The following is a 115343-nucleotide window of genomic DNA, read 5'->3' on the forward strand; positions in this document are numbered from 1 at the left end:
CATCGAGGAGGAGGTCGAGAAGATGACCTGGGCGACCCGCTGGGGCGCCGACACGGTCATGGATCTGTCTACCGGCCGCAACATCCACACCACGCGCGAGTGGGTGCTGCGCAACTCCCCCGTGCCGATCGGCACGGTGCCGCTCTATCAGGCCCTCGAGAAGGTCGACGGGAAGGCCGAGGAACTGACCTGGGAGATCTACAAGGACACGGTCATCGAGCAGGCCGAGCAGGGCGTGGACTACATGACGGTGCACGCGGGGGTGCGTCTGCCGTACGTACCGCTGACCGCGAACCGCAAGACCGGCATCGTCTCGCGTGGCGGCTCGATCATGGCGGCGTGGTGCCTCGCCCACCACAAGGAGTCGTTCCTGTACGAACACTTCGAAGAACTGTGCGAAATCCTCGCGGCCTACGACGTCACGTACTCGCTGGGCGACGGCCTCAGGCCCGGCTCCATCGCGGACGCCAACGACGAGGCACAGTTCGCGGAACTGCGCACGCTCGGGGAACTCGGCCGGATCGCCAGGCGTTTCAACGTACAGACCATGATCGAGGGCCCGGGACACGTCCCGATGCACAAGATCAAGGAGAACATCGACCTTCAGCAGGAGATCTGCGATGAAGCTCCGTTCTACACGCTCGGGCCGCTGACGACGGACATCGCGCCGGCGTACGACCACATCACCTCGGGCATCGGCGCCGCGATGATCGCCTGGTGGGGCACGGCCATGCTCTGCTACGTCACCCCCAAGGAGCACTTGGGCCTGCCCAACCGCGACGATGTCAAGACCGGTGTGATCACCTACAAGATCGCTGCCCATGCGGCCGACCTCGCCAAGGGCCATCCGGGTGCGCAGGCGTGGGACGACGCTCTGTCCGACGCGCGCTTCGAGTTCCGCTGGGAGGACCAGTTCAATCTGGCCCTCGACCCGGACACGGCCCGTGCCTTCCACGACGAGACCCTTCCGGCGGAGCCGGCCAAGACCGCGCACTTCTGCTCGATGTGCGGTCCGAAGTTCTGCTCGATGAAGATCTCCCAGGACATCCGCCGTGAGCACGGCGGCAACCGCGAGGAGATCGAGGAGGGCATGGCACAGAAGTCGAGGGAGTTCGCCGAGGCGGGAAACCGGGTGTACCTGCCGATCGCCGACTGATCTGGCAGTGCCCGCCGACGTCCCGTCATGCGGTGCCCACCGGCCTGCGTCGTCGCTGCGCGGGCCGGAGGGGCCGACTGACGCGGAGTGACCACGACATGGGCCCGCGCCTTTCGTGAGCGGGCCGGACGTCGGTGGGTCGGCCGGGGGCGGGGCCACTCCGGGGATGGTCCGGAGGTGGGCGCCCCCGCCTTGCGCACCTCGGTGGCGACCGGTCGCCGGCCGGGCCGGTCACTCCGGCGTGTGCTCCGGCCCGCCGAAGTCCGGGCTGGTGAAGTCGGGGCTGGTGAAGCTGGGGCGCGTACCGGCGGCCGGACCGCTGTCGGGGCTGCTGAACCCCGGACGGTCGTAGCCGAGGTGCGGGATGCGGCCGGCGGTCGCCTCCGGTGCCTTCCGGGTCATCGCGGCCGTGCCCGGGTCGCTGAGCGCCTCACGGAGGAACGGCAGGATGCCGCGCTCCAGCAGTGCCTCGTGCCAGGCATCCCTGGCCCGGGACACCTCCGTCGTCAACGTGCCCGACGCGTCCGCCCCTTGTGCCGAGGAGCTGTTGCGCAGGGCGGTGAGCAGCAGGCCGATCGCGGCGACCAGGATCGACGCCGCGGTCACCGCGCCGAAGACCCACCCGGTCGTCAGGAGCGTCCGGGCGAACGCCTGATCGGGATTGACCATCTTGAGGATGTACCCCACGAGCAGGAAGATCGCCGCTGCCGCACCCGCGAGGAAGGGGGCGAGGACCGCGATGACGGCACCGGTCCCGGCGCTCGCGGCGGCCTCTCCCACGGTGGCCGCGAGCCCCAGGGCGTCCAGGTCCGCCTCCGGGGAACCGGGGGTGCCGTCCTGGACGATCGGGGTGGACGGCGCCGGCCGGCGCAGTTCCTCGCGGACCATCACGTAGTGCTGGTACTCGGTGGCCGCCGCCGCGGTGATGAGGGCGGTGGCGTTCAGCGCCATGGTGCGCAACTGTTCGGGGTTCAGCCGCTGACCCACAGCGGACAGATCCGGGCGGTGTGGTGCGGAGCGCAGCGCCTCATCGAGGATCCGCTCGTAGTCCTGGCGGTCCTCGCTCAGCAGGTGCTGCGGAACGCTGTTCATGTGCATCCCCCGATGCTCCGTAGGGCTTGTGGCTCGGCATGCTGACGAGCCGTCGGGCAGAAACGGAGGGGAGCCTGCTACGGATAAGCCGATGGTAGAGCGGCGACGGCGCGCGGTGACAGGGGGTTTCCGGAAAATGGCCCCGGCCTGCGCTCCTGTGCGCGGTCCTCCGTCGGGGGATGTTTGTCCGGGGAACGCTCAGATATCCAAGGGAAGTTGCTGGACCAGCAGCTTTCCGGCCATGGTCACCCCGCCGTCCATCGCGATCGCCAGTCCGTCCGCGTAGACGTGCGGCCCCTCGACCACGGGGCCCGTGCCGTCCTCGCCGTCCTCCGAGCCGACTTCTCCGAGCAGGTAGGGAATGGGGCTGTGGCCGTGGACGATGCGCCTGCCGCCGTAGGTGTCCAGCAGGGACCGTACGGCGTCGGCGCCGCCCTCGTCACGGAAGGAGAAGCGCTTGGTGAACTTGCGGAAGAGGTCCCACACCTCGTCCGCGTCGTTACGGGTGAGCGTCTCGCGGATGGTGTCGTTGACCGCCTCGATGGAGTCACCGTAGTCGAGGTAGGCGGTGGTGTCCGAGTGGACCAGCAGGTGCCCGTCGACCTCCTCCACCGCGTCGAGGCGGGCCATCCACTGCAGGTGGTGGTCCTGCAGGCGGTCCATGTCGGTCTTCTGGCCGCCGTTGAGCAACCAGGCCGCCTGGAAGGTGGCGGTGCCCGCGCCGGAGTTCACCGGCGTGTCGCCGAACCGCTTGGCGCCGAGCAGCAGCAGCTCGTGGTTGCCCATGAGCGCCTTGCAGTAGCCGCCGGCCGCGGCCGCCTCAGCGGACAGCCGCATCACCAGATCGATGACGCCGATGCCGTCGGGCCCGCGGTCGGTGAAGTCGCCGAGGAACCACAGCCGCGCCGTGCCCGCGCACCAGCTCCCCTCGGCGTCGACGAGGCCCTTCTCCTGGAGCGCCGCCATGAGCTGGTCGAGATAGCCGTGCACGTCCCCGACGACGAACAGCGGACCGGGACCCTCCGCGGACTGCGGGGAGGGCACGGCCGTGGGAGCGACGTCCGCCTGGAGAGTGTCACCGCGGTTGACGACCGGGAGGTCCCGTTCGGTGGGCGTGTAGGCGTCGGAGTAGCCGTGGGGGTAGGTCTCCGCGGCGGCGACGGGTCCGGTGACCTGGTCCTGGGGCGTGCTCTGCGCGTACGGACCGGCCTCGTGGACGTACGCGGGCACCCGGAAGTCGCGCAACGTCGCCGTCCGCTCCACCTCGGGTCCCTGACCGGCCCCCTGAGTCATCGACCCCTCCACCATCGCGCCGCATCTGCACCGCATCGGACTGCCTGGTCGCAGCGGCCCGCGGTGTCGTGGGCCCATCATAGGAATGCGGATCGCGCCATGTGATGACCCAGGGGTGGTGAATCGGGGAAGCCCTCCAGTTCACCGCGGCATTCGCCCTAAATGGGCGGGGGTTTCCCGCCGGTGTCCCGGTCGCCGGGCGCCCGCGGGCGACTGGTGCGTCACCCGCGGGCCGCGTGCCGGGCTATCTGTGTCCGGGCGACCGGGGCGGGCTGACCGTGGTGCGGGGCGGGCGTCGCTCGGACGACGTACGCACGATCAGTTCGGTCGGTATCACCTGCTCGACCGGCTGCTCCGGCTGGACACCCTCGATGGCGTCGATGAGGAGCTGGACCACCGCGGTGCCGATCCGGCGCGGTTTGAGGGAGAGCGTGGTGACGGGAGGCTCGGTGTTGGCGTACACGGCGGACTCGCTGCAGCACACGAGCAGCAGGTCGTCGGGGACGCGCAGGCCGTAGCGGCGGGCTGCGGCGAGCAGGTCGGTGCCGTTCGGGTCGAAGAGCCCGTAGACCGCGTCGGGGCGGTCCGGACGGGCCAGCAGCCGGTCGGCGGCGACGGCGCCCGCGCACGGGTCGTGTGCCGGGTAGGCCTCGTAGACCGGATCCTGTCCGACGCGCTCGCACCAGTTGAGGTACGCGGTCGTGGACAGGTGCGTGTAGGTGTCCGTCGTGGTGCCGGTCAGCAGCCCGATGCGGCGGGCGCCCGCATCCGCCAGGTGGTCGAGGATGCCGAGGACGGCGGCCTCGTGGTCGTTGTCGACCCAGGCGGTGACCGGGAGGGAGCCGGCCGGGCGGCCGTCGGAGACGACCGGTAACCCCTGCCGGACCAGTTCGGTGACCACCGGGTCCTGGTCGGAGGGGTCGATGACGACCGTGCCGTCCAGGGCGACGTTCGACCACACGTCGTGGCGCGAGGTGGCGGGCAGGATGACCAGGGCGTATCCCCGGGCGAGCGCGGCGGAGGTGGCGGCCCTGGCCATCTCCGCGAAGTACGCGAATTCGGTGAAGGTGAAAGGTTCATCCCCGTACGTCGTCACGGTCAGGCCGATGAGGCCCGACTTGCCGGTACGGAGGGTGCGGGCCGCGGCCGAGGGGCGGTAGCCCAGCCGGTCGGCGACCTCGCGGACGTGGCGTCGGGTGGCGTCCGGTAGCCGGCCCTTGCCGTTGAGGGCGTCGGAGACTGTCGTGATGGAGACCCCGGCGGCGGCGGCCACGTCTCTGATGCCCGCCCGGCCTGGCCGGCTGCCTCGGCGGGAGGTCTCCGCCCGGCTCACCTGGTGCTTCCCTGCTGCTGTCATGGCGAGCCGATAGTAGGGCTCATGTGGTGGGGTAGTGCGGACGCATATGCACCCGTTGACAGGCACGTTTCTGCATGATCAAAGATAGTCAAGTGCCTGGGAATGCAAGGGACTTGAGCGATCCAAGGTCAATAGATGGCGCGACGGCACGCATGGGCCTGTCTAGGTGGTCATATTGCGAAGAGGTCTCAACTCACCTTCACGAGGGATGCGCGCCACGGCGTGAGCCACCGGCGCGTGCGACAGGGGGAGACGCGCCCCCGGATTCACGCGCCTTGCTGTAACGATGTGCGCGGGTTCCTGCGGCGATCCGTCCGGGTCGGTATGGCCGTCCGTCCGCCTCCATACCGCTACCCGCCCGACCGCCGCCTGTCCATGGCGTGATCCACAAGGGGCGGAGCTGTTGTCCACAGCCCATTCGCAGCGGCCCCGAATCCTCATAAGGTGAGAAGCATTGGACGCCGGTGGCGGTCACGAGCCGGTGGTGTGCGCGAGGAGGACTGCGGTGAGCGAGACGAGCCCGAGGCTGCGTGCCGAGCTGGAGGATATCCCCACCTACAAGCCCGGCAAGCCTGCCGCGGCCGGCGGCCCGGTGGCCTACAAGCTGTCCTCGAACGAGAATCCGTACCCTCCCCTGCCGGGCGTGCTGGAGAGGGTGACCGCGGCGGCCTCGTCCTTCAACCGCTACCCGGACATGGCGTGCACGGGCCTGATGAGCGAGCTGTCGGAGCGCTTCGGGGTGCCCCAGTCGCACCTCGCGACCGGGACGGGCTCGGTCGGTGTGGCACAGCAGTTGCTGCAGGCCACGAGCGGCCCGGGCGACGAGGTGATCTACGCATGGCGGTCCTTCGAGGCGTACCCGATCATCACCCGGATCAGTGGGGCGACATCGGTGCAGGTGCCGCTGACCGAGGGCGACGTGCACGACCTGGATGCGATGGCCGACGCGATCACCAACCGGACCCGGCTGATCTTCGTCTGCAACCCGAACAACCCGACGGGCACCGTCGTGCGCCAGTCGGAGCTGGAGCGCTTCCTGGACCGCGTGCCGGGCGATGTCCTGGTGGTGCTCGACGAGGCGTACCGCGAGTTCGTCCGCGACGTCCAGGTTCCGGACGGCATCCAGCTGTACCGCAAGCGGCCGAACGTGTGCGTGCTGCGCACCTTCTCCAAGGCGTACGGCCTCGCCGGGCTGCGCGTCGGCTTCGCGGTCGCGCACGAGCCGGTGGCCGCGGCGCTGCGCAAGACGGCGGTGCCGTTCGGCGTCAGCCAGCTGGCGCAGGAGGCGGCGATCGCCTCGCTGTGCGCGGAGGACGAGCTGCTCGGCCGGGTCGGCTCGCTGGTGTGCGAGCGCACCCGCGTGGTGGACGCGCTGCGCGCCCAGGGCTGGACGGTCCCCGAGACCCAGGCGAACTTCGTGTGGCTGCGGCTGGGGGAGCGCACGATGGAATTCGCGGCCGCCTGCGAGCAGGCCGGTGTGGTCGTGCGTCCCTTCCCGGGCGAGGGGGTGCGCGTGACGATCGGCGAGGCCGAGGCGAACGACATCTTCATGAAGGTCGCGGAGGGCTTCCACAAGGAGCTGTAGGCCCGGTCTTCAATTCAGCCCGGCCGAGTCCTCCCGGGTCGCGCGCGAGTGGCGCGGGACCCGGGTCGGCGCGGGATTGTGCCAGATGTCGAGAGCCCCCACTTAGGGACCCCCCACCTCTCCGGCTTGCGACCGCCATGCGCCATAATTGCTTGTGAATGTGAACGCGTTCACAAGCGGGCCCGATTGTTCCCATGATGAGTGGGGCAAGCGGGGCAAACTGCCGCGTGACCACGGCGACGTAAGGAGAAGGACGACGTGGACATAGCTTTGGCGCCGGAGACCTTGGCGCGATGGCAGTTCGGCATCACCACCGTCTACCACTTCCTGTTCGTCCCGCTCACGATCTCGCTCGCCGCGCTGACGGCCGGCCTGCAGACCGCGTGGGTACGGACGGAGAAGGAGAGGTACCTCAGGGCGACGAAGTTCTGGGGCAAGCTCTTCCTGATCAACATCGCGATGGGTGTCGTGACCGGCATCGTCCAGGAGTTCCAGTTCGGCATGAACTGGTCCGCCTACTCCCGCTTCGTGGGCGACGTCTTCGGTGCCCCGCTCGCGTTCGAGGCCCTCATCGCCTTCTTCTTCGAGTCCACCTTCATCGGGCTGTGGATCTTCGGTTGGGACAAGCTGCCGAAGAAGCTCCACCTGGCCTGCATATGGATGGTCTCGATCGGAACGGTCCTGTCGGCGTACTTCATCCTCGCGGCCAACTCCTGGATGCAGCACCCCGTCGGCTACCGGATCAACAAGGCGAAGGGCCGCGCCGAACTCACCGACTTCTGGCACGTCCTGACCCAGAACACCGCGCTCGCCCAGGTCTTCCACACCCTGTCCGCGTCCTTCCTCACCGGCGGTGCCTTCATGGTCGGTATCGCGGCCTACCACCTGCTCCGCAAGAAGCACATCCCCGTGATGAAGAGCTCGCTGCGGCTCGGACTGGTCACCGTCGTCATCGCCGGCCTGCTCACCGCGGTCAGCGGTGACGTCCTCGGCAAGGTCATGTTCAAGCAGCAGCCCATGAAGATGGCCGCCGCCGAGGCCCTGTGGGACGGTCAGAACTCGGCGCCCTTCTCGATCTTCGCGTACGGCGACGTCAGCAAGGGCCACAACTCCGTCGAACTGTCCGTTCCCGGCCTGCTGTCCTTCCTGGCCGACGACGACTTCACCTCGTACGTCCCCGGCATCAACGACACCAACAAGGCCGAACAGCAGAAATACGGCCCAGGGGACTACCGTCCCATCATCCCCGTCACCTTCTGGGGCTTCCGCTGGATGATCGGCTTCGGCATGGCGTCCTTCGCCATCGGCCTGGCCGGGCTGTGGCTGACCCGCAAGAAGTTCCTGCTGCCGCAGCACCTGCGGGTCGGTGAGGACGAGGTGCCGCATCTGGTCCTGTTCAGGAACAAGGCACTCGGCCCGACGCTCACCACCTGGTACTGGCGCATCGCGATCTGGACCCTCGCCTTCCCGCTCATCGCCAACTCCTGGGGCTGGATCTTCACCGAGATGGGCCGTCAGCCATGGGTCGTCTACGGCGTGCTGCGCACTCGTGACGCCGTCTCCCCCGGTGTCTCCCAGGGTGAGGTCATCACGTCGATGACCGTGTTCACCGTGCTCTACGCGATCCTCGCCGTCGTCGAGGTGAAGCTGCTGACGAAGTACGTCAAGGCCGGACCGCCCGAACTCACCGAGTCCGATCTCAACCCGCCCACCAGGCTCGGCGGCGACTCCACGGACGCCGACAAGCCGATGGCCTTCTCGTACTAGGCCGAGGGAGCGCTCACACCATGCAACTTCAAGACGTCTGGTTCGTCCTCATCGCGGTCCTCTGGATCGGCTACTTCTTCCTGGAGGGCTTCGACTTCGGGGTCGGCATCCTCACCAAGCTGCTGGCCCGCAACCGCCCCGAGCGGCGAGTGCTGATCAACACGATCGGTCCGGTCTGGGACGGCAACGAGGTGTGGCTGCTCAGCGCGGGCGGCGCCACGTTCGCCGCCTTCCCCGAGTGGTACGCCACACTCTTCTCCGGCTTCTACCTGCCGCTGCTGGTCATCCTGGTCTGTCTGATCGTGCGCGGTGTCGCCTTCGAGTACCGGGCGAAGCGGCCCGAGGAGAACTGGCAGCGGAACTGGGAGAACGCGATCTTCTGGACCTCGCTGATCCCGGCGTTCCTGTGGGGCGTGGCCTTCGCCAACATCGTGCGGGGTGTGAAGATCGACCAGCACCTGGAGTACGTGGGCAGCGTCTGGGATCTGCTCAATCCGTTCGCCCTCCTCGGCGGCCTGGTCACGCTGACCCTGTTCACCTTCCACGGGGCGGTGTTCACCGCACTGAAGACCGTCGGGGACATCCGGCAGCGGGCACGGAAGCTGGCCCTGGGCGTCGGGTTGGTGACCGCCGGGCTGGCGCTTCTCTTCCTCGCCTGGGCCCAGATCGACCAAGGGGACGGCAAGAGTCTGGTCGCCCTGGTCGTGGCGGTGGCCGCGCTCGTCGCGGCGCTCGTGGCCAACCAGGCAGGGCGCGAGGGATGGGCGTTCGCGTTCTCCGGCGTCACCATCGTGGCCGTGGTCACCATGCTGTTCCTGACGCTCTTCCCGAATGTCATGCCGTCCACGCTCAACGGGGACTGGAGCCTGACGGTGAGCAACGCCTCGTCGAGCCCCTACACCCTGAAGATCATGACCTGGTGTGCCGGGATCGCCACGCCGATCGTCCTTCTCTATCAGGGCTGGACCTACTGGGTGTTCCGCAAGCGCATCGGCACCCAGCACATCGCCGCCGACACTTCCGTCGGTGCCGTGCACTGAATCTGGTAGGGCGGGGCGTTTCACGTGAAACATCCCGCCCGGGCCGAAGGGCATGTTTCACGTGAAACCGATCGATCCACGACTGCTCCGCCACGCGCGGGCCACACGCTTCTTCCTCGGGGCGGTCATCGGCCTGGGGGTCATCGGCGCGGCCCTGGTCATCGCCGAGGCGATGCTGATCGCCGAGGTGGTGGTCGGCGCCTTCCAGCACCACCACACGATCACCGAACTCCGCACCCCTCTGTTGCTTCTGGTGGCCGTGGCGGTCGGACGCGCCCTGGTGTCCTGGCTCACCGAACTCTCCGCCCACCGCGCGAGCGCGGCGGTGAAGTCGGAACTGCGGACGAGGCTGCTGGAGCGAGCCGGGGCCCTCGGTCCCGGGTGGCTCAGCGGACAGCGGACCGGTTCGCTGGTCGCTCTGGCCACGCGGGGTGTCGATGCCCTCGACGACTACTTCTCGCGCTATCTGCCGCAGTTGGGGCTCGCGGTGGTGGTGCCGGTGGCAGTGCTGGCGCGGATCGTCACCGAGGACTGGGTGTCGGCGGCGATCATCGCCGGCACGCTGCCTCTGATCCCCCTCTTCATGATGTTGATCGGCTGGGCGACACAGTCGCAGATGGACCGTCAGTGGCGGTTGTTGTCGCGGCTGTCCGGGCACTTCCTCGACGTGGTCGCCGGGCTGCCGACGCTCAAGGTATTCGGCCGGGCCAAGGCTCAGGCCGAGTCGATCAAGCGGATCACCGGCGAGTACCGGCAGGCGACCATGCGGACGCTGCGCATCGCCTTCCTGTCGTCCTTCGCGTTGGAGCTCCTGGCCACGATCTCGGTCGCGCTCGTCGCCGTCGAGATCGGTATGCGGCTCGTCCACGGGGACATGGATCTGTACATCGGGTTGGTCATCCTGGTGCTGGCGCCGGAGGCATATCTGCCGTTGCGGCAGGTGGGGACGCAGTACCACGCGGCGGCGGAGGGGCTTTCGGCAGCCGAGGAGATCTTCGCAGTGCTGGAGACTTCGGTGCCGCCCTCCGGTGAGCGGCGCCTAGCGGACGGGCCGATCGTCTTCGAGGACGTGACCGTCCGCTATCCCGGGCGGCCGTCCGCGGCGGTGTCCGATGTGTCGCTCACGGTCGCGCCCGGTGAAACGGTGGCCCTCGTCGGACCGAGCGGAGCGGGCAAGTCGACCCTTCTGAGCGTCCTGCTCGGATTCGTGCCGCCCACCGAGGGGCGCGTACGGGTCGGGGGAGTCGATCTCGCCTCGGCCGATCTGGAGGAGTGGCGCTCACGGATCGCCTGGGTGCCGCAGCGTCCCCATCTGTACGCGGGCACGATCGCTGACAACGTCCGGCTGGCGCGGCCCGACGCGGACGACACGGCGATACGGAGGGCGCTGGCCGACGCAGGGGCGCTTTCGTTCGTGGACGCGCTGCCCGAGGGGATCCGCACGATTCTCGGCGAGGACGGAGCGGGCCTCTCCGCCGGGCAGCGGCAACGGATCGCCCTGGCGCGGGCGTTCCTCGCCGACCGGCCGGTGCTGCTACTGGACGAGCCGACGGCGTCCCTGGACGGGGCGACCGAGGCGGAGATCGTGGAAGCGGTGCGCCGTCTCACCGTCGGCCGGACGGTCCTTCTGGTGGTGCACCGCCCGGCACTGCTCCGGCTGGCGGACCGGGTGGTGCGGCTGGAGACGGAGCAGTCCGTCATGGCGGGCCTCCTCGCGCAGGCCGGCCCCGAGCCGCACCTCGCGCAGGCCGGCCCCGAGCCGCCGCGCGCGGAGACGGTGAGCACGCCACCTGCCCAAGGCGAGCCGGCCCACGTACCGCCCCCGGTGAGGCGTGGTGGCGCGCTCGCCCGTGTCCGTGCCATGGCCGGACCCCGTCGTGGGCGGCTCGCCCTCGCCCTGGTGCTCGCGAGCCTCGCGCTCGGCAGTGCGGTGGGGCTGATGGCCACCTCCGGTTGGTTGATCTCGAGGGCCTCCCAGCAGCCGCCCGTGCTGTATCTGATGGTCGCCGTGACGGCCACGCGGACGTTCGGGATCGGACGGGCCGTGTTCCGGTACGCGGAACGGCTGGTGTCACACGATGCCGTCCTGCGCATGCTGGCCGACACCCGCGTCGCCGTCTACCGGCGCCTTGAGCGGCTGGCCCCGGCGGGGCTGCGCACGACCCGGCGGGGCGACCTGCTGTCCCGGTTGGTCGCCGATGTGGACGCGCTGCAGGACTACTGGCTGCGCTGGCTGCTGCCCGCGGGGGCCGCGTTCGTCGTATCGGCGGGTTCCGTCTGCTTCACCGCCTGGCTGCTGCCCGAGGCCGGTGCCGTCCTCACCGTCGGGCTGCTCGCGGCCGGAGTGGGTGTGCCCCTGGTGACGGGGGCCGTGGCACGCCGGGCGGAACGGAGGCTGGCGCCCGCCCGGGGTGTACTGGCGACCCGGGTGGCCGATCTGCTGACCGGAACGGCCGAGTTGACGGTCGCCGGTGCGCTGCCGGCGCGGACCGCTCAGACGCGGCAGGCCGACGCGGTGCTGACCCGCATAGCCTCCCGCGCCGCCACCGCGACGGCACTCGGCGACGGGCTGACCGCGTTGGTCACCGGGCTGACCGTCGCGGCCTCCGCCCTCGTGGGAGCACAGGCCGTCGCCGAGGGGCGGCTCGGCGGAGTGCTCATGGCGGTCCTGGTGCTCACGCCCTTGGCCGCGTTCGAGGCGGTCCTGGGGCTGCCGCTCGCCGTGCAGCACCGCCAGCGGGTGCGCCGGAGCGCCGATCGCGTCCACGAGGTGCTGGACGCCCCGGAGCCCGTACGCGAACCCGAGCGGCCGCAGTCGGCTCCCCCGTCGCCCTTCCCGCTCGTCCTGGAGGGGCTCACCGCCCGCTACGACGGGCAGCGGCGGGACGCCCTGAGCGGCTTCGACCTCACCCTCGAACAAGGCCGTAGGGTCGCCGTGGTCGGCGCCTCCGGCGCGGGCAAGACGACCCTCGCGCAGGTCCTGCTGCGGTTCCTGGACGCGGGTGCCGGGTCGTACACGCTGGGCGGCACGGACGCCCACGCGCTCGACGGCGACGACGTACGGCGCCTGGTCGGACTCTGTGCGCAGGACGCCCACTTCTTCGACAGCTCGGTGCGGGAGAACCTGCTGCTCGCGCGGAAGGACGCGAGCGAGGCGGAACTGCGGGACGCCCTCGCACGGGCCCGGCTCCTCGACTGGGTGGAGGGGCTGCCCGCCGGCCTGGACACCCTGATCGGCGAGCACGGCGCCCGGCTGTCCGGCGGTCAGCGGCAGCGGCTGGCCCTGGCCCGCGCCCTGCTGGCCGACTTCCCCGTCCTGATCCTGGACGAGCCCGCGGAACACCTCGACCTGCCGACGGCGGACGCGCTCACCGCGGACCTGCTCGCCGCCACCGAGGGCCGTACCACCCTGCTGATCACCCACCGGCTGGCCGGACTTGAAGGGGTCGACGAGGTGATCGTCCTCGCGGAGGGCCAGGTGGTCCAGCGGGGTGGCCATGCGGAGCTGGCGGCGGTGGAGGGGCCGTTGCGGGAGATGCTCGAACGGGAGGCCGCGGGGGACCTGCTGGGAGCCGGATGAGGGATGCCACTGGGCCGTCCGTGGCCGGCCGTTCCCCCAGCCGCAGGACCTCAACAGGACCGGGGCCGCGACACGGGCCACGATCGTTGACATGCATTCACCCTGTCGGCGAGCCTTGCTCGTTTCGGTTGTGCTGTCCGCGTTCACAACGCTTCCGGCCTGGCCCACCGTGGCCGGGGGCGCGACGGTGGGCGACGGTGCCGATTCCTCCGCCGCCCTACGGGTGGCGCGCCTGTACGACGAAGCCGCCGTGGTGGCACGGCAGTACGAGGCCGGGCTCCGGGAAGCCGAGAAGCAGCGTGCCCGAGCGCGGCGTGACGAGAGACTCCTCATACGGGAACGCCGGCTGGGCGCGGCACTCCGCAAGGATCCGGTCCTGATCGCGCGCGCCGAGTACCACCAGAGCTTCGCTCCCCCCTATGTGCCGCAGACGCTCATCCCCGACGCCGCACTGGAGTTGATGCGAAGTCAGCGCTCGCTCACTCGAGGGGATCGGGCCGCCGCGAACGCGGTCGTCGGTATCCACCGGGTGGAGGACCGCCTCACCGCAGATCTGGCCGAGGCGTCGGCGCAGGCGCGGCGGCTCCAGACACGGAAAGCCGAACTGGCGAACAGAAGGCGGACGCTTCAGGCGAAACTGGAGGAGGCACGGCGGGTCCTGCAGAGGCAGGCCGACGCGATCGCCGCCACGGGATCGTGCCGGGGTGCCGTCCATCTGGGCCGGCCGCGGCAGAGAACCCATCGCGCCTGGGGGACGCCGGTGGAGTCGTACAGACTGTCCGCTCCGTTCGGCAGCGGAGGCGACCACTGGGCGCACCGGCACACCGGCCAGGACTTCGCGGTCCCCATCGGGACACCGGTGCGGGCCGTCGGCGCCGGAAAGGTGGTGCGGGTGGCGTGCGGCGGCGCCTTCGGGATGGAGGTCGTCATCCAGCACCCGGACGGCTACTTCACCCAGTACGCCCATCTCGCCGCGGTCACCGTGGACCAGGGAGAACCGGTGGCCACGGGCCAGTGGATCGCCCAGTCCGGCACGACGGGCAACTCGACCGGTCCGCACCTGCACTTCGAGGTACGGGTCACTCCGGAATGGGGGTCGGGCATCGATCCGGTGCCGTGGCTGACGGCACGGGGCGTACGACTCTGAGAGCCGTGCGCGAGGAGACCGCCGCCCGAGGCACGGCCCTGGCGATCTGCGACCGCCGGTGACCTACGACCGCTCCGCGAGGATCTGCTCGATCACCACGGCCACGCCGTCGTCGTTGTTGGCGACCGTCCGCCCCGACGCGGCGGCGATCACGTCCGGGTGGGCGTTGGCCATCGCGTAGGACTGTCCCGCCCAGGTGAGCATCTCCACGTCGTTCGGCATGTCGCCGAAGGCGACGACCTCCTCGTGGGAGATGCCGCGCTCGGCGCAGCACAGCGCGAGGGTGCTCGCCTTGGAGACGCCAGGGCCGCTGATCTCCAGCAGGGCGCTGGGGCTGGACCGGGTGATGGTGGCGCGGTCACCGACGGCCAGGCGGGCCAGGGTGAGGAAGGCGTCCGGGTCCAGCTGCGGGTGGTAGGCGAGGATCTTGAGCACCGGCTCGCGGGCGCCGGGGGCGTCCGGGCCCAGCAGCCCCTCGGCGGGTGCGAGCAGGTCCGGGATCTCCATGTGCAGCTTCGGGTACGCCGGCTCCTGGTAGAAGCCGTACGTCTGCTCGACGGCGTACACCGTGCCGGGTGCGGCGTCCCGCAGCAGCCGTACGGCGTCGAGCGCGTTCTCCCGGGCCAGCTCGCGGACCTTGACGAAGCGGTGGGCGCCGGGGCCGCCGTGCAGGTCGACCACGGCCGCCCCGTTGCCGCAGATCGCCAGTCCGTGACCGTGGACGTGGTCGCTGACGACGTCCATCCAGCGGGCGGGCCGCCCCGTGACGAAGAACACCTCGATGCCGGCCTCCTCGGCGGCGGCCAGCGCGGCGACGGTCCGCTCGGAGACCGACTTGTCGTCGCGCAGCAGAGTGCCGTCGAGGTCGGTCGCTATCAGCCGGGGCGGGAGGGCGGAGGCCGGGGTCTCGGACTGTCGGGTCGCTGAGGTCACCGGGCCATTCTGGCGCATATGCCCGCACGGCCGTGCGGGACCCCGCACACCTGAGTGGTGACACTGCTCACCAGTGCCGTCACGTCGCGTCCTGCTCAGCCCAGCTGCGCCGGGGCCTCCAGGGCGATCTGCTCGAAGACCTTCTCGTCCGCCGCGAAGTCGGAGTCGGGGATGGGCCAGTGGATCACGATGTCGGTGAAGCCCAGTTCCGCGTGCCGGCCGGCGAAGTCGACGAACGCGTCCAGGGACTGGAGCGGACGGCCACGGTCCGGAGTGAAGCCGGTGAGCAGGACCTTGTCGAGTTCCGTCACGTCACGGCCGGCCGTGACGCAGGCGTCGGCCAGCTTCTCGCTCTGCGCGCGCAGAGCCCGCAGCGACTCCTCCGGGGTGCCGGTCTCGTACAGCTTCGGGTCGCCGGTCGTCACCCACGCCTGACCGTAGCGGGCGGCGAGCTTCAGGCCGCGCGGGCCGGTCGCGGCGACCGCGAAGGGCAGCCGGGGTCGCTGCACGCAGCCCGGGATGTTGCGCGCCTCGTGCGCGGAGTAGTGCGTCCCCCGGTGGGTGACGGAGTCCTCGGTGAGCAGCCGGTCGAGCAGCGGTACGAACTCGCCGAACCGGTCGGCGCGCTCACGCGGGCTCCACGGCTCCTGGCCGAGCGCGGTGGCGTCGAAGCCGGTGCCGCCCGCCCCGATGCCCAGCGTGATCCGGCCGCCGGAGATGTCGTCCAGGGAGATCAGCTCCTTGGCGAGGGTGACCGGGTGCCGGAAGTTCGGCGAGGTGACCAGGGTGCCGAGGCGCAGCCGGTCGGTGACGGCGGCCGCGGCCGTCAGTGTCGGCACGGCTCCGAACCAGGGGCCGTCGCGAAAGGACCGCCACGACAGGTGGTCGTAGGTGAACGCGGTGTGGAAACCGAGCTGCTCCGCACGCTCCCAGGCGGAACGCCCGCCCTCGTGCCAGCGGACGTAGGGCAGGATCACGGTGCTCAGACGCAGACTCATGCGTCGAGCGTAAGGGAGCCGGGGAGTGGCCGTGGCTGAGATTGATCAGAAAAGCCCGGGAATCGCAGTCACGAGTCAGTTTTTCTCTGGGAAACGCAGGTATTGAGGCGGTACGGCCTTGGTGAGCCACACTCCGTTCTCGCTGACATGGAAGACATGACCGGCGCGGTGCATGGCGCCGGCGTCCACGGCCAGCACCACCGGGCGGCCGATGCGGGCGCCGACGCGGGTGGCGGTCTCGCGGTCCGGGGAGAGGTGCACATCGTGCCGGCCCATGGGCCTCAGGCCCTCGGCACGGATCGCGTCCAGGTTGCGGGCCACGGTCCCGTGGAAGAGGTACGCGGGCGGGGTCGCCGGGGGCAGCCCCAGGTCGACGTCGACGCTGTGGCCCTGGCTGGCGCGGATGCGGGTGCCCTCGATCGCGAAGCGCTTCTTGTCGTTGGTGGCGACCACCCGGTCCAGTTCCTCGCGGGTGATCGGGAAGCCGTGGGCGGTCGCCGCGGCGAGCAGCGTGTCGATCTCCACCCAGCCGCCGTCCTCCAGCCTGATCCCAATGTGTCCCGGATGGTGCCGTAGGTGCCTCGAGAGATACTTCGACACCTTCACGGTACGTCTGTCGTCATTCCTTTCCGTCATCTTTCCAGCCTGCGGGAGAGACGGGGATCACGCACTTGATTTCGTCCCTGATGTTTGATCCACAAGCAACCCGGGTTATCCACAGGGAAATTGGCGGCTCTGTGGACAACTGGCGGGCATCTCACCAGTGTTCGCCAAGTGCATCGGGCAGGCAGTCGACTTGCACAACCGACCCATGAGGAACGTTGGTTCGCCAACTCCCTTGTCAGCCGGTCACAGTGGCGGATCGATCCGTGCGATCGCGCGCAACACCCCCGGCGCGATGCGGGACAACAGTCGCGCGCTCCGTGCTTCCGGGGTGACCGGTACGACCGCCTGGTTGCGGACCACCGCCCGCAGCACCGCGTCGGCGACCCTCTCCGGTCGGTAACCACGCAGGCCGTACAGCATGTTTGTCCTCTTCCGCCGTCGCCTCTCCTCCTCCGCGTCCACGCCCACGAACCGCGCCGTCGACGTGATGTCCGTGTGGACGAAGCCGGGACAGATCGCCGACACCCCGACGCCCTGCCCGGCCAACTCCGCACGCAGGCACTCGCTGAGCATCAGGACGGCCGCCTTGGACGTGCTGTAGGCCGGCAGTACCTTCGACGGCTGGTACGCGGCCGCCGACGCGACGTTGACGATGTGGCCGCCCTGACCACGCTCGGCCATCTGTTTGGCGAACAACCGGCAACCGTGAACAACCCCCCACAAGTTGACGTCGAGGACCGTGCGCCAGTCCTCGGCGGTGGTGTCGAAGAACGAGCCGGACAGACCGATCCCGGCGTTGTTCACCAGGACGTCCACCACCCCGTACACGGCGGAGACCCTCTTGGCGAGCTTCTCCATCGCCTGCTCGTCGGAGACGTCGACCGTCTCCGCCCAGGCCTCCGGAGCACCGCCGCGCCGGGCCAACTCGGCTGTCCGGGCGGCGCCTTCGCCGTTCCGGTCGACCGTCACCACCCGCGCTCCGGCCTTGGCGAACGCGACCGCCGTGGCCCGCCCGATACCGCTGCCCGCTCCCGTCACCAGCACGAGCTGTCCGCCGAACCGCTCCGCCTACCGCCCGTTTCCCACGGGCGCCGACCGGCCGTTGTCCACGGCCGTCACGAACTCCGCGATCCAGGCGGACACTTGGCCGGGCCGGGTGCGCGGGATCCAGTGCTTGTCCGGAAGTGTGCGGCGGATCAACCGCGGTGCCCACCGGTCCAGTTCGTCGTAGAGGTGCTCCGACAGGAACGCGTCCCCCAGTGGCGTGATGAGCTGTACGGGCGCGTGCGCGTATGCGTCGGGGCGCGGGTGGCGCAGCCTGGGCCGTACGTTGTCCCGGTACAGCCAGGCGCCGTTGGCCGCGTCCATGGGGAGCGACGGGGTCGGGTAGTCGCCGCCGGGCAGCCGCTCGGCGCGCCGCAGGATTCCGGGCCAGCGTCTGCCGAGTGGTCCGCGCCAGGCCAGCTCCGGCAGGGCGGGGGTGTGCAGCAGGTAGACGTACCAGGACCTGGCGCCCTGGCCCAGCAGCCGGCCGACGCGGCGCGGGGTCGGCCGGCGGACGCACCGCTTGATCCACTGTCCGAGGTGGTCGAGGGACGGCCCCGACATCGATGTGAACGACGCGACCCGGCCCTCGGTGCGGCCGGCGGTGACGAACTCCCAGCCCTGCACCGAGCCCCAGTCGTGCCCCACCAGGTGCACCGGCCGGCCGGGACTGACCGCGTCGGCGACCGCCAGGAAGTCGTCCGTCAGCTTCTCCAGCGTGAATCCGCCGCGCAGCGGCTTGGGCGCCGTCGACCGGCCGTGGCCACGGACGTCGTAGAGCACGACGTGGAAGCGGTCGGCGAGGCGGGGCGCCACCTCGGACCAGACCTCCTTGCTGTCCGGGTAGCCGTGCACGAGCACCACCGTGGGCCGCGCCGGATCGCCCAGCTCGGCCACGCACAGTTCGATCCCTCCCGTCCGCACCCGGCGCTCGCGCGCCCCCGTGAGAGCCACTCGTCCCTCTCTTCCGTCACTCGCACCTGGTGTGTCACGTCACACCGGCGAATGTGGCACTTGTTAGAGGTGGCGTCAACAGCGGCCCCGCGGCCTGTGGAAAACCACCGTGATGCGAACAATGCGCCGTCCATCTCGCGCCCCTCGCCGTTCGACCTGAGGGTGACCCCTACGGGCCTGTAATACTCGAGTCGGACGCCAGACAGCTCTGTGGTCTGACGACGGCAGTGGTCGACGTCACTACCGTCGCTGTCGTGACTGTGATCGCGACCGAAAGCCTGAGCAAGCGGTTCCCGAGGGTGACCGCGCTTGACCGGCTCTCCGTGGACGTGGGACCCGGCGTGACCGGACTCGTCGGAGCGAACGGAGCCGGCAAGTCCACTCTGATCAAGATCCTGCTGGGTCTGTCCCCCGCCACCGAGGGCCGCGCCGAGGTGCTCGGCCTCGACGTCGCCACCAGGGGTGGCGCCATCCGCGAGCGTGTCGGATACATGCCCGAGCACGACTGCCTGCCGCCCGACGTGTCGGCCACCGAGTTCGTCGTGCACATGGCCCGCATGTCCGGCCTGCCCCCGGCCGCCGCCCGCGAGCGCACCGCGGACACCCTGCGCCACGTCGGCCTGTACGAGGAGCGCTACCGCCCCATCGGCGGCTACTCCACCGGCATGAAGCAGCGCGTGAAACTCGCCCAGGCCCTGGTCCACGACCCGCAGCTGGTGTTCCTGGACGAGCCGACCAACGGCCTCGACCCGGTCGGCCGCGACGAGATGCTCGGCCTGATCCGCCGCGTGCACACCGACTTCGGCATCTCGGTGCTGGTCACCTCCCACCTGCTGGGCGAGCTCGAGCGCACCTGCGACCACGTCGTCATCATCGACGGCGGCAAGTTGCTGCGGTCCAGCTCCACCCGGGACTTCACCCAGACCACCACGACCCTCGCGATCGAGGTGACCGACTCCGACGAGCACCCCGACGGCACCCGCGCGGTGCGCGACGCGCTCCAGGCGCGCGGGGTGACCACGCAGGACGGCAGCGGCCTGCCGGGTTCCGGCCACATCCTGCTGCTGACCGCGGAGGGCGAGCAGACGTACGACCTCGTCCGGGACGTCGTCGCCGACCTCGGTCTCGGTCTCGTCCGTATGGAGCAGCGCAGGCACCACATCGCGGAGGTCTTCAAGGACAGCGACGCCGAGCGGAAGGAGGCGGTCGGTCATGGCGGCTGAGCAGCCCCTGGCCCACGGGGCCGAACAGACCCGGATCCACAACATCGGCTACCGCTCGTACGACGGCCCACGACTGGGCCGCGCCTACGCCCGCCGCTCGTTGTACTCGCAGTCCCTGCGCGGCGCCTACGGCCTCGGCCGCTCGGTGAAGTCGAAGGTGCTGCCGATGCTGCTGTTCGTGGTCATGTGCGCGCCCGCGCTGATCATGGTCGCGGTCGCGGTGGCCACCAACGCCAAGGACCTCCCCGTCCAGTACACGCGCTACGCGATCATCATGCAGGCCGTCATCGGCCTCTACGTCGCCTCGCAGGCACCCCAGGCGGTCTCGCGCGACCTGCGCTTCAAGACGGTTCCGCTGTACTTCTCCCGCCCCATCGAGACCGCCGACTACGTCCGCGCCAAATACGCGGCACTGGCCTCGGCGATGTTCATCCTGACGGCCGCGCCCCTGCTCGTCCTCTACGTGGGTGCGCTGCTCGCCAAGCTGGACTTCGCCCACCAGACCAAGGGATTCGCCGAAGGACTGGTCTCCGTGGCCCTGCTCTCCCTGCTGTTCTCCGGGATCAGCCTCGTCATCGCGGCGGCCACGCCCCGGCGCGGCTTCGGCATCGCCGCCGTCATCGCCGTCCTGACCATCTCCTACGGAGCTGTCTCCACCATCCAGGCGATAGCGGAGGTGCACTCCGGCAGCTCCACGGCCCTGGTGTGGATGGGCCTGTTCTCGCCCATCACCCTCATCGACGGGGTGCAGACCGCCTTCCTCGGCGCGACCTCCTCCTTCCCAGGCGGGCACGGACCATCGACCGCGCAGGGAGTCGTCTTCCTCCTCGTCGTCCTCGGACTCATCGCCGGCAGCTACGGCCTGCTGACGCGCCGCTACCAAAAGGTGGGACTGTGACTACCCTCACCATCGACCACGTCTCCCGCTGGTTCGGCAACGTGGTCGCCGTCAACGACGTCACGATGACCATCGGACCCGGGGTCACCGGCCTGCTGGGCCCGAACGGCGCCGGGAAGTCCACCCTCATCAACATGATGGGCGGCTTCCTCGCCCCCTCCACCGGGTCCGTCACCCTCGACGGCCGGCCGGTGTGGCGCAACGAGGAGATCTACCGGCACATCGGCATCGTCCCCGAGCGGGAGGCGATGTACGACTTCCTCACGGGCCGCGAATTCGTCGTCGCGAACGCCGAGTTGCACGGACTCGGAGCCAAGGCCGCCCAGCGGGCCCTTGCCACGGTCGAGATGGAGTACGCACAGGACCGGAAGATCTCCACGTACTCCAAGGGCATGCGGCAGCGCGTGAAGATGGCGTCCGCGCTCGTGCACGACCCGTCGCTGCTGCTGCTCGACGAGCCGTTCAACGGCATGGACCCGCGCCAGCGCATGCAACTCATGGAGCTGCTGCGGCGTATGGGCGCCGAGGGCCGCACCGTGCTGTTCTCCTCCCACATCCTCGAAGAGGTCGAGCAGTTGGCCTCGCACATCGAGGTGATCGTCGCCGGACGGCACGCGGCGAGCGGCGACTTCCGCAGGATCCGCCGCCTGATGACCGACCGCCCGCACCGCTACCTGGTGCGTTCCAGCGACGACCGGGCGCTCGCCGCCGCGCTGATCGCCGACCCGTCGACGTCCGGTATCGAGATCGACCTCACCGAGGGCGCCCTGCGCATCCAGGCGATCGACTTCGGCCGGTTCACGACGCTGCTGCCGAAGGTCGCACGCGAGCACGGCATCCGGCTGCGCACGGTCTCGCCGTCCGACGAATCCCTCGAGTCCGTCTTCTCGTATCTGGTCGCGGCGTAGGAGGCCGAAGATGTACGACCCCACAGTCGCCCGCCTCACCTACCGGGGCCTGCTCGGCCGCCGCCGGGCCCTGATCCTCGGCGCGCTTCCCGTCCTGCTGATCGTGATCTCCGCGGTCGTCCGGGCGCTGACCGGTGCTGACGACCAGGTCGCCCACGACGTCCTCGGCGGGTTCGCCCTGGCCACCATGGTCCCGATCATCGGCGTCATCGCGGGCACCGGCGCCATCGGGCCCGAGATCGACGACGGCTCGGTGGTGTACCTGCTGGCCAAGCCGGTGAAGCGGCCCACGATCATCTTCACCAAGCTGATCGTCGCGATCGCCGTGACCATGGCGTTCTCCGCGCTGCCGACGTTCGTCGCGGGCCTGATCCTCAACGGCAACGGCCAGCAGATAGCGGTCGCCTACACCGTGGCGGCGCTGGTCTCCTCCATCGCCTACGCCGCGCTGTTCCTGCTGCTCGGCACGGTGAGCCGGCACGCGGTGGTGTTCGGCCTGGTCTACGCGCTCGTCTGGGAGGCGCTCTTCGGGTCGCTGGTCTCCGGGGCGCGCACGCTCAGCGTCCAGCAGTGGTCGCTGGCCGTGGCCCACAAGGTCTCCGACAGCTCCCTGGTCACCTCGGACGTGGGACTGCCCACCGCCACGGTCCTGCTGATCGTGGTGACCGTGGCCGCCACCTGGTACGCGGGGCAGAAGCTGCGGACGCTGACGCTGGCGGGCGAGGAGTGACAGCCCCTGCGGGGCTGGAGCCGGGGCCTTGGCGGGGCCCCGGTCTTCTTCCTCTTTTCGAAGCCTTTTTTGACAGGGGTTTCACACCTGCCTCGGCACACTGGGCAAAGGGGACGCACAGCAGCTGAAAGGACCGGGGATGACTGCGGACGAGGCCGGGGAGACCTGGGACGGCGTCGAGTTCGACGAGGACTTCATACGGTCCGCGTCGACCAGGGAACCGTCCGCGCGCGCCCGGATGCTGGCAGCGCGCTGGCGCAACGAGGCGCCCGCCCCCCAGCCGTGGCGCTCGGACGAGCCGCCCGCCGGCTGGTTCTTCAGCAAGGCGCGGCGCCGCAGGTGGCGGCGCCGGTAGCGGTCAGGTTCTGCGGAGGATGCGCGGATCGAACGCGCGCGGGGGTTGACCCCGACCACGACTTGCTTTTGATCGAACACTGCGCAAGCCGGTGCCTTTCCACTCGGCCAATCCTCCGGGTGGGCGGCCCACGCGAGAGTGCTCGCGCGCTCGAAGCGGCCGCCCCGGGCAGCTCCCCGTGCGGGGCAGGCTCGACGGAGGGGTAACTACTCCGGAGCCCGCCGCGGGCTGCCCTGCCGGGAGCTCGGCGTACTGTCGTGCATGGACATCGCCCAGCTCCTCTCCCAGAACGTGGCGCCGGCCTGATCCGGCGTCGCGGACATGACTACTGTGCCCGGTTCGCCGAACCGGGCGCCACTGAATAAAAGTCGCGCAGTCCGGCCTACTGGACGCAGGTCCTAGCCCAGCAACCGCTCCAGCACCACAGCGATGCCGTCCTCGTCGTTGGTCAGCGTCACCTCGTCCGCGACCTCCTTCAGGTCCGTGTGGGCGTTGGCCATGGCCACACCGTGGGCCGCCCACGCGAACATCGGTATGTCGTTGGGCATGTCGCCGAAGGCGATCGTCTCCGCAGGCTTCACACCGAGGCGGCGTGCTGCCAGGGACAGCCCCGTCGCCTTGCTCAGGCCGAGGGGGAGGATCTCCACTATTCCCTCGCCCGCCATGGTCACCCCGACGAGACCGCCGGCGGCCTGCTGCGCCGCCTCGGCGAGTTCGTCGTCGCTCAGGGTCGGGTGCTGGAGGTAGACCTTGTTCAGCGGCGCCGACCACAGGTCCGCCGCGTCCTTGATCGGCTGGTACGGCAGCGGCCCGTCGTGGACCCGGTAGCCGGGGCCGACCAGGACCTCCCCCTCCAGGCCGTCCCGGCTCGCCGCCAGCAGCAGCGGGCCCACCTCCGCCTCGATCTTGGCCAGGGCCAGAGCTGCTGTCTGCCGGTCCAGCGTCACAGACGTCAGAAGGCGGTGCTCGCCCGCGTCGTAGACCTGCGCTCCCTGGCCGCACACGGCGAGGCCCCGGTAGCCGAGGTCGTCGAGGACGGGGCGCGTCCACGGGACCGCGCGCCCGGTGACGACGATGTGCGCGGCGCCCGCCGCGGTGGCCGCGGCGAGCGCCTCTCGCGTGCGCTCCGAGACCGTCTCGTCGGAGCGCAGGAGCGTGCCGTCGAGGTCGGTGGCGATCAGCTGGTAGGGAAAGGTGGACGGAAAACCGGCATGTTCGCCCGTGCTCACTTGGCCACGGGCTCCAGCAGCTCCCGGCCGCCCAGGTACGGGCGCAGGATCTCGGGCACCCGCACCGAGCCGTCGGCCAGCTGGTGGTTCTCCAAGATCGCCACGATGGTGCGCGGTACGCCGCACAGCGTGCCGTTCAGCGTCGCCAGCGGCTGCACCTTCTTGCCGTCCCGCATGCGGACCGCCAGCCGGCGCGCCTGGAAGGTGTCGCAGTTGGAGGCCGAGGTCAGTTCGCGGTACTTGCCCTGGGTCGGGATCCAGGCCTCGCAGTCGTACTTCCGCGACGCCGACGCGCCGAGGTCACCGGTCGCCACGTCGATGACCTGGAACGGCAGCTCGAGTGAGGTCAGCCACTGCTTCTCCCACTCCAGGAGCCGCTTGTGCTCGTTCTCGGCGTCCTCGGGGTCGACGAACGAGAACATCTCGACCTTGTCGAACTGGTGCACGCGGAAGATGCCGCGCGTGTCCTTGCCGTAGGTGCCGGCCTCGCGGCGGAAGCACGGCGAGAAGCCCGCGTAACGCAGCGGCAGCTTGTCGGCGTCGACGATCTCGTCCATGTGGTACGCCGCGAGCGGGACCTCGGAGGTGCCGACCAGGTAGAAGTCGTCCTTCTCGAGGTGGTACACGTTCTCGGCGGCCTGGCCGAGGAAGCCCGTGCCCTCCATGGCGCGCGGGCGGACCAGGGCCGGCGTCAGCATCGGGGTGAAGCCGGCCTCAGCGGCCTGCGCGATGGCCGCGTTGACGAGCGCCAGCTCCAGCAGGGCGCCGACACCCGTCAGGTAGTAGAAGCGTGAGCCGGAGACCTTCGCGCCGCGCTCCACGTCGATCGCGCCGAGCGCCTCGCCGAGCTCCAGGTGGTCCTTGGGCTCGAAGCCCTCGGCGGCGAAGTCGCGGATGGTGCCGTGCGTCTCCAGGACGACGAAGTCCTCCTCGCCGCCGACCGGGACATCCGGGTGGACCAGGTTGCCCAGCTGGAGCAGGAGGCGCTTGGTCTCCTCGTCGGCCTCGTGCTGCTCGGCGTCGGCCGCCTTGACGTCGGCGGCCAGCTGGCTCGCCTTCTTCAGCAGCTCGGCCTTCTCGTCGCCGGTGGCCTTGGGGATCAGCTTGCCGAGCGTCTTCTGCTCGGAGCGGAGTTCGTCGAAGCGGACGCCGGACGACCTGCGCCGCTCGTCGGCGGAGAGGAGGGCGTCGACGAGCGCGACGTCCTCACCACGGGCGCGCTGGGAGGCGCGAACACGGTCGGGGTCCTCACGGAGCAGGCGAAGGTCAATCACCCCTCAAGGCTACCGTTGTGGAGTTCCGGGACACGACCGTGTATTCCGATCCGCAGGGCACGGTTCCGGTATGAGGCAATTGCCCCAGGTGTCAATAAAAGAGCGCTGGCCACCGGAAAGAGGCAGCTCGTGAAGGGGCCATTGACCCTACTTCCTTGAGTTGACCTGGATTTCGAGTTCGCTCGTCCACAGGTATCCACAGACCCGGAACGGTTATCCACAGGCTGTGCGGAAGATCTGTGGACACCGGAAGTGATCATTCCGAAAGTGCTGCGGAGAGCGGAAAATTCCTGGTTCAAACCCCCGCCATCCACACTTTCGGGTGGAAAGGGGTCGCCCCAACGGGTTGATCGAAAGAAACAGGTGGACAACTGTGGCATACGCGATGGTGGACGGACGGGGGCTCGTAGAGCGATTTGTCGACTCACTGATGCCACGCTGTCGACTTGTCCCCAGATCGAGAAGGCTGCCTGTGGATAACTTCTGTGGACAACGAAAATCTGCAGGTAGGACGAGACGCTAGAACCGGCCGTCCTGGCAACGCGCCACCCAGTCCGCGGCCGACACGAACTCGTCGTCCGACGTCCCCGGCAGCGGGACCCGCACGGCGTCCGGCTCGATGTCCGCCCGCGGATAGGAGCCGAGGAACCGAACCTGCAGACAGATCCGCTTCAGCCCCATCAGCGCCTCGGCGACCCGGCGGTCCGAGATATGGCCCTCGGCGTCGATGCAGAAGCAGTAGTTCCCGATGCCGGCTCCCGTCGGGCGGGACTGCAGCAGCATCAGGTTGATGCCCCGCACGGCGAACTCGCCCAGCAGATCGCGCAGCCCGCCGGGGTGGTCGTCACGCTGCCACAGCACGACGGAGGTCTTGTCCGCACCCGTCGGCGCCGCCGGCCGGGCGGGCCGACCGACCAGCACGAACCGTGTCTGCGCGTTCTCCGCGTCGTGGATGCCGGTCTCCAGCGCCTCGAGGCCGTAGCGGGCGGCGGCGAACTCACCCGCGAACGCCGCGTCGTAGCGGCCCTCCTGGACCAGACGGGCGCCGTCCGCGTTCGACGCCGCCGACTCCCAGACGGCGTCCGGGAGGTTGGCCTTCAGCCAGTTGCGCACCTGGGGCTGCGCGGCGGGGTGCGCGGTGACCGTCTTGATCTCCGAGAGCTTCGTGCCGGGGCGGACGAGCAGCGCGAAGGTGATCGACAGGAGCACCTCGCGGTAGATCATCAGCGGCTCACCGGCGACCAGTTCGTCGAGCGTGGTGGTGATGCCGCCCTCCACCGAGTTCTCGATCGGCACGAATGCCGCCTCCGCCTCGCCGCTGCGGACGGCGTCGAGCGCCGCGGGCACGGACACCATCGGGACGAGCTGACGGGTCGCGGCCTCGGGCAGCGTACGGAGGGCGACCTCGGTGAAGGTGCCCTCGGGGCCGAGATACGCATAGCTGGCTGGCATGCCCTCACCCTAATGCGCCGTGCCGACGCGCGGCTCGCAGCTGGGGAATGGGCACCCCATCGAGGGCCCGCACCAGCCGACCCGATCCGAAAAGGACGGGCCCTACCCCTCCAGCAGCCGCTGCCCCACGTACTCCCCTCGGGCCGCGCCGCCCGGCACCGCGAACAGGCCACTTGCTTCGTGGCGGATGTACTGCGACAGCGCGTCCCCCCGGTCCAGCTTGCGCTGCACGGTCACGAAGCCGCGCAGCGGATCCGCCTGCCAGCAGACGAAGAGCAGGCCCGCGTCCGGCGTCCCGTCCGCGTCGAAACCGTCGTTGTAGGAGAAGGGGCGGCGGAGCATCGCCGCGCCCCCGTTCTGGTCGGGCCGGGTGATCCGCGCGTGGGCGTTGATCGGCACGACCAGCTTGCCGTCGGCGCCGGTCTTCTCCAGGTCCATCTCGGTGGTCTCGGTGCCGCCGCTGAGCGGTGCGCCGTCGGACTTGCGGCGGCCTATGACCTCCTCCTGCGCCTTGAGCGAGAGCTTCTCCCAGTCGTCGAGGAGCATGCGGATGCGGCGTACGACGGCGTAGGAGCCGTTCGCCATCCACCCCGGGTCGCCGGACGCGGGCACGAAGACACGCTGGTCGAAGTCGGCGTCACCGGGCTTGGGGTTGCGGGTGCCGTCGATCTGGCCCATGAGGTTGCGGGCGGTCATGGGGTGCGCGGTCGCGCCCGGCGAGCGGTTGAAGCCGTTCATCTGCCAGCGCAGCCTGGCCGCGCCGCCCGCGTCCTTCTGGATCGCGCGCAGGGCGTGGAAGGCGACGAGCGCGTCGTTGGCACCGATCTGCACCCACAGGTCGCCCTCGCTGCGCGACTTGTCGAGGTGGTCGGAGGAGAAGTCGGGGAGCGGGTCCAGGGCGTCCGGGCGCTGGTTCTCCAGTCCGGTTCGCGAGAAGAAGCTGTGTCCGAAGCCGAAGGTGATCGTCAGGGAGGAGGGGCCGGCGTCGCGGGCGACGTCGGTGTCGTCGTGCGCGGCCGGTTCGCCCGTCATCAGCCGCTCGGCGGTGGTGGACCAGCGGCGCAGCAGCGCGGCGGCCTCCCTGCGGCCGGCGCCCGCCGCCAGGTCGAAGGCGACGAGGTGGCCGCGGGCCTGGAGGGCGTCGGTGATGCCTGGCTGATGTTTCCCGTGAAACATCACCCGGTCCGCGCCCAGCGAGGTGAGCGGAGCGCTCTTCTCGGCGGGGGCGGCGGCGTATCCGGCGGCCCCGCCCGCGGCCCCGAGCGCGAGGCCGGTGGCGCCCGCGGTGCCGAGGAGCCGTCGCCGTGTGATGGCCGCTCTGGGGGTGGTGGTGTCGGTGGACTGGTCAGCCATCGTGGGGTTCAGCCGATCTGCGCGTTCTTGTTCACGGTCACTTGGTCGATGTCGGAGGTCCGCACGGTCACCTCGATCTTCCAGTCGCCCGCCATGGGGATCTGGACACCGCTCGCCGACCAGTGGCCGGTGGCGACGTGGTCGGGCGCGATGGGCAGCGGTCCGATGCTCTTGGCCTGAAGCGTGAAGGCGACCTTGACCTCGGGGACGTCGAAGGCCTTGCCGTTCGGGCGCGTCACGTAGACGTGCAGCACGTTGCCGCCGACGCGGGCCGGGTCGAGGGTGAGTCGCACGGTGCCCTTGCCGTCCTGGCCGCCCGTGTCGAAGGGGATCTTCAGCGAGAGGGACCCGGAGCGCTGCGATGCGGAGGAGGCGGAGACCGCCTTGGCCGCCTCTTCCGTGCGCCCGGGTTCCGTGGTGGTCAGCGCGGTGGTGACGGCGAGCAGGACGACGGCGACGGCCGCCTCGGTAAGGACGGAGCGCCGCAGCCCGGTGCGGACGGGGTCGGAGTCCCGGACCCGCTTGGCGCGTGCTGCGGCCACGGCGGCCCGCTGCCGGGCGAGCTGGGCGGCGCGCTCGGAGTCGCCGGACCCCGCGGACGCCCTGCCGGACGCTCCGTCCGGCCCGGAGGCGCCTTCCGCGCGGGAGGCTTCCGACCCGCCCGCCTTGGCCGACGTCCGCTCGGCCGAAGTCCGCTCGGCCGACGCCGACGCCGACGCCGACGTCTGCGCCGCGACCGTCGCCCGCTTCTCCTGGGCCGTGTCCTCCGCGACGTCGGCCGGTGCGTCCACCAGCCGCGCCGTCCACCGCCGCGAGATCCACGCGATCCCGATGAGGACGGCGACCAGGCCGACCTTCACGAGCAGCAGCTGCCCGTACGTCGTCCCGGTCAGCGCCGACCAGGAGCCGACCTGGCGCCAGGACTGGTAGACCCCGGTCGCGGCCAGCGTCAGGACGCTGCCGAACGCGAGGCGCGAGAAGCGCCGTACGGCCGCCGTCCCGATCGACGGTGTCCGGTACAGCGCGGTGAGCAGCGTGGCGAGTCCGCCCAGCCAGACGGCGACCGCCAGCAGGTGCAGGACGTCGACGGGCATCGCGATGCCGGTCTGGATGCCGGTCGAGGCGTGTTCGGCCATCGCCCAGGTCGCGGCGAGCCCTGCCGAGATCACGGCTCCGCCGATGGCGAGCCCGAAGGTGAGGTCCCGCTTCTCGGCGGACGGGTCGACGCCGCCCTCCCCGGCATCCTCCTCGGCGGCCGCCTCCTCCGCGTCCCGCCTCACATAGGCCCCGAACAGCACCGCGATGAACAGCGCCCCGGCCGCGAGCAGCAGCAGCCGGGACACCAGCGCCGCCCCCGCCTTGGTCTGCAGCACCTGCCCGATCAGGGACAGGTCGAAGATGTCGGCGACCTTGCCCGAGCCGGTGTACGAGCCGCGCAGGAGCAGCAGCGCGAGGGTGGCCGAGGTGAGTGCCACCCACCCCGAGACGACGAGCCGCTGCACGGCGCGCACCCCGGCGCCCCGCTGCCAGCAGGCAAGCACGAAGGCCGCTCCACCGACCAGCAGGATGTACCCGGCGTAGGAGACGTACCGCACGATCCCGTAGAGGGTGCCGACGACCCCGCCGCCCACGGTCGGACCGGAGGCGGAGACCGTTGTCGCGGAGGGGGCGCCGACGGAGAAGGTGAAGGCTCCGGAGACGGGATGGCTGTCGGCGGACACCACCTGGTAGGTGACGGTGTAGGTGCCGTTCGGAAGCCCCGGCCGCACCTGCACGCCGTAGGTCGTGCCACTGAGGTTGGTCGGCTTTCCGGTGTCGACGCGCTGCCCCCGGGGGTCGAGGACGCGCACCGAGCTGTCGGAGAACGCGACCTGCTCGGAGAAGGTGAGCGTGACCTGGGTGGGCGCCTTGTCGACCACCACTCCCTGCGCGGGGTCGCTGCCGAGCAGTGCGGCGTGCGCGGAGGCGGGTGCGGCCCCGGCGAACAGCCCGCCCGCAGCGGCGAGCAGCAGCGTCAGCAGCAGGCGGGCCGCGTGGACGCGGAACGTGCGCCGGGACGCCGCATGGACGGTGCTCGGTACGGCGCGCCCGCCGGGAGCGATGGCCTGCGTCACGGTGATGCCTCCCTCAGTGGCCGGTCTCGGGGTTGTACGTCGCCGGCTTCACGGGCATCTCGACGGTGACCGTGCCCGACTTCGCGAAGTGGAGCTGTACGGACACCTTGTCGCCCTGTTTCGGCTTGTGGGTGAGCTTTTCGAACATGAGGTGGTTGCCACCGCTGGTGAAGTCCAGCTCGCCGTGCGGCGGTACGGCGAACGACTTCTCCTCCTCCATGGCGCCGCCCTCGGTCGAGTGCAGCGTGACGTCGCCGGCGAGGCCGCTGGTGACGGAGGTGAGGGTGTCGGCGGCACCGGAGTTGGTGACGGTGAAGAAGCCGGCCGCCATGTCTGCGGTGACGGGCTGGGGCATGTAGGCGCCGGTGACCTTCAGCTCCGGCTCGGCGGAGGAGCCGCCCGAGCCGCCGCAGCCGGCGAGCACCAGCCCGCCGCAGCCGGCGAGGACCATCCCCGCCGCCAGCATCGCGGCGGGGCCGCCGAGACGGCGACTCACGGGTTCTCCCCCTTGATGATCTTGGGTATGTCGCGGATGTAGTCGTCGACGGTGGCGTCCTGGCCGTAGACCACGTAACCCCCGTCGGTCTTCGGAGAGAACGCGATGACCTGGGTGCCGTGGGTGGAGACGACCTTGCCGTCCTTGTCCTTCTTCGGCGGCTCGATGCTGATGCCGAGGGTGCGGGCGCCGGCCTGGATGGTGGAGAAGTCGCCGGTCAGGCCCACGATGGACGGGTCGATGCCCTTGAGCCACGTGCCGAGTGCCGAGGGGGTGTCGCGCTCCGGGTCGGTGGTGACGAAGACGATGCGCAGCGAGTCCTTCTGCGCCTGGGTCAGTTGCTTGCTCCGGTCCACCTCCTTCTTGGCGACGGCCAGGTTGTTCATCGTCAGCGGGCAGACGTCGGGGCAGTGGGTGTAGCCGAAGTAGATCAGCGTCGGCTTGTCCTTGGTCTGCGCGCGGAGGTCGTACTTCTTGCCGTGGGTGTCGGTGAGGACGAGGTCCGGCTTCTCGAACGGCTGGTCCAGCACCGTTCCGGCCTTGTCGGAGCCGGGCTCCGCGGAGACGACGGCGATCGGCTTGTCGCCGCTGTCGCCGGACCCGCAGGCGGTGAGGGTGAGCGCGGCGGTGGCGAGGAGCGCGGCCGCCGCGAACGTCTTCTTGGTGCGCATAGAGAAATGTCCCAGATGTCAGTGCTTAAGGGTGCGCCGGGGCCGTACGTGTCGCGTCACCGCGTCGTCGTACGACCCCTGCGCGCGCCCGGAGGCGAGGTGGAGCTCAGGCGTCGGTGGTGCGCCGGCGGCCGGCCAGGACGCCGTACGCCACGCCCGCCGCACCGACGACGATGCCGACGACGCCGAGGACGCGGGCGGTGGTGTCGGTGCCGCCGGAGGACGTGCCGGCGGCGGTGTCCTTGGCGGTCGACGTGGTGTCGGAGGCGTCCTCGGCCGTGGAGCCGTGGTGGCCGGAGGATGAGGCGGAGGCCAGTTCGAGCACCGGGGCGGGCTTCTCGGGCTCGTCCTGCCCCTGCTTCTGCGGCTCGATCCAGCGCACCACCTCGTTGTTGGAGTACGTCTGGAGCGCCTTGAAGACGAGTTGGTCGGTGTCCTCGGGCAGCTGGCCGACCGAGAGGGGGAACTTCTGGAAGTAGCCCGGCTCGATGCCCTTGCCGGTGGCGGTCCAGGTGACCTTGGACACGGCCTCGTTGATCTGCCGGCCGTGCATGGTGAGCGGCTTGGCGAGCTTGGACTTGGTGACCTGCACCTTCCAGCCGTCGAGCGGCTGCGGCATCACCGAGGCCAGCGGGTGATCGGTCGGGAAGTTGACCTCGACCTTGGTGGTCGAGGCGTCGTCCCGCTCGTTGGGGACCTTGAAGTCGACGACCGCGTAACCGCCCTTGGCGGCCTGACCCTCCGGCTGCACGGTCACGTGCGCGAAGGCGGGCGCGGACAGGACGAGGACGGCCGATGCGGCGGCGGCACCGGCGACGGCGATGCGGGAGCCCTTCAGGGAACCCTTGATGGCCTTCATGGCTTGAGACCACTCCACTTCGAGTGAGAATCCGTTGACGAGGAGAGATGCGCGTGCGCGGGGTGATCGCGGCCGTGGCCGGTTCCTTTGTGCGGGCACGCGCACGTGCCGCGCGACGGCAGCCTCTCCCGTACGGACGGGTGGAGTGGTGCGGTCGCGTCAGGCAGCGAGGACGAACGGAGTGGAGGAGGGCGGTCCGCGCCGGACCACCGTGTGCTGAAGCGTGGTCGTCCGCGGCTTCGGCGGCAGCAGGAAGACGGTGCGCGGGGCACGCGGCCCCGCGTCCGGCGCGCCGGGAAGCCCGGCCAGGAGGGCGCGCGCGAGGGCGAACGACGAGCGCAGGGATCGTACGAGCGCCCCCTCCGCGGTCCCGTGCGCCGACAGCCGCATGAGCCGCAGCAACGCCATGTCCCCACGGCGCAGCACCCACCCGGCCGCGACGGCCGCCAGGACGTGCCCGAGCAGCATGGGCAGGGACGGCAGGACCGTCCACCACGAGCCGGCGGCCGACAGGGCGTCGGCCGGGTGGTGCGCGGTGGCCGTGTCCGCCGCCGTGGCGAGCCGGGCGTCGGAGAGGATCTTCTGGGCGTGTGCGGGGGAGATCGTCGCCGCGGTGGCGCCGCACATCAGGTGCGCGGCCCGGGCCACGAGTGCGGCGTCGGCCGTGGACATGGCCTTGGACGCCATGGCGCCGGAGTGCTGCCCGAGCCCGAACAGCGTGTGCAGCACGACCTGGCCCACCGCGAGGACCGCCGCGATGCCCGGCAGCGAGCGCTCCCGGCCGGCGAGCAGGGCGGCGACGGCGAACATGCCGAGCAGGCCGGCGCCCAGCGTCCACAGCGGGACCGTGGCGCAGGAGGCGAGCCCGTGCCCGGCCGCGGCCAGCACGACGCAGACCGCGGCGAACACCGCGGCCCGCAGAAACCGGAGATCGCATCCGGTGCGCGCCGTGCGCGGGTGGGGGGCACTCATGGCGGCCTCATCATCCCACCGGCCTCGGCGGGGCAGTACGGCAGGTCCGCAAGATGATGTAAATGTGGTAATCAGAACAATGATCCGGAAGATCACGTTCTGGTGATCCCCTCCTCGAGCCGTCCCCGCATACACCCGACCCCTGCCCCGGCGCATCCGCCGAACGAGCGGGAAGTCGACAATCGGGCGATTGCCCCCCGGCAGGCGTGGCAATACGTAACGGTATGTCGAGCCGCGGCCAGGAGGCTGGAGCATGAGCATCTGGTGGTCACTCCATCTGCGGCGCGAAGCTGCGAGCGTGCCGCTCGCCCGACGGCTCCTGCTGGGCACGATGGAGACCGCGGGTGTCGATCCGGACATCTCCTACGACCTCTCCGTCGCCCTGAGCGAGGCCTGCGCCAACGCGGTCGAGCACGGGGGCGAAAAAACCGCCAACGGCGGTGTGTCGGGGGCGTACCGGGTCACGGCCTACCTCGACGGCGAGAAGTGCCGCATCGAAGTCGCCGACTCGGGCCCGGGTTTCCCCGCCGGCAGACCTCGTGCGGTGACCCGCCCGGTGCGCGCGGACGCCGAGCACGGTCGTGGCCTGGGTCTCATCGAGGAACTCGCCGACCATGTGCACATCGGCAACAAGCCGGGCCGCGGCGGCGCGGTGGTGAGCTTCGACAAGATCCTCAAGTGGCGCGAGGACTCTCCGCTGCTGGCGGTGTAGTGCCCTGCCGGACCGTGCCGCGTGGAGTTCTCGCGCCCGGGACCTACCGCCACACGAGCGCACGTTCGACGAACTCAAGGCCAGGAAGCCGGAGTTCCCCACCTCTGTGGCCGTGCCCTGTCTCATCCGTCGCGTCCGCGGAAGCGAGCCGAGGGACCCCGGACCTCATACGAAGAGCCGGGCACCCCAGCGGTACTCGGCCCTTCGCTCGCGACGCTCGTGTGTGAGTGCGCGTGTCAGCCGTTCAGGGACGCCATCCACTGCTCGACCTCGTCGGAGCGGCGCGGCAGGCCCGCCGAGAGGTTCCGGTTGCCGTCCTCGGTGACCAGGATGTCGTCCTCGATGCGGACGCCGATGCCGCGGTACTCCTCCGGGACGGTCAGATCGTCCGACTGGAAGTACAGGCCCGGCTCCACCGTGAGCACCATGCCGGGCTCCAGCACGCCGTCCACGTAGGTCTCGGTCCGCGCGGCCGCGCAGTCGTGGACGTCCATGCCGAGCATGTGGCCCGTGCCGTGCAGGGTCCAGCGGCGCTGCAGGCCCAGCTCCAGGACCCGCTCCACCGGGCCCTCGACAAGGCCCCACTCCACGAGCCGCTCGGCGAGAACGCGCTGCGCGGCGTCGTGGAAGTCGCGGTACTTGGCGCCCGGCCTCACCGCCGCGATACCGGCCTCCTGGGCCTCGTACACGGCGTCGTAGATCTTCTTCTGGATCTCGCTGAAGCGGCCGTTGATCGGCAGCGTGCGGGTGACGTCGGCGGTGTAGTACGTGTGCGTCTCCACGCCCGCGTCCAGCAGGAGCAGCTCGCCCGAGCGGACCGGGCCGTCGTTGCGCACCCAGTGCAGCGTGCAGGCGTGCGGCCCGGCCGCGGCGATGGTGCCGTAACCGACGTCGTTGCCCTCCACACGCGCGCGAAGGAAGAAGGTGCCCTCGATGTAGCGCTCGGAGGTGGCCTCCGCCTTGTCGAGGACCTTCACCACGTCCTCGAAGCCGCGGACGGTGGAGTCGACCGCCTTCTGGAGCTCGCCGATCTCGAACGCGTCCTTGACCAGCCGCATCTCGGAGAGGAAGACCCGCAGCTCCTCGTCCCGCTCGGCGGTGACCTTGTCGTGCAGCGCCGTCTCGATGCCCGCGTCGTACCCGCGCACAACGCGGACCGGGCCGGTGGCCTCCTTCAGCTTCTGGGGCAGCTCGCGCACGTCCGAGGCCGGGATTCCGTAGAGCTTCTCCGCCTCGGTGAGCGAGTGGCGGCGGCCCACCCACAGCTCGCCCTGGCCGGAGAGCCAGAACTCGCCGTTCTCCCGGTCGGAGCGGGGCAGCAGATAGAGGGTCGCGCGGTGGCCGTCGGAGGTGGGCTCCAGGACCAGGACGCCGTCCTCGGTCTGGTTGCCGGTGAGGTACGCGTACTCGACCGAGGCGCGGAAGGGGTACTCCGTGTCGTTCGAGCGGGTCTTCAGGTTGCCCGCGGGGACCACCAGGCGCTCGCCCGGGAAGCGCGCGGACAGCGCAGCGCGGCGGGCGGCGGTCTCGGCGGCCTGGGCGATCGGCTCCAGGTCGCGCAGCTCGGTGTCGGCCCAGCCCGACTTCATGTTCTCGGCCAGCTCGTCGGACAAGCCCGGATACAGGCCGTTCTTGCGCTGCTTGATGGGCTCTTCGGTCTCCTCCACGGCCTCCGGGGTCGCCGGGGTCTCGGGGGTGAGCTCGTCCGCCACGGTCATCCTCCTTGGATACGGCACTGGGCCACCCCCATCGTACGGTCGTACGGAAGGGGGCCCGGGCAGGAAGAGATCGTCACCCGGCGTGGGCGGCGGCTCACTCGAAGCGTGCCGCCAGCAGCACCACGTCCTCCGTGCTGTCGGCCTCGCCGAGCCCGTCCGGGAGCACCGTCCGAAGGATGTGGTCGGCGACCGCTCCCGGGTCGATGCGCAGCGGCCTCGGCACGCTCGTGGCCGCCGCGTGCAGCCGGGCGAAGGCGCGGTCCATGGGGTCGCCGGTGCGCTGGAGCAGACCGTCGGTGTAGAGCAGCACGGTCTCGCCGGGCTCCGCGGTCAGTTCGATGCTCGGCGCCTCCCAGCAGGCCAGCATGCCGAGGGGCGCCGACAGCGAGGTCTCCACGAACTCGGTGCGTCTGGGGCCGATCACCAGCGGCGGGCTGTGCCCGGCCCCGGCGAGCGTCAGCTTGCGCAGCGCGGGCTCGCAGTACGCGAACAGGGCGGTGGCCGAGCGGGCGGGCTCGGTGAGCCTCAGCAGCAGCTCCAGATCGGACAGGACCGCCACCGGGTCCTCGCCCTCCATCACGGCGTACGCGCGCAGGGAGGCCCGCAACCGGCCCGTCGCGGCGACCGCGCCGGGCCCCGAACCGGTGACGGACCCGACGGCGAGGCCGAGCGCGGCGTCGGGCAGCGACAGCGCGTCGTACCAGTCGCCGCCTCCGCGCGGGCTCGTGCGGCGTCGGGCGGCGAGCTGGACGCCGGGGACGCGGGGCAGCCGGGTGGGCAGGAGTTCGTCGGTGATCGTCGCCATGCACGCGCGTGTGCGCTCGATCTCCACCATGCGCGCCAGGTGCTCGGTGGCGTAGCGGGCGTACAGACCGAGGAGGTGGCGCTGGCGTTCGACCGGCTCGGCGGGTTCGTCGTAGAGCCAGACGGCGGCGCCGAGGCGGCCGGCCGCCTCGGTGGACAGGGGGAGTGCGTAGCTCGCGGCGAAGCCGAGGCGGACGGCGACCTCCCGGTGGCGGGGGTCGAGCCCGTCCTCGGAGAACAGGTCGGGCTCGGCGATCCCGCGCTCCGCGCCCGGCAGTCCGTCGAGGATCCTGCCGTACGCCAGGGAGCTGCGCGGCACGGTCTCCATGTGGCCGAGGTCGGCGCGCCCAAGGCCCAGGCCGATCGTGGTGTCCGGGCCGAGCCCGTCGCGCGGTTCCAGTACGACGAGACCGCGCCGGGCCCCCACCAGGCTTGCTCCGGCGCGCAGCATTTCCTGCAGCGCATCGGCGAGGGAGCCGGTGCGGGCCAGGCGTTCGGTCAGTTCGTGGAGCGTCGTCAGATCGGAGACCCAGCCGGCGAGCCGGTCCTGGAGGAGTGCTCCGGGGTCGCACGGGCCGGTGGTGGCGGAGAGGGCGGCCGAGGGGGCTTCCGTGGCGGCAGGCGTCGGCGCAACAGTGTGGGTGGGCGGGGGAACCGTTGAATCGATTCCGGCCACTTTCGGAGGGTGAGGGGCGTTCATGTCGTCCGGCCTTCGGGCCGGAGCGTATCGCTCGATAGCATCGCAAACCCCCATGTCAATCTGCGCCGCTAGCGGTGGCTCCACATGTACACGCACTCAGGAGGGGATGTCCAGCATTGTCCTGCTGGGATTCCTGGTGTCCGCGATGCAGGTTCTCCCCCCTTACGGCACAGCAAAGTTGGCTTAAAATAGCCTCAAGGACTGGTGTATTGCGGTCGACTGGCCTTGTTCAACGGAGCGTCACAACGGTCGTGATGGGTACGTACTCGGTGAAGGCCAGGGGTGGTTGGGGGCCACCCGGAACCTGGCACCGCAACTGGGCGTCATAACCACCGACGGCCGAGCCCCATCCTCCCGTGGTGGAGACGGCGAGTAAGAGCGGGACGGTAAAACGCCAGGCGTCGCCACCCCACGCCATGCCCATGCTTGTGGTGGGCGCAGTATGGACGCGGACGCAGCCAACGCTCGGCCCATAGGGGTTCCCCTTGTCCAGGACAGGGGTGTGATGCGCCAGCAGGTACGCACAGTGAAGTGATCGACACATGATCGACACATGACGTGATGGCCCTCGGTGTTGCCGGCGTGCAACGGAAAGGAACGAGCGCTCATGCGCGAGATCCTCGGAAGGCGACGCAGGCTCCTGTCCAGGCGGAACGACGGGAGGCCTGAGTTGATCAGCGCGGCCCTGACCTTCGCGACCGAATGGCAGTGGCCCGTACTCCCGGGTGTGGCACCGGACCCACAGGGCCGTGCCCGCTGCGGGTGTCCCGACCCGGAGTGCACGGTGCCCGGCGCGCACCCGTTCGACCCCGGGCTGCTGGCGGCCACCACCGACGAGCGCATGGTGCGCTGGTGGTGGACCAACCGGCCGTCCGCGCCGATCGTGCTGGCCACCGGGGGTCAGGCGCCCTGCGCGGTGAGCCTGCCCGCCCTCGCCGCCTCGCGCGCCCTGACGGCGCTCGACCGGAAGGGCATGCGTCTCGGTCCCGTCGTGGCGGCGCCGCACCGCTGGGCGATCCTCGTGGCGCCGTACTCCATGGAGCAGCTCGGCGAGTTGCTGTACGCCAAGGACTTCGTCCCCGGCTCGCTGCGCTTCCACGGCGAGGGCGGCTATCTGGCGCTGCCCCCGTCCGAGACCGGCCACGGTGGCATCCGCTGGGAGCGGGCGCCGCTGCCCGGCTCCGCCTCCCCCTGGGTGCCCGACGTCGAGGCCGTGGTGGACGCGGTCGTGGACGTCCTCACTCGTACGGGTGTGAGCGCGCCCGAGTTCTGAGGGTGTCGGGCGCTCGACGGACCGGGCGCCCGTGATCGGCCGATATCTTCGGCCTCATGCTGATTCGTCCTGGGGGACACGGGAAACGGGGGATGGAGACGGGCGCGCGGGCCGACGATCGGCCCGAGTCCGGCAGGAAGCGGCTGCTCGCGCTCCTCGGCGTGGTGGCGGCCGTCATCGCGCTGCCGATCGCCGTGGCGTCCGCCGGGCCGGTCGGCGACGCGGACCACGCCGCGCTCCGCTCGCCCGTGCACGAGGACGGGAAGCGGGCCGTCCCCTCCCGCCCCCGGCTGCTGGGCCTCGGCCTCGCCACCGCCGCCCGCTGCGGCCCCCAACTCTCCTCGGGCGACGGCATCGAGGCGCAGACGTGTGTGCTGACACAGGGGCGGGACACCTGGGCGCGCACCTACTACCGCAACGCCACCGGCCAGAAGCTGACCGGGGTCCTGAGCTTCATGGCGCCGGGCGGGCGCAGCGTGGAGATGCACTGCGCGGTGGACGCCGCGGACGACCCGGCGGTCTGTGACACGCCACGGCAGCGTGTGGCGGGCGACATGGGCGCCTACTCGGCGGTTGCGGAGTTCTCCCGGAGCGACGGGGGCGGACCACTGCTGCTGCGCTCGGGAAGCGACCAGGCGGCCGCGAGCGGACAGTGACTCGCCGGTTCGGCCCGGCAATGACTCATGATCTCGAGCGGGTGTGACTCACCGATCTCTGCGGCAGTGATTCACCGACCTCGTGCGGAGCAACTCACCGCCGCAGTAGGGCAGTTGATCCCGTGTCCTGTTGCGTCGCAGGCACCCGTACATGGAAAGACCCGGTTGCTGGCGACGGGGGATGCACCAGCAACCGGGCTACTGGAACGGTAACAAGAGATCGGCGGTTCGCAAATTCGATCTCGGCTATTCGGACACGGATTGGCCGGTCGCGGCGGGGACTTGTGACAGGAGTCACCTGAGGCCGGGCCCCGGTCGGCGTTCGCCCCGGCCCGGCCGGCGGCCGGGCCGGAACTGCGCGTCAGCTGAGCGTCACCTGTCGGTTGGTGAGCCCGCCGCGGGCCCGGCGCTCGTCCGCGGTGAGCGGCGCGTCGGAGGCCAGCGCGGTCGCGAGACGCTCGGCGAACTCCGCCGCCGGCTTCTCCACGTCCTCCGCGCCCATGTCGCTCGGCAGGTCCCAGACCGGCACCGTGAGCCCGTGCGCCCGGAAGGAGCCGACCAGGCGCGTGCCCTCGCCGAGGCTCGACCCGCCGGCCGCGTGCAGCCGCGCGAGAGCGTCCAGAAGCCGCTCCTCGGGATGCGGCATGACCCACCGCAGGTGGTTCTTCTCGGGTGTCTGGCACCAGTACGCGGCGTCCACGCCGGTCAGCCGGACGGTGGGGATCGCCGCGGCGTTGGCCCGCTCCAGGGAGGCGGCCACCTCCGGCGTCGTGTTCTCCGCGTCCGGGACCCAGAACTCGAAGCCGCTGTGCACGACGGGTTCGAAGGGGCCCGCGGGGTCCAGCAGGTCCTGCAGGCGCGGGCCGTCGGCGGGCGGCCGGCGGCCCTGGACCGGGGTACCCGGCCCGGCGGTGAGGGCGCGCTGGAGGGTGTCGGCGAGGTCGCGGCTGATGTCGCCCGACGCCGTGTCGTTCTGCAGGCCGAGCAGGATCGAGCCGTCGTCGCGGCGCAGCGCCGGCCACGCCATCGGCAGCACCGTGGCGAGCGTGACCGAGGGGACGCCCTCGGGGAGGTCCTCCCGGAGCTTCAGCTCGACGGTCGCCGCCGGCACCAGCTCGCGCAGCGCCACCCAGTCGCACTCGCCGGGCAGTCCTTCGAACGGGCGCTGCACCAGCTCGGTCACCGCGTGCGCGGCGGCACGGCCGTGGCAGGCCTTGTAGCGGCGGCCGCTGCCGCAGGGGCAGGGCTCCCGGCCGCCGACGACCGGGACGTCCCCATCGGCGCGGGCACCGTCCGTGGGCTGCGGGCGCTTGGCCTGGGTCTGGGGTCGCTTCTTGGCCATCGTGCGTGTCTCCCGGTTACGGCTCGTTTCGTACGGTCGCGAGCCTAGCCGCTCGTACGACGCCCGACGGGATCCTGTGGACAACGCACCGGAGGGACCACCTGGCGGTACGCGGATCGGGGGGTGGGGAGTGCGGCATGCGGCGGTTCACCGATGCGACGGTCCGTACCTGTACGCGTGCCCGTCCCTCTCAGTCGAGGCCGTCGAGCGGCGTCCCCGGCCACCTCAGTCGGGTCCTCGTACGCGTCCCCGTCCATCTCGGTCGAGGTCGTCGTGCGGCGTGCCCGTCCACCTCAGTCGAGGTCCTCGTACGCGTCCCCGACCACCTCAGTCGAGGTCGTCGAACGCGTCCCCGAGGTCCAGGCCCGGTATCTGCGACACGGCCGGTGCCGTGACGCGTGAGGCGAAGTCCTCGCTGCGGCGGGCCGAGTCGGTGTCGTCCTGGACGACGACCCAGACGGTGACCTCACCGTGGGCGTCGTCCCGTACGCCCCAGTCCTTGGCCAGCGCGCTGATGATGTTCAGCCCCCGGCCGCCGCGCGCGGTCACCGAGGGGGTCGCCGGAACCGGACGGGTCGGGCCGCCCCCGTCCGTCACCTCGACCGTGAGCCGTCCGGAGGTGTCGACACGCCATGCGGCGCGCACGTCCCCGTCGCCCGTCAGGCTGTCGCGGAGTGGTCTGCCGTGCCGACACGCATTGCTGAGCAGTTCCGAAAGGATCAATACAGCATCGTCGATGACCGATTCCGACACGCCACCGGTGCGCAACTGATCGCGCATCCGGTGTCTTGCCTCCCCCACGCCCGCAGGACCATGGGGTACGGCCATGCTCGACGACGTGGGCACCTCCTGTGCCACCACCAACGCCACCCCCGAGACCTCCTTTGCCCCACGCCACGGTGTGAATGCCCGGCGTGACCGGGCCGGAAACCGTCCGTACACGGCGAGTGATGCACTCGACACGATCGAACACGGAACGAACGCGCCGGTGCACTCCCCGTCATCGCCGTGGCTGGTTTCAGCCCATATGGGGCCCGGGGGGAGAAACGTTCCGTGGCGGAGGTCGACCCCGCTCAGCGACCGAGCCGGTCCAGTACCGCGCGCGGGCGGTTGGTGATGATGGCGTCGACGCCCAGTTCCAGGCAGAGGTCGACGTCCTCGGGCTCGTTCACCGTCCACACGTGCACCTGGTGTCCGGCCCGCTTCAGCCGCTGGATGTACGCCGGGTGCGTGCGCACGATCCGCATCGAGGGCCCCGCGATCCGGACACCGGCCGGCAGCCGTCCGTCCCGCAGCCGGGGCGAGAGGAACTGCAGCAGGTACACCGTCGGCAGCGTGGGCGAGGCCGTCCGCACCCGGTGCAGCGACCGCGCCGAGAAGCTCATGATCCGTACCGGCGACTTCTCCGGGGACTCGGGGGCGTCCAGCCCGAACCGCTTCAGCAGGAGCAGCAGCCGCTCCTCGACCTGCCCCGCCCAGCGCGTGGGGTGCTTGGTCTCGACGGCCAGGTCGATGGGGCGTCCGGCGTCGGCGACGAGTTCCAGCAGCCGCTCCAGGGTGAGCACCGAGGTGTCCTCGGGGTCCTGCGGCCGGTGCTCCCAGTCGGGCTCCTCGTCGCTCCTCTTCCAGGAGCCGAAGTCCAGCGCGGCCAGGTCGGCGAGCTCCAGGGCCGAGACCGCGCCGCGCCCGTTGGACGTACGGTTGACGCGTCGGTCGTGGACGCAGACGAGGTGTCCGTCCGCGGTCAGCCGGACATCGCACTCGAGGGCGTCGGCACCGTCCTCGATCGCCTTCCGGTACGCGGCAAGGGTGTGCTCGGGGGCGTCCTCGGAGGCCCCGCGGTGGGCGACGACCTGAACCTGGTGCTGTCGTGCATGGGTCACCGCGTCATCGTCCCACCGTCGAGGGGTACACGTGGGACCGGTGGGCGACGTGAGGGAATCGGCGAGGTGTCGGGAATGCAGATTTTTGTTCGCACCGGTCCGATATAAAGGATGGCCACGGACCCACAGCCACCGCTTATGGTGCCCTGACGTCCGGTGGGAAAAGCTTGACGGCGTACAAAAGGACACGCACAGGTGAGAGCGCCCGGCGCCGCGCGTGGGTGTGCGAGTACGACCGAGTGCGACAGAGAAGACAGCCGTGGAACGAGGAGAAGAGCTGTGAGCACCGAGAACGAGGGCACTTCGGTACCCCCGGCCCCGTCTGCACCTCCCGTGCCGGTGGACGCTCCCGCTTCCGCGCCGGGTGAGGCCCCCGAAGGGCAAGCGCCGTCCGCAGGCACCCCGGGCGCGGGGGGCACTCCGCCCGCGGGGGGCGCGCCGTTCGGGCACGGCGCCCCGCAGCCGCCGAGGCCCGAGGGGGCGCCGCAGCCGGAGGGTGCGCCGACCGCGCAGTTCCCGCCGGTGCCGCCGGGTCACCCCGTGGCCTCCTCCGCCCCCGAGTCCGGCTGGCCGCCGCCTCCGCCGGCCACCCCCGCGTACGCGGGCGGCGGCGGTGCGGGCGACCCCTGGGGTGCCCCGTACGAGAGCCCGGCCCCGAAGCCGAAGAACAGGCGGGGCGGTCTGGTCGCCGCGATCCTCGTCGCCGCGCTGGTCGCGGGTGGTGTCGGCGGCGGCATCGGTTACCAGCTGGCCAAGGACGACGACTCCAGCGGCTCCACGACGGTCTCCGCGGCCACCAGCGGCGGCGATGTGAAGCACGACAACGGCACGGTCGCCGCCGTGGCCGCCAGGGCGCTGCCGAGCACGGTCACCATCGAGGCCGAGTCCACGGGCGGCCAGGGCGGCACCGGCACGGGCTTCGTCTTCGACAAGCAAGGCCACATCATCACCAACAACCACGTGGTCGCCGACGCGGTCGACGGCGGCAAGCTCACGGCGACGTTCCCGAACGGCAAGAAGTACGACGCCGAGATCATCGGTCACGCGCAGGGCTACGACGTGGCCGTCATCAAGCTCAAGAACGCCCCCTCCGACCTCAAGCCGCTCGCCCTCGGCGATTCGGACAAGGTGCAGGTCGGCGATCCGGCGATCGCCATCGGCGCGCCCTTCGGCCTGTCGAACACGGTGACCTCGGGCATCATCAGCGCCAAGCACCGTCCGGTGGCCTCCAGCGACGGCAGCTCCGGCAGCAAGGCGTCCTACATGAGCGCCCTGCAGACGGACGCCTCGATCAACCCCGGGAACTCCGGCGGCCCCCTGCTGGACGCCCAGGGCGCGGTCATCGGCATCAACTCCGCGATCCAGTCGACGAACAACAGCGGGTTCGGCAGCAGCGGCCAGTCCGGTTCGATCGGCCTGGGCTTCGCGATCCCGATCGACCAGGCGAAGTACGTGGCCCAGCAGCTGATCGCCACGGGCAAGCCGGTCTACGCGAAGATCGGTGCCTCGGTCTCGCTGGACGACTCCTCCGGCGGAGCGAAGATCACCGACCAGAGCACGGGCGGGTCCGCCCCGGTCGAGTCCGGGGGCCCCGCGGACAAGGCGGGCCTCAAGCCGGGCGATGTGATCACCAAGCTGGACGACACGGTGATCGACAGCGGCCCGACCCTGATCGGCGAGATCTGGACCCACAAGCCCGGCGACAAGGTGACGATCACCTACCAGCGCGGCGGCAGTACCCACACGGCGGAAGTGACCCTGGGCTCCCGAGTCGGCGACAACTGAGCCGCACGGTCAGGCAGGTGGCACGGACGAGCACCGGCGGGGACCGGTAGGCCCGCCCCGCCCCGGCCCGGGCGGACCGGGGCCGAGGTGGGTTGCCCGAGCGGCCTAAGGGAACGGTCTGGAGAACCGTAGTGACGTGAAAGCGTCACCGTGGGTTCGAATCCCACCGCCTCCGCAGGTCAGAGACGTGCTGGTCAGAAGGGTGTCCCTCGATGAGGGGCGCCCTTTCTGCATGGGGGCTGTCTCACCCTGATCCGGCCCTGTCGCGTTGAGGATCAGTGCGTGGACCAGGCGTGGACCAAGAATGCGGAAGTATGCGCAGCTCAGACGCCATACAAGCCCGTGGGGCCACTGCGCTCCATGGGCCGTGCCACGCGAATTCACTCACCATGGCAATCACCCCCGGTCTACTGTCGGTCCGCCCGGCCGTCTGGGGGTAGACGTCGTCGCTTCCATTGCCACGGTGGGCGGCGCGCTGGGATCCGGTTTGGAGAGTGACGAGGCGATCCGGGCAGCCGCCTATTCCAAGCGCGAACAGGAACGTCGCCGCATGCCGGCGGACGATCATGGTGACTGGGTGGTGATCTGAGTCGGACATGCGTCTTTGCTCGGTGGCCGGCCGGGTGTGGAGAATCGGCTGATGGATCGGTGAAGCGCTGTTTCGCGTCGAATGCGGGAGGGAACCCGCATCGCATGCCGCCGGAGCGCCGAAGCACCGCCTGGCGGGCCGGCGGCGGAACCACCGTTCCACCTGATCCGGGTGACCGGCCCGCAGAGGTTTGCCGCAGCCACGGACCCCGTCGTAGCAACTTCGGAGAGTCAGGCTCCTTGTGCCGTCTCCATCACCGCCGTGCCGCGGTCATGCCGCGACACCAAGGGAAGTCATCATGAAAGCAGCGGTATACGAAGGACCGCGAACGGTCACAGTGAAGGACGTACCGGACGCGAGGATCGAACACCCCTGCGACATCATCGTCAAGATCACCACCACCAACATCTGCGGTTCGGACCTTCACATGTACGAGGGCCGCACCTCGTTCGAGTCCGGCCGCACCCTGGGACACGAGAACATGGGCCAGGTCGTGGAGGTCGGCCCGGCCGTCCGCAAGGTCCAGGTCGGCGAGTATGTGGTTTTGCCCTTCAACATCGCCTGCGGCTTCTGCAAGCAGTGCGAGCGGGGTCTGACCAACTACTGCCTGACCATGCAGCCGCAACCGGACCTCGCGGGAGCCGCCTACGGATTCGCCGACATGGGCCCGTACCAGGGCGGCCAGGCGGAACTGCTCCGCGTGCCCTACGGCGACTTCAACGCGCTGCGTCTGGGCGAGGACGCCGCCGAGCGGCAGACCGACTACGTGATGCTCGCCGACATCTTCCCCACCGGTTATCACGCCACCGAGATGGCCCACGTCAAACCGGGCGACCAGACGATCGTCTTCGGGGCCGGTCCCGTCGGGTTGATGGCGACCTACTCCGCCCTCCTCAAGGGCGCCGGCCGCGTCTGGACGGCCGACCACCATCCCGACCGGCTGCGCAAGGCCGAGGAGATCGGGGCGATTCCCATCAACACCGCCGAGCAGAAGCCGGCGGAGGTCGTCAAGGAGGCCACCCTCGGTCTGGGCGCCGACAACGGCTGCGAATGCGTCGGCTACCAGGCACACGACCCCCAGGGACACGAGGACGCCAGCCTCACGCTCAACGGCCTGATCGACTCGGTCAGGTTCACGGGCGACATCGGCGTGGTGGGCGTGTTCCTGCCCCAGGACCCCGGTGGCGCGGAGGCCCAGGGCGAGCTGGAGGCCCAGGGCAAGGTCCCGATCGACTTCGGGAAGATGTGGTTCAAGGGCCAGCAGATGGGCACCGGGCAGGCTCCGGTGAAGAAGTACAACCGGGCGCTGCGGGACCTGATCGCCGGCGGGAAGGCAAAGCCGAGCTTCGTCGTCTCCCACGAACTCAGCCTGGACGAGGCCCCCACCGCCTACGAGCACTTCGACGCCCGTGACGAGGGCTGGACCAAGGTGGTCCTGCATCCCGACGGACACGGCAACGGCCACAAACAGTAAGGGCCTCATGGGCCGCCGGCCGACTGGTCTGCAGGACCGGGCCGCCCGACGAGCGGCGTCCAACCCCGGCTTCGGCCGGAGTTGGACGGGCCGTTGTCGCCTGCGCTCCTGTCATACCTGAGCAGCGGCGATCGCTCGCGTTCCGAGGTAGGACGGACGGCGGATCCCGATGACGCTTGTCGAGCCATGGCGCGCGTCACGTCCACGCCGCGGCCGGCCGACCGCGCCGCCGGTTCGGTGACGCGAGTTGAGGATTTGGATGCGGGCCACGCCGAAACCCCGGCGTTGTCCGCTGTGCGCTGTTCACCTTCTCAGTCAAGCGGCTCGCCTTCCGTTCACCTCACCGCTCGTGAGGAGCACCCATGAACACGGACAACCGCTCCACTTCCCGCCTCCAGCACGATCCGCTCGTGCGCGGCCTCGGCTGGGCCAGTGCGCTCCTGGGCGTGCCGCAGGTCGTCGCCCCGGCGGGCTTCGCCCGGGCCCTGGGCGTGGGCGACGCCCTCCGGCACCGCTCGGCCACGACCGCCGTCGGGGTACGCGAGCTGGCGGCGGCGACCGGGCTGCTGGGACGGCCGCATCCCGCCTGGCTCTGGGGCCGCGTCGGCGGCGACCTCATGGACCTGACGATGCTGACCCGGGCCCTGAAGAACCACAACGGTCGCGGCCTGGGCCGCACCGTTGCCGCGACCGCCGCGGTCACCGCCATCACGGCTACGGACGTCTATGCGGCCGTGACCCGCACCCGTAGGAGCACCCCCATGGAACTGACCGCGGCCACCACCGTCACCCAGCCCCCGGACGAGGTCTACGCCCTCTGGAGGGACCTGGAGCGACTGCCGGACTTCATGGCGCACCTGGAGGAGGTGCGCGTCACCGGCCCGCGCACCAGTCACTGGCGGGCCGGCGCGCCGTTCGGCAAGGCGGTCGAATGGGACGCCGAGATCACGCAGGAAGTCGCCGGCCGGCTGATCGCCTGGCGGTCGGTGGACGGCGCCGACATCGACAACTCCGGCGAGGTCCGCTTCGTGCCCGCCCCCGGCGGCCGGGGCACGGAGATCCGGGTGACCCTGCGCTACGACCTGTCCGGCGGAGCGCTGGGCAAGGTCGCGGCGCGCTACTTCGGCGAGGAACCGCACCAGCAGCTGGACGACGACCTGCGCCGCTTCAAGCAGATCGCGGAGACCGGCGAGGTCGTCCGCTCCGAGGGCGCACCCGGCGGCAAGCGGGCCCGCGGCGAGTTCCCGCAACACCCGGCCCGACCGCTGACCGAGGACGAACTGAAGGAGGCCCTGGCATGAAGGCGAACTGCTGGACGGGACGCAACTCGGTCGAGGTGCAGGACGTCCCCGAACCCTCGATCCTGAACAGCCGCGACGCCATCGTGAAGATCACCTCGACGGCGATCTGCGGCTCCGACCTCCATCTGCTCGACGGCTACGTCCCCACCATGGAAAAGGGCGACATCATGGGCCACGAGTTCATGGGGGAGGTCGTCGAGGTCGGCTCCGGCATCAGCGACGGCAAACTGCGCGTCGGTGACCGCGTCGTCGTGCCGTTCCCCATTGCCTGCGGCGCCTGCGCAGCCTGTCGCGCGGAGCTGTACTCCTGCTGCGAGAACACCAACCCCAACGCGGGCATCTCGGAGAAGTTTTTCGGCCACCCCACCGCCGGCATCTACGGCTACTCCCATCTGACCGGCGGCTTCGCCGGCGGCCAGGCCGAGTACGCCCGCGTGGTGCTCGCCGACGCCAACGCCCTCAAGATCGAGTCGGACCTCACCGACGAGCAGGTGCTGTTCCTGTCCGACATCCTGCCGACCGGGTACATGGGCGCCGACATGTGCGACATCCAGGAAGGTGACGTCGTCGCCGTCTGGGGCGCCGGTCCGGTCGGCCAGTTCGCCATGGACAGCGCCCGGGTCCTGGGCGCGGAGAAGGTCATCGCGATCGACAAGGAGACCTACCGGCTCGACATGGCCGCCGCCCAGGGGTACACCACCATCAACTTCGAGGACACCGACGTACGGTCGGCACTGCTCGAACTCACCGGCGGCCGGGGCCCCGACAAGTGCATCGACGCGGTCGGCATGGAGGCCACACACGGCGCCTCCCACGTCCACCTCTACGACCGCGCCAAGCAGGCGGTCCGCTCCGAGACGGACCGGCCACACGCCCTGCGCCAGGCCATCCTGTCCTGCCGGAGCGGCGGCGTGGTGTCGGTCATCGGCGTCTACGGCGGACTGATCGACAAGTTCCCGGCGGGTGCCTGGATGAACAGGTCCCTGACCCTGCGCACCGGGCAGTGCCACGTGCATAAGTACATGAAGCCGCTGCTGGGCATGATCGAGCAGGGCAAGATCGACCCCACCCGGGTCATCACCCACCGGCTGCCCCTGACCGAGGCACCGACCGGCTACGACCTGTTCAAGAACAAGAAGGACGGCTGCGAGAAGGTCGTCCTCACGCCGTGAGGGGCCCGCGCCGGATCAACTGCGGCACCATCCCGCTGACGCCGACCAGCCGAGCCGGCCCCGTAGAGCAGGGCAGACACCCGGAGACGCGGACGGCCTTGCGAGAGCCTCACGGCAACTCCGACGGCAACGACGGCACACAGAGACCGTTGATCACGACTGTCAGCCGTCAGCCGGGAGGAAGGCGGCACCCCCGCCCGACAGCCTGCCCGAATTTACGGATCAGAAGGTGCATCGCCTCTCGGACTCGGCGGCGGCGGACGCGGGATCCGGGGGGAAGGGTGTGACCGGCACGCCAGTAGGCTCACGCAGTACCGGCGTGAGCTGGGATCAAGCGACGCTCTCAGGATCGCGGGCGAGTCGGACTCAGTGGACCCCGTGTGGACCACAGCCCCCGTACGGCGCCCGATCCCGGTACGCTGTACCCGCTCCGCCCCAGGTGGGCCGGGGTGAAGGTGGGTTGCCCGAGCGGCCTAAGGGAACGGTCTTGAAAACCGTCGTGGCGCGAGCCACCGTGGGTTCAAATCCCACACCCACCGCGCAGACTACGGCCCCTGACCAGGTAGATCGGTCAGGGGCCGTCGTGCTGCGCGCTGTCCGTCAGTGCCCGTCGTTCCCCGGTGCTCCACGGCTTCCGCACCCCTCGCGGACCTCGGCCCGGGCTGCGGATCGCCTGCCCGACCACTCGGGCTGTGGCGGCCGGGAGCGCCGCGCCGTGCCGCGGTGTTGCCCGGCGCGGCCGGCGTCGATCAGGCGGGAGGCCGCGCAGTTGTGGGCCTCCGGCGCACGCACAGAGCAGATGACGATCTCAGAACGAAGTGTGTGCGAGTGGTGTGGAAATTGATCATTCAATGGTAAGAAAGGCCACTTGGTCTTTACTTTTTGCGCCGCGCCTGTGGCCACTCCGGGCGCGAACACAGAGGAGGTCCCGGTTTGGCCGGGTTTTTCGCGCCCGCGCGTCGCGGCCGCCACCGCGACCGGCGACGCAGATGGCTGTCCGCCGTCGCCGCCGTGGCCGGTGCGGCGCTGATCGGTACGACAATCGGTCTGGCGATACAGTCGGCCCAGGCCGACCAGACCACCCAGGGCGTCGACAACCTGCGCACCAACTGGGACCAGAACGAAGCCGGACTCTCCCCGGCGGTTGTCCAGTCGTCCGCCTTCGGCCGGCTCTTCGCCACCAAATTGGACGGGCAGATATACGCCCAGCCGCTGGTGCTGGGCGACCAGGTGATAGCGGTCACCGAGAGCAACACCGTCTACGGCCTCGACCGCACCACCGGTGCGATCAAGTGGAGCAAGAACTACGGACCGGCGTGGCCGGCCTCCGCGATCGGCTGCGGTGACCTGGTGCCCAACGTGGGGGCGACCGCGACCCCCGTCTACGATCCCGCCACCAACGCCCTCTACTTCACCACCAAGGTCGACGACGGAACCTCCACGCACCGCCACCCCAAGTGGCTGATGCACGCGGTGGACCCGGCCTCCGGGACCGAGCTCCCGGGGTGGCCGGTCACCATCAGCGGGAGCCCCGTCAACGACCCGAGCGCCGGCTTCGACGCCTACTACGAGCAGCAGCGCCCCGGGCTGCTGCTGATGGACGGCGTCGTCTACGCGGGCTTCGGGGGTCACTGCGACGCGTGGCCGTACCGCGGCTACGTGGTCGGCGTGAGCACCACCGAACACGCCATCACCTCGATGTGGGCCACGGCGACCGGTGCCGGCACGGGTGGCGCCGGCATCTGGCAGTCCGGCGGCGGCCTGGTCTCCGACGGCTCCGGCCGGATCTTCTTCAGCACCGGAAACGGCATCAGCCCGGCCCCCGGCCCGGGCAAGACCGTGCAGGGAACCCTGGCCGAGTCAGTCGTCCGCCTCCAGGTCAACGCGGACAACAGCCTCAGCACGGCCGACTTCTTCAGCCCGAGCGACGCCCCCACCCTGGACCTGAACGACCAGGACATCTCCTCGGGCGCACCGATGGCACTGCCGGACGGCTTCGGCACCAGCGAGCACCCCCACCTGCTGGTCCAGCAGGGCAAGGACGGCCGGGTGTTCCTGCTCGACCGCGACAACCTCGGCGGCATGGGCCAGGGTGCCTCCGGCGGCGACGCCGCGGTGAGCGTGTCCGGCCCCTACCAGGGCATGTGGGGGCACCCCGCGTTCTGGGGCGGCGACGGCGGCTATGTCTACGTCGTCGGCAACTACGGCCCGCTGCGCGCACTCAAGTACGGCGTACGCAACGGCGGCACGCCCGCGCTCACCCTCACCGGACAGAGCCAGGACACCTTCGGCTACACCAGCGGCTCTCCCCTCGTCACATCCAACGGCACGGACGATTCCAGTGCCCTCGTGTGGATGGTCTCCGCGAGCAACGCCTCCGGGGCCGACGGCACCCTGCGCGCCTACAGTCCCACCCCGGACGGCAACGGCCTGCTGCAGCTGCTGTGGTCCGCACCGATCGGCACGGCGACGAAGTTCAGCACTCCCACCGCCGGCGACGGCAAGGTCTACGTCGGCACCCGGGACGGTGTGCTCTACGGTTTCGGCAGCCCGGCCAGGACCGCCCTGACCGCGGCCTCTGTCGACTTCGGTCAGGTCGGCGTGGGCGCCAGCAGCTCGGCCGCCATGAAGCTGACGGCCACGCAGGACGTCAGCATCACCGGGCTCAAGGCCTCCGGCGCGTTCTCGGTCGACCCGTCCGCCGTGCCCACGGCCGAGCGGCCCACGGCGCTGGCGGCGGATGCCACACTGGATGTGCCGATCAGCTTCACTCCCACGACCACCGGCGGCGTCAACGGCACGCTGACCGCCAACCTGTCGGACGGCCAGAAGCTGGTCTTCGCACTCCACGGCGTCGGCACCAGGCCCGGTCTCGGGGCTGCGCCGGGAGCCGTGGACTTCGGGGAAGTGCCCACCGGCAGCACCTCGACGCTGAACCTGCAGATCACCAACACCGGTACCGAGGCGGAGACGATCGACTCGATCGACTCGCCCACCGGCTCGTTCACCGCCTCGGGTCTGCCGAACGCGGGCACGGTCGTACCGGCCGGCGGTTCGTTCGTGCTCTCGGTCACCTACACGCCGGCCGGCGGCCAGGTCGACAGCGACGCCCTCGTGGTCAGCAGCAGCAGCGGCGGCGAGGCGCACACTCTGAGCGTGCCGGTCAACGGAACGGCGATCACGGGACAGGGGCACCTGGAGTTCTCCACGAGCTCGCTCGACTTCGGCTCGGTCCCGATCGGCAGCTCGAAGTCGCTCTCCTTCACCATCACCAACACCGGCAACATCCCGGTGACCGTGACCAAGGCCAAGGCGCCGACGGGTGACTTCAACAGCCCGATGCAGCTGTCCGAGGGCCTGGTCATCGGTCCTGAGCAGACCGCCGTGCAGAGCGTGACGTTCACTCCGCGCTCGGCCGCGGACCTGAGCGCCTCCTACGAGGTCACCGGAACCGGGGTCGACGCGAACGGCAGCGCCCAGGGCGCCATGTACGTGTCGGTCAAGGGCACCGGCACCGGCACCGCCACGACCACGTCGGCGAAGGACGGGCTGTGGCAGGCCAACGGCTCGGCGGTGGCTGCCGACGACGGCAGCGTCCAGCTGACCCCGGCCACCGGCAACCAGGCGGGCACGGCGGTGTACACCAAGCCGCTCCGCACCGACGGCCTTCGGGCCACCTTCACCGCCAAGTTCGGTCCTGGCAGCGGTGGAACCGGTATGACGCTCTCGCTCCTCGACCCCGCCCAGAACTCCGCCTCGGCACTGGGCGCGGCCGGTGGCGGCCTCGGTGTCGCGGGGCGGCCGGGCGTGGTGATCGCGTTCGGCACCGGCTGGAACAACACGCTCCAGACCCAGAACTTCGCGGCTGTGGGCTCCAGTTCGGCCGACTCCTCGGCGATCCACTACCAGTCGGTCGCGAAACTCAGCACCTCCCTGCGCCAGGGCACGCACCAGGTGGACGTCCAGGTGGACGCCGGCCATGTGTATGTCTGGATCGACGGGACGCAGGTACTGGACGCGACGCCGACGCTGACGTCCAGCGCACTCGTCGCCTTCTCCGGGGCCACGGGAGACGGCGCCGACACGCAGACGGTGAGCGGCCTGGTCGTCAGCGAGGCGGCGCCCCCCGCTCCGCAGCCCAAGGCGGCGACCTCGCTCAACCTCACGGCCCCGAACACGGGTGTCCCGGGCCGGCCGTTGACCGTCAGCGGCACGCTGACGTCGACCGCGGCCCTTGCCCCGGGTCAGCTCGTACACATCACGCGGAACGGAGCGGCACTGCGCGATGTGACGACGGCGGCGGACGGCTCCTTCACGTTCAGCGACACTCCGCCGGCGGACGGCACGTACACCTACGCCGCGAGCTACGCGGGGGACGAGACCCACGAGACGGCGAGCACCGCGGGCCTCGTCCAGGTCTCCAGACTGACCACCTCGATCACTCTGACGGCTCCGGCCACCGCCATCCGCACGCGCACGCTGACGGTGTCCGGCAAGCTCTCCGGCTCGCCGTTCGCCGCCGGTCAGGTCGTCAAGGTGACGAAGACCGACCTCGCCCACCCGTCCGGCGTCGCACTCGCCGACGCCAAGGTCGCCACGGACGGTTCGTTCAGGTTCGCGGACACCCCGCAGACCGGCAGCGCCAACGCCTACAAGGTGACCTACGGCGGCGACGTCTCACACACGGCGGGCAGCCGCACCGCCACCGTCCTGGTGTCCCGGGCCGCCACGTCCCTGACCATCGCCACCGACCACTCGACGTACACGTACGGCCAGTCCGCGAAGGTCACCGCCCACCTGGGTACGACCTACAACCTGCGTACGGTGGCGATCTACGCCCAGCCGTACGGCGGCAAGGCGGTCCTGGTGAAGTCGGGCACGGTGGACTCCCAAGGCAATCTGACGGCGTACTACAAACTCGCCCACAACACCACGTTCAGCGCGGTGTTCTCCGGCGACTACCAGTACTCCCCGAGGACCGTCGCCGGAAGCGTGTCCACCTATGTGGCGATCTCGGAGAAACTGTCCGGTTACTACACGAGCACGTACTACGGCAGCACCCTCTACCGCGTGTACCACCAGACGGCCAAGGAGCAACTCGCCGTCACCGTCACACCCAACAAGGCCGGTCAGTGCGTTGTCTACCGCGTGCAGCGGTACTACAGCGGCGCCTGGCACACGCAGAGCACCACCCCTTGCTCCTCCCTCGGTTCCGCCAGTACCGGGAGCCAGCAGATGTCCCTCACCAAGGCCGTGAACAGCAGGTTCCGCGTGGCTGCGGAGTATGTCCACAGCAGCAAGGACAACACCAACCTCACCACCTGGGGCGCCTGGCAGTACTTCACCGTCAGGCAGTGAGCAGCGACCTGGACCCAGCCGGCAGCCCCGCCCTCGCACAGCACGAGGGCGGGGCTGCCCCTTGTCGCCAGGCGTGCGGCGATCGGGGCGCGCCTTTGACCACCACCTCGGACGGTCTCAGGGCCGCTGCGCGGTCATCCGTGCCGCCGACGCAAGAGTCGAACGGGCCTCGCGTGGCGTGAGACCCGTGCGGATCGCCGCGTCGAGGAGGGCGGGGGCCAGGTCGGGGCCGAATCCGTTCTCGTAGGCCCGGCAGGCGGCCCAGAACAGGCGGGTGTTGCGCTGGCCCTCGTGCGCCGCGAGGACGAACTGGACCAGGCCCTGGCCGTGCCGGCCCGCCGACGAGGGAGTCGCGTGGCGCGGGCGCGGCGGGGGCGTGAGCAGGCGCAGCAGGGCGGGCGGGCAGGGTGCGGGCGGCAGCTGCGCGGTGCCCGGTGCCGTGCTGTAGACGCCGTGGTCGGTGCGCGAGCCGGGGCCGACCAGGTAGCCGCCGGCGCCCCGGACGTCGATACCGGGGGCGAGGCGGCTCGCCGAGTTCGGTACGACGACGTCCGGCGGGCCGCTCAGCCACAGGTGGCGGCCGCCGCTCGGGGTGAGCACGACCACCGTCGCAGGGATCGTGAACAGGTGGCGCAGGGCGAGTTCGCGCAGGGCCGCCGAGGAGTCGGTGCCCGACTTGGTGTCGAGGTCGATGCCGATCAGGTGGTGGGGGTGCAGACCGCAGGCGATGCCGTAGCCGGTGGCCCAGGGCGCGGCGGCGAACAGCTCGCGGATGCGGCGGGGGTCGGTGGTGGCGTCGTACACCCCGTGCCCGAAACGGCCGCATGCGCCGTGGCAGACGGGTGCCGTCGGGTCGGGATCGTCGCGGTGCGGGGAACGCAGGGCCGGCAGTTTCGTACGGGACAGCGGGATCACCGCCAGCCCGCGCTCCGCGGCGGACAGGGCGTGGGCCAGGGCCAGCGTGGTGGCCTGCCGGTCGGTGGTGGCCATGCCCCCATGTTCGTACGTACGTTCGAAAATAGGAAGGGGGCGTTGCGGTTCTCCGAGAGTTCTCGAGGGCTCCAGGGTTCTCCAGGAGCTCTCCCGGGTCTTCTGCGGGAAGTCCCCGGGGTCGCCCGAAGGCGGTCTGACGGCTTCCAGGCGGCGGTGAGCCGGTGGGCCGCGGCCGGCAGCGGAGCGACCCGATGCCAGGTCGCGTGGGTGGATGGCCGTGCAGCAGCACGGCCGGACCGCTGCCGCCGTGCCGCACCAGCAGCCTGGCCCCGTTCCCCTCGCGCCGCGTCAGTTCGAAACCGTCGAACATTCGGCCCCCTCCGCTCCGGCCGTCGCGTCCCGGCTGCCCCGGAAGGCCCGCTTCAGGCGATCGGTGCCCTGAACGGTTCGGTCGCGACAGGCGGCCTTGACAGCCCACCGCTATCTGACGGACAGTCAGAAAGTCTCGCCCAGGTGTCACGAGATCCGGGAGGCCCGCAACGATGCGGCTCGAGGAGGACTTCGGAGCGCGGCTGAAGGCGTACGAGGGCCGGCCGGCCGTCGTCGCGGGCGTCGGCAAGGACCCGGTCAACGCGCCGATGATCCGGCACTGGTGCGAGGCGATGGGCGACTCCAACCCCGCGTACACCAGCCCGGACGCCATCGCCCCGCCCACCATGCTCCAGGTGTGGACGATGGGCGGACTCTCCGGCCACGCGGGGCACACACAGGCGTACGACGAGCTGTTGGCCCTGCTCGACGAGGCGGGCTGCACCTCCGTCGTCGCCACCGACTGCGAACAGGAGTACCTGCGGCCGCTGCGCCCCGGTGACGAGGTCACGTACGACGCGGTCATCGAGTCGGTCTCGCACCGAAAGCGCACGAAGCTCGGCACGGGGTACTTCGTGACGACGCGGATGGACGTGCGCGTGGACGGCGAACCGGTCGGGACACATCGGTTCCGGATCCTCAAGTACGCGCCCGCCGGCAGGCCCGCCCGCACTGAGCCCGTCAGCACCAGGTCCGAGGCCGGACGGCCCCGCCCGGTGATCAACCGGGACAACGCCGGGTTCTGGGAGGGCGTCGCCCGGCACCGGCTGCTGATCCAGCGGTGCGGCGACTGCGGCACCGCGCGCTTCCCCTGGCTGCCGGGGTGCAACGCGTGCGGCTCACCGGAGTGGGACACGTTCGAGGCGAGCGGCGCGGGCACGGTCTACTCGTACGTCGTCCTGCACCATCCGCCCTTCCCGGCCTTCGACCCTCCCTACGCGGTCGGCCTGATCGAGCTGGCCGAGGGCGTCCGGATCGTCAGCAACGTGACAGGGGTGCCCTACGACAAGGTGCGCATCGGCATGCCCGTACGCCTGGCGTTCGAGCGATACGACGAGGAACTGGAGCTTCCGGTGTTCCGCGCCGTCGACGGCCGTGGGGTGGAGCCATGAGGGGGCTGCGCGCGGGGACGGAGCTGCCGCCGCTGGAGATCGAGATCACCCGCACGCTGGTCGTGGCCGGTGCGATCGCCTCCCGGGACTACCAGGACGTGCACCACGACGCCGAGCTGGCCCGGCAGAAGGGCTCCCCCGACATCTTCATGAACATCCTCACCACGAACGGGCTGGTCGGCCGGTACGTCACGGACCACTTCGGCCCGGCGGCCGTCCTGCGCAAGGTCGCCATCCGGCTCGGCGCGCCCAATCACCCGGGGGACACGATGGTGCTGACCGGCACGGTCGAGGAGGTCGACGGGGACACGGCCACGGTGAGGGTGATCGGGGCGAACCGCATCGGCCGGCACGTCACCGGCACGGTCACGGTGACCGTCCCGAACGGGGATGCCGGATGAGCGTACGGACGAGGGACACCCTCGGCGGGCGGGCCGCCGTCGTCGGGATCGGGGCCACCGAGTTCTCCAAGGACTCCGGGCGCAGCGAGCTGCGGCTGGCGGTGGAGGCGGTTCGGGCCGCGCTGGACGACGCGGGGCTCACGCCCGCCGACGTGGACGGCATGGTCACGTTCACGATGGACACCAGCCCGGAGATCACCGTCGCCCAGGCCGCCGGCATCGGCGAACTGTCCTTCTTCTCCCGGATCCACTACGGCGGCGGGGCGGCGTGCGCGACCGTCCAGCAGGCCGCGCTCGCGGTGGCGAGCGGGGTGGCCGAGGTCGTGGTCTGCTACCGGGCGTTCAACGAGCGCTCCGGCCGCCGTTTCGGCTCCGGGGTGCGGCACCGCGAGCCGTCGGCGGAGGGCGCCGCGCTGGGCTGGTCGCTGCCGTTCGGACTGCTCACCCCGGCGTCGTGGGTGGCGATGGCGGCCCAGCGGTACCTGTACACCTACGGTCTGACACCGGAGGCGTTCGGCCATGTGGCCGTCGTCGACCGCGCATACGCAGCGACGAACCCGGCGGCCCACTTCCACGGCCGTCCCATCACCCTCGCCGACCACGCGGCCTCCCGCTGGATCGTGGAACCGCTGCGGCTGCTCGACTGCTGCCAGGAGACGGACGGCGGCCAGGCGCTGGTGGTCACCTCCCTGGAACGGGCACGCGATCTGCCCCACCCGCCCGCGGTGGTCACGGCCGCCGCCCAGGGCGCGGGGCGCGGCCAGGAGCAGATGACGAGCTTCTACCGGGACGACCTGACCGGCCTGCCGGAGATGGGCGTGGTGGCCCGCCAGCTGTGGCGGACGTCGGGAATGGGCCCCGCGGACATCGACGTGGGCATCCTGTACGACCACTTCACGCCGTTCGTGCTGATGCAGCTGGAGGAGTTCGGCTTCTGCGAGAGGGGTACGGCGGCGGACTTCGTGGCCGCGCGGGCGCTGCCGCTGAACACCCACGGAGGGCAGCTCGGGGAGGCGTACCTGCACGGCATGAACGGCATCGCGGAAGCCGTACGGCAACTGCGCGGCACCGCCGCCAACCAGATACCCGGCGCCGCCCGAACCCTGGTCACCGCGGGCACCGGCGTCCCCACCTCCGGCCTGATCCTGACGGCGGACCGATGAGCGGCGCGGGCCGCACCGGCCGTTCGCCCCGGTGCCGTTGCCGTACGTGTCCGGCTCGCCTGCTCCTCCCGTAGTCGTCCCTCAGGGGTGAACCCTCAGGCGCAGGCGCCGGCTTGTCCACCTTCAGGAGGTGGGGGCGGCCCCCCGCTACAACCTGAGGGGGAGGCGTCTTCGGGACCTGCGGCCGATCCGCCGCAAGGGGCGCGATCCTAGCGTGGAGCCATGACCACACCCGTCTGCACCAGCGCTTCGGACGCCGCCACGCCGGCGAGGCAGACCCTTCCGTTCCCGTCGTTCTCGTCGTACGTGAAGGCCCGTCAGCCGGTGCTGCTGCGCACCGCCCGGTCGCTCACCGCGAACGCCAGCGACGCGGAGGACCTGCTGCAGACCGCGCTGACCAAGACGTACGTAGCCTGGGACCGGATCGAGGACCACCGCGCGCTCGACGGGTACGTGCGCCGTGCGCTGCTGAACACGCGGACCTCCCAGTGGCGCAAGCGCAAGGTCGACGAGTTCGTGTGCGACGAGCTGCCCGAGCCGGAGGGCCTGCCCGCCGCGGACCCGGCCGAGGAGCAGGCGCTGCACGACGCCATGTGGCGCGCGATCATGAAACTGCCCGCACGTCAGCGGGCGATGGTCGTCCTGCGCTACTACGAGGACCTGAGCGAGGCCCAGACGGCCGAGGTGCTCGGTGTGTCCATCGGCACGGTGAAGTCGGCGGTGTCCCGCGCCCTGGGCAAGCTCCGCGAGGATCCCGAACTCGCACCGGTGCGCTGAGCGCCGGTGGCCGATCGCGGTGGCGGGTGGCCGATGCGTTGATCGATCATCCCGGGGCCTAGTGACATACCAAGCGGTACGTGCGCAGAATCAGCGCGACCCCTACTGCCGCGTAGGCAATGACGCCCGGGAGGACTCCGTGCTGAGCACCATGCAGGACGTACCGCTGACCGTCACGCGCATCCTTGCGCATGGAGCGCTGGTGCACGGGACGTCCCGGATCACCACCTGGACCGGCGAGGGCGAGCCGCAGCGCCGCAGCTTCGCCGAGGCGGGCATCCGTGCCGTGCAGCTCGCAGCCGCTCTCCGCGACGACCTCGGCGTCCGGCGCGACGACCGGGTAGCGACCCTCATGTGGAACAACGCCGAGCATGTCGAGGCCTACTTCGCGATCCCCTCCATGGGCGCGGTCCTGCACACGCTCAACCTCCGCCTGCCTGCCGAGCAACTGGTCTGGATCGCCAACCACGCCGCCGACCGCGTGATCATCGTCAACGGCTCGCTGCTCCCGCTGCTCGCGCCGCTGCTCCCGAAGCTGCCGACGGTCGAGCACGTCGTCGTGTCGGGCCCCGGTGACCGTTCTCTCCTCGACGGCGCGCGCGCCCAGGTGCACGAGTACGAGGAGCTGATCGCGGGCAAGCCCACGACGTTCGACTGGCCCGAGATCGACGAACGCCAGGCCGCCTCCATGTGCTACACCTCCGGCACCACCGGCGACCCCAAGGGCGTCGTCTACTCCCACCGTTCGATCTACCTGCACTCCATGCAGGTCAACATGGCCCAATCGATGGGCCTGACCGACCAGGACACCTCGCTCGTCGTGGTCCCGCAGTTCCACGTCAACGCCTGGGGCCTGCCGCACGCCACCTTCATGACCGGCGTCAACATGCTGATGCCGGACCGCTTCCTGCAACCCGCCCCCCTCGCCGAGATGATCGAGAAGGAGCGGCCCACGCACGCCGCCGCCGTCCCCACCATCTGGCAGGGACTGCTCGCCGAGCTCACTTCCCGGCCCCGCGACGTCGCCTCCCTCACCCAGGTCACCATCGGCGGCTCCGCCTGCCCGCCCTCCCTCATGGAGGCCTTCGACAAGCTCGGCATGCGGGTCTGCCACGCCTGGGGCATGACCGAGACGTCCCCGCTGGGCACGGTGGCCCGGCCGCCCGCCCACGCCGTCGGCACGGACGCGGAGTTCACCTACCGGCTCACCCAGGGCCGCTTCCCCGCCGGGGTCGAGGCCCGCCTCACCGGCCCCGGCGGCGAGCGGCTCCCCTGGGACGGCGAGTCCGCGGGCGAACTGGAGGTGCGCGGCCCGTGGATCGCGGGCGCCTACTACAACGGTCCGGACGCCGAACCCCTGCGCCCGGCCGACAAGTTCAGCGAAGACGGCTGGCTCAAGACCGGTGATGTCGGCACCATCAGCCCCGAGGGCTTCCTCACCCTCACGGACCGCGCCAAGGACGTCATCAAGTCCGGCGGCGAGTGGATCTCCTCGGTGGATCTGGAGAACGCCCTGATGGCCCACCCGGACGTCGCCGAGGCCGCCGTCGTGGCGGTCCCGGACGAGAAGTGGGGCGAACGGCCGCTGGCCACCGTGGTGCTGAAGGAGGGCGCCACGGCCGACTTCGCAGTCCTGCGTTCCTTCCTCGCCGATGAGCGCGGGATCGCCAAGTGGCAGCTGCCCGAACGCTGGACGATCATCGAGGCGGTACCCAAGACGAGCGTCGGCAAGTTCGACAAGAAGGTACTGCGGCGGCAGTACGCGGAGGGCGAGCTGGACGTCACGCAGATCTGACGTCGGACGTACGGTGGACGGGGCGCTGTTTCACGTGAAACAGCGCCCCGCGCCGACCAGGGGCCGGGGCCCGAGCCTTGTCCCGGGCGGTGACCGCCGAGTATGGCCTGAGCGGCCTCAGTTGGTGCCGATGCGGGCCAGCAGATCCACGATCCGGTCCTGCACTTCGGTGCTGGTCGAGCGTTCCGCCAGGAACAGGACCGTCTCACCCGAGACCAGCCGCGGCAGGTCGGCGGGGTCCACGGCGGCGGTGTAGACGACGAGCGGGGTGCGGTTGAGCAGGTTGTTCGCGCGCAGCCAGTCGACGACCCCGGCCTGGCGGCGGTGCACCTGCATCAGGTCCATCACCACCAGGTTCGGCCGCATCTGCGCGGCCAGGGTGACCGCGTCGGCGTCCGACGCGGCCCGCGCGACCTGCATACCGCGCCGCTCCAGCGTGGCCGTCAGCGCGAGGGCGATCTCCGCGTGCTCCTCGATGAGCAGCACGCGCGGCGGGTGCTGCTCGGAGTCGCGGGGGGCCAGCGCCTTCAGCAGGACGGCCGGGTCGGCGCCGTACGCCGCCTCCCGGGTCGCCTGCCCGAGCCCGGCCGTGACCATGACGGGGACCTCCGCGGCCACCGCGGCCTGACGCAGCGACTGGAGCGCGGTGCGCGTGATCGGGCCGGTGAGCGGGTCGACGAAGAGCGCCGCCGGGAACGCGGCGATCTGCGCGTCGACCTCCTCACGGGAGTTGACGACGACGGGCCGGTAACCGCGGTCGCTGAGCGCCTGCTGGGTCGTGACGTCCGGCGCGGGCCACACGAGCAGCCGGCGCGGATTGTCGAGTGGCTCCGGGGGCAGCTCGTCGTCCATCGGCTGCAGCTGAGGCTGGTCGGCGATCTCCACGGCACCGCCGGGACCGTCGAGCGGCTCGGGACCTTCGTCGGCGTTCTCGTCCGGGGCCCCTATGGCGTACGACCGTCCGGCACCCTCGGTTGCCGGGGCCAGGCGCGACTGCCCGGCCAGGGACGGCTGGGGCGGCACCGGAGCCGCCACGGGCTGGGGGTGCGGGCGCGCGGTCGCCTCCGGGCGCTCACCGGCCGGCTCGGGAGGCGTGCCGAGCTTGCGGCGGCGGCCGGAACCGTTGGATGCGTGCGGGGGAGGCGTCGGCGCCGTGGGGCGGGGCGGGACCCCGGCCGGCGGCGCCTGCCGTGCGAAGGGCACCCCCTGACCGAGCGTGCGCACGCTGATCGCGCGGCCCTGCGTCGGGTGGGAGTCGACGGGGGCGGCCGACTCCGCGGGCAGCGGCTGGGCTGCACGCGGCTGGGGCGTGCGCTGCTGCTCCGGCGGCAGCGGCGTGCCCGCGGACGGGGTGGCCCCCGGCGCCTGCGGTACTGGCATCCCGGCGCCGGTGTCACCGGAACCGGGCCAGGTCCGGGGCTGCTGCTGAGCCGGGTGCGGTGGCACCTGGGTGCCGGGAGCGGGCTGGGGGATCTGCGGGGGCACGGCGGTGCCCGGGGCGGGCCGGGAAGCCTGCGGGGGCACCGGGGCGCCGGCGGTCGGGGCGGCTGCCGTGGGCGTCGCGGCCTGCGTTGCCTGCGGGCCGGGCTGTGTCTGCGCCGCGGGCCGGGGTGCGACGGGGGGTCGGCCCGGCTGCCCCGTCACGGGCTGGGCGGGCATGGCGGCGGGGACCGGCTGAGCCGGGGCCATGGGCTGCCCCGGGGCCACCACCGGTCGGCCCGGCGCCATGGGCACGGGCTGGACGGCGGGACCGGGCTGGCCGGGCGCCGCCTGCGCCGGCAGCGCCGGCCCGACGGGCACCGCCGGGCCGCCCTGCGCGGCCGGAGCGGTCGGCACTCCCTGCGCCGGAACGGGCTGCGGCCCCTGCTGCCCGGGAACGCCTTCAGCGGGGGTGCCGGGCGTCATCTGCGGGGGCACGCCCTGAGGCGGTGTCCCGGTGGCGGAGGCGCTGTCCGGGGCCGGCTGCGGCTGCCCGGGCTCGGCGGCCGGGCGGGCACGGCGGCGGCCCGTGGGCGCGGACACCGGGTGCGGCTGCGGCGGCGTGTGCTCCCCGGCGCCGTCGTGCGGCACGGCGTCATGGCGGCCCTCGTCGGCCGGGACGGCAGCGGCCGTGCTCTGCTCCGGGGTGCGGTCCGCCTCGGCGGGCGGCAGCGCGAACACCGTACGGGGAGCGGCTTCCGCGGCGGCGGCACGCTCGTTCGCGGCAGCCAGGGCACGCCGGCGGCGTCCGGTGGGCGCGGGGGTCTCGCCGGGCGACGAGGTGCCGGAGGCGGCGGGCAGCGCGGGCGGCAGCGCCTGCTGCTCGGTGTCCCGGCGGGCGCGGCGACCCGACGGCGCGGGCACGCCCTGCGGCGGCACGGTTCCGCCGAGTCCGGTGGCTGCGGCGGGGGCTCCCGCGGCGTGCTCGGCGGCGGTCACCACCGAGCCCTCGGCCACGCCCTCGGCGAGGTTCGGCCGACCGCGCCGGCGTCCCGTGCCTCCGGCGGCTTCGGCACCGTCGCCACCGCTCGCCTGCGCCGGAATCGCAGCCTCGGCGGCGGGTTCCTGCGCCGCACGTCGCCGACGCCGCCCGGTGGGCGCCGCGGCCGTCTCGGAGGGGGCGGGGGCGGAGTCGCCGACCTCGCTCTCCAGGAACGCGTCCACGGACGACCGGCGAGCGCGCCGCCGTCCGCCGCCCTGCTGCTCACCCTGCTCGGACAACGCGATCTCGGTCCCGGGCCCCTCCGCCGCGGTGTCGGCCGCGGGCTCAGCCGGGGCCGCCGCGACCGCGCCCGCGCCGCCACCGAGCGGCACTTCGAGCACGTACGCACTGCCGCTCATGCCCGGCACCTCGTGGGTCTGGAGCACACCGCCGTGCGCGCGCACGATGCCGCCGACGATCGGCTGGTGCACCGCGTCTCCCCCGGCGTACGGGCCGCGCACCTCGATCCGTGCGACCTCGCCGCGCTGCGCGGCCGCCACGACGACGGTGTTGTCCATGTAACCGCCCGCCGAGACCGGCGCGTTGCCCGTGGAGTCGACGCCCGCCACGTCCGCGATCAGATGCGCGAGCGCCTGCGCCAGCCGCTGCGGGTCGACCTCGGCCTCGATGGGCGGAGCGTGCACCGCGAACTGGACCCGGCCCGGCCCGATCAGCTCGACGGCGCCGTCGACACCGGCGGCGACCACCGCGTCGAGCATGACGGCCGTCCGCATGAGGTCGTCGTCGCCGGCGTCGAGCCGCTGGTAGCCGAGGACGTTGTCGATGAGCGTGGTGATGCGCGAGTAACCGGCCGCGAGGTGGTGGAGCACCTGGTTGGCCTCCGGCCACAGCTGACCGGCGTCGTCAGCGGCGAGCTTGGACAGTTCACCGCGCAGTTCGTCGAGGGGGCCGCGCAGCGACTGGCCGAGCACCGCGAGCAGTTGGTCGTGCCGGGCGGTCAGCGCCTCGTAGCGGTCCTTCTCGCGCTCGCCGAGGGCGGCATAGCGCTCCTCCCCGGCCGCGATCTCCTCCGCGTGCCGCTCACGCAGCTCGGCGAGCTCGGCGGCATGCTCCTCGCGCAGCCGCTCCAGCTCCTCCTGGTGCTCCTTGGTGACCCGCTCCAGCTCTTCCCGGTGCTGCTCGGCGGCCTCGTCCTTCTCCGCGACGAGCGCGTCGAACGGGCGCCGGTCGGTGAACGTCATCACGGCGCCGACGATCTGGTCGCCGTCGCGCACCGGCGAGGTCGTCAGGTCGACCGGCACCTTGTCCCCGGGCTTGGACCACAGCACCTGACCGCGCACCCGGTGCTTGCGCCCGGAGCGCAGGGTGTCGTACAGCGGCGACTCCGTGTACGGGAAGGGGGAGCCGTCGTCGCGGGAGTGCAGGACGAGGGTGTGCAGCTCCTTGCCGCCGAGGTCGCTGGCCCGGTAGCCGAGGATCTGGGCGGCGGCCGGGTTGACGAGGACGATCCGCCCGTCGGTGTCCGTGCCCACCACGCCCTCGGCCGCGGCACGCAGGATCATCTCGGTCTGCCGCTGCGAGCGGGCGAGTTCGGCCTCGGTGTCGACGGTGCCGGACAGGTCGCGGACGACGAGCATCAGCAGTTCGTCGCCGGTGTAGCCGTAGCCGTCGTAGGCCTGACGGCCGTCCTCCAGGTTGGCGCTCGTGACCTCGACGGGGAACTCGCTGCCGTCCGTACGCCGGGCGATCATCCGGGTCGGCTTGGTCTGTCCGCGCGGGTCGAGGGAGTCGGGGCGCCGCATGGAGCCGGGGATCAGCCGCGAGTCGAACTGCGGCAGCAGATCGAGCAGCCCGCGACCGACGAGCGCTGTCCCGGGCGTCTCGAAGGCCTCCAGGGCGATGGTGTTGGCGTTGACGACCGTGCCGTTGGCGTTGACCAGCACCAATGCGTCGGGGAGAGCGTCCAGTATGGCAGCGAGGCGAGCAGCGCCTCGGGATGGCCTGCTGCTCACGAGACGCTTCCTCCCTGTTACCGCACCTTGCTGACCGCGAGGGCCATCTTGCCAACCGGCCCGCAGCGTGTCACGCGAGGGAGTCTACGGGCAGTCCCGGCGCCCGCGGAGCCGGATGAGAGGGAGGTCGCACGCGGAAGTGACGCAGAAGCTGTGACCGCGCAGGTGGCCGTGCGCGGGGGGTCCGGCGTCGGCGCTCGCTACGAACGAACGTCCGGCAGGAGCGGCACCAGCGCGTCCCAGCGGGCGATCCGGCACCCGTTCCTGCGGTCGAACCACGCGTCGACCGGCCGCCCGGCCCACCGCCCGGTGACATGCGCGGTGGCGGGCCCGCCGTACTGGAGGGTGCAGCGCCTGTCCGGCGGCACCGGGGCGAACGGGTCCCGGCCCCAGACGGTCCGCCGCTCGAGCACGCCGCATGCCCGGCCGGCGGCGGGGTGGGTGCCGCCTGCCGGATGGCACCGCAGCACGTAGACCCCGTCGGCGCCCCCGGTGTGGCGGACGGTGACGAGGAGCCGGTCACCGTGAGGGGCCGGAGGCTGACCGTGCGCGTACGCGGGATCGACCGCGGCGGTGAGAGGCAGAAGAGCGAGGGCCCCGAGGAGAAGAGGGCGGCGGCGAAGGCGGAAGTGGTCCATGCCCTGCCTAACGGCAGCGGAGTGGAGCGGTTGCGGAACGTGTCGGCGGATGCGGGCGAAGAGCAATGTCCGGCGAATCGTCGACGCCCATGGGCCCTGGTGGCGGGCGATACGATTCCGATGAGGCCCGATGCGGCCCAGTGCTTTGCCCTGCGGGCTTGCCGCCTAGTACCGTGGGAGCCGATTGGTGACACCCCGCTCGACTGTGTCATCATCTGCACGCACCACTCGCGCTCGCGCGTGAGCGGTTGTGCTGGAGGCGTCGCCTAGTCCGGTCTATGGCGCCGCACTGCTAATGCGGTTTGGGCCTTAAAGCCCATCGAGGGTTCAAATCCCTCCGCCTCCGCGCTGGATCACCGAAGCCCCGGTCCCTGCGACCGGGGCTTCGCCGTATCCGGGACAAGCCCCGGGAGCCGCTCCCGCCCCACTCCCCGCAGCCGCCCCGGGACCCACCCGGCAGCGCGTTTCCGCAGGTCACAAGGGGTATGGCAAACGGATTTCACATGGCGGCGGCAGTCATGTAATGTTCTTCCTGTCGCCGCGAGCGGGCCGGAAGGACCGGGAGCGGAGACGAAAAGAGAACAAGCACTCGTAGCTTAACGGATAGAGCATCTGACTACGGATCAGAAGGTTGCAGGTTCGAATCCTGCCGAGTGCGCACAGGTCAGAGGCCCCGGATCATTCCGGGGCCTCTGACGTTTCGGGGGCCGTACAGCAGAGAAGTACAGCAACGGTTGACGTCAGCGGTCGATGTCAGCAGGTTCCCGTACCGGTGCCGCCCGTCGCAGCGGAGAGCTTGCCGACCGCAGCCCGCACCAGGACGCCATGGACCACGCCCCGGCGTCAGGCGGTCGAGCGCCTCCCGGCGGATCTGCCCCTGGCGGTGACGCCCGCAGCGACCGTGCGGCGGGCCGAGATGATCACGGCGGGCAGATGGCCATGTACGGCCGGGCCCGTACTCACGACGCTGCCGGGAACTACTCGCCGTACGGCGAGATCCGGGCCATGACCGTGTCGACCGGCCGACGGTCACCAGGAACACGCCGTCGCGGTGTACCGGGACGGGAAACGGAGCGAACGGCCCTCCGGCCCGGGCACCGCCGTCGCGAGTGTCCGGGCCGGTCCCCGCCGGGGCGGCTCAGGTCCTGACCGTGAAGTAGAGCCAGCCGCCCCACGTGGTCAGGTTGGTGTTGTCCTGCGTGCTGTGCACGTACTCCGAGCGCACCCGGAACTTCTGGTTGACCGCGTTGGTGAGGCTCAGCTGCGCAACCGAGGTGCTGTTCGGGTCGAGGTAGTAGCAGCCCGAGGTGGTGAGCGTGTGCCAGGCGCCGCTGTAGTACTCCTGGGCCTGGAACTTCTCGCACTGGCCGGACTTGTTCGGTGTCACGACGGCGGTCACCCGCGGCTTCACCGTGTGGTGGTACACGCGGTAGGTGACGCCGCTGTACGTCGTGCTCGTGTAGTAGCCGCCCAGCGTCTCCGCGATCTTCACCTGGTCGTAGGCCGTGTGGGTGGCTGTGGCCGGTGCGTAGCGGTAGTCGCCCGAGAAGGACGCCGTGAACGTCGTGTTGCGGGTGAGCTTGTACGTGGCCGACAGGTTGCCGCCCGCGTCCACGGTGCCGGTCTTGACCAGTGTCTTCCCGCCGCCATAAGGCTGGGCGTAGATCGAGACCGTACGGCCGTTGTACGTCGTGCCCAGGTGGGCCGTGACGGTGGCGGTCGCGCCGTACGCGTACGAGGAGGCGTTGGTGGTGACGGACAGGGCCGTCGCGGTACGGGACACCTGGACGATCGCGGACGCGGTGGCCGCCTCGTGGGAGGCGTCGCCCGGGTAGCTGACCGTGTAGGTGTTGGCGCCACCGATGGACGGCGTGTCCTTGACCGTGATCGTGCCGTCGGTTCCCACGGGCACGGTCCACTGCACGGGTGTCGTGGTGTGGGCGGCGTCCGTACGGGTCACGGTGACCGTCTCGCCGTTGTCGTACGGCGCGTCGCTCAGCGCGCCGCTGAACGTCAGCGCGGTACCGCGGGTGGCGGTCGCGGGCGCGTTCAGCGTCAGGGCCGGGGCGTACGGGGAGACCTGGAAGGAGGGATCGGAGGACGTCGGCTGGTGCGTGGTGTCACCCGCGTACGACAGGTGGTAGGTAAACCTTCCGGCGCTGCCCGGGGCGTCCGTGACGGTGAACTCGGTGGTGGCCGGGTCGACCGCGACCGACGGGAGCTGCGTCGTCTGCTGGGTGTCCTCGTTCGTCCTGGACACCTGGATGGTGGTGCCCTCCGGGAGACTGCCGAGGCCCAGCTGGGTCATGAGCGAGCCGGTGAAGACCACCGAACGGGGCGCCGCCGAGCTGATGTCCGGGTTCGTGATGGTGGTCGGCAGCTTCGCCACGTGCACCGTCAGCGAAGCCGTCGCGGCGCGGTGCGTGGCATCGCCGGCGTACGTCACCTCGTAGGCGTACGCGCCCTCGTCCTGCCTGGTGTCGCTGATGGCGAACGATCCGTCCCGGCCCACCGTCACGTCGGGCAGTGCCGTGCCGTCGCGGGTGACCTGGAGCGAGGCACCGGCCGGTATGAAGCCCCTGGTGCTCAGCGAGCCGGTGAACGTGAACTGCTCGGTGGGGACCGCGTACTTCGGGGGGTTCAGCGACAACTGGGTGTCGCTGAGCTTGGCGTCGCTCAGCACGTTGAGGGCGTAGGCCCCCGAGGAGTCCTGCGTGACGGCGTAGAGCGTCCGGCCGTCGCCTCTCCACTCCAGGCCGTCCGGGGCCACGCTCCCGGACGGGAAGGTGACGTGGTTCTCGGCGAGGTTGTTCGACCCGGCGTACAGGTACAGGCCGGCGGCCGAGCCCGAGGGGCTGCCGACGGCGATCGTCCCGTCGGCGTCGACCGCGAGCGAGTTCGGGCCGGGAGTCACGCCCCCGGTGTAGTACACGTTCGGGCTGGCGGCGGAGAGGTCCGAGGTGCGGTAGGTGTGCAGGGCGGGCTGCTGCGGGGCGGCGAGCAGCACCTCCGCGCCGTCACCGGTGACCTGGAGCCCGGTCGCCGTGCCGCCGTAGACCAGGGTGTCGGCCATGACCGACGCCGTCTGGGAGGAGACGTCGAAGGTGGCCACGTGGCTGAGGTTCTGCTGCGGTTCCTCGGCTGCGAGCACACCTCCGCCCGTCGCGAGCAGGGGTGCGACCGACCAGTGCGACATCGAGGGCTGAGGCGTCGCCGCCGGGTCGGCGGCGGACGGATCCACCGATCCGATGGCACCCTTGCCGTCGGCCGTGTATCCGTACCAGACCCTGCCGCCCGCCACCGCGACGGAGGCCGGGGCGCTGCCCGTACCGGTCGAGTAGCGGGCGGACTCGGTGAGTTTCGCCGTGTCGATGGCGGCGACCGCGTCGCCGTCCGAGAGCGCCGCGTAAAGCGTGGCGCCGTCGGCGGACAGCGCCAGACCAGTGGCGCCCGGCTCGTTCTCGATGGTCGTGACGGGGGTGCCGGACAGGTCGGTCACCACTACGCCGGTCGAGCCGGCACCCTGGCTGAAGAAGATGTGCTGGTGGGCGCCGTCGACCAGCATGTGTGAGTAGTGGGACAGCGGCAGAGCCGCCGTGCTGTCGGCCCAGGCGGCGGAGCCGGTGAGGCCGACGGTGACAGTGGTCAGCCCGGCGACGACCGATATCGCCGCGGTGACGGAGACCTGCTTGAGGCTCATGGAGCTCCTGTTGAAAAGGTGAACAAGCAAGTCGGACGATAACCCCTGCCACTGACGAAGCTGTCTTCGCAAGAACTCCTCCTCCCCCACAGGAGCACAGGGGTTGCCCCGTTTCGCGGCCACAGCCATGACACCCGCGCACAGTGCCGCAGGTCAGCGCCTTGCACCCGGCCTGGTAAAAGGTTGGTGCCGATGGAGGCGGCGAGTCGGCAAGTGAGCCACCGCCAAGCGCCGGTAGCTGTCCGAAGACGGACAAGCCGGCCCGACGGGCGCAAAAAGCGCTGCTGCCCGGTACGGCGCACGCCGCGACGCAGAGCACCACCGCCGACCTGCTCACCATCACGTGCACCCCGGCCCGGCCCGTCACCGGCGCCGCACACCGTGAGGCTCAGCTTGCGGAGGTTCGTACCAGGTCGGCGTACAGGATGATGTTGTCCGGGCGGTGGCCCGCACGCAGGTCGCCGCCGCAGGTGATGACGCGGAGTCCGGGGCGGGGGGTGTCGCCGTACACCCGCTGGGTGGGGAAGTGTTTCTTGTCCACCTGCTGCAGGGTGCGTACGGCGAAGACGGCGGTGGAGCCGTCGGCGCGGTCGACGGTGATGGTGTCGCCGGGGCGCACGCGCGCCACGTTCTGCAGGACGGCGGGCCCGTTGACGGTGTCGAAGTGGCCGATGAGTACGGCCGGGCCCGTCTGGCCGGGGGTCACGCCCTCCCGGTACCAGCCGATGCGGTCGGCCTCGGCGACGGAGGGCACCTGGACGGTTCCGTCGGCTGCCAGGCCGAGTTGGAGGACGGGGGAGGTGTCGACGCCGGCGGCCGGGATGCGGACCCGCACGGGCACGGATGCGGGCAGCGGGGCCGGTGAGGACATGGGCGAGGACGCGGACGCGGGCGACGGCGATGGGGTGGAGGCGGTGATGTTCGCCGCCGGGCCGTGTGCGGCGGATGCCGGGGTGCCGGAGTGTACGGCGATGACCGTCATCCAGCCGCCGACGGCCAGTGCTGCCGCCGACGTGGCCGCGATCCAGCGCAGACGGCTGCGGGAAGGCGGGGACGGGGGTGGGGCGTCCTGGGCTGGGGGCGCGTTCATCGGGGTTCCTCCGGACTTCCTCGGCTGGGCTGGGGGAGACGCCGACGGCGGGCCGCCGGTGACGACCGGTGGCCCGCCAGGTGCGGTGGTGACGGGGGATCAGACGCCTGCGCGGCGGCGGCGCACCACGTAGCCGAGGCCGATCACACCGCCCGCGGCCAGGACCGCGCCGCCCGCCAGCAGCGCGGTGTCCTGCGAGCCGCCGGTGCCCTCGGCGCCCGCGGCGACGGCGCCGGTGGGGACGACCTTGGTCTGGGTGGCCGTGGTGGTCTGGGTGGTGCCCGTACCGGTGCTGTTGTGCTTCGAGGTGCCCGTGCCCGTGCCGGTGCCCGTGTTCAGGCAGCCCTTGGGCAGCTTCGGGAAGGGCGTCGTGCGCCACGGTGCCGGGTCGCCCTGGGAGCGGTCGAGGAGGAGCGGGGAGGTGGTGTCCGCGTTCTTGATCTTGAGGCCGTTGGCGAGGTCCTCGGGGTGGGCGCGGTCCACGGTGGACACCGTCTTGCCCTTGTCGTCCTTGAGCACGGCCTTGGGGCCGGCCGAGAGGCTGTTGGTCAGGTCGACCGTCCAGCCGCCGAAGGCGGAGGGGATGGTCTGCGTCGCGGTGCAGTGCGTGTCGGTGCCGGACGGGCCGTCGGCGGCGAAGGCGACGGCCGGTGTGAGAAGGGCGCCGGCGAGGGCGGCGGTGGCGACGGCGACGCGGAGGGTGAGGCGGTGGCGCGCGAGCACGGCAGACATGGTGATCCCCCCCAGGGATGACAAGAGTGGTGAGGCAAGGAGAGCGCCCCGCGTGGTTTTCCGTCCGGCCCCCCGGTTTCGGCCCTTGCGGTGTGCGATGCAGTTAGTGTCACTGATCACATAACCGTGATCGATACGGGAACCGTCACCGCTGTGTAACAGCGCGACGGCTCACCTCTCCGGCCGCCAGGACGCCCCGCGTTCTCCGTGTCGTAGCGCTCGCGGGCTGCGCGGACCGCGTCGACATGGTCGCGTTGTCAGTGGTGGCGCCTACTCTCATCAGTGATGACTCACGTGTGGAGATGTGCGGGGCTGCGGTGGGGTGAGGGCGGGCCCGTGCTGGCGTGGGAAGGGGGGCGGCACAGTGCGCTGGTGCGGGGGAAGCGGGTGGCCTTCGCGGTGGTCGCGGGGGGTGTGCGCCGGTGCGTGGGGGCACGGGGGCATGGGTGTGCGGCGCGGGCCGTGGTGCCCGGGCGGAGTACGGGCGGGCGGTGCGAGGAGTGCGCCCGCCTCGACCGGGCCCGTTCCGTCGCCGCTGATACCTTCGCCGACGATCCGCGGCCGTACCGCGTCTATCTCGCCTGGTTCGGGCCCGGCATGGTCAAGGTCGGGATCACCGCGGCCGAGCGGGGCTCCGCGCGGTTGCTGGAGCAGGGTGCCGTCTGTTTCACCTGGCTGGGGTGCGGGCCGCTGATGGCGGCGCGGCGCGCGGAGGAGCTGCTGCGGGCGGCCCTCCGGGTGCCCGACCGGATCCCGTACGCCGACAAGCGGGCGGTGCGGGCCGCGTTGCCGCCGACCGGGGAGCGAGGCGCCGAACTGGAGGAGCTGCACGCCCGGGCCGTGGCGCTGGGCGGCTGGCCGGAGTCGCTGGAGCGGGCGCCGTTCCTGGCCGTCGACCACGGCGGGGTGTTCGGGCTGGAGGGGCTGCCGCCGATGGACGGCGTGGTGAGCGAGCTGGTGCCGGGCGCGGGGATGAGCGGCGATGTGCTGGCGGCCGCCGGGCCTGATCTTCACCTCGCCACCGGGCGCGGGGTCCTGGTGCTGGACACGCGACTGATGACGGGCTGGGAGCTGACGGGCGCCGAGCGGGACGAGGTGACCGTGCCGGTGCGGGAGGTGGGGGAGGCGGGGGTGCAGGACGGGCTGTTCTGACAGCCGCTTCCTCGTTGGCCGAAAGCCCGCCCTCCACTCGGGTCCCGTTCCGATCCCGTTCGGAAAGGGGCTGGACGTCCGTGCCGCCGTGACCGATCGTGGCGACATGAGCGATCACCGCGTTGCGCCTGTCACCGCCCATGAACCCCCCTACTACGCCGTCGTCTTCACCTCCGTGCGGACCGAGGACGCCGAGGGGTACGGCGAGACCGCCGAGCGGATGGAGGAACTCGTCCGGGTGGTCCCCGGGTTCCTCGGGATGGACCAGGCCCGGACGCCGGGCGGCCTGTCGATCACGGTCGGGTACTTCCGGGACCTGGCCGCCATCGAGGAGTGGCGGAGCGACCTGCAGCACCGCGCCGCCCAGAAGCGCGGACGCGCCCAGTGGTACGAGGCGTACACCCTGCACGTCGCCAAGGTCGAGCGCAGCCATACGTTCGAGCGGGATCCGGCGCGTGAGTGAGCGGGGCGGGTCGCCCTGGGGGCGTCGTACGGTCCCCCTCTGATGCCGCGTCACGGGATCTTCCCAGGAGTTCCCTGAGAGGCGCCTGTGCGCTTCTCAGGAAAATCACAGATTCGTGAAAGGGCGCTCTCAGAGGACCCCGACAAGGTGTCCACCATGACCACGACCTCGCCCCAGGGGCGCACCGAACTGCTGAGGCCGGACGGGAGCCCCGTCCGAGTGCTGGTGGTGGACGACGAGCTGTCGATCACCGAACTTCTGTCCATGGCCCTTCGTTACGAAGGCTGGCAGATCCGCAGCGCGGGTGACGGGCAGGGCGCGATTCAGACCGCGCGTGACTTCCGGCCCGACGCCGTCGTGCTCGACATGATGCTCCCGGACATGGACGGCCTGACCGTCCTCGGCCGGCTGCGGCGCGAACTGCCCGACGTGCCGGTTCTGTTCCTCACCGCCAAGGACGCCGTCGAGGACCGGATCGCGGGACTGACGGCCGGCGGCGACGACTACGTCACCAAGCCGTTCAGCCTGGAAGAGGTCGTGGCCCGGCTGCGCGGACTGATACGGCGGTCCGGTGCCGCCGACCGCCGCTCCGACTCCGTGCTGGTCGTCGGGGACCTCATGCTCGACGAGGACAGCCACGAGGTGTCCCGGGGCGGGGACAACATCCACCTGACCGCCACCGAGTTCGAGCTGCTGCGTTTCCTGATGCGCAACCCGCGGCGCGTGCTCAGCAAGGCGCAGATCCTCGACCGCGTGTGGTCGTACGACTTCGGCGGCCAGGCCAACGTCGTGGAGCTCTACATCTCGTACCTGCGCAGGAAGATCGACGCGGGCCGCGAGCCGATGATCCACACCCGCCGCGGCGCCGGTTACATGATCAAGCCCGCGGCGTCATGAGCAGGCGACGACGGCCGCGTACGCAGAGGCGAGGACGACAGCCGCGCACGCTGCGGACGCGGCTCGTCGTCTCGGCGGTCAGTCTGATCGCCGTGGTGTGCGCCGTGATCGGCACCGTGACGACCATCGCACTGGGGCAGCACCTGTACGGGGAGCTGGACGGGCAGGTGGCCGATGTCGGCAAGGGTGTCTCGGGTCCGCCCAGGGGGAGCCTGTCCGGCCTCGGGAACGGTCATCCGGGCGGCCCGGACAACCTGAAGGGCGATGCGTCGGGGAACTCCTCCGGGGCCGCGACGGCGCAGGACAGGTTGGACGACTTCATCACCAGGGGACCGGCGCAATCCGACACCGTCGCCGCCCAGACGGACTCCACCGGTGCCGTCAGGAGGGCGGTCATCAAGAAGGAGGTCTCCTCCAGCAGCTCCGGCTTCGAGCGGATGAAGGCCGTCGAGCTGTCCCGGGCGCAGACCTCCGCGCTCGCCTCCGTCCCCCGTGACGGCAAGGTGCACACCGTCACGCTCCCGGGGCTCGGGGACTACCGCGCCAAGTACGTCACCGGCGCCCACGGCACCTTCTACGTCGCCCTGCCCACCCGGACCGTCACCAACACCATCGACACCCTCATCATCGTCGAGGTCAGCGTCACCGCGGCCGGCCTGGTCGCCGCCGGCATCGCCGGTTCCGTGCTCGTCGGGATCGCCCTGCGGCCCCTGCGCAAGGTCGCCGCGACCGCCACCCGTGTCTCCGAACTCCCCCTGCACACCGGTGAGGTGACCCTCAACGAGCGGGTCCCGGAGTCCGAGACCGATCCGCACACCGAGGTCGGGCAGGTCGGGGCCGCCCTCAACCGCATGCTCGACCATGTCCACGGCGCCCTGCACGCACGGCAGCAGAGCGAGATGCGGGTACGGCAGTTCGTCGCGGACGCCAGTCACGAGTTGCGCACCCCGCTCGCCTCCATCCGCGGGTACGCCGAGCTGACCAGACGGGGCCGCGAGGAACAGGGCCCCGACACCCGGCACGCCCTCGGCCGGATCGAGTCCGAGGCCGGGCGCATGACCCTCCTCGTGGAGGACCTGCTGCTGCTCGCACGGCTCGACGCAGGCCGCCCGCTGCAGTTCGCGCAGACCGACCTCGTCCCGCTTGTCGTGGACACCATCAGCGACGCGCGCGCCGCGGGCCCCGACCACAACTGGCGGCTCGAACTGCCCGACGAACCCGCGCTGGTGTCGGCGGATGCCGCACGGCTGCAACAGGTGCTCGTCAACCTGCTCGCCAACGCCCGCACCCACACCCCGCCCGGCACGACCGTCACCGCACGCGTGCAGCGGCGCGGACCGTGGCTGTGCGTGGACGTCCAGGACGACGGGCAGGGCATCCCGCCCGATCTGCTGCCGCGCGTCTTCGAGCGGTTCGCGCGCGGTGACTCGGGGCGCTCCCGGGCGACCGGCTCCACCGGGCTGGGGCTCGCCATCGTGCAGGCCGTCGCGACCGCGCACGGCGGCGCCGTCACCGTCGACAGCGTTCCCGGGCACACGGTGTTCACCGTGCATCTGCCGGCGCTGACCCCGCGCGTGCCCTCGCCGGCCCCCGAAACGGCCTGGCAACAGCACTCACAGGCACAGCACAGCGCCACCACACGGGTGCAACAGGGCGCTTGAGAAGAGTCGGTCCCATGCGAACCGACTCTTCTCCCGGCACCCTGCCGGCGCGGGAGCACCTCCCGGCCGCAGGAGCCGGTACGCCTGTCCTGGACGTAGTGATCCCCGTCTACAACGAGGAGAAGGACCTCCAGCCATGTGTGCTCAGACTGCACGAGCACCTCAAGCGCACGTTCCCGTACGCGTTCCGCATCACGATCGCGGACAACGCGTCCACGGACACCACCCCGCAGGTGGCGGCGCGGCTGGAGGAGCGGATCGGCGAGGTGAGGTCCTTCCGGCTGGAGCAGAAGGGCCGCGGCCGGGCGCTGCGGACCGTCTGGTCCGCCTCGGACGCCCCGATCCTCGCCTACATGGACGTGGACCTGTCCACCGACCTCAACGCACTCCTCCCGCTGGTCGCGCCGCTGATCTCGGGTCACTCCGACCTGGCGATCGGGTCCCGGCTCGCCCGCAGCTCCCGGGTCGTGCGCGGCCCCAAGCGGGAGTTCATCAGCCGCGCCTACAACCTCATCCTGCGCGGCTCGCTGCAGGCCCGGTTCTCCGACGCGCAGTGCGGCTTCAAGGCGATCCGCCGTGATGTGGCCCAGGTGCTGCTGCCGCTGGTGGAGGACACCGGCTGGTTCTTCGACACCGAGATGCTGGTGCTCGCCGAGCGGGCGGGACTGCGCATCCACGAGGTGCCGGTCGACTGGGTCGACGACCCGAACTCCACGGTGAACATCGTGAAGACGGCGACCGACGACCTCAAGGGCGTGTGGCGCATCGGCAGGGCGCTGGCCACCGGTTCGCTGCCGCTGGACCGGCTGGCCCGGCCGTTCGGTGACGATCCGCGCGACCGCGACCTCAGAGACGTGCCGAAGGGCCTGGCCCGCCAGCTCGTCGGCTTCTGCGTGGTCGGCGGCCTGTCCACCCTTTTCTATCTGCTGCTCTACAGCGTCTTCCGGCAGTTCTCGGGCTCGCAGATCGCCAACGCGCTCGCCCTGCTGGTCTCGGCGGTCGCCAACACGGCGGCCAACCGCCGGCTCACCTTCGGCGTCCGCGGCAGGGGTGGCGCCGTCCGCCATCAGGCGCAGGGCCTGGTGGTCTTCGGCATCGGCCTCGCCCTGACCAGCGGCTCCCTCGCGGCCCTGAACGCGGCGACGAGCGACCCGGCGCACTCCACCGAGCTGGCGGTGCTGATCGCCGCCAACCTCGCGGCGACCGTGCTGCGGTTCCTGCTCTTCAGGGCCTGGGTGTTCCCGGACCGCCGCGACGACACCCCGACGCCCCAGGCCGAGGTGCCCCACCGGCGTCACACCCCGGGGACGCCCGCCTACCAGCCGCTCCCGCCGCTGCCCCAGCGCCACGCGACGCCGCGCCGTTCGTACGACCCCGAGTACGACACCACCCCCTTCCGCGCCGGCGCCGACGCGGACCGCACCCCCTTCAGGGACGCCACCATGCCGTTGCAGCCGGTGCGCCCGCAGGACACCGACCCGAGGGACTACCGATGACCACGCAGTACGAACAGCCGACCCATCAGGGGGGTGCGGCCCCCCACGCCTGGGGACCGCCCCGGACCGCTCCCCCGCAGACACCCGCCATGCCACCCGCTCCCGCCCCCGGAGCCGGTGAGCCCCAGCAGCCGCTCACACGCAGACTCTGGCGCGGCCGGCCCGAGGACCCCTGCTGGGCGCGCCCCGCGTTCCTCGGCCTGCTGCTCGCCACCGGGCTGCTGTACCTGTACAACCTGAGCGCCTCCGGGTACGCCAACTCGTTCTATTCGGCGGCGGTGCAGGCCGGCAGCAGGTCCTGGAAGGCGTTCTTCTTCGGCTCGCTGGACGCGGGCAACGCCATCACCGTAGACAAGCCCCCGGCCTCCCTGTGGCCGATGGCCCTGTCGGTCAGGATCTTCGGCCTCGACTCGTGGGCGATCCTCCTCCCCGAGGTCGTCATGGGCGTCCTCACGGTCGCCGTGGTGTACGCGGCCGTCCGGCGCCGGTTCAGTCCGGCGGCCGGTCTGATCGCGGGCGCGGTGCTCGCGCTCACCCCGGTCGCGGCGCTGATGTTCCGGTTCAACAACCCGGACGCGCTGCTCGCGCTGCTGATGGCGCTCACCGTCTACTTCGTCGTCCGGGGCCTGGAGGACGGCCGCACCAAGTGGCTGGTGTGGGCGGGGGTCGCGGTCGGCTTCGCCTTCCTGACGAAGACCCTTCAGGCCTTCCTGATCCTGCCGGCGCTGGCGCTCGTGTACGGCGTCTGCGCCCCGGTGAAGCTGAGGAAGCGGCTGCTGCAGCTGGGCCTCGCGACCGTCGCGCTGGTCGTCTCGGGCGGCTGGTGGGTCGCGATCGTCGAGCTGTGGCCGGCGTCCTCCCGCCCGTACATCGGCGGCTCGCAGAACAACTCCTTCCTGGAGCTGACCTTCGGCTACAACGGCCTCGGCCGCATCAACGGCGACGAGACCGGCAGCGTCGGCGGCGGTGGCGGCGGCAACGGCGGCCGGTGGGGCGCGACCGGCTGGGACCGCATGTTCAACTCCGAGATCGGTTCCCAGATCTCCTGGCTGCTCCCGGCGGCGCTGATCCTGCTCGTCGCGGGCCTGGTGCTCACCCGGAAGGCCGGGCGCACGGACCTGGTCCGCGGCTCGTTCCTCGCCTGGGGCGGCTCGCTGCTGATGACCGCCGCGATCTTCAGCTACATGGCGGGCATCTTCCACCAGTACTACACGGTGGCCCTCGCCCCCTACATCGCCGCCCTGGTCGGCATGGGCGTCACGGTCCTGTGGGAGGAGCGGTCGAGGACGTGGGCGTCGCTCACGCTCGCGGCCACCGCCACGGCGACCGCGGCCTGGGGGTACGTGCTCCTCGACCGCACCCCGGACTACCTGCCCTGGCTGAAGTGGCTCGTCCTCGTCGGCGGCCTGGTCGGCGCCCTGGGGCTCGTCTTCGTGGCCCGGCTCGGACGGCAGCTCGCGCTCGCCGCGGTGGGCCTCGGCTTCGTGGCCGCACTCGCGGGACCGACCGCGTACACCCTCAGCACCGTGAACCAGGGCCACACCGGGTCGATCGTCACGGCCGGTCCGGCGGGCGCGAGCAGCATGGGCTTCGGCGGTCGCGGCGGCCCGGGCGGTGGCGGTATGCGCGGCGGCTTCGGCGGCGGTGTGCCGGGCCAGAACCAGCAGCAGGGCAACGGCAGCACGCAGGGCCGGAACGGTCAGCAGGGCTTCCCCGGCGGCGGCACCGGCACCGGCGGATTCCCGGGCGGCGGTGTGCCGGGCCAGAACCAGCAGCAGGGCAACGGCAGCACGCAGGGCCGGAACGGTCAGCAGGGCTTCCCCGGCGGTGGGCGCACGGGTGGCGGCGGCATGGGCGGTGGCGGCGGCATCGGCGGCCTGCTCGACGGCGCGAACGTCAGCTCCGCGGCCAAGACGCTCCTGGAGAAGGACGCGGGCAACTACACCTGGGTGGCCGCGTCCATCGGTTCGCAGAACGCCGCGAGTTACCAGCTCGCCACCGGCGACCCGGTGATGACGATCGGCGGGTTCAACGGCAGCGACCCGTCCCCGACGCTGGCCCAGTTCCAGAAGTACGTGGCGGAAGGAAAGATCCACTACTTCATCTCGGGCGGCGGCTTCGGCGGCCGGGGCGGGGGCGGCGGCTCCAACGTCTCGTCGCAGATCAGTTCGTGGGTTCAGCAGAACTTCAAGAAGGTGACGGTCGGTTCGGCCACCTTCTACGACCTCACGCAGAAGACGAGCGGCGGCTCGAGCAGCAGCTGACGGTTCCCCGCACCGAGCGGTGGGCCGGGCACCCGTGCCCGGCCCACCGCTTTTGCGTCTTCAGCTGCACGCAACTCACCGTGCGAGGCGGCGGCGTTGCTGCATCGGGTGGAGAGGGAAGACTTCGGAGGTGGTGGTCGCCTGGGAGCGGAACGTCGGGAAGGTGTGCCATGGTGAAGGCAGCCCAGCGGACCAGCGTCTGGCTGGAGGGCAAGGCGCGCCGTGGCGGGCGCGGGGGCGGGCAGCCCTCCGGGCTGGACCGGGAGCGGATCACCGAGGCGACCGTACGGCTGCTGGACGCCGAGGGGCTCGCCAGGTTCTCCATGCGGCGGCTCGCCGCCGAGCTGGACGTGACGGCGATGTCCGTCTACTGGTACGTGGACACCAAGGACGACCTGCTGGAGCTGGCGCTGGACGCTGCCTTCGGGGAGGTGCGGCTGCCGCCCGGCGACACCGGGGAGGACTGGCGCGACCAGCTGCGGGACCTCGCCGCCGAGTACCGGGCGCTGTTGGTGCGCCATCCCTGGCTGTCGCCGCTCGCCGGGACCTTCCTCAACATCGGCCCGCACGCGGTCGCCTTCTCGCTCGCCGTGGAGCGGGTGATCCGGCTGACCGGGCTGCCGGCGCACGGCCGGATGGGCGCGATCTCGGCGGTCTTCCAGTTCGTGTACGGCTTCGGCACGATCGAGGGCCACTTCATCGCCCGCTGCGCGGCGGCAGGGCTGAGCCAGGACGAGTACTTCCGCCACGCCATGAGCGCGGTGACCGAGAGCCCGGATCTGAGCGAGATCGTGCACCGGTCCGCGGACCTCATGCAGGCCCGCGGCGGCGACACGGTGGAGGAGATGCGCGAGCGGGACTTCGCCTTCGCGCTGGAGACGCTCATCGCGGGGATCGAGGCGATGGTCGCCCGGGGGTAGAGGCGTCCCTGGCCCCAAGGGCCTGTACGCGGGCTCTCAGTCCTCGGAGGAGACCAGGCGGGCCGGGAAGCCGCCCGTCGCCACCGGCCCCCAGCGCACCGGTGTGATCCGGATGATCGACTTGCCCTGCTTGACCATGGCCTCGCGGTACTCGTCCCAGTCCGGGTGCTCGCCCGCGATGTTGCGGTAGTACTCGACGAGGGGTTCGACGGAGTCCGGTGTGTCGATGACCTCGGCCGTGCCGTCGATCTGGACCCAGGGCCCGTTCCAGTCGTCGCTGAGCACGATGACGCTGACCCGCTCGTCCCGCTTGGCGTTGCGGGTCTTGGCGCGCTCCGGGTACGTCGAGACGACGATCCGCCCCGAGTCGTCGACGCCGCAGGTCAGCGGCGACCCCTGGGGGCTGCCGTCGGCGCGGCGGGTCAGCAGGATCGCGCGGTGGCGGGGGCGTACGAAGTCCAGCAACTCGTTGAGTGATACGTCGGTGTTGGTCGCGATGTTCGGTGCCATGCCCGCAGCCTAGAGGTCCCGGGCCGTGCCGAGGCTGACCCTGTCGTGCCTACGACCGCACGTCGGCTTCAGGACTCCAACGCCTCCGCCAGGCTGCCGTACACGGGCACGTCCCGCCGTACCCCGGTCAGCTCCAGGACGCGGCTCGGGACGCCGAGCGGTGCCGCCACCACCCGCAGCCCGACCCGCGCGGGCAGCCGGCACCGTACGTCCTGGACGAGGCGGGCGCCCTGGGAGTCCATGAAGCCGGTGCGGGAGAAGTCCAGGATCAGCACGCTGAGCCGGGTGGCACGCGCCACGGCGAAGGACGTGATGGCGGCGCACAGCGCGGGGGAGTTGGACAGGTCGATCTCCTGGGGCAGGACGATCAGGCTGCGGCCGGGCAGATCGCGCACGCGGCACGGGCTCGGGACATGGGTCATGGCACTCACCTGGCAGAGGTTCGTCCGGGCTCCGGGAGGCCGCTTCCTGACCTGCCGCCTCATTCCACCACTCCCGTGCGCCGGTCCGAAAGGGGTACCGGCGAGAGTCAACCGGGCGTCAATCGCCCCGCAGGAAGGAGATAAAGTTCTGTCCGTCCTGCGCTCGCAGTCGGGAATGTGCTGCGGAGCTCTCCTGCGCATGGCCGTTTGGCCGTGCACGCCGAAGAGGTTCGTGTGCCTGCGTCCGACTTTTCTGATTTGCCTGATTTTCCAACGGGTTTCGAGCTGGCCGAAGCGCTGACCGCGGCGGCTCGGCGACTGCACGACACGGCCACCCCTCACAGCACCATGAGCACCGCCGTCGGCCTCGCCGTGCGCCTGGTTCCGGGCGCCGAACACGCGGCCATCTCCGAGGCGGAGCGCGGCAACCACTTCCATACGCTCGCCTGGAGCGACGAGGTCGTCCGCACCGCCCACGACTCCCAGCCGGGCGGCGACCGTGCCCCGTACTGGGACCACCTGTGGCACGCGCCCGTCGTGCGCGTGGCGGACAGCGAGAGCGACGCGGCCGGCTCCGTGCTGGCCGGCCTGGGCCTGCGATCGGCGCTCGCGCTGCGGCTGCGCGCCGACAAGCGGCGCCTGACCGTGCTCACCGTGTACGCCCGCAAGCCGCACGCCTTCGACGACGCCGCGACGCGGGTCGGCCGGCTGTTCACCGCGCACGTCGGCCTCGCCCTGGACTCGGTGACCGTGCGCGAGCAGCTCACCGAGGCGATGCACACTCGGGACCTGATCGGTCAGGCCACCGGCATCCTCATGGAACGCCTGAACATGGACGCCACGGAGGCCTTCGACAGCCTGGTCCGCGCCTCGCAGCGGGAGAACGTCAAGCTGCGGGACCTCGCCCGCCGCGTCGTCGATGCGAACCGCACCACATGACGGTCAGGCGTTGATCGCCGAAACGGGGACAAAAGCATGACATGAGACCCGAGATGCCCTACCCGCTCGACCAGGCGATCGTGCGCAGCGGCGGTCTCGACACGCTGCTGCGGGACCTGACCGACCGCGCGGTCGAGGCCGTGCCCGGCTGCGCCGCCTGCAGCATCACCGTGCGCCGCGGCGACCGCCTGCTGACTCTGGCGGGCAGCGGAACCCTGCCCAGCGGCCTGGATCTGCGCCAGTACGAGAACGGCACCGGCCCCTGCGTCACGGCCGCCGAGACGGAGACCGAGCAGTACGCCCCCGACCTGGCCGTCGAGACCCGCTGGCCCGCGTACACCCGGTACGCGCTGTCGGTCGGGGTGCGCTGTGTGCTCGCGGTACCGCTCGCCGTCGAGGGCGACACCGGCGCCGCACTGAACTTCTACGGCGTCGAGCCCGGCGTGCTCGGCACGGCCCGTGACCGGGCCCGCGCCTTCGCGGCGCGGACCGCCGAGGCCGTCGACGTCGCCCTGCGCGTGGAACGCGAGCGCGCCGACGCCACCGACGTGCGCACCGCGCTGCTCTCCCGCAGCGTCATCGACCAGGCGATCGGCATCCTGATGGCGCAGGAACGGGTCAGTGCCCGGATCGCCCTGGAGCGCCTGCGCCGGATCTCCCAGCACACGAACACCAAGCTCCGCGACCTCGCCACCGATCTGGTGTCCCGCGTCTCGGGCGACGGCCGTCCGCCCTCACGCGGACGGTAGCGACTCGCCCTGCACCGCCTGGATGTCCAGCTCCACCTTCAGCGTGGTGCCGATGGCGGCGATGCCCGCCTGGACGATCTGGTTGTAGTTCATCGCGAAGTCCTCGCGGCGCAGTTCCGTGGTGGCGCGGAAGGCCGCACGGGTGCCGCCCCACGGGTCGGAGCCGGTGCCGAGGTAGGCGAGGTCCAGATCCACCGGGCGGACCACCCCGTGCAGGGTCAGCTCGCCGTGGACCGTCCAGCGGTCCGCGCCCGCGGCCGTCAGGCCGGTCGAGCGGTAGGTGATCTCCGGGTACTTCTCGATGTCCAGGAAGTCGGCCGACCGAAGGTGGGTGTCGCGCATGCCGTTGCCCGTGTCGATGGACTCGGCGCGGATGACGGCCTCGACGCGGGACTTCTCCACCTCGTCCGGGGCGATCTCGATGCGCCCGGCGAAGTCCGTGAACCGCCCGTGCACGCTGGAGATCCCCAGGTGCTGCGCGACCGCGCCCACCGAGGAGTGCGCCGGGTCGATGGTCCACGGCCCGGGCGGCGGCAGTTCGGTGCCGCCCTGCCGGGCGAGCGTCACGGTGCCGACCTCGGCCCGCCCGCTCGCGGTGACGATCGCGCTGGAGGCGGCGGGCGCGTACCCGACCGCCGTGACGATCACGGTGTAGGCGCCGGGCGCCAGCTCGGTCGCGTCCCGGACGGCGCCCTCCGCGTCGGCCTCGGCGCGCAGGACCTGTGTCCCGGTCATGTCGGTCACGGTGACGACCGCGTGCGACACGGCCCATCCGTCTCGCGTACGGATCCGTGCGGTCAGTCCCATCGCGTGGTTCCCCTCTAAATCCCTTGAATCCTTGATAAATCCCCGTGGCGGCCGAAAAAAATCCGGCCCGTGGGGCGCTTGTCGCTCACAGTGCGCCCCCACGAGCCGGACTCCGGACTACTCGCCCGGGTGGCCGAGTTCGATGTCGTGGTCGTCGACGCCGCGGCCGGAGACGGTCACCGCGGTGGCCACCGGCGGGTAGCCCGTCGCGATGACGGTGTAGTCGCCGCTGTTCAGGTCGGTGAAGGCGTACGCGCCGTCCGCACCGGTGGTGGCGGTGCCGACCACGTTGCCCGCCGCGTCCACCAGGGTCACCCGGGCGTCCGCGAGGGGGCCGTGCGGGGCCCGTACGACGCCCTGGACCTGGGAGCCGGAGTCGAGGTCGATCTCGATCCGCGTCACTCCGGCGGCGCCGACCTCGACGGGCAGGGCCCGCGGACGGTGCCCGGCGGCGTTCACCGCGACGGTCACGGCACCCGGCACCAGCTCGGCGAAGGAGAAGGTGCCCTGTTCGCCGGTGGTGGCGGTGGCCAGCAGGTCGCCGCGCACGTCGGTGACGATGACCATCGCGTCCTTGACCGGCAGCCCGGTCTCGGCGGCGCGGACGACACCGCTCAGACCGCTGGTGCCGCTGAGCAGGACGTCGTACGACACCGGCTCGTCGTGCACGACGATCGTGGAGGCCTGCGGCTGGTGGCCGTCGGCGGAGGCGATCAGGACGTAGGAGCCGGTGCCCGGGGCGTCGACCGCGTAGGAACCGTCCGCCTGCGCGACCGACCGGCCCAGCTGCCGTCCCCCGAGGGAGATCAGGGTGACGGCGGCCTGCGGGACCGGCGCGCCCTCGCCGCCGCGGACGAAGCCGCGGACCGCGATGCCACCGCCGTCACCGGCCGCCTCCGGCCGGGCGATCGTGGCGACGGCCGCGAGGCGCTGCGTACCCGTGCCCTCGCCGGTGGTCTCGGTGCTCGCCACCGCCCAGCTCGGGACCCTCTCCTCGGCCGGCGCGGCAGCCGCGGCCGACGCCTCGGCCGGGGTGGCCGTCGCGGGGGCCTCCTGCGGGGCCGAGTCGGCAGCGGCCTGCGCCAGCGCGCCCTTGGTCTTCAACGGGACCTCCTTGATGAACAGGGTGATCAGGAAGGCGACGGCCGCCAGGCAGCCGGCGATCAGGAAGACGTCGGCGATGCCGTGGCCGTAGGCGCTCTCCAGCAGCGTGCGCAGCGGGGCCGGCAGCTTGTTCATGTCCGGGATGCTGTCCGTGGAGCTCGAGCCGGCCAGGGCGGCCTGGTACTTCGGGCTCAGGGCGCTGATACCGTCGGTGATGTAGTGCGTGATCCGGCGGGAGAGCACCGCGCCGAGCGCGGAGACGCCGACCGCACCGCCGAGGGAGCGGAAGAAGGTGACCGTGGAGCTGGCCGAACCCAGGTCCCGCGGCGCCACCTGGTTCTGGGTGCACAGCACCAGGTTCTGCATCATCATGCCGATGCCGAGACCCATCAGGGCCATGAAGACCGCCATCTTCCAGTACGCCGTGTCGTACCGGATGGTGCCGAGCAGGCCCAGACCGGCCGTCACCAGCACACCACCGCTGACCAGCCACGCCTTCCAGCGTCCGGTGCGGGTGATGAACTGGCCGGAGACGGTGGAGGAGACGAACAGGCCACCGATCATCGGGATCGTCAGGACACCCGACATCGTCGGGGACTTGTCGCGGGCCAGCTGGAAGTACTGGCTGAAGAACACCGTGCCGGTGAACATCGCGACACCCACGAAGAGCGAGGCGAGCGACGCCAGCGTGATGGTGCGGTTGCGGAACAGCCGCAGCGGGATGATCGGCTCGCTCGCCTTGGTCTCGATCAGCACGAACAGCGCACCGAGGACGATCGAACCGCCGACCATGGTGTACGTCTGCCAGGACAGCCAGTCGTACTTGTCACCGGCGAAGGTCACCCAGACCAGCAGCAGCGAGACCGCGGCGGCGATGAAGAACGCGCCGCCCCAGTCGACCTTGACCTCCCGCTTGACCACGGGCAGGTGCAGGGTCTTCTGCAGCACGATCAGCGCGATGACCGCGAAGGGCACGCCGACGTAGAAGCACCAGCGCCAGCCCAGCCACGAGGTGTCGGTGATGACACCGCCGAGCAGCGGGCCGCCGACGGTGGCGATGGCGAACGTGGCGCCCAGGTAGCCGGAGTAACGCCCGCGCTCACGCGGGGAGATCATCGCGGCCATGACGATCTGCGCCAGCGCCGACAGACCGCCTACGCCGATGCCCTGCACGACACGGCAGGCGATCAGCATGCCGGGGTTCTGCGACAGGCCGGCCGCCATCGAGCCCAGGACGTAGACGATCAGGGCTATCTGGACGAGCGCCTTCTTGCTGTACAGGTCCGCGAGCTTGCCCCACAGCGGGGTGGTCGCGGTCATCGCCAGCAGCGAGGCGGTGACGACCCAGGTGTAGGCGGACTGGCCGCCGCCAAGGTCGCCGATGATGTGCGGCAGCGCGTTGGTGACGATCGTGGACGACAGGATCGCCACGAACATGCCGAGCAGAAGCCCGGAGAGGGCCTCCATGATCTGCCGGTGCGTCATCGGAGCGCCGTCCGGGGCGCCTGCCCCGTGCTTGGCGTGAGCCCGCACACCGGCTGGTGTGGTCGTTGCCATGGGCTTCCTTTACTTACGTGCTTGCGGGTGTACGGGTGGTCTGGTGGGCAACGGATTCCGTCGCAGGTGCGGCCTGCGCGAGCCGCGGAGTGGAACGGCAGTCGCCGAAGCTCTCCCTGAGCCGTGCCATGAGCTGGATGAGCCGGCCGACGTCGTCCTCCGACCAGTCGCTCAGCCGGTCGGCGAGCAGTGCGGCGGTGCGCCGGGACAACTCGTCGAGCTGGATACGGCCTGGCGCCGTCAGGCGCAGGATGCGGGAGCGCTTGTCCGCGGGGTCCGGGCGGCGCTCGATCCAGCCGCGGTCCGCGACATGCGCGACGTGGCGGCTGGTGACCGACATGTCGACGGCGAGCAGCTCCGCGAGCTTGCTCATGCGCATGTCGCCGTGGCGGCCGAGCAGTGTCAGCACGGCGGCGGATCCGCCGGGGCAGTCGGGCGGCAGGCAGCGCCCGAGGTCTCGCTTCACGGCGCCGAAGGCGCTGAGCTGACGCGCCAGTTCTTCGTACTGCGCTCGCTCGGCCATGGCACCTCCTTCTTATCGTTGCCTAGAGCAACCATAGGGAGATTGGTTGCTGCAGGCAAATGAAACGGAGGCTCCGGAGCTAAAAACTTGGCAAAGGCAAGTGTTGGCGAAAGTAAATGTGCAGGTGGCGGGGGGTGCCTGTCTGTGGCATCGCTGTGAACGGCCTCGCGGCAGGGCTCCGGACGGACCCGCTCACAGAACCCTCACTTGGGCAGTCCCCCACGTATTCGCTAGTGTCCGGGGCCATGGCTAACACCCAGGGCCCCCAGGGCAACTACGACCCCGCTGGCAGCACGCAGATGTTCCGCGCGTTCGTCGACGAGGCGGCCCCTCAGGGCCGGCAGCAGGCGGCCGCTCCGGCCGGTCCCCGCATCGGCCTGATCGTCGGCGTCGTCGTGGCCGTCGCGATCGTCGCCGCGGTGGCCTGGCTGGCGCTGAAGTAGGCGGGCGACCGCACCTGCGCTACGTCCACCGGACGGAGACGTCCCGCGTCTCGATGTGCATACCCGGCGGTACTCGCCAGGCCTCGACGCACACCGTCCAGGTCCCCTTCAGCGATGTCCCGGCGGCGATCGGCGCGGGCAGCGCCTCCGTGGACTCGATCGTCGCCCAGTCGGTGCCGAGCATCCCGATGATGTGGGTTCCGAGGGTCACCGTGCCCGAACGCACCGCGGTCCCGCCGGTGTTGCGGAAGAGGACGGTCACGTTCTCGCACCAGCGGTGGTCGGTGGGCTGCCGCTCGGGTCGGCCCGCGGTGATCAATGCGGGCCCGCTCGGGGTGGGATGAGGGGCCGTTGGCGTCGGGGAGGGTGAAACGGGGCTGGGCGCAGGCGACTTGGTACCGGTGACGGCCCCGGTGGCCGTACCGGCCGTTTCCCGCACGGATGCCGGGCTGGAGGCCGGGCCGTCACCGGAGGCCGCCGGGGCGCTCGTGCGGGAGTCCCGGACACCTGGAGTCCTGGTCCCTGCGGTCCCGGCGGTCCCGGCGGTCCCGGCCCCGGACGGTCCGTCGAGAGGGACCAGCGTCATGTCTCCGGTCGGTGCCACCGCCGTGGCGGATGCCGGGGGTCCGCCGCCCGCGGGGCCGACCGCCACGTATGCCCGACCGTCGGCGCCGCCGGTGCACGCGGCCAGAATCCCGCCCAGGCAGACGACGACCGCCGAGGCCCCGACCACCAGCCCCTGACGGCCCCGCAACCACGTCGCTCGAAGCATCGCGTCAGTGTGGCTGACGTACCGTCAACTTGGAAGTCGCGTACGGCAGCGCATGTTCCGTATCTGCGCCGGCCCGCTCCCGAAGGAGCGGGTCACCGCCTCGCGCCGGTACGGGTCGTCCTGCGCCATCGCCGACGAGGGCCTGCCCACCCGCGGCCGTCGGATGGCTCAGTCCGAGATCAGGCCCTCCCGAAGCTGTGCCAGCGTGCGGGTCAGGAGGCGGGAGACGTGCATCTGCGAGATGCCGACCTCCTCGCCGATCTGCGACTGCGTCATGTTGGCGAAGAAGCGGAGCATGATGATCCGCCGCTCCCGGGGCGGCAGCTTGGCCAGCAGCGGCTTGAGGGACTCGCGGTACTCCACGCCCTCCAGGGCCGAGTCCTCGTAGCCGAGCCGGTCGGCGAGCGAGCCCTCGCCGCCGTCGTCCTCGGGGGTCGGGGAGTCCAGCGAGGACGCCGTGTACGCGTTGCCGACCGCGAGGCCGTCGACCACGTCCTCCTCCGACACGCCCAGCGCGGAGGCCAGTTCGGTGACCGTCGGGGAGCGGTCCAGCTTCTGGGACAGCTCGTCACTGGCCTTGGTGAGGGCCAGGCGCAGCTCCTGGAGGCGGCGCGGCACCCGCACCGACCAGGACGTGTCCCGGAAGAACCGCTTGATCTCGCCCACGACCGTCGGCATCGCGAAGGTCGGGAACTCCACGCCCCGCTCGCAGTCGAAGCGGTCGATCGCCTTGATCAGCCCGATGGTGCCGACCTGGACGATGTCCTCCATCGGCTCGTTGCGGCTGCGGAAGCGGGCCGCCGCGTACCGGACGAGCGGGAGGTTGAGCTCGATGAGCGTGTCCCGGACGTAGGCACGCTCCGGGCTGTTCTCGTCGAGTGCGGCGAGCCGCAGGAACAGGGAGCGGGACAGGGTGCGGGTGTCGATGCCCTCCGTGGACGGAAGGTCCGGGGCCTCGGGGGTCGGAAGAGCCTCGGCGCCCGGGAGGTCCTGGGCGGGAAGGGTCTCGGCACCCGGGAGGTCCTGAGGGGCCTGAAGGTCCTGGAGCACGTCGGGCGCGGAGTCGCTCTGCATGAGCGTGAGCACCTTCGAGCTGCCCTGGTCTGCGGACATGCCACCCCCTTTGGGTCGCGGGACGGTCGCGGCGGACGCTCCCGTCGTAAGGAACGCAGCCTCCCCTGAAATACCGGTCGCGAGGCCGCGGCAAACGCGCTCCCGGAAGAATGTCACATGTCGGCAACACGCTGTAGTGACATGTCGATATGTGAAACGTCAATGCGCCCTGGTTGGAAGGGCTCTGAGGGTTTTTCAGCGCAGAGTTGTCGGGAAGGGCGCTTGCGGATGATTCGCTCGCGTGAGTTATGCGTCGATCCTGTTTGCGGATCTCAGGCGCGCGAAGCTCCGCGCCAGGAGCCTTGACACATGCATCTGGGAGACACCCAGCTCGGCGCTGATCTGGGACTGGGTGAGGTTGCTGTAGTAGCGCAGCAGCAGGATCCGCTGCTCGCGCTCGGGCAGCTGGACGAGCAGGTGCCGTACGAGGTCGCGGTGCTCGACGCCGTCGAGGGCGGGGTCCTCGTAGCCGAGCCGGTCGAGCAGGCCGGGGAGCCCGTCGCCCTCCTGGGCGGCCTCGAGGGAGGTCGCGTGGTACGAGCGGCCCGCCTCGATGCAGGACAACACCTCCTCCTCGGAGATGCGCAGTCGCTCGGCGATCTCGGCGGTGGTGGGGGAGCGTCCGTACGTCGTCGTCAGGTCCTCGGTGGCGCTGTTGACCTGCACCCACAGCTCGTGCAGCCGGCGCGGGACGTGGACGGTGCGGACGTTGTCGCGGAAGTAGCGCTTGATCTCGCCGACGACGGTGGGCATCGCGAAGGTCGGGAACTGCACGCCGCGGTCGGGGTCGAAGCGGTCGATGGCGTTGATCAGGCCGATGGTGCCGACCTGGACGACGTCCTCCATGGGCTCGTTGCGGGAGCGGAAGCGGGCGGCGGCGTAGCGGACGAGGGGGAGGTTCGCCTCGATGAGCGCGCCGCGCACGCGATGGTGCTCCGGGGTGCCCGGCTGAAGCTCCTTGAGCTGGGCGAAGAGCATCTGGGTGAGGGCCCGGGTGTCGGCGCCGCGGCGTCTGGCGGCTTCCTGGGGGTGGGCGGGGGCGGTGTCGGGGGCCGGTTCGGTCGCGTGGGGGCGGGCGGGGTCCGTGGCGGATGCCTGATGCCGGTCGGAGGGCGGGGCCGGAGCCTCGTCCTCCTGGGGCGGCGCAGTACTGGCCGACACGGTCAACGCCACCTCTTCATCCGTCAACACATCTGTCAACTCACCGTCAAAAGCGGTCATAGCATCACAAGAAATGGACACTGGGTGCAAGCACCGCATAACTCCGTGTTGGGGGAGGGGCCGGGACAGAGATTGGGGCACAAGACGCAGGAAAGCCCTCCACTGTTCCGGTGGAGGGCTCCGTCGGTTGTGTCGCCCGGAATCGGTGGGCGGTGTCGCTCAGATTTCGTAGTCGGCGATCACCCAAGTGGCGAACTCGCGCCACAGGGCGACGCCCGCCTGGTGCGCCGGGTGTTCCAGGTACCGCTTGAGGGCGTCCGCGTCGTCCACCGCCGAGTTGATCGCGAAGTCGTGGGCGATGGGGCGGTCGCTGATGTTCCAGCCCAGCTCCCAGAAGCGGAGCTCGTCGATCAGGCCGCCGAGGGCCTCGAAGGCGCGGACGCCCTCCACGACGCGCGGGTCGTCGCGCTGGACGCCCTCGTTGAGCTTGAAGAGGACCAGGTGGCGGATCACGGGTGCTCCCAGGGGTACGGCAACGGCGGCGGCCGCCGGCCGGCGGTTCGTGCGGGGCCTCGGGGAACCCTACTTGGCGCCGTCGGCGATCCAGGTCATGAAGTGGCCAATGGCCTTGGCGGCGCTCGAGATGCCCTCGAACCCTATCTGTACGTAGTCGGCGGCCTTGGCCGGATCGGTGATGATCACATAGAGCACGAAGACCACGAGCACGTAGAACGCGATCTTCTTTCCCGGTACCGCCACCGTGGCCCTCCCCCGTCTCTTCCGCCCCGAGGGGCCGGTTCGCCGCGGGTGAGTGTAACCCGGCCAGGTGTTCGGGGCTTCGCAAAAGATCCCGTATGCACCATGTCCTCACCCGTTCCTTCCGTACGCGGACTTCGGGACCAATGGCCCGGGGTCAGGGGCCGTTCGGCCGGGTTGCCGGGACGTCGCGAAGTCGGAGGATGGAGAGGAGCCCACCGGACCGGCAGGGGCCCGGAGGGCAGGAGGACCGGACCGGGTGACCGGACCCGGCTGGGACCCGCGCCGTGAGGTCCCCGAGCTGCGAGGCGGCCCCGACGCCCGTGTCCTCAGGGGAGGGACGGCGTCCTGTTCCCCCGAGGCCGCCGCCCCGCCCAGGGGGCGGGCCGAAGCCCCGGCGCACTGAGCGGCACGCCGGGGCTTCGTGCCGCACGGATACGTCCGGTCCCCTGAACCGTCCGGCGCGTGCGGGACCCCGTGCGCACGTCCGCGCACACGCGAAGGGCCCCACCGACAGGTGGGGCCCTCCTTCAGCGGTAGCGGAGGGATTTGAACCCTCGGTGACTTGCGCCACACTCGCTTTCGAGGCGAGCTCCTTCGGCCGCTCGGACACGCTACCGAGGGAGACCCTACCCCAAGGTGGGCCATGGTCTGAAATCCGTTTCCGGGATCGCCCGGGGCCGACGCCGCCTCCGACAGGCCCTACGCCTCAGCGAGCCCGGAAGAAGTCCGTCAGGAGCCGCGCGCAGTCGTCCTCGAGGACGCCGGCGATCACCTCCGGACGATGGTTCAGGCGCCGGTCGCGCACCAGGTCCCACAGCGACCCGGCCGCGCCCGCCTTCTCGTCGCGCGCGCCGTAGACCAGCCGCTCCACCCGGGACTGCTGCACCGCGCCGGCACACATGGTGCAGGGCTCCAGGGTGACGACGAGCGTGCAGCCGGGCAGCCGCCACTCGCCGAGCGCCGCCGCGGCCCGGCGGAGCGCGACGATCTCCGCGTGGGCCGACGGATCGCCCGTCGCCTCGCGCTCGTTGTGACCGGTGGCCAGCACCGAGCCGTCCCGGGACAGCACGACGGCACCGACGGGCACGTCACCGCCCTCGACGGCCCGCGCCGCCTCGTCCAGGGCAAGACGCATCGCGGCCCGCCACCGGTCGCGCACCGGGTCGGGGGCCGGCGCCCGGTCCTCTGTCACCCGCACACCTAGCGGACGGTCTCCAGGACCTCCGAGGCACCCAGGGCCTCGGCGATCGCGCTGAGCGCGTCGTCGGCGTCCAGGGCGCGCAGCTCCTTCTCGGAGACGCCGAGGTCGTCGAGGATCTCGCTGTCTCCCACGGGGCCGTGCGGCACGGCGGCGTCCGTGCCGGGCGCGTCCTCGTCGTCGGCGTCATCGGGCTCACCGTCCTCCGTGCCGTCGAGGTCGAGGGAGTCCAGGTCCGGGCCGTCGTCGCCGGGCTCCCTTCCGAGCAGTTCGTCGGTGAGCAGGATCTCGCCGTACGAACTGCGGGCTGCGGCAGCGGCGTCCGAGACGTAGATACGAGGGTCGTCCTCGCCGTCCACGCGGACGACGCCGAACCACGCGTCCTCCTGCTCGATCAGGACGAGCACCGTGTCGTCCTCGGCCGAGGCTTCCCGGGCCAGGTCGGCCAGGTCGGACAGCGTCTCCACATCGTCGAGCTCTGTGTCGCTCGCTTCCCACCCGTCTTCGGTGCGCGCGAGCAGTGCGGCGAAGTACACCGTGACTCTCCCACTGGTCATAGGCGTGCCGGTTGGGGGTCCCCCCGGCGGAGGTTCTGGGCGGAGAGAGCTGGGCTCCGAGCCCCACCCACTCGGAATCGTGGCAGAAACAAGGCGTCCAGGGGACGTCTTCGACTCCCTGTGTCTGGCTGTTTTGATCGCGAGCACTCGAGCGGAGCGGTCCACTCACCAGCGCACTCGTTGCCGCCACCTGCGGATCGTACGCGGCCTTTGCCGGTGTGGCCGCACGGCCACCCCCGCCACGGCCGCGTCGCTACCAGCGGAAGGTGCGCATACGCATGGCGTGACGCAGCCGTGCGGCCTTGGCGCGGCGGGGCTGGACGCGGGCGCGCAGCTCCCGTGCCTCCGCCAGTTCACGCAGGAACCTGGCGCGGCGCCGCCTGCGCTCGGCGTCCGGCTCCTGTGCCTCCGGCTCCTTGGGGGACTCCTGGTCCGGCATCGTCACACCACCCCTGTTCCGTTCTTCCCACTTTCCCTCTGATGGGGGGTTCGATGCCAGGTCCGGACGGACGCGGTGGCCCGGTTACTGTGGGGGCATGCGTCTCCATGTCGTCGACCACCCCCTGGTCGCCCACAAGCTCACCACGTTGCGCGACCGGCGCACCGACTCCGCGACCTTCCGTCGGCTGGCCGACGAACTCGTCACCCTGCTCGCCTACGAGGCCACGCGGGACGTGCGCACCGAGGCGATCGACATCCAGACGCCGGTCGCCACGACCACCGGCGTCAAGCTGTCGCGTCCGCGCCCGCTGGTGGTGCCGATCCTGCGCGCCGGGCTCGGCATGCTGGACGGCATGGTGCGGCTGCTGCCGACCGCCGAGGTGGGCTTCCTGGGCATGATCCGCAACGAGGAGACCCTCCAGGCCTCCACGTACGCGACGCGCATGCCGGAGGACCTCTCCGGGCGGCAGGTGTACGTCCTGGACCCGATGCTCGCGACCGGTGGCACGCTCGTCGCGGCGATCCAGGAGCTGATCAAGCGCGGCGCGGACGATGTGACGGCCGTGGTGCTGCTGGCCGCTCCGGAGGGCGTCGAGGTCATGGAGCGCGAACTGGCGGGCACGCCGGTCACGGTGGTGACGGCCGCGGTCGACGAGCGCCTGAACGAGCAGGGCTACATCGTTCCTGGCCTCGGGGACGCCGGGGACCGGCTGTACGGGGCGGCTGAGTAGGGGACGCAGGGGCGGCACAGCCCGGGACGGCCGTGCGGTCTCCGTGCGAGGCGGCACGGCCGCACCGCACGGAGACGGGCCGGGGACGGGGGCCCTCAGCAGCTCTTCTTGCCGGTGCTGCCCGGCGACGCCGCCGGCGTCGGGTTCCTCAGGGCCGCCAGGGCCTTGTCCGCGTCCGGCTTGGCCGTCAGGGACTTGAAGTCGTCGCCCAGGATCAGGTCGACGGACGCGTCCGTGCGGGCGTCCGTGCGCTGGTCGGCGCCCGCGAGCTGGGTGGCGAGAACCGGCAGCGCGGTCTGCAGGGAGCTCTTCGGGCCGAGCAATATCCCGACGCCCTTGACCTTCTTGTCGTACTGCTGCGTCGCGTTGCCCACGGTGCCGATGTGGAACCCGCGCTTCTGCAGCTCGTCCGCGGTCTCCTTGGCGAGGCCGCCGCGCTCCGTGGCGTTGAGGACGTTGACCGTGATCCGGCCCGGCTCGGGCAGGGCCTTGGCGGCTGCGGGCGACGCGCTCACCTTGCCGGCGCAGTCCGCCCTGGCACCGGACGCCGAGGTTCTGCCACTGCCGCCGGTGAAGACGTCGATGAGCTGCAGGGTCCCCCAGCCGATCAGCCCGATGGCGGCCACGGAGGCGACGATGGCGACCACGAGCCTGCCGCGGCGCCGAGGCGGGCGCATCCGCGGGTACTTGTCCCCCGTGATCCGGTATTGGCCACCCATGCCGGGGGGAGTCAGCATGCTCATGGGCGCAGCGTAGTGCGCCCGGGCAGCAATGCCTACTAGATGATCATCGGACGCCCGGAGTCCAACCCGAAAGGGTCAAGGGCGCCCGCACGGCCCGCGGGCGGCGGAAGCGGACCGGGGGCGTCCAGGGGCTGCCTCGCGGAGGAATCAGTCGAGTTCGAGCACCCGTGCGTGCAGCACCTGGCGCTGCTGCAGCGCCGCGCGGACCGCGCGGTGCAGACCGTCCTCCAGGTACAGGTCGCCCTGCCACTTCACGACGTGCGCGAAGAGGTCGCCGTAGAACGTCGAGTCCTCGGCGAGCAGGGTCTCCAGGTCGAGCTGCTGCTTGGTCGTCACCAGCTGATCGAGGCGGACCGGGCGCGGCGCGACGTCCGCCCACTGCCGGGTGCTCTCCCGGCCGTGGTCGGGGTACGGCCGGCCGTTTCCGATGCGCTTGAAGATCACACGGAAAGCCTACCGGTCGACACGTTCCGGGCGCAGCCATGGCGACGGAGTGCGCCCCCGGAAAAGATGCGGTAAACGGGGCAAAAAGGGAGAGGGGTCGGTATGCGTGCGGGAAGTGGCGCGGCCGCCCCGCCCGGGGCGGCCGCTGTCGGTCACGGATGTGGACGGGTCCACGGTCGCCGCCCGCGGTCCCGTTCCGGCGGGATCGCCGGGGTGGACGAGTCCACCGCGGCGGGCTCCGGCTCCGGTTCCGGTTCCTGTTCCGGTTTCGTGCTGCGCAGGGCCTCGGCACGCACCAGGGCGTGCAGGACCGCGTAGGGGTCGATGAGCATGTGAGGGTTCCTCGCGTTGCTGGTGGTGTGACGGTTCCGGTGGGCCGGACCTGTCAGCAGCGCAGGACCACGGTGCGCAGGGCGTGGAGTGCGGCCGAGCGCGACGCCCGGACGGGGGCGGGAGGCAGGTCGTCCGGGCCGGACGGCGCGGGGGCGGCCTGCGGCCCCGGTCGCAGCGGCGTGACGGTGCGGGGCCCCTGGAGGGTCGCGGTCCCCGGCGCGGGCGCGAGGACGTCGTAGTCCGCGTCGCACGCCTGGACCGCGGACGCGGGGACGGAGTCGGCCTCCACCGCATCGGTGCACGCGCCGGCCACGAGGAGGCTGAAGAGCACCACGAGCACCCTGAGCCAGGCATACCGTCCAGCGGTGCGTGGGGGGTGCGGTGCGTGGCTCACATGGGGTCATCTCCCCGTCGGACGCACGTCCTTCATCGTGTCGGCCCCGAGAACCGCTCGCACGGTGTACCGGCCGGGCGCGTGATTGACGCTCTCCATGTGATCACCACTGGATCACCATGTGATCTTCACAGACTGCGCGGGATCCGCCGCACCCCGCTCCGGATCCGGACCGCCGTGACGATCTCGACGATGCCGACCGCCACCAGCCACCACCCGGCGACCAGGGTGAGCACGGCGATCGACCGGAACGGCGAGACGATCAGCACGATCCCCGCGACGAAGGTCACGACACCGAGGAAGATCTGCCAGCCGCGTGCGGGCACCGCCGGATCGTGGGCGGCGGCCATGGTCTGGGTGATTCCGCGGATCAGCCAGCTGATCCCGATCCACAGCGCGAGCAGCAGGATCGTCTCCAGACGGCTGCGGAAGCAGAACAGGCCCAGCAGGATCGACAGGGCCCCGCTGACGAAGGCCAGGACGCGCAGCGAGGTGGTCTTGTGCGTGCCGAAGGCGGAGGCCAGTTGGAACACACCGCTCACGAGCAGGTACACGCCGAAGAGCACCCCGGCAGCGAGCAGGGACGGGCCCGGCCAGACGAGGACCAGGACGCCGAGGATCAGCGACGCGATGCCGGTGAGCAGCACGACCTGCCAGGCGGTGCGGGCGAGGACGTGCAACGGCCCCTCGAAGGGCGGCTCCTGCAGGTCCCACGCCGGTCTCGTCGTGTGCGTGCCGCGCGCGGCGTGGACGTGACGGTCGTCGTATTCCGGGCCACCGGGGGGCCCGGTAGGTGCGTCGGTCATGATCCATGCTGGGAACGGGTGCGGACGCCCCGCCACCCCGGACGGTCCGACCGACTGACGCCCGCCGACTGCTATCGATCGCCCTTCGCGGCCTTCGCCGCCGCCTTCATCTCCTGCTTGTGCGACCGGACCTTCGCCAGGGACTCGGGCCCGGTGATGTCGGCCACGGACCGGAACGACGTGGCCTCTCCGTAGGGACCCGCGGCCTCCCGCCACCCGTCGGGCCGTACGCCGAGTTGCTTGCCGAGCAACGCGAGGAAGATCTGCGCCTTCTGCTTGCCGAAGCCGGGCAGGTCCTGGAGCCGCCCGAGCAGTTCCCGCCCGCTGCCGGCGTCGGCCCACAGGGCCTCGGGGTCCCCGTCGTAGTGCTCGACGAGGTACTGGCACAGCTGCTGGATTCGCCGCGCCATCGACCCCGGGTAACGGTGCACCGCGGGCTTGCGCGACAGCAGTTCGGCGAAGGCATCCAGGTCCTGGGCCGCGATGTCGTGCGCGTCGAGGTCGTCGGTACCGAGTCGTCGCGCGATGGTCCACGGTCCCTTGAACGCCCACTCCATCGGGACCTGCTGGTCCAGCAGCATCCCGATCAGCGCGGCGAGCGGACTGCGCCCGAGGAGCGCGTCGGCCTCGGGATCCTGGGCGAGGTGAAGGGTGACGTCCATGACCCGATGGTCGCCCGGCGGCGCGCGGACCGCAGCCGGGGCACCTGCCAGCCCGGCATGATTCCGACGAGAGGCCCTAGCCTGCTGCCGTGACCCCTGACGATCTCATCGCCCACTACGGACTGGAGCCCATTCCGCGTGAGGGCGGGCTGTTCCGCAGGACCTGGACGGGGCCGCCCCGGGCGGACGGACGGCCGGAGGGCACCGCCATCGTCGCCCTGCTGACGGCCGCCCCCGAGGACTACTCGGCCCTGCACCGCCTCCCGGCCGACGAGGTCTGGCACCACTACCTCGGCGACCCGCTGGAGCTGCTGCTCCTCGCCCCGGACGGCGGCGCCCGTACGGCCGTGCTCGGACCGGACGTCCTGGGCGGCCAGTACGTGCAGTTCACCGTGGAGGCGGGCACCTGGATGGGCGGTCGCGTCGCCGCGGGCGGGTCGTGGACGCTCTTCGGGTGCACCATGGCGCCGGGCTTCACCGACGAGGCGTACGAGCACGGCGACGCGGCCGAACTCACCGCGCGTTACCCGGCCGAGGCGGCCCGGATCGCGGAGCTGTGCCGGCCGTGAGCGGGCTGCTGGAAGGGCAGGTGGCCCTGGTGACGGGGGCGGGCGGCGGCATCGGGCACGGGATCGCGCTGCGGTTCGCCGAGGAGGGCGCCGCGGTCGCCGTCCACTGCCGTACGTCGGTCGGGGCGGCGCGCGAGGTGGCCGCCCGCATCCGGGGCGCAGGGGGCCGGGCGGTCGTGCTCCGGGCGGACCTGACCCTCGAGGAGGAATGCCGGCGTCTGGTGGCCGAGGCCGCCGAGTGGGGCGGCGGGCGGCTGACGGCGCTGGTCAACAACGCGGGGGTCCAACCCTTGCAGGAACTGGCCGGGATGACGGCCGCCGAGTGGCGGGCGGTGGTCGACGCCAACGTCACGGGTGTGTTCGCCTGCACGCAGGCGGCCGCGGAGGTGATGCGCGCGGCGGGCGGCGGCACCGTCACCCACATCGCCTCCGTCGAGGCCACGCATCCGGCCCCGCTGCACGCCCACTACTGCGCCTCCAAGGCGGCCGTCGTGATGCACGCGCGCTCGGCGGCCCTCGAGTACGGGCCGTACGGCATCCGCGTCAACACGGTCTCCCCGGGGCTCGTCGACCGGCCGGACCTCGCGGAGCACTGGCCGGAGGGTGTGCGCCGCTGGCAGCAGGCGGCGCCCACCGGCCGGTTGGGGCGCCCGGAGGACGTCGGCGACGCCTGTGTGTTCCTGGCCTCGTCCCTCGCCTCCTGGATCACGGGTCACGACCTGGTGGTGGACGGCGGGGTGTCGGCCCGGCCCACCTGGTGACACGGCGCCCGGAGATGATGGACGGCTCCGGCTTCGGCGGCCGGGATCGCATCGCCCGCCGATGAGAACAGGGCGCGCCGCGTCCGTACGTAACCGGGACCCGGAACCGGCGGATACGGGAGACGTGACGTGGACGGAGGACGTGTGGACGCGGGGAGTCGGGGCGCGGACCGGCGCGGGAGGCGGCTGCGGCGCCTCGCCCTGCTCCTGCTCGTCGCCCCCCTGCTGCTCCTCGCGGGTGCCGGTCCGGCCTCCGCGCACGCCGCCCTGAAGGGCACCGACCCGGTGGACGGCAGTGTGCTGAAGACGGCACCGAAGGCCGTCACCCTGACCTTCACCGAGTCGGTCGGCCTGCTGGACAACTCCATCCGGGTGTTCGATCCGGAGAACCGCCGGGTTCACACGGGCAAACAGGAGCACGCGGACGGCCGCTCGGACACGGCGCGCGTCACACTGCCGGACCTGAAGCAGGGCACGTACATCGTGGCCTGGCGGGTGGTGTCGGCCGACAGCCACCCGGTGTCCGGCGCGCTCACCTTCTCCGTCGGCCGGCGCTCGGCGACCACGGCCGCCCTGCCGGACGACGCGGCCCAGGACGCCGCCTCCACGGCGCTGTACAACACGGCCCGCTACATCGCCTACGGCGGTCTCGCGCTGCTGCTCGGCATCACCGCGTTCGCCATGGTCACCGGCGTGGCAGCGCCGCGCGGGCTGCTCGTCGGCGGCTGGTGGACGCTGCTCGCGGCCACGCTCGCCCTGCTGCTGCTCCGGGGACCGTACGAGCGCGGCAGCGGTCCGGCGGCGGCCTTCGACCTCACGGTGCTGCGGGAGACGGCGACGAGCCGCCCGGGCCTCGCGCTGCTCGTGCGGGTGGTGCTGCTGGCGGTGGCGGCACCGGTCGCGGTGCGGGCCGGGGGGCTGCGCGCACCGGCCGACGGGCGTGGCCCGGCGGGTTCCGTTCGGCTCCGGTTCGCGATCGTGAGCCTTCTGTCGCTCGGGCTGGCCCTGACCTGGGCGGTGGCGGAGCACGCGTCCGCCGGGATCCAGGTGCCGCTCGCGATGACCTCGGCCGTGCTGCATCTGCTGGCGATGGCGGTGTGGCTGGGCGGGCTCGCGGCCCTGGTGACGGTGCTGCAACGGACGCCCGGGGAACTGCCCGCCCCCGCGGTCGCCCGCTTCTCGCGGCTGGCCTTCGCCGCGGTCGCCGTCCTGGCCGCCACCGGTGTCTACCAGTCCTGGCGGGGCCTTGGTTCCCTCGACGCGCTCACCTCGACGTCGTACGGCAGGCTGCTCGTCGTCAAGCTGGCCGGGGTCGCCCTGCTGCTCACGGCGGCGGCCTGCTCCCGCCGCTTCACGGCACGGCTCGCTCCGCCGGCGGCGGTGGAGGTCCAGGCGCCGCCGGAGCGGTTGCGGGAGACGGTGGGCGCCGCCTCGGGGGACGCCGGCGCCGCGCGCGTACGGGATGCCGCGCGCGTACAGGGCGCCTTCCACGCACGGGGCGTCCGGGACGCCGTGGACGTACGGACGGACCCGGACAGGGACCCCGCGGACACGGACCCCGCGGACACGGACCCCACGGACACGGACCTTCAGGACGTGCCCGGGGCGCCCGCGCCGGGAGATCGCGCCACCGCGCCCCACCTCCAGGCTCTGCGCCGCTCCGTGCTCGCCGAGATCTCCCTCGGGCTCGTCGTCCTGGCGCTCACCACGCTGCTCACCGGGACCCAGCCGGGCCGGGCGGCCGAGGAGGCGGCGGCGTCGGCGGCCGGCGCAGAACAGCCCCTCGGCTCCGCCACGGTGATCCCCTTCGACGTGGGCACCCCCGGCGGGCACGGCAAGGTGCAGATCGAGCTGACGCCCGGCCGGGTGGGCGAGAACGGCGTCCAGGCGCTGATCTTCGGGCCCGACGGCGGCATCGCGACGGTCCCGGAACTACGGCTCACCTTCACGCTCGAGGGCCGCGACGTCGGCCCGCTCGACGCCAGGCTGACCAACCGGGGCGGCTACTGGGCCACCGACACCCTCAACCTCCCGTTGCCGGGCCGGTGGACGATGAGGGCGACGGTCCGCACGAGCGACATCGACCAGGTCACGGTCTCGAAGTCGGTGCGGATCGGCTAGCTGAACCACCGGCTCCGCTGAGGCCCGCCGATACATGCTGTGTGAACCTGTTTACTTTCTTTGCCGGAACCTGTCCTTGAGCCGGCCCGGTGTAAGCGCTACCGATCAACGACGTGTCGGTCACGTTTCAAAAACGGCCCCCGACGGCTCTTGACGATGAGCGGACATTCGCGTCTTATGACGCCCACGATGTTTGGTCAAGTTGGATTCTGATCGTTTCTGACCCCTCGATCGGAGCCAGCCGGGACCCACTGCCCCCAGGAGCCGTCAATGCATCACTCACCCTCCGGTCTGTCCCTTCCCGGCCCGAGCCGCCGCACCCTGCTGCGCGGGATAGGCGGCGCCGCAGCGCTGAGCGCGGCCGTTCCGCTGCTGAGCGCCTGCGCCGGCAGCAGTGGCTCGGGTGGTGACTCCAAGACCGTCAGCCTGGGCTCCAACTCCTCGGACGCGGTGCCGAAGAAGGCGTTCGCCGACATCTACGCGGCCTTCCAGAAGAAGGAGGGCATCAAGGTCGCGGTGAACACCAAGGACCACAACACGTTCCAGGAGCAGATCAACTCCTACCTGCAGGGCACGCCGGACGACGTGTTCACCTGGTTCGCCGGCTACCGCATGCAGTTCTTCGCGGCCAAGGGTCTCGCCTCCCCGATCGACGACGTGTGGCAGACCATCGGGGCGAACTTCCCCGACGCGATGAAGCAGCTCAGCAAGGGCGAGGACGGCAAGTACTACTTCGTGCCGCTGTACACGTACCCGTGGGCGCTCTTCTACCGCAAGAGCGTCTTCGCCCAGCACGGCTACAAGGTCCCCACCACGTGGGACGAACTCGTGGCCCTGTGCAAGCAGATGCAGAAGGACAACCTGGTCCCGATCGCCTTCGGCGACAAGGACGCCTGGCCGGCGATGGGCACCTTCGACCAGATCAACTTCCGCCTCAACGGCTACGACTTCCACAAGTCCCTGATGGCGGGCAAGGAGTCGTGGACCGACGCCAAGGTGAAGGCCGTCTTCGACCACTGGGCCGAGCTGCTGCCCTACCACCAGGACGGCGCCGTGGGCCGCACCTGGCAGGACGCCGCGCAGACGCTGGTCTCCAAGAAGGCGGGCATGTACCTGCTGGGCTCCTTCGTGGCGCAGCAGTTCACCAACAAGGCCGACGTGGAGGACCTCGACTTCTTCGCCTTCCCGGAGATCAACTCCGCGTACGGCCAGGACACCGTCGAGGCGCCGACCGACGGGTTCATGCTCAGCAAGAGCCCCAAGAACCACGCCGGTGCCGTGAAGCTGCTCGAGTACCTGGGCACCCCGGAGGCCGAGGCGATCTACCTCAAGTCCGACCCGAGCGTGGTGGCCGCCTCCAGCAAGGCCGACACCTCCTCGTACACGGCGCTGCAGAAGAAGGCGTACACGATGATCTCGGGCGCCAAGAACCTGACGCAGTTCATGGACCGCGACAGCCGCCCGGACTTCACCTCCACGGTGATGCAGCCCGCGCTGCAGAACTTCGTCCGCAACCCCAAGGGCGTGGACAGCATCCTGTCGTCCATCGAGCGCCAGAAGAAGACGATCTTCGCGTCCTCATGAGCATCGAAACCGGTATCCAGGACCCGGAGGCGGCCGAGGTGCCGCCTCCGGGCGGCGCGCCCGGCCAGAAGAAGAAGCGCGCCCCGCAGGGACACAACCGCCTGCTCACCCGCCGCGACCGCATCACCCTGGGGCTGATGGCGGGCGTTCCCACGATCCTGCACGTCGCACTGGTGTGGGTCACGGCGCTCGCCTCGATCGCACTGGCCTTCACCACCTGGGACGGCATCGGGTTCGACTCGATCAAGTGGGTCGGGCTGCAGAACTTCAAGCAACTGTTCACCGACAACCCGCAGTTCTGGCCGGCCGTCGAGCACAACATCATCTGGTTCGTCGTGCTCATCCTGATCCCGACCCCGTTCGGGCTCTTCCTGGCCGTGCAGCTGGACAAGAAGATCCGCTTCACCCGCATCTACCAGACCGCGTTCTTCCTGCCGGTCGTGGTGTCGCTGGCGGTCACCGGGTTCGTCTGGCAGCTCGTCTACAACCCCGACACCGGCCTGATCAACAGCCTCATCGGGGCCAACAAGCCCGGCCACTACATCGACTGGATCGGCAACCCGCACCTCAACCTGTGGGCCGTCCTGGTCGCCGCTTCCTGGCGGCACACCGGCTACATGATGATCCTCTACCTGGCCGGTCTGAAGGGCGTCGACCCGTCCCTGCGGGAGGCCTCCGCGCTCGACGGCGCGAACGAGTGGCAGACGTTCAAGAACGTCATCTTCCCGACGCTGCGGCCCACCAACACCGTCGTCCTGGTCGTCACCATCATCGAGGCCCTGCGCGCCTTCGACCTGGTGTTCGTCTTCAACAAGGGCGCTCAGGGCACCGAGCTGCTGTCGATCCTGATCACCAACAACATCATCGGTGAGTCCAGCCGGATCGGATACGGGTCGGCGATCGCCGTCGTCCTGCTGGTCATCTCCCTCGCGGTCATCATCCCGTATCTGATCGCGACCTTCCGGAAGGAGCGGCGCGCATGAGCACCCCCACCGTCGCGCTCGGCGCCAAGCAGCGCACCCCCCTCCGCCCGGCCCGGGTCCTGCTGCACGTGTTCCTCGTCGTCACCTCGCTCGCCTGGCTCGGACCGCTGCTGTGGGCGGTCTTCGCGGCCCTGCGGCCGTACTCGGAGACCAGCACCAAGGGCTACGTCTCCTGGCCGGACAAGCTGGGCTTCGACAACTTCACAAACGCGTTCGAGCAGTCCGACATGACGCACTACTTCGGCAACACGCTGCTCATCGCGGTCCCGGCCGTGCTGCTGACGCTGCTGCTGTCGTCGATGGTCGCGTTCTACGTCAGCCGCTTCGACTTCCGGTTCAACATCGCTCTGCTGCTGGTCTTCACGGCCGGCAACCTGCTGCCGCAGCAGGTCATCATCACCCCGCTGTACCGCATGTACCTGCTGATCGACCTGCCCGGCATCACGGTCAGCGGCAAGCTCTACGACTCCGCGCTGGGTCTGGTCCTCATCCACGTGGCGTTCCAGTCCGGCTTCTGCGCCTTCGTGCTGAGCAACTACATGCGGATGCTGCCGCACGAGCTGACCGAGGCCGCGCTGGTCGACGGCGCGTCGGTGTGGCGGATGTACTGGCAGATCGTGCTGCCGCTGTGCAAGCCCGCGATGGCCGCCCTGGCGACGTTGCTGTCCATCTGGATCTACAACGACTTCTTCTGGGCCATCGTGCTGATCTCCACCGGCGACAACATGCCGATCACCTCGGCGCTGAACAACCTGTCCGGGCAGTACTTCACCGACCCCAACCTGGTCGCCGCCGGCGCACTGCTCACCGCGATCCCCACGCTGATCGTGTACTTCGTGCTCCAGCGCCAGTTCGTCAGCGGCCTGACCCTGGGCGCCAACAAGGGCTGACCGACCCTTTTTCCGAGAAGAGAAGCACTGTGCACCACCCCTTCACGCCGCTCGCCTCCGTGCCCGTGGACGTCGCCCGGGCACGGGTCCACGAGGAGGGCTGGCAGTCCTGGAGCCCGAGCGGCGCCTACGCCCTCGGTGAGAAGCCGCACCGCCCGGCGAACGACAACTGGGCGACCGTCTGCTACCGCCCCGGCCGTACCGTGCCCTCCGGCGCCTTCCAGGGCGAGGGGCTGCTGGCGCTCGACCCGGGCGACGGCACACCGGTCAGGCTGTGGGCGGCGACCGACCCGTGCCGTGCCGTGCCCTCCATCCGGCTGGAGGTGCACGGCGACCGGGCCGAGGTGAGCGCGGACGGGCCGGTCCGGGAGCTGACCGGCCCGGACGTCCAGTCCGTCCTCGCCGAGTGGGCCGACGGTCTCGGCGTGGCGCCGCCGCGCCCCGCGCCGACCGTGTGGTGCTCCTGGTACGAGTACTTCACCGGGGTCACCGAGGACGACGTCCACGAGAACCTGCGGGCGATGGACACCCTGGACCTGCCCGTCGACGTGGTCCAGATCGACGACGGCTACCAGAGCGCCCTCGGTGACTGGCTCACCCTCTCCGGCCGCTTCCGCTCCCGTGCCGGGATCGCCGACGCGATCCGGGCGCGGGGACGCAGGGCCGGCATCTGGACGGCGCCGTTCCTGGTCGCCCCGGACAGCGAGCCGGCCACGGCCCACCCCGACTGGCTGGTCCGGGACGCCGAGGGCGCGCCCGTGCACGCGGGCCACAACTGGGGCCACGACCTGTACGCCCTGGACACCACCCACCCGGACGCGGCGGCCTACCTGACGCACGTCTTCGCCACCCTGCGCAGCGAGGGCTACGACTACTTCAAGGTCGACTTCCTCTACGCGGGCGCCCTTGACGGCGTACGGCACTCCGGCGCCGACCCGCTGACGGCGTACCGGGCGGGCGTGGCCCTCATCCGCGACGCCATCGGTCCGGACGCGTACCTGCTGGGCTGCGGCGCGCCGGTCCTGCCGTCCATCGGCCTGTTCGACGCGATGCGGGTCAGCCCCGACACCGCCCCGCACCGCCGCCCGGAGGCGGACGACTTCAGTCAGCCCGGGCAGGACGCCGCCGAGTTCACCGGCCGGGCACGCCAGTGGCAGCACGGCCGCCTCTGGATCAACGACCCCGACTGCCTGATGGCGCGTCCGGCCGTGGAGACCCGCGAACGCTGGGCCGCCCATGTCGAGGCCACCGGGGGCCTGATGGCCTCCAGCGACCGTCTGCTGTCCCTGGACGCGTGGGGCGTGGCCACGACCCGCCGTCTCCTCACGAGAGGCGCCCGATGAAGCGCACCCTGTCCGTCCCCGGCATCGCCTACGGAGGCGACTACAACCCCGAGCAGTGGCCCGAGGAGGTCTGGGCCGAGGACATGCGCCTGATGCGCGAGGCCGGGGTCACGATGGTCAGCGTCGGCATCTTCTCCTGGGCGCTGCTGGAGCCCGTCGAGGGCGTGTACGACTTCTCGCGCATGGACCGGATCCTCGATCTGCTGCACGAGAACGGCATCGCCGCCGACCTCGCCACGCCCACCGCGGCCCCACCGGCCTGGTTCTTCCGGGCCCACCCCGAGGCGCTGCCCGTCGACCGCGACGGCCGCACCCTGTCCTACGGCAGCCGGCAGACCTTCTGCCCGTCCAGTCCCGCCTACCGCGAGGCCGCCCTGCGCATCGCGGGCAAGCTGGCCGAGCGGTACGCCGACCACCCGGCCGTCGCGATGTGGCACGTCCACAACGAGTACGGCTGCCACAACGCCGAGTGCTACTGCGATACGAGCGCGGCGTCCTTCAGGGGCTGGCTGCGCGCCAAGTACGGCGACGACCTGGCGGCGCTCAACCACGCCTGGGGCACCGCCTTCTGGAGCCAGTGGTACTACGACTGGGACGAGATCCTGCCCCCGCGCGCGACAGGCGCCGTGCCCAACCCGACCCACCGGCTGGACTGGCGCCGCTTCTGCTCCGACGAGCTGCTGGCGCTGTACACGGCGGAGCGGGACGTGCTGCGCGCGGCCGCCCCCTCGATCCCGGCCACCACCAACTTCATGGTGAACTTCAGCTTCGAGGCGCTGGACTACTGGCGCTGGGCCCCGGAGCTGGACGTCGTCTCGAACGACCACTACCTCTGCTCCACGGACCCGGAGTCGCAGATCGACATCGCGCTGAGCGGTGACCTGATGCGCTCGATGGCGGGCGGACCCTGGTTCCTGATGGAGCACTCCACGGGAGCCGTCAACTGGCAGCCCGTCAACCGCGCCAAGGGCCCGGGCGAGCTGCGCCGCAACGCCCTCGCGCACGTCGCCCACGGCGCCGACGGCATCGCCTACTTCCAGTGGCGGGCCTCGAAGGCGGGCGCCGAGCAGTGGCATTCGGCGATGCTGCCGCACGCGGGCACGGACACTCAGATCTGGCGGGACGTGGTCCGCCTCGGCGCCGACCTGAAGGCGCTCGCGGAAGTGCGCGGCAGCACCGGCACCGCCGAGGTCGCGATCGTCTGGGACTACAACGCCCGCTGGGCACTGGAACTCCCCTCCCAGCCCAGCGCCGAAGTCCGCTTCGAGGATCTGGTCCGCGCCTGGTACGAGCCGCTGTGGCGCGCGGGCGTCGCCGTCGACTTCGTCCGCCCCGACGCGGACCTGTCGCCGTACCGCCTGGTCCTGGCGCCCAGCCTGTACCTGGTCGACGACGCGGGAGCGGCGAACCTCACCGGGTTCGCGGAGCGCGGCGGAACCCTCGCGGTGGGCTTCCACAGCGGGGCGGTGGACGAGAACTGCCACGTCCGGCTGGGCGGTTACCCCGGGGCCTTCCGTGAGGCGCTGGGTGTCAGGTCGGACGAGCTGTTCCCGTTGCTGCCGGGCGAGACGGTGCCGCTGAGCGGCGGCGGGACGGCGACCCTGTGGTCGGAGCGGCTGCGCCTGGAGGGCGCCGAGGCCGTGTCCTCGTACGAGGAGGGCCCCCTGAAGGGCGTGCCCGCGGTGACGCGCCACGCCCACGGCGAGGGCACCGCCTGGTACCTGGCGACCCGGCCCGATCCGGACGCCCTCGACTCCCTGCTGACCCGCATCCGTGGCGAGGCGGGCGTGGAGCCGGTGCGCACCGCCCCGGAGGGCGTGGAGGTCGTCCGGCGGCGGGGTCCGTCCGCGGACTACCTGTTCGTCATCGACCACACGGGCCGCGGCGCGCGGGTGACCGTCGCCGAGGACGCGGTGGAGCTGCTGACGGGCAAGCCGGCACCCGGCTCGGTGACGGTCGAGCCGGGCGAGGTGGCGGTCGTGCGGGAGCCCCGGCGACCGTGACGCGACCGTGGAAGGGGCCCCGGCCGATCCCGGCCGGGGCCCCTTCCACGTCTCTCCACCTCCCCGGCGGCCCTGGGCGCCCGCCTCGGCCACGAGATCCGGCGTTCCCGAAGTGGTGCGCGGACCCCCTCGACCGCTCGGCCGATCCGCGTGGCCCTACTGTGCGCGGGCGACGAGGAGGGCGACGTCGTCGTGGTCGTCGGGGTGGCGCAGGCCGTGCAGCAGGAGGTCGCAGGTCTCCTCCAGGGGCCGCTGGGGCTGGTCGAGGAGGGCGAGCAGCATGTTCAGGCGGTCGTCGATGGAGTGATGGCGGGTCTCCACCAGGCCGTCCGTGTACAGGACCAGCAGGTCACCGGGGTCCAGGTCGGTGGTGGCGGTCTCGAAGGGGATGCCGCCGACGCCGAGCGGGGCCCCGCTGGGCAGGTCCAGCAGCGCCGGGGCACGGCCGGCGCGGGCCAGCGCGGGCGGCAGGTGTCCCGCGTTGGCGATGTGGCACAGCCCCAGGTGGGGGTCGTAGACCGCGTACAGGCAGGTGACGATGTAGTGCTCCAGATCGCAGGTGATCTTGTCGAGGTGCTGGAGCACCACCTCGGGGGCGAGATCGAGGTCCGCGTAGGCGCAGGTCGCCGTGCGCAGCCGGCCCATGGTGGCGGCGGCGTCGATGCCGTTGCCCATGACGTCGCCGACGACCAGTGCCGTCTTGTCGCCGGTCAGCGGGATGACGTCGTACCAGTCCCCGCCGACCTCGCTGGTGGTCTGGGCGGGCTGGTACCGGGTGGCGAGGTCCAGGCCGGTGTGGTGCGGGGCGTGGTCGGGCAGCAGGCTGCGCTGCAGGGTGAGGGCGGTGTTGCGCACGCTCTGGTACCAGCGGGCGTTGTCCATGGCCACGGCGGCCCGGCCGGCCAGCTCGGTGGCCAGGATGACGTCGTCCTCGTCGAACGGCAGCGGGTTGCGGGTGCGCTTGAGGTCGAGGGCGCCGAGCACCTCGCCGCGCGCGATCAGCGGCACCGCGAGGTAGGAGTGGACCCCGGCGCGTGCCAGCAGCGTGGTGCCCTCGGGGTCGCGGGCGATGCGCTGCAGGTCGTGGTCGCCCACATGGCGCACCAGGACCGGCCGGCCGGTGTGCACGCACAGGGTGACCAGCCGGTCGCCGTCGTAGGCGGCGAGGTCGCCGGGGGAGTCGGCGGCGCGCAGGGCCACGGTGGGATGGGCCGCCTTGAGGGCCAGGGCGCGGAACAGCTCCGGGCCGCTGTCCAGTTTGCCGGTACGGCGGAAGGCGAGGGCGGAGTCGAGGACGTCCACGGCGACCACGTCGGCCAGCTCGGGCGCGGCGACCTCGGCCAGCTCACGGGCGGTCTGCTCCACCTCCAGGGTGTTGCCCACGCGGGCCGAGGCGTCGGCGATGAGGGCGAGGCGCCGCCGGGCCCGGTCCGCCTCGGTGGCCGCGCGGTGCCGCTCGGTGACGTCGACGACCGAGGCGGCGGCGCCGAGAACGCGTCCGCCGGGGTCCTCGAGGCGGTAGAAGGACAGGGACCAGGCATGGTCGTGCTCGGGGTCGGCGGGGGTACGGCCCACGTGGTACTGGTCCAGGAGGGGGGTGCCGGTGGCCAGCACCTGGTGCAGGGCGGACTCGACGGTGTCGACGTCGGCGAAGGGCGCGGTCTCCCGCAGGTGCCGCCCGATGTGCTCCTCGGCGGGGATGCCGTCGATGCGCTCCAGGGCGGGGTTCACCAGGAGGTAGCACAGGTCGGGGTCCATGAGGGCGAGGCCGATCGGGGACTGGTTGACCAGCCGCTCGCACAGCGCCAGGTCGGTCTCCAGACGCTGGAGGATGGTGTGGTCGGCGGCGATCCCCAGGGCGTAGATCTCCCCGCGGTCGTTCCACAGCCGCATGTTGCGGAACTCCATCAGCCGGGTGTCGCCGTCCTTGTGCCGGATGGGGAAGGCGCCGGCCCAGCTCCGGCCGGTCTGCATGACCTCGGTGAAGAGACTCAGCACGGTCTGGAAGTGCTCCGGGTGGACCAGCAGCCGCGCCGCGAACTGCCCGAGCGCCTCTTTCGGGGTGTAGCCGAACAATTCCTGGGCCTGCGGGCTCCAGAACACAATGCGTCCGTCCTCGTCCAGCACCACCGCGGCGACGCTGAGCACGTCCAGCAGGCCGGTCCGCCGGGGGTGCCCGGGGCCGGACCCGTCGCCGTCCACCTGGAAGGGTTCGGCTGACATCGGGACCTCCCTCCGCCTGCCGGCGCGGCGATGGCGTCCTGTACCGCCATCGCTCCACGCCTGAATCAGGCTTCCGGTATCTCCATGCTGCCCCTGGGTGGGTGACCTGGACAGCCGGGGAAGCCAGGGGCAGCCGCAGCCGCAGCCGCAGCCGGAACCGCGCCGGGCCCGGCTTCGGAGCGCGGGGGCGTGTCCTGCCGCCCGGCCCCGGCCGCCACGCGGCGCGCGACGCACCCCTGCCCCACCGGTGACGACAGGTCCCGGGCGGCCCGGCGCCCTGTGGGCCGGCTGCGGACGGTCACGAACGGGCACCCCCGCCACGGCTCGAGCGGCGCCGGGCCAGCCACAGCGTCACGGCGCCGGCGGCGGCCACCAGCAGCACGGTGCGCTTGTCCCGCGCCGCCCTGGCCCCCTGGGCCGCCTTCTGCCGCAACGGCTCCGGTGCCTTCTCCTCCCACACCCGCCCGGCCTGTGACGCCTGCGCGCGGGCCTCGCCGACAGCCCGGGCCGCCTTGTCCCTGACGGTGTCGGGCAGCTTGTCCTGCACCTGGTGCGCGACGCCGGCGGCCTTGGCCTTCAGCTCGGTGGCCTTGGCCGCGGCTTGCTCCTTGACCTCGGTGGCCTTGGCCGCGGCTTGCTCCTTGACCTCGGTGGCCTTGGCCGCGGCTTGCTCCTTGACCTCGGTGGCCTTGGCCGCGGCCTGCTCCTTCACCTCGGCCGCCTTCTCCTGGGCGCGGGCCTTGACGTCGGTTTTGGCCACCAGCGCCTCCACCGTCTGCCCCAGCTCCTCCCGGTTGTGCTCGAGCTGTACGCGCAGTTCCTCCGTGCCCGTCGCGGTCCGCTCGTCGCGAGTCGGTTTGCTCATCGGTGCGCACTCTCCTTGATCTCGGCCACGTCGGCCTTCACGTTCTCGATCGTCTGCTCGGGCGTGGGCGGCGCGGCCCGGCCGACCTGCTTCTTCCCGGTCACGGCCAGGACCGCGGAGACAACCCCCAGCGCCACGGTGACGATCAGGGCGGCGGCCCACACCGGCAGTGGCACCGCCAGGGCCGCGATGACCGTGGCCACCAGGGCCTGCAGGGTGAGCAGACCCACGACTCCGGCGCCGCCGAACAGCCCGCCGCCCCTGCCGTAGCGCTTGCCCTTCTCCTTCATCTCCGCCTGCGCCAGCCGCAGTTCGCCGCGCACCAACTCCGTCAACTGCCGCGAGGCCCGCTGCACCAGCTCACTCACCGGCTCCTGACCGGAGCGGTTCACGCTGTGGTCGCGTCCGGTGTGATGCGGCTGCGTGCTCGTCACGGAGATCACCACCCATCCGTATCGGTTCCTGCGATCGGCCGCGGCCCTGGCGCCGCGACCGTCCGGTGCGCTCGCGAGTACCCCGGTCAGCCCGTTTCAGGGCGCCCAACTCGGCCACTCCGGGCGGACTCCGAGCGGACTCCGCGCGCCATGGGGAGCGTTATGAACGGCGACCACCCGACTCTGATCAAGGATTTACCATCGTCGGATTGTTTCTGGACGAACCGCCCGGATAGCCTCCCGGCAGAAGCCTCCCTCACTCACCACGCCGTGGGCCGGGGAAGGCTTCTGTGAGCATTTCCGGTTCGTCAACTCGCCTGTGCGGGCGCGCGGAACCGGCGAGGGCGGGGACATGGAAGACGACGGCGACGCGTTCGCAGGAGCACCGTCGAAACGGAGTGCACGTGAAAGCGTCACGCGCTCCACTTCTTCCGGGGTTTTATCTTTTTCCTTCTTCCATCTTCCGTTTTCCATGACGTCACTCACGAGAAATCAGGAACGCCCGGTCCGCGGTCGACGCAGACCGTACTGACGCGGTCCGCCCGTCCCGGCGCGCACGCCACTCGGCGGTGACCGGCAGCGGCGCCATCGCGCCGCACATCCGCCGGCACCCGCCGAAACGGCGGTCACGGCCGGACCAGCCCTGACCAGTCGCTCTCCACCGGCCCCACACAGAAGGGCACTTCCTTGCGCTCAAGCGCCGAACACGCGACACCGGAGCAGCCGGGCAGCAGACGCAGACGCCGGGCGGGCTCCGCGGCGGCCGCTCTGCTGTCCGCCGCCGCACTCCTGGCCGGCGGACCGCTCACGGCGACCGCGTCCGCGGCCTCGGCCACCTCGGCGGCCCACGTCAAGCACCTGTGCGCCCACGCCACCAAGCCGGGTCACATGGCGTGCCTCGCCGAGGCCAGGACGGACATCGTCCAGCACATGACGCTCGGCCCGAACGCCACACCGTCCGGCTACGGCCCCTCGGACCTGCAGAGCGCCTACAACCTGCCGTCCGCCACGGCCGGTTCGGGCCGGACGGTGGCGATCGTCGACGCCATGGACGATCCCACCGCCGAGTCGGACCTCGCCACCTACCGGTCGCAGTACGGCCTTCCCGCCTGCACCACCGCGAACGGCTGCTTCCGCAAGGTCAACCAGACCGGCGGCACCGCCTACCCGAGTGCGGACGCCGGATGGGCCGGCGAGATATCCCTCGACCTCGACATGGTCAGCGCCGTCTGCCCGCAGTGCCACATCCTGCTCGTCGAGGCGAACTCCCCCAGCGTGTCCGACCTCGGCACGGCCGAGAACGAGGCCGTCGCCCTCGGCGCGAAGTACGTCTCCAACTCCTTCGGCGGCACCGAGGACCCGAGCGAGACCACCGCGGACGTCCAGTACTTCAACCACCCCGGCGTCGCCATCACGGTCAGCGCCGGTGACGGCGGCTACGGCGCCGAGTACCCGGCCAGCTCCCCGTACGTCACGGCGGTCGGCGGCACCTCGCTCGTCCGCGCGAGCACCTCCCGGGGCTGGAGCGAGTCGGTGTGGTCCACCGACAGCACCGACGGCACGGGATCCGGATGCTCCGCGGTCGAGCCCAAGCCGTCCTGGCAGTCGGACACCGGCTGCTCCGGTCGCAGCGTCGCGGACGTCTCGGCGGTCGCCGACCCGGCCACCGGCGTCGCCGTCTACGACACCTACGGGGCCTCCGGCTGGGACGTCTACGGCGGCACCAGCGCGTCCTCGCCCATCGTCGCGGCCACCTACGCCCTCGCGGGCACCCCGACCGCGAACAGCTACCCCTCCTCGTACCTCTACGGCAACGCGGCGGCGCTGAACGACGTCACCACGGGGTCCAACGGCACCTGCTCGCCCACCTACCTGTGCACCGCGGGCTCCGGTTACGACGGCCCGACGGGCCTCGGCACGCCCAACGGCACCGCCGCCCTCACCGGCGGACCGAACACCGTCAACGCGCTGCAGCCCGGACAGAAGCTGACCTCCGGCCACCGGCTGAGCAGCGCGAACGTGACGCTGTCCATGGGCAGCGACGGCAACCTGGTCGCCTATCTCAAGACCGGCGCGGCGGGCAACGGCCCGGCGATCTGGTCCAGCCACACCTCGGGCCACTCGGGGGCGTACGCCTACATGCAGAGCGACGGCAACCTCGTCGTCTACGCCGCCGGCGGCGGCGCCCTGTGGTCCACCCACACCTACGGTCACACCGGCGCCTACCTCCTGCTGCAGGACGACGGCAACCTCGTGGTGTACGGCGCCGGCGGCGGCCCCAGCACCGGTGGGTCGCTCTGGGCGGACGGCACCAACGTGCGCTCGACGACGATCAAGTCGGGCCAGAAGCTCAATGGCGGCTGGTGGACCCAGACCCGGTACACGCGCCTGGTGGTTCAGCCGGACGGCAATGTCGTGATGTACCGCACCCGCGACGGCAAGGCCATCTGGTCCACCGGCACCTACGGTCACGCGGGCGCCTACATGTACATGCAGAGCGACGGCAACCTGGTCGTCTACAAGAGCGGCGGCGGCCCCAGCACCGGCGGCGCCCTGTGGTCCACCCACACCTACGGCCACACCGGCGCCTACGCCCTCATGCAGAGCGACGGCAACTTCGTCGTCTACAAGAGCGGCGGCGGCCCCAGCACGGGCGGCGCCCTGTGGGCCAGCAACACCTACAAGTCGGTCCCCTGACCTTCCCCATCACCGGCTGCCCCGTCCGACGAAAGGGCGGGGCAGCCGCGTCCACTAGGTACGCCAGCTCACCACGGACCACCGCGTCTGGAACGCACCCGCCAGCTGGTCACCGGACGGACGCCACATCATCTACCCCACCGACAGCGGGGCAAGTGTGGTCGACACCACGACCGGCGCCAGCACACCCGTCATCTCCGGCCTTACGGACGTCACCCCGGTGTACTCGCCCGACGGCAGTCAGATCGCCTACTCGGCCTATGACCCGGGCACAGGGCAGGACGGACTGTACGTGGCTGACGCAGACGATCACAACGCGCGAATGATTTCCAACCTCCCCGGAACACTGACCGAGTGGGTCGAGAACTGACCCGTGACGGTGCGGCAGCCCACTGCCCGTTCGGCGAACGGTCATCAGGCGCGCACAGCCCGGCACCTCCTGCGGCATGGCTCCGCCTGCCCTCCAGGGCGCGTGGTGACGGCACCTCGGGTCGCCCCACCATCACCATCGACGGCATCACAACCATCGGCTGACCAGCCACCACGCCGGTTCGGCCCTCGGCCGGGCGGTGCCGCTTTCGGGTGCACCTTCCGGGCCACCAGGAGGTCTCGCACACCGGCCCGGCCGCGCGGCGGCCGTCTCCGCCGCGTCCCCGCCGACGCGTCGGCCGCGTACCTCGCTCGCCGACGCGCGGCCCGACGAGCTGCTTGACGACGTTCGAGACGGCGGGCATTCGTCCGGGACCGCCCGCCGTCTCCGTTTCCGTCCCGACCGGGAGAAAGCAGGAGCCTGGCTGTGGCGGAAGAGAAGAGATGGGAGCCGGGAGGGGCCGCCAGGATGCGGGCACGGCACCTGCATGTGATCGACCCCATGCTGAAGGAGGCAGCCCGGAAGATCGAGCGAGCCACCCGGGGAGCGCCGGAACACCGTCTGTGGACAAAAACCAGGACAACGACGGCTGAGTGGACAACGAAGCGGCCCCGCTGTGGTCAGCGGGGCCGCTTCGTTTCGCCTGTACAGGCAACTGCGGAGGATACGAGATTCGAACTCGTGAGGGGTTGCCCCCAACACGCTTTCCAAGCGTGCGCCCTAGGCCTCTAGGCGAATCCTCCGCCGGAAACATTACATGACGCCGGGGAGTGCTAGCGAACTCGTTCGGGCCCCGGCGATCGGGTAGGCTGGGGCTCAGCCCCTCACGCGGCGCTATCTGACTGAACTCCCCCAGGGCCGGAAGGCAGCAAGGGTAGGTTGGCTCTGGCGGGTGCGTGGGGGGTCTTTCGCATCCGGGGACGGGTTCCCAGGGGCGGGCGCCAGGGGCTCCGGCGGCGCTGTGACTCGGGCCGGGCGCTTTGTCAGTGGGCGCCTATAACCTCGTAAGCGTGTCGTCTCTCGCGCTGTACCGCCGCTATCGCCCGGAGTCCTTCGCCGAGGTCATCGGGCAAGAGCATGTCACCGACCCGCTGCAGCAGGCGCTGCGGAACAACCGGGTCAATCACGCGTACCTGTTCAGCGGGCCGCGCGGATGCGGCAAGACGACCAGCGCGCGGATCCTGGCCCGCTGTCTGAACTGTGAGCAAGGTCCCACGCCGACGCCGTGCGGCGAGTGCCAGTCCTGCCGCGACCTGGCGAGGAACGGACCGGGGTCGATCGACGTCATCGAGATCGACGCGGCCAGCCACGGCGGTGTGGACGACGCCCGCGACCTGCGGGAGAAGGCCTTCTTCGGGCCCGCGAGCAGCCGGTACAAGATCTACATCATCGACGAGGCCCACATGGTCACGTCGGCCGGTTTCAACGCGCTGCTGAAGGTCGTCGAGGAGCCGCCCGAGCACCTCAAGTTCATCTTCGCGA

General features: G+C 71.1%; 95 protein-coding genes, 7 tRNA genes, 1 other RNA gene and 1 pseudogene (2 of these 104 cut by a window edge). 52 read left to right on the forward strand and 52 right to left on the reverse strand.

Features of this window, described 5'->3' with window-relative positions:
* On the forward strand, positions 1-1156 hold the 3' portion of the coding sequence (thiC, locus tag ACFYZE_RS05930; protein ID WP_388989162.1) for a phosphomethylpyrimidine synthase ThiC. The gene continues 629 nt to the left of window position 1, outside the view; only the last 1156 of its 1785 coding nucleotides appear in the window; its start codon lies beyond the left edge, outside the window; the stop codon is at positions 1154-1156.
* A gap of 231 nt (positions 1157-1387) precedes the next feature.
* Here thiC and ACFYZE_RS05935 read toward each other — a convergent pair whose 3' ends face one another.
* From ACFYZE_RS05935 to ACFYZE_RS05945, 3 genes are all read right to left on the reverse strand, one after another.
* Complete coding sequence (locus tag ACFYZE_RS05935; RefSeq protein WP_388989165.1) at positions 1388-2254, reverse strand: hypothetical protein; 867 nt, start codon at positions 2252-2254, stop codon at positions 1388-1390.
* Positions 2255-2446: 192 nt separating this feature from the next.
* The gene (locus ACFYZE_RS05940) at positions 2447-3556 is read right to left on the reverse strand and encodes a metallophosphoesterase (protein WP_388989167.1); all 1110 of its coding nucleotides are present in this window, start codon (positions 3554-3556) and stop codon (positions 2447-2449) included.
* A gap of 229 nt (positions 3557-3785) precedes the next feature.
* On the reverse strand, positions 3786-4898 hold the full coding sequence (locus ACFYZE_RS05945; RefSeq protein ID WP_388989170.1) for a LacI family DNA-binding transcriptional regulator: 1113 nt from the start codon (positions 4896-4898) through the stop codon (positions 3786-3788).
* 505 nt (positions 4899-5403) lie between these two features.
* On the opposite strand from ACFYZE_RS05945, the gene hisC reads away from it, so the two are divergent.
* The 5 genes from hisC (at position 5404) to ACFYZE_RS05970 (ending at position 14017) form a co-directional block, all read left to right on the forward strand.
* Positions 5404-6483 (forward strand): histidinol-phosphate transaminase, encoded by a 1080-nt coding sequence (gene hisC / locus ACFYZE_RS05950; protein ID WP_388989173.1) that lies wholly within the window; start codon positions 5404-5406, stop codon positions 6481-6483.
* Between the two features lie 258 nt (positions 6484-6741).
* A complete protein-coding gene (locus tag ACFYZE_RS05955) occupies positions 6742-8250 on the forward strand; it encodes a cytochrome ubiquinol oxidase subunit I (RefSeq protein WP_388989176.1) in 1509 nt (502 codons plus the stop codon).
* A 20-nt stretch (positions 8251-8270) separates the two neighbouring features.
* The gene (gene cydB, locus ACFYZE_RS05960; RefSeq protein ID WP_388989179.1) at positions 8271-9290 is read left to right on the forward strand and encodes a cytochrome d ubiquinol oxidase subunit II; all 1020 of its coding nucleotides are present in this window, start codon (positions 8271-8273) and stop codon (positions 9288-9290) included.
* Positions 9291-9342: 52 nt separating this feature from the next.
* Positions 9343-12870 (forward strand): thiol reductant ABC exporter subunit CydD, encoded by a 3528-nt coding sequence (gene cydD, locus ACFYZE_RS05965; protein WP_388989182.1) that lies wholly within the window; start codon positions 9343-9345, stop codon positions 12868-12870.
* A gap of 115 nt (positions 12871-12985) precedes the next feature.
* The gene (locus tag ACFYZE_RS05970; RefSeq protein ID WP_388989185.1) at positions 12986-14017 is read left to right on the forward strand and encodes a peptidoglycan DD-metalloendopeptidase family protein; all 1032 of its coding nucleotides are present in this window, start codon (positions 12986-12988) and stop codon (positions 14015-14017) included.
* 63 nt (positions 14018-14080) lie between these two features.
* Here the strand turns inward: ACFYZE_RS05970 and ACFYZE_RS05975 are convergent, their stop codons facing one another.
* The 4 genes and pseudogenes from ACFYZE_RS05975 to ACFYZE_RS05990 form a co-directional block, all read right to left on the reverse strand.
* Complete coding sequence (locus tag ACFYZE_RS05975) at positions 14081-14968, reverse strand: HAD hydrolase family protein (RefSeq protein ID WP_388989188.1); 888 nt, start codon at positions 14966-14968, stop codon at positions 14081-14083.
* A 77-nt stretch (positions 14969-15045) separates the two neighbouring features.
* A complete protein-coding gene (locus ACFYZE_RS05980) occupies positions 15046-15948 on the reverse strand; it encodes an LLM class flavin-dependent oxidoreductase (RefSeq protein WP_388989191.1) in 903 nt (300 codons plus the stop codon).
* Positions 15949-16023: 75 nt separating this feature from the next.
* Complete coding sequence (locus ACFYZE_RS05985) at positions 16024-16584, reverse strand: RNA 2'-phosphotransferase (protein ID WP_388989194.1); 561 nt, start codon at positions 16582-16584, stop codon at positions 16024-16026.
* A gap of 213 nt (positions 16585-16797) precedes the next feature.
* Positions 16798-18552 (reverse strand): annotated as a pseudogene (locus ACFYZE_RS05990) (SDR family oxidoreductase).
* A 260-nt stretch (positions 18553-18812) separates the two neighbouring features.
* On the opposite strand from ACFYZE_RS05990, the gene ACFYZE_RS05995 reads away from it, so the two are divergent.
* The 5 genes from ACFYZE_RS05995 (at position 18813) to ACFYZE_RS06015 (ending at position 22666) form a co-directional block, all read left to right on the forward strand.
* On the forward strand, positions 18813-19775 hold the full coding sequence (locus ACFYZE_RS05995; protein WP_388989542.1) for an ABC transporter ATP-binding protein: 963 nt from the start codon (positions 18813-18815) through the stop codon (positions 19773-19775).
* The gene (locus tag ACFYZE_RS06000; RefSeq protein WP_388989197.1) at positions 19765-20673 is read left to right on the forward strand and encodes an ABC transporter permease; all 909 of its coding nucleotides are present in this window, start codon (positions 19765-19767) and stop codon (positions 20671-20673) included. Before ACFYZE_RS05995 ends, ACFYZE_RS06000 begins: the two co-directional genes overlap by 11 nt.
* Positions 20670-21581 (forward strand): ABC transporter ATP-binding protein, encoded by a 912-nt coding sequence (locus ACFYZE_RS06005; RefSeq protein ID WP_388989200.1) that lies wholly within the window; start codon positions 20670-20672, stop codon positions 21579-21581. Before ACFYZE_RS06000 ends, ACFYZE_RS06005 begins: the two co-directional genes overlap by 4 nt.
* 10 nt (positions 21582-21591) lie before the next feature.
* Positions 21592-22311: an ABC transporter permease gene (locus ACFYZE_RS06010; protein WP_103837240.1), complete on the forward strand. Its 720-nt coding sequence runs from the start codon at positions 21592-21594 to the stop codon at positions 22309-22311.
* Between the two features lie 139 nt (positions 22312-22450).
* Positions 22451-22666: a hypothetical protein gene (locus ACFYZE_RS06015; protein ID WP_103837239.1), complete on the forward strand. Its 216-nt coding sequence runs from the start codon at positions 22451-22453 to the stop codon at positions 22664-22666.
* A gap of 13 nt (positions 22667-22679) precedes the next feature.
* Here the strand turns inward: ACFYZE_RS06015 and ACFYZE_RS06020 are convergent.
* From ACFYZE_RS06020 to ACFYZE_RS06065, 10 genes are all read right to left on the reverse strand, one after another.
* A tRNA-OTHER gene (locus ACFYZE_RS06020) sits at positions 22680-22783 on the reverse strand.
* Positions 22784-23064: 281 nt separating this feature from the next.
* Positions 23065-23895, reverse strand: coding sequence for an HAD family hydrolase (locus ACFYZE_RS06025; protein WP_388989204.1), 831 nt, complete (start codon positions 23893-23895; stop codon positions 23065-23067).
* Entirely contained in the window at positions 23892-25169 is a 1278-nt protein-coding gene (serS, locus tag ACFYZE_RS06030; protein ID WP_388989207.1) for a serine--tRNA ligase, read from the reverse strand. Before serS ends, ACFYZE_RS06025 begins: the two co-directional genes overlap by 4 nt.
* 519 nt (positions 25170-25688) lie before the next feature.
* Positions 25689-26621 carry a prephenate dehydratase gene (gene pheA, locus ACFYZE_RS06035; RefSeq protein WP_388989210.1) on the reverse strand — a complete coding sequence of 311 codons (933 nt, stop codon included), beginning with the start codon at positions 26619-26621 and terminating at the stop codon, positions 25689-25691.
* A 102-nt stretch (positions 26622-26723) separates the two neighbouring features.
* The gene (efeB, locus tag ACFYZE_RS06040; protein ID WP_388989213.1) at positions 26724-27974 is read right to left on the reverse strand and encodes an iron uptake transporter deferrochelatase/peroxidase subunit; all 1251 of its coding nucleotides are present in this window, start codon (positions 27972-27974) and stop codon (positions 26724-26726) included.
* Positions 27975-27982: 8 nt separating this feature from the next.
* The gene (locus ACFYZE_RS06045) at positions 27983-29998 is read right to left on the reverse strand and encodes a copper resistance CopC/CopD family protein (RefSeq protein WP_388989544.1); all 2016 of its coding nucleotides are present in this window, start codon (positions 29996-29998) and stop codon (positions 27983-27985) included.
* A gap of 103 nt (positions 29999-30101) precedes the next feature.
* The gene (locus ACFYZE_RS06050; protein WP_388989547.1) at positions 30102-30554 is read right to left on the reverse strand and encodes a copper chaperone PCu(A)C; all 453 of its coding nucleotides are present in this window, start codon (positions 30552-30554) and stop codon (positions 30102-30104) included.
* Positions 30555-30580: 26 nt separating this feature from the next.
* Complete coding sequence (locus tag ACFYZE_RS06055) at positions 30581-31255, reverse strand: SCO family protein (RefSeq protein WP_388989216.1); 675 nt, start codon at positions 31253-31255, stop codon at positions 30581-30583.
* A 106-nt stretch (positions 31256-31361) separates the two neighbouring features.
* Positions 31362-32093, reverse strand: coding sequence for a YcnI family protein (locus ACFYZE_RS06060; protein WP_388989550.1), 732 nt, complete (start codon positions 32091-32093; stop codon positions 31362-31364).
* Between the two features lie 180 nt (positions 32094-32273).
* Positions 32274-33086 carry a hypothetical protein gene (locus ACFYZE_RS06065; protein WP_388989219.1) on the reverse strand — a complete coding sequence of 271 codons (813 nt, stop codon included), beginning with the start codon at positions 33084-33086 and terminating at the stop codon, positions 32274-32276.
* Between the two features lie 253 nt (positions 33087-33339).
* Here ACFYZE_RS06065 and ACFYZE_RS06070 point away from each other — a divergent pair, with 253 nt between their 5' ends.
* Positions 33340-33798, forward strand: coding sequence for an ATP-binding protein (locus tag ACFYZE_RS06070; RefSeq protein WP_388989221.1), 459 nt, complete (start codon positions 33340-33342; stop codon positions 33796-33798).
* 236 nt (positions 33799-34034) lie between these two features.
* On the opposite strand, the gene ACFYZE_RS06075 is transcribed toward ACFYZE_RS06070, so the two are convergent.
* On the reverse strand, positions 34035-35510 hold the full coding sequence (locus tag ACFYZE_RS06075; RefSeq protein ID WP_388989224.1) for an aminopeptidase P family protein: 1476 nt from the start codon (positions 35508-35510) through the stop codon (positions 34035-34037).
* 100 nt (positions 35511-35610) lie between these two features.
* Complete coding sequence (locus ACFYZE_RS06080) at positions 35611-37074, reverse strand: SpoIIE family protein phosphatase (RefSeq protein ID WP_388989227.1); 1464 nt, start codon at positions 37072-37074, stop codon at positions 35611-35613.
* 553 nt (positions 37075-37627) lie between these two features.
* Here ACFYZE_RS06080 and ACFYZE_RS06085 point away from each other — a divergent pair.
* Together ACFYZE_RS06085 and ACFYZE_RS06090 are read left to right on the forward strand one after the other, a co-directional pair.
* Positions 37628-38293, forward strand: a complete 666-nt coding sequence (locus tag ACFYZE_RS06085) for a bifunctional DNA primase/polymerase (protein ID WP_388989229.1) — start codon at positions 37628-37630, stop codon at positions 38291-38293.
* A gap of 92 nt (positions 38294-38385) precedes the next feature.
* The gene (locus tag ACFYZE_RS06090; RefSeq protein ID WP_388989553.1) at positions 38386-38949 is read left to right on the forward strand and encodes a hypothetical protein; all 564 of its coding nucleotides are present in this window, start codon (positions 38386-38388) and stop codon (positions 38947-38949) included.
* Between the two features lie 361 nt (positions 38950-39310).
* Here the strand turns inward: ACFYZE_RS06090 and ACFYZE_RS06095 are convergent, their stop codons facing one another.
* The 3 genes from ACFYZE_RS06095 to ACFYZE_RS06105 form a co-directional block, all read right to left on the reverse strand.
* Positions 39311-40291 (reverse strand): DUF5926 family protein, encoded by a 981-nt coding sequence (locus ACFYZE_RS06095; RefSeq protein WP_388989232.1) that lies wholly within the window; start codon positions 40289-40291, stop codon positions 39311-39313.
* Positions 40292-40618: 327 nt separating this feature from the next.
* Positions 40619-41161, reverse strand: coding sequence for an ATP-binding protein (locus ACFYZE_RS06100; protein WP_388989235.1), 543 nt, complete (start codon positions 41159-41161; stop codon positions 40619-40621).
* 203 nt (positions 41162-41364) lie between these two features.
* Positions 41365-42174 (reverse strand): glycerophosphodiester phosphodiesterase, encoded by an 810-nt coding sequence (locus ACFYZE_RS06105; RefSeq protein ID WP_388989238.1) that lies wholly within the window; start codon positions 42172-42174, stop codon positions 41365-41367.
* A 279-nt stretch (positions 42175-42453) separates the two neighbouring features.
* Between ACFYZE_RS06105 and ACFYZE_RS06110 the strand changes: the two genes are divergently transcribed.
* The 8 genes from ACFYZE_RS06110 (at position 42454) to ACFYZE_RS06145 (ending at position 53853) form a co-directional block, all read left to right on the forward strand.
* Positions 42454-43959: a S1C family serine protease gene (locus ACFYZE_RS06110; protein ID WP_388989241.1), complete on the forward strand. Its 1506-nt coding sequence runs from the start codon at positions 42454-42456 to the stop codon at positions 43957-43959.
* 84 nt (positions 43960-44043) lie between these two features.
* Positions 44044-44134: transfer RNA gene (locus ACFYZE_RS06115), tRNA-Ser, on the forward strand.
* 288 nt (positions 44135-44422) lie between these two features.
* Positions 44423-44548: a hypothetical protein gene (locus tag ACFYZE_RS06120; protein WP_388989578.1), complete on the forward strand. Its 126-nt coding sequence runs from the start codon at positions 44423-44425 to the stop codon at positions 44546-44548.
* 298 nt (positions 44549-44846) lie between these two features.
* Positions 44847-46022 carry a glutathione-independent formaldehyde dehydrogenase gene (locus ACFYZE_RS06125; RefSeq protein ID WP_388989244.1) on the forward strand — a complete coding sequence of 392 codons (1176 nt, stop codon included), beginning with the start codon at positions 44847-44849 and terminating at the stop codon, positions 46020-46022.
* 362 nt (positions 46023-46384) lie between these two features.
* Positions 46385-47323, forward strand: coding sequence for an SRPBCC family protein (locus tag ACFYZE_RS06130; RefSeq protein WP_388989247.1), 939 nt, complete (start codon positions 46385-46387; stop codon positions 47321-47323).
* Complete coding sequence (locus ACFYZE_RS06135) at positions 47320-48495, forward strand: zinc-dependent alcohol dehydrogenase (protein WP_388989250.1); 1176 nt, start codon at positions 47320-47322, stop codon at positions 48493-48495. Before ACFYZE_RS06130 ends, ACFYZE_RS06135 begins: the two co-directional genes overlap by 4 nt.
* 454 nt (positions 48496-48949) lie before the next feature.
* Positions 48950-49034, forward strand: a tRNA-Ser gene (locus tag ACFYZE_RS06140).
* Between the two features lie 394 nt (positions 49035-49428).
* On the forward strand, positions 49429-53853 hold the full coding sequence (locus ACFYZE_RS06145; protein ID WP_388989253.1) for a choice-of-anchor D domain-containing protein: 4425 nt from the start codon (positions 49429-49431) through the stop codon (positions 53851-53853).
* Between the two features lie 117 nt (positions 53854-53970).
* Here the strand turns inward: ACFYZE_RS06145 and ACFYZE_RS06150 are convergent, their stop codons facing one another.
* Positions 53971-54843 carry a bifunctional DNA primase/polymerase gene (locus ACFYZE_RS06150; RefSeq protein WP_388989256.1) on the reverse strand — a complete coding sequence of 291 codons (873 nt, stop codon included), beginning with the start codon at positions 54841-54843 and terminating at the stop codon, positions 53971-53973.
* Positions 54844-55328: 485 nt separating this feature from the next.
* On the opposite strand from ACFYZE_RS06150, the gene ACFYZE_RS06155 reads away from it, so the two are divergent.
* From ACFYZE_RS06155 to ACFYZE_RS06175, 5 genes are all read left to right on the forward strand, one after another.
* Complete coding sequence (locus ACFYZE_RS06155; RefSeq protein WP_388989259.1) at positions 55329-56267, forward strand: bifunctional MaoC family dehydratase N-terminal/OB-fold nucleic acid binding domain-containing protein; 939 nt, start codon at positions 55329-55331, stop codon at positions 56265-56267.
* A 5-nt stretch (positions 56268-56272) separates the two neighbouring features.
* On the forward strand, positions 56273-56668 hold the full coding sequence (locus ACFYZE_RS06160) for a MaoC family dehydratase (RefSeq protein WP_388989556.1): 396 nt from the start codon (positions 56273-56275) through the stop codon (positions 56666-56668).
* A complete protein-coding gene (locus ACFYZE_RS06165) occupies positions 56665-57831 on the forward strand; it encodes a lipid-transfer protein (RefSeq protein ID WP_388989262.1) in 1167 nt (388 codons plus the stop codon). Before ACFYZE_RS06160 ends, ACFYZE_RS06165 begins: the two co-directional genes overlap by 4 nt.
* A gap of 222 nt (positions 57832-58053) precedes the next feature.
* A complete protein-coding gene (locus ACFYZE_RS06170; protein WP_388989265.1) occupies positions 58054-58608 on the forward strand; it encodes a SigE family RNA polymerase sigma factor in 555 nt (184 codons plus the stop codon).
* A 139-nt stretch (positions 58609-58747) separates the two neighbouring features.
* Positions 58748-60403: a long-chain fatty acid--CoA ligase gene (locus ACFYZE_RS06175; protein ID WP_388989268.1), complete on the forward strand. Its 1656-nt coding sequence runs from the start codon at positions 58748-58750 to the stop codon at positions 60401-60403.
* A 117-nt stretch (positions 60404-60520) separates the two neighbouring features.
* Here the strand turns inward: ACFYZE_RS06175 and ACFYZE_RS06180 are convergent, their stop codons facing one another.
* Both ACFYZE_RS06180 and ACFYZE_RS06185 read right to left on the reverse strand, forming a co-directional pair.
* The gene (locus tag ACFYZE_RS06180) at positions 60521-64837 is read right to left on the reverse strand and encodes a PAS domain-containing protein (protein ID WP_388989271.1); all 4317 of its coding nucleotides are present in this window, start codon (positions 64835-64837) and stop codon (positions 60521-60523) included.
* Between the two features lie 200 nt (positions 64838-65037).
* Positions 65038-65475, reverse strand: coding sequence for an SSI family serine proteinase inhibitor (locus ACFYZE_RS06185; RefSeq protein WP_388989274.1), 438 nt, complete (start codon positions 65473-65475; stop codon positions 65038-65040).
* A gap of 255 nt (positions 65476-65730) precedes the next feature.
* Between ACFYZE_RS06185 and ACFYZE_RS06190 the strand changes: the two genes are divergently transcribed.
* Positions 65731-65821: transfer RNA gene (locus ACFYZE_RS06190), tRNA-Ser, on the forward strand.
* A gap of 239 nt (positions 65822-66060) precedes the next feature.
* Positions 66061-66133, forward strand: a tRNA-Arg gene (locus ACFYZE_RS06195).
* Positions 66134-66613: 480 nt separating this feature from the next.
* Here the strand turns inward: ACFYZE_RS06195 and ACFYZE_RS06200 are convergent.
* The 3 genes from ACFYZE_RS06200 to ACFYZE_RS06210 form a co-directional block, all read right to left on the reverse strand.
* A complete protein-coding gene (locus ACFYZE_RS06200; RefSeq protein ID WP_388989277.1) occupies positions 66614-69175 on the reverse strand; it encodes a hypothetical protein in 2562 nt (853 codons plus the stop codon).
* 388 nt (positions 69176-69563) lie between these two features.
* Positions 69564-70265: a class F sortase gene (locus ACFYZE_RS06205; RefSeq protein ID WP_388989281.1), complete on the reverse strand. Its 702-nt coding sequence runs from the start codon at positions 70263-70265 to the stop codon at positions 69564-69566.
* Between the two features lie 99 nt (positions 70266-70364).
* Entirely contained in the window at positions 70365-70997 is a 633-nt protein-coding gene (locus ACFYZE_RS06210) for a hypothetical protein (protein ID WP_388989283.1), read from the reverse strand.
* Positions 70998-71282: 285 nt separating this feature from the next.
* Between ACFYZE_RS06210 and ACFYZE_RS06215 the strand changes: the two genes are divergently transcribed.
* The 7 genes from ACFYZE_RS06215 to ACFYZE_RS06245 all read left to right on the forward strand — a co-directional run bounded on the left by ACFYZE_RS06215 (position 71283) and on the right by ACFYZE_RS06245 (position 79850).
* The gene (locus ACFYZE_RS06215; protein ID WP_388989286.1) at positions 71283-72149 is read left to right on the forward strand and encodes a DUF2797 domain-containing protein; all 867 of its coding nucleotides are present in this window, start codon (positions 71283-71285) and stop codon (positions 72147-72149) included.
* A 106-nt stretch (positions 72150-72255) separates the two neighbouring features.
* Positions 72256-72612 carry an antibiotic biosynthesis monooxygenase family protein gene (locus ACFYZE_RS06220; protein WP_388989289.1) on the forward strand — a complete coding sequence of 119 codons (357 nt, stop codon included), beginning with the start codon at positions 72256-72258 and terminating at the stop codon, positions 72610-72612.
* 156 nt (positions 72613-72768) lie between these two features.
* Entirely contained in the window at positions 72769-73509 is a 741-nt protein-coding gene (locus tag ACFYZE_RS06225; protein WP_388989292.1) for a response regulator transcription factor, read from the forward strand.
* A complete protein-coding gene (locus tag ACFYZE_RS06230) occupies positions 73506-75170 on the forward strand; it encodes a sensor histidine kinase (RefSeq protein ID WP_388989295.1) in 1665 nt (554 codons plus the stop codon). Before ACFYZE_RS06225 ends, ACFYZE_RS06230 begins: the two co-directional genes overlap by 4 nt.
* Positions 75171-75184: 14 nt before the next feature.
* The gene (locus ACFYZE_RS06235) at positions 75185-76666 is read left to right on the forward strand and encodes a glycosyltransferase (protein ID WP_388989298.1); all 1482 of its coding nucleotides are present in this window, start codon (positions 75185-75187) and stop codon (positions 76664-76666) included.
* Positions 76663-78930, forward strand: coding sequence for a glycosyltransferase family 39 protein (locus tag ACFYZE_RS06240; protein ID WP_388989301.1), 2268 nt, complete (start codon positions 76663-76665; stop codon positions 78928-78930). Before ACFYZE_RS06235 ends, ACFYZE_RS06240 begins: the two co-directional genes overlap by 4 nt.
* Positions 78931-79100: 170 nt before the next feature.
* A complete protein-coding gene (locus ACFYZE_RS06245; RefSeq protein WP_388989304.1) occupies positions 79101-79850 on the forward strand; it encodes a TetR/AcrR family transcriptional regulator in 750 nt (249 codons plus the stop codon).
* Between the two features lie 36 nt (positions 79851-79886).
* Here ACFYZE_RS06245 and ACFYZE_RS06250 read toward each other — a convergent pair whose 3' ends face one another.
* Together ACFYZE_RS06250 and ACFYZE_RS06255 are read right to left on the reverse strand one after the other, a co-directional pair.
* Positions 79887-80360 carry a PPOX class F420-dependent oxidoreductase gene (locus ACFYZE_RS06250; RefSeq protein ID WP_388989307.1) on the reverse strand — a complete coding sequence of 158 codons (474 nt, stop codon included), beginning with the start codon at positions 80358-80360 and terminating at the stop codon, positions 79887-79889.
* A gap of 68 nt (positions 80361-80428) precedes the next feature.
* The gene (locus ACFYZE_RS06255) at positions 80429-80782 is read right to left on the reverse strand and encodes an STAS domain-containing protein (RefSeq protein ID WP_388989310.1); all 354 of its coding nucleotides are present in this window, start codon (positions 80780-80782) and stop codon (positions 80429-80431) included.
* Between the two features lie 258 nt (positions 80783-81040).
* Here ACFYZE_RS06255 and ACFYZE_RS06260 point away from each other — a divergent pair, with 258 nt between their 5' ends.
* Positions 81041-81721, forward strand: a complete 681-nt coding sequence (locus ACFYZE_RS06260) for a GAF and ANTAR domain-containing protein (protein ID WP_388989313.1) — start codon at positions 81041-81043, stop codon at positions 81719-81721.
* A gap of 41 nt (positions 81722-81762) precedes the next feature.
* Positions 81763-82470 carry a GAF and ANTAR domain-containing protein gene (locus ACFYZE_RS06265; protein ID WP_388989316.1) on the forward strand — a complete coding sequence of 236 codons (708 nt, stop codon included), beginning with the start codon at positions 81763-81765 and terminating at the stop codon, positions 82468-82470.
* Here ACFYZE_RS06265 and ACFYZE_RS06270 read toward each other — a convergent pair.
* From ACFYZE_RS06270 to ACFYZE_RS06280, 3 genes are all read right to left on the reverse strand, one after another.
* Entirely contained in the window at positions 82456-83277 is an 822-nt protein-coding gene (locus ACFYZE_RS06270; protein ID WP_388989319.1) for a YceI family protein, read from the reverse strand. The two genes, ACFYZE_RS06265 and ACFYZE_RS06270, sit on opposite strands and share 15 nt — an antisense overlap.
* Positions 83278-83394: 117 nt before the next feature.
* Positions 83395-85938 carry an MFS transporter gene (locus tag ACFYZE_RS06275; protein WP_388989322.1) on the reverse strand — a complete coding sequence of 848 codons (2544 nt, stop codon included), beginning with the start codon at positions 85936-85938 and terminating at the stop codon, positions 83395-83397.
* 13 nt (positions 85939-85951) lie between these two features.
* Entirely contained in the window at positions 85952-86461 is a 510-nt protein-coding gene (locus tag ACFYZE_RS06280; protein ID WP_200421753.1) for a MarR family winged helix-turn-helix transcriptional regulator, read from the reverse strand.
* Between the two features lie 245 nt (positions 86462-86706).
* On the opposite strand from ACFYZE_RS06280, the gene ACFYZE_RS06285 reads away from it, so the two are divergent.
* Positions 86707-86904 (forward strand): hypothetical protein, encoded by a 198-nt coding sequence (locus ACFYZE_RS06285; RefSeq protein WP_103844211.1) that lies wholly within the window; start codon positions 86707-86709, stop codon positions 86902-86904.
* 19 nt (positions 86905-86923) lie between these two features.
* Here the strand turns inward: ACFYZE_RS06285 and ACFYZE_RS06290 are convergent, their stop codons facing one another.
* The 9 genes from ACFYZE_RS06290 to ACFYZE_RS06330 form a co-directional block, all read right to left on the reverse strand.
* Positions 86924-87676, reverse strand: a complete 753-nt coding sequence (locus tag ACFYZE_RS06290; RefSeq protein ID WP_388989326.1) for a hypothetical protein — start codon at positions 87674-87676, stop codon at positions 86924-86926.
* A gap of 168 nt (positions 87677-87844) precedes the next feature.
* Entirely contained in the window at positions 87845-88789 is a 945-nt protein-coding gene (locus ACFYZE_RS06295) for an RNA polymerase sigma factor SigF (protein WP_388989328.1), read from the reverse strand.
* Positions 88790-89035: 246 nt separating this feature from the next.
* A complete protein-coding gene (locus tag ACFYZE_RS06300; protein ID WP_388989330.1) occupies positions 89036-90010 on the reverse strand; it encodes a SigB/SigF/SigG family RNA polymerase sigma factor in 975 nt (324 codons plus the stop codon).
* A gap of 159 nt (positions 90011-90169) precedes the next feature.
* Complete coding sequence (locus ACFYZE_RS06305; RefSeq protein ID WP_388989332.1) at positions 90170-90463, reverse strand: Dabb family protein; 294 nt, start codon at positions 90461-90463, stop codon at positions 90170-90172.
* A gap of 69 nt (positions 90464-90532) precedes the next feature.
* Positions 90533-90709, reverse strand: coding sequence for a hypothetical protein (locus ACFYZE_RS06310; RefSeq protein ID WP_181139268.1), 177 nt, complete (start codon positions 90707-90709; stop codon positions 90533-90535).
* Between the two features lie 531 nt (positions 90710-91240).
* Positions 91241-91325, reverse strand: a tRNA-Ser gene (locus ACFYZE_RS06315).
* Positions 91326-91415: 90 nt separating this feature from the next.
* Positions 91416-91844, reverse strand: a complete 429-nt coding sequence (tadA, locus tag ACFYZE_RS06320) for a tRNA adenosine(34) deaminase TadA (protein WP_388989559.1) — start codon at positions 91842-91844, stop codon at positions 91416-91418.
* Between the two features lie 65 nt (positions 91845-91909).
* Complete coding sequence (locus ACFYZE_RS06325) at positions 91910-92443, reverse strand: hypothetical protein (RefSeq protein WP_388989562.1); 534 nt, start codon at positions 92441-92443, stop codon at positions 91910-91912.
* Between the two features lie 274 nt (positions 92444-92717).
* Complete coding sequence (locus tag ACFYZE_RS06330) at positions 92718-92903, reverse strand: hypothetical protein (protein ID WP_388989334.1); 186 nt, start codon at positions 92901-92903, stop codon at positions 92718-92720.
* A gap of 97 nt (positions 92904-93000) precedes the next feature.
* On the opposite strand from ACFYZE_RS06330, the gene upp reads away from it, so the two are divergent.
* A complete protein-coding gene (gene upp, locus ACFYZE_RS06335) occupies positions 93001-93636 on the forward strand; it encodes a uracil phosphoribosyltransferase (RefSeq protein WP_388989337.1) in 636 nt (211 codons plus the stop codon).
* Between the two features lie 95 nt (positions 93637-93731).
* Here upp and ACFYZE_RS06340 read toward each other — a convergent pair whose 3' ends face one another.
* The 6 genes from ACFYZE_RS06340 to ACFYZE_RS06365 form a co-directional block, all read right to left on the reverse strand.
* Positions 93732-94379 (reverse strand): LytR C-terminal domain-containing protein, encoded by a 648-nt coding sequence (locus ACFYZE_RS06340; protein WP_388989339.1) that lies wholly within the window; start codon positions 94377-94379, stop codon positions 93732-93734.
* Positions 94380-94526: 147 nt separating this feature from the next.
* Complete coding sequence (locus ACFYZE_RS06345; protein WP_004943146.1) at positions 94527-94823, reverse strand: type II toxin-antitoxin system VapB family antitoxin; 297 nt, start codon at positions 94821-94823, stop codon at positions 94527-94529.
* Between the two features lie 152 nt (positions 94824-94975).
* Positions 94976-95155, reverse strand: a complete 180-nt coding sequence (locus ACFYZE_RS06350; protein ID WP_388989341.1) for a hypothetical protein — start codon at positions 95153-95155, stop codon at positions 94976-94978.
* A 53-nt stretch (positions 95156-95208) separates the two neighbouring features.
* A complete protein-coding gene (locus tag ACFYZE_RS06355) occupies positions 95209-95487 on the reverse strand; it encodes a hypothetical protein (protein ID WP_388989344.1) in 279 nt (92 codons plus the stop codon).
* Positions 95488-95678: 191 nt separating this feature from the next.
* Complete coding sequence (locus ACFYZE_RS06360; RefSeq protein WP_388989347.1) at positions 95679-96356, reverse strand: HdeD family acid-resistance protein; 678 nt, start codon at positions 96354-96356, stop codon at positions 95679-95681.
* A gap of 71 nt (positions 96357-96427) precedes the next feature.
* A complete protein-coding gene (locus ACFYZE_RS06365) occupies positions 96428-97018 on the reverse strand; it encodes an HhH-GPD-type base excision DNA repair protein (protein ID WP_388989349.1) in 591 nt (196 codons plus the stop codon).
* A gap of 89 nt (positions 97019-97107) precedes the next feature.
* Here ACFYZE_RS06365 and ACFYZE_RS06370 point away from each other — a divergent pair, with 89 nt between their 5' ends.
* The 8 genes from ACFYZE_RS06370 to ACFYZE_RS06405 all read left to right on the forward strand — a co-directional run bounded on the left by ACFYZE_RS06370 (position 97108) and on the right by ACFYZE_RS06405 (position 107272).
* The gene (locus ACFYZE_RS06370) at positions 97108-97587 is read left to right on the forward strand and encodes a cupin domain-containing protein (RefSeq protein ID WP_388989351.1); all 480 of its coding nucleotides are present in this window, start codon (positions 97108-97110) and stop codon (positions 97585-97587) included.
* A complete protein-coding gene (locus ACFYZE_RS06375) occupies positions 97575-98348 on the forward strand; it encodes an SDR family NAD(P)-dependent oxidoreductase (protein ID WP_388989354.1) in 774 nt (257 codons plus the stop codon). The genes ACFYZE_RS06370 and ACFYZE_RS06375 overlap by 13 nt, the downstream gene beginning before the upstream one ends.
* 129 nt (positions 98349-98477) lie before the next feature.
* Positions 98478-100469, forward strand: coding sequence for a copper resistance protein CopC (locus tag ACFYZE_RS06380; protein WP_388989357.1), 1992 nt, complete (start codon positions 98478-98480; stop codon positions 100467-100469).
* 270 nt (positions 100470-100739) lie between these two features.
* Positions 100740-102053, forward strand: coding sequence for an ABC transporter substrate-binding protein (locus ACFYZE_RS06385; RefSeq protein WP_388989360.1), 1314 nt, complete (start codon positions 100740-100742; stop codon positions 102051-102053).
* On the forward strand, positions 102050-103036 hold the full coding sequence (locus ACFYZE_RS06390; RefSeq protein ID WP_388989363.1) for a carbohydrate ABC transporter permease: 987 nt from the start codon (positions 102050-102052) through the stop codon (positions 103034-103036). The genes ACFYZE_RS06385 and ACFYZE_RS06390 overlap by 4 nt, the downstream gene beginning before the upstream one ends.
* Positions 103033-103926 (forward strand): carbohydrate ABC transporter permease, encoded by an 894-nt coding sequence (locus tag ACFYZE_RS06395; protein ID WP_388989366.1) that lies wholly within the window; start codon positions 103033-103035, stop codon positions 103924-103926. The genes ACFYZE_RS06390 and ACFYZE_RS06395 overlap by 4 nt, the downstream gene beginning before the upstream one ends.
* 29 nt (positions 103927-103955) lie before the next feature.
* Positions 103956-105269 (forward strand): glycoside hydrolase family 36 protein, encoded by a 1314-nt coding sequence (locus tag ACFYZE_RS06400; protein WP_388989369.1) that lies wholly within the window; start codon positions 103956-103958, stop codon positions 105267-105269.
* Entirely contained in the window at positions 105266-107272 is a 2007-nt protein-coding gene (locus ACFYZE_RS06405; protein WP_388989372.1) for a beta-galactosidase, read from the forward strand. Before ACFYZE_RS06400 ends, ACFYZE_RS06405 begins: the two co-directional genes overlap by 4 nt.
* A gap of 156 nt (positions 107273-107428) precedes the next feature.
* Here ACFYZE_RS06405 and ACFYZE_RS06410 read toward each other — a convergent pair whose 3' ends face one another.
* The 3 genes from ACFYZE_RS06410 to ACFYZE_RS06420 form a co-directional block, all read right to left on the reverse strand.
* Positions 107429-109495 carry a SpoIIE family protein phosphatase gene (locus tag ACFYZE_RS06410; protein WP_388989375.1) on the reverse strand — a complete coding sequence of 689 codons (2067 nt, stop codon included), beginning with the start codon at positions 109493-109495 and terminating at the stop codon, positions 107429-107431.
* Positions 109496-109793: 298 nt separating this feature from the next.
* Complete coding sequence (locus ACFYZE_RS06415; RefSeq protein ID WP_388989378.1) at positions 109794-110360, reverse strand: DUF3618 domain-containing protein; 567 nt, start codon at positions 110358-110360, stop codon at positions 109794-109796.
* Positions 110357-110728, reverse strand: coding sequence for a phage holin family protein (locus tag ACFYZE_RS06420; RefSeq protein ID WP_388989565.1), 372 nt, complete (start codon positions 110726-110728; stop codon positions 110357-110359). The genes ACFYZE_RS06415 and ACFYZE_RS06420 overlap by 4 nt, the downstream gene beginning before the upstream one ends.
* A gap of 753 nt (positions 110729-111481) precedes the next feature.
* On the opposite strand from ACFYZE_RS06420, the gene ACFYZE_RS06425 reads away from it, so the two are divergent.
* Together ACFYZE_RS06425 and ACFYZE_RS06430 are read left to right on the forward strand one after the other, a co-directional pair.
* Positions 111482-113491: a hypothetical protein gene (locus tag ACFYZE_RS06425; protein WP_388989381.1), complete on the forward strand. Its 2010-nt coding sequence runs from the start codon at positions 111482-111484 to the stop codon at positions 113489-113491.
* Between the two features lie 157 nt (positions 113492-113648).
* A complete protein-coding gene (locus tag ACFYZE_RS06430; RefSeq protein ID WP_388989384.1) occupies positions 113649-113861 on the forward strand; it encodes a hypothetical protein in 213 nt (70 codons plus the stop codon).
* 658 nt (positions 113862-114519) lie between these two features.
* Here ACFYZE_RS06430 and ACFYZE_RS06435 read toward each other — a convergent pair.
* A tRNA-Ser gene (locus tag ACFYZE_RS06435) sits at positions 114520-114604 on the reverse strand.
* Positions 114605-114679: 75 nt separating this feature from the next.
* Here ACFYZE_RS06435 and ffs point away from each other — a divergent pair.
* Both ffs and ACFYZE_RS06445 read left to right on the forward strand, forming a co-directional pair.
* An RNA gene (gene ffs / locus ACFYZE_RS06440) (signal recognition particle sRNA small type) lies at positions 114680-114770 on the forward strand.
* Positions 114771-114871: 101 nt separating this feature from the next.
* Positions 114872-115343 carry the 5' portion of a DNA polymerase III subunit gamma and tau gene (locus tag ACFYZE_RS06445; RefSeq protein WP_388989387.1) on the forward strand. The gene runs 1802 nt beyond the window's last position, so only the first 472 of its 2274 coding nucleotides appear in the window; its start codon is at positions 114872-114874; its stop codon lies off the right edge, out of view.

The organism is Streptomyces sp. NPDC001796 (genome assembly GCF_042892355.1).
Classification (GTDB): domain Bacteria; phylum Actinomycetota; class Actinomycetes; order Streptomycetales; family Streptomycetaceae; genus Streptomyces.

Excerpts from the sequence above, each read along its gene's own strand:
- ACFYZE_RS05935 (WP_388989165.1), bottom strand. The coding sequence starts at position 2,254 with ATGCACATGAACAGCGTTCCGCAGCACCTGCTGAGCGAGGACCGCCAG.
- ACFYZE_RS05940 (WP_388989167.1), bottom strand. The coding sequence starts at position 3,556 with ATGGTGGAGGGGTCGATGACTCAGGGGGCCGGTCAGGGACCCGAGGTG.
- ACFYZE_RS05945 (WP_388989170.1), bottom strand. The coding sequence starts at position 4,898 with ATGACAGCAGCAGGGAAGCACCAGGTGAGCCGGGCGGAGACCTCCCGC.
- cydB (WP_388989179.1), top strand. The coding sequence starts at position 8,271 with ATGCAACTTCAAGACGTCTGGTTCGTCCTCATCGCGGTCCTCTGGATC.
- cydD (WP_388989182.1), top strand. The coding sequence starts at position 9,343 with ATGTTTCACGTGAAACCGATCGATCCACGACTGCTCCGCCACGCGCGG.
- ACFYZE_RS05975 (WP_388989188.1), bottom strand. The coding sequence starts at position 14,968 with ATGCGCCAGAATGGCCCGGTGACCTCAGCGACCCGACAGTCCGAGACC.
- ACFYZE_RS05980 (WP_388989191.1), bottom strand. The coding sequence starts at position 15,948 with ATGAGTCTGCGTCTGAGCACCGTGATCCTGCCCTACGTCCGCTGGCAC.
- ACFYZE_RS05985 (WP_388989194.1), bottom strand. The coding sequence starts at position 16,584 with ATGACGGAAAGGAATGACGACAGACGTACCGTGAAGGTGTCGAAGTAT.
- ACFYZE_RS06000 (WP_388989197.1), top strand. The coding sequence starts at position 19,765 with ATGGCGGCTGAGCAGCCCCTGGCCCACGGGGCCGAACAGACCCGGATC.
- ACFYZE_RS06010 (WP_103837240.1), top strand. The coding sequence starts at position 21,592 with ATGTACGACCCCACAGTCGCCCGCCTCACCTACCGGGGCCTGCTCGGC.
- ACFYZE_RS06015 (WP_103837239.1), top strand. The coding sequence starts at position 22,451 with ATGACTGCGGACGAGGCCGGGGAGACCTGGGACGGCGTCGAGTTCGAC.
- pheA (WP_388989210.1), bottom strand. The coding sequence starts at position 26,621 with ATGCCAGCCAGCTATGCGTATCTCGGCCCCGAGGGCACCTTCACCGAG.
- efeB (WP_388989213.1), bottom strand. The coding sequence starts at position 27,974 with ATGGCTGACCAGTCCACCGACACCACCACCCCCAGAGCGGCCATCACA.
- ACFYZE_RS06050 (WP_388989547.1), bottom strand. The coding sequence starts at position 30,554 with ATGCTGGCGGCGGGGATGGTCCTCGCCGGCTGCGGCGGGCTGGTGCTC.
- ACFYZE_RS06055 (WP_388989216.1), bottom strand. The coding sequence starts at position 31,255 with ATGCGCACCAAGAAGACGTTCGCGGCGGCCGCGCTCCTCGCCACCGCC.
- ACFYZE_RS06065 (WP_388989219.1), bottom strand. The coding sequence starts at position 33,086 with ATGAGTGCCCCCCACCCGCGCACGGCGCGCACCGGATGCGATCTCCGG.
- ACFYZE_RS06070 (WP_388989221.1), top strand. The coding sequence starts at position 33,340 with ATGAGCATCTGGTGGTCACTCCATCTGCGGCGCGAAGCTGCGAGCGTG.
- ACFYZE_RS06080 (WP_388989227.1), bottom strand. The coding sequence starts at position 37,074 with ATGGGGGTTTGCGATGCTATCGAGCGATACGCTCCGGCCCGAAGGCCG.
- ACFYZE_RS06085 (WP_388989229.1), top strand. The coding sequence starts at position 37,628 with ATGCGCGAGATCCTCGGAAGGCGACGCAGGCTCCTGTCCAGGCGGAAC.
- ACFYZE_RS06090 (WP_388989553.1), top strand. The coding sequence starts at position 38,386 with ATGGAGACGGGCGCGCGGGCCGACGATCGGCCCGAGTCCGGCAGGAAG.
- ACFYZE_RS06095 (WP_388989232.1), bottom strand. The coding sequence starts at position 40,291 with ATGGCCAAGAAGCGACCCCAGACCCAGGCCAAGCGCCCGCAGCCCACG.
- ACFYZE_RS06125 (WP_388989244.1), top strand. The coding sequence starts at position 44,847 with ATGAAAGCAGCGGTATACGAAGGACCGCGAACGGTCACAGTGAAGGAC.
- ACFYZE_RS06130 (WP_388989247.1), top strand. The coding sequence starts at position 46,385 with ATGAACACGGACAACCGCTCCACTTCCCGCCTCCAGCACGATCCGCTC.
- ACFYZE_RS06135 (WP_388989250.1), top strand. The coding sequence starts at position 47,320 with ATGAAGGCGAACTGCTGGACGGGACGCAACTCGGTCGAGGTGCAGGAC.
- ACFYZE_RS06150 (WP_388989256.1), bottom strand. The coding sequence starts at position 54,843 with ATGGCCACCACCGACCGGCAGGCCACCACGCTGGCCCTGGCCCACGCC.
- ACFYZE_RS06155 (WP_388989259.1), top strand. The coding sequence starts at position 55,329 with ATGCGGCTCGAGGAGGACTTCGGAGCGCGGCTGAAGGCGTACGAGGGC.
- ACFYZE_RS06165 (WP_388989262.1), top strand. The coding sequence starts at position 56,665 with ATGAGCGTACGGACGAGGGACACCCTCGGCGGGCGGGCCGCCGTCGTC.
- ACFYZE_RS06170 (WP_388989265.1), top strand. The coding sequence starts at position 58,054 with ATGACCACACCCGTCTGCACCAGCGCTTCGGACGCCGCCACGCCGGCG.
- ACFYZE_RS06185 (WP_388989274.1), bottom strand. The coding sequence starts at position 65,475 with ATGGACCACTTCCGCCTTCGCCGCCGCCCTCTTCTCCTCGGGGCCCTC.
- ACFYZE_RS06200 (WP_388989277.1), bottom strand. The coding sequence starts at position 69,175 with ATGAGCCTCAAGCAGGTCTCCGTCACCGCGGCGATATCGGTCGTCGCC.
- ACFYZE_RS06205 (WP_388989281.1), bottom strand. The coding sequence starts at position 70,265 with ATGAACGCGCCCCCAGCCCAGGACGCCCCACCCCCGTCCCCGCCTTCC.
- ACFYZE_RS06210 (WP_388989283.1), bottom strand. The coding sequence starts at position 70,997 with ATGTCTGCCGTGCTCGCGCGCCACCGCCTCACCCTCCGCGTCGCCGTC.
- ACFYZE_RS06215 (WP_388989286.1), top strand. The coding sequence starts at position 71,283 with ATGACTCACGTGTGGAGATGTGCGGGGCTGCGGTGGGGTGAGGGCGGG.
- ACFYZE_RS06220 (WP_388989289.1), top strand. The coding sequence starts at position 72,256 with ATGAGCGATCACCGCGTTGCGCCTGTCACCGCCCATGAACCCCCCTAC.
- ACFYZE_RS06225 (WP_388989292.1), top strand. The coding sequence starts at position 72,769 with ATGACCACGACCTCGCCCCAGGGGCGCACCGAACTGCTGAGGCCGGAC.
- ACFYZE_RS06230 (WP_388989295.1), top strand. The coding sequence starts at position 73,506 with ATGAGCAGGCGACGACGGCCGCGTACGCAGAGGCGAGGACGACAGCCG.
- ACFYZE_RS06235 (WP_388989298.1), top strand. The coding sequence starts at position 75,185 with ATGCGAACCGACTCTTCTCCCGGCACCCTGCCGGCGCGGGAGCACCTC.
- ACFYZE_RS06240 (WP_388989301.1), top strand. The coding sequence starts at position 76,663 with ATGACCACGCAGTACGAACAGCCGACCCATCAGGGGGGTGCGGCCCCC.
- ACFYZE_RS06245 (WP_388989304.1), top strand. The coding sequence starts at position 79,101 with ATGGTGAAGGCAGCCCAGCGGACCAGCGTCTGGCTGGAGGGCAAGGCG.
- ACFYZE_RS06250 (WP_388989307.1), bottom strand. The coding sequence starts at position 80,360 with ATGGCACCGAACATCGCGACCAACACCGACGTATCACTCAACGAGTTG.
- ACFYZE_RS06255 (WP_388989310.1), bottom strand. The coding sequence starts at position 80,782 with ATGACCCATGTCCCGAGCCCGTGCCGCGTGCGCGATCTGCCCGGCCGC.
- ACFYZE_RS06265 (WP_388989316.1), top strand. The coding sequence starts at position 81,763 with ATGAGACCCGAGATGCCCTACCCGCTCGACCAGGCGATCGTGCGCAGC.
- ACFYZE_RS06270 (WP_388989319.1), bottom strand. The coding sequence starts at position 83,277 with ATGGGACTGACCGCACGGATCCGTACGCGAGACGGATGGGCCGTGTCG.
- ACFYZE_RS06275 (WP_388989322.1), bottom strand. The coding sequence starts at position 85,938 with ATGGCAACGACCACACCAGCCGGTGTGCGGGCTCACGCCAAGCACGGG.
- ACFYZE_RS06280 (WP_200421753.1), bottom strand. The coding sequence starts at position 86,461 with ATGGCCGAGCGAGCGCAGTACGAAGAACTGGCGCGTCAGCTCAGCGCC.
- ACFYZE_RS06285 (WP_103844211.1), top strand. The coding sequence starts at position 86,707 with ATGGCTAACACCCAGGGCCCCCAGGGCAACTACGACCCCGCTGGCAGC.
- ACFYZE_RS06290 (WP_388989326.1), bottom strand. The coding sequence starts at position 87,676 with ATGCTTCGAGCGACGTGGTTGCGGGGCCGTCAGGGGCTGGTGGTCGGG.
- ACFYZE_RS06295 (WP_388989328.1), bottom strand. The coding sequence starts at position 88,789 with ATGTCCGCAGACCAGGGCAGCTCGAAGGTGCTCACGCTCATGCAGAGC.
- ACFYZE_RS06300 (WP_388989330.1), bottom strand. The coding sequence starts at position 90,010 with ATGACCGCTTTTGACGGTGAGTTGACAGATGTGTTGACGGATGAAGAG.
- tadA (WP_388989559.1), bottom strand. The coding sequence starts at position 91,844 with ATGCGTCTTGCCCTGGACGAGGCGGCGCGGGCCGTCGAGGGCGGTGAC.
- ACFYZE_RS06330 (WP_388989334.1), bottom strand. The coding sequence starts at position 92,903 with ATGCCGGACCAGGAGTCCCCCAAGGAGCCGGAGGCACAGGAGCCGGAC.
- upp (WP_388989337.1), top strand. The coding sequence starts at position 93,001 with ATGCGTCTCCATGTCGTCGACCACCCCCTGGTCGCCCACAAGCTCACC.
- ACFYZE_RS06340 (WP_388989339.1), bottom strand. The coding sequence starts at position 94,379 with ATGAGCATGCTGACTCCCCCCGGCATGGGTGGCCAATACCGGATCACG.
- ACFYZE_RS06350 (WP_388989341.1), bottom strand. The coding sequence starts at position 95,155 with ATGCTCATCGACCCCTACGCGGTCCTGCACGCCCTGGTGCGTGCCGAG.
- ACFYZE_RS06360 (WP_388989347.1), bottom strand. The coding sequence starts at position 96,356 with ATGACCGACGCACCTACCGGGCCCCCCGGTGGCCCGGAATACGACGAC.
- ACFYZE_RS06365 (WP_388989349.1), bottom strand. The coding sequence starts at position 97,018 with ATGGACGTCACCCTTCACCTCGCCCAGGATCCCGAGGCCGACGCGCTC.
- ACFYZE_RS06385 (WP_388989360.1), top strand. The coding sequence starts at position 100,740 with ATGCATCACTCACCCTCCGGTCTGTCCCTTCCCGGCCCGAGCCGCCGC.
- ACFYZE_RS06390 (WP_388989363.1), top strand. The coding sequence starts at position 102,050 with ATGAGCATCGAAACCGGTATCCAGGACCCGGAGGCGGCCGAGGTGCCG.
- ACFYZE_RS06395 (WP_388989366.1), top strand. The coding sequence starts at position 103,033 with ATGAGCACCCCCACCGTCGCGCTCGGCGCCAAGCAGCGCACCCCCCTC.
- ACFYZE_RS06405 (WP_388989372.1), top strand. The coding sequence starts at position 105,266 with ATGAAGCGCACCCTGTCCGTCCCCGGCATCGCCTACGGAGGCGACTAC.
- ACFYZE_RS06410 (WP_388989375.1), bottom strand. The coding sequence starts at position 109,495 with ATGTCAGCCGAACCCTTCCAGGTGGACGGCGACGGGTCCGGCCCCGGG.
- ACFYZE_RS06415 (WP_388989378.1), bottom strand. The coding sequence starts at position 110,360 with ATGAGCAAACCGACTCGCGACGAGCGGACCGCGACGGGCACGGAGGAA.